The sequence below is a fragment of the Nocardia sp. NPDC088792 genome (assembly GCF_044750615.1).
Lineage (GTDB): Bacteria > Actinomycetota > Actinomycetes > Mycobacteriales > Mycobacteriaceae > Nocardia.
In genome coordinates, this window is the sequence record NZ_JBIVKC010000002.1 from 1 (window position 1) to 112,870 (window position 112,870).

General features: G+C 67.0%; 106 protein-coding genes, 1 tRNA gene, 1 rRNA gene, 1 other RNA gene and 1 pseudogene. 52 read left to right on the top strand and 58 right to left on the bottom strand.

The annotated features are described in order from the left end of the window. Positions 1-82, bottom strand: a 16S ribosomal RNA gene (locus ACIP5Y_RS09340); the annotation flags it as partial. 537 nt (positions 83-619) lie between these two features. On the opposite strand from ACIP5Y_RS09340, the gene ACIP5Y_RS09345 reads away from it, so the two are divergent. After that, complete coding sequence (locus ACIP5Y_RS09345; RefSeq protein WP_400349218.1) at positions 620-2,053, top strand: sugar porter family MFS transporter; 1,434 nt, start codon at positions 620-622, stop codon at positions 2,051-2,053. A 3-nt stretch (positions 2,054-2,056) separates the two neighbouring features. Here ACIP5Y_RS09345 and tuf read toward each other — a convergent pair whose 3' ends face one another. Continuing rightward, positions 2,057-3,262 (bottom strand): elongation factor Tu, encoded by a 1,206-nt coding sequence (gene tuf, locus ACIP5Y_RS09350; protein ID WP_400349220.1) that lies wholly within the window; start codon positions 3,260-3,262, stop codon positions 2,057-2,059. A 378-nt stretch (positions 3,263-3,640) separates the two neighbouring features. After that, positions 3,641-4,264, bottom strand: a complete 624-nt coding sequence (locus ACIP5Y_RS09355; RefSeq protein WP_400349222.1) for a hypothetical protein — start codon at positions 4,262-4,264, stop codon at positions 3,641-3,643. Positions 4,265-4,453: 189 nt separating this feature from the next. Here ACIP5Y_RS09355 and ACIP5Y_RS09360 point away from each other — a divergent pair, with 189 nt between their 5' ends. Both ACIP5Y_RS09360 and ACIP5Y_RS09365 read left to right on the top strand, forming a co-directional pair. Further along, positions 4,454-5,959, top strand: coding sequence for a leucyl aminopeptidase (locus tag ACIP5Y_RS09360; protein WP_400349224.1), 1,506 nt, complete (start codon positions 4,454-4,456; stop codon positions 5,957-5,959). A 142-nt stretch (positions 5,960-6,101) separates the two neighbouring features. Then, positions 6,102-6,611 (top strand): thioredoxin family protein, encoded by a 510-nt coding sequence (locus tag ACIP5Y_RS09365; RefSeq protein WP_400349226.1) that lies wholly within the window; start codon positions 6,102-6,104, stop codon positions 6,609-6,611. A gap of 371 nt (positions 6,612-6,982) precedes the next feature. Here ACIP5Y_RS09365 and ACIP5Y_RS09370 read toward each other — a convergent pair whose 3' ends face one another. Then, positions 6,983-7,339 (bottom strand): oxidoreductase, encoded by a 357-nt coding sequence (locus ACIP5Y_RS09370; protein ID WP_400349227.1) that lies wholly within the window; start codon positions 7,337-7,339, stop codon positions 6,983-6,985. An 859-nt stretch (positions 7,340-8,198) separates the two neighbouring features. On the opposite strand from ACIP5Y_RS09370, the gene sucB reads away from it, so the two are divergent. From sucB to ACIP5Y_RS09400, 6 genes are all read left to right on the top strand, one after another. After that, a complete protein-coding gene (gene sucB / locus ACIP5Y_RS09375) occupies positions 8,199-9,956 on the top strand; it encodes a 2-oxoglutarate dehydrogenase, E2 component, dihydrolipoamide succinyltransferase (protein ID WP_400349229.1) in 1,758 nt (585 codons plus the stop codon). Between the two features lie 6 nt (positions 9,957-9,962). Then, positions 9,963-10,856, top strand: coding sequence for a TIGR01777 family oxidoreductase (locus ACIP5Y_RS09380; RefSeq protein WP_400349231.1), 894 nt, complete (start codon positions 9,963-9,965; stop codon positions 10,854-10,856). A 181-nt stretch (positions 10,857-11,037) separates the two neighbouring features. Next, positions 11,038-11,553, top strand: coding sequence for a GNAT family N-acetyltransferase (locus ACIP5Y_RS09385; protein WP_400351210.1), 516 nt, complete (start codon positions 11,038-11,040; stop codon positions 11,551-11,553). Further along, positions 11,543-12,352 (top strand): lipoyl(octanoyl) transferase LipB, encoded by an 810-nt coding sequence (gene lipB / locus ACIP5Y_RS09390; RefSeq protein ID WP_400351211.1) that lies wholly within the window; start codon positions 11,543-11,545, stop codon positions 12,350-12,352. The genes ACIP5Y_RS09385 and lipB overlap by 11 nt, the downstream gene beginning before the upstream one ends. A 117-nt stretch (positions 12,353-12,469) precedes the next feature. Continuing rightward, positions 12,470-13,453, top strand: a complete 984-nt coding sequence (gene lipA / locus ACIP5Y_RS09395) for a lipoyl synthase (RefSeq protein WP_400351212.1) — start codon at positions 12,470-12,472, stop codon at positions 13,451-13,453. A gap of 587 nt (positions 13,454-14,040) precedes the next feature. Next, on the top strand, positions 14,041-16,245 hold the full coding sequence (locus ACIP5Y_RS09400; RefSeq protein WP_400349233.1) for an elongation factor G-like protein EF-G2: 2,205 nt from the start codon (positions 14,041-14,043) through the stop codon (positions 16,243-16,245). A 7-nt stretch (positions 16,246-16,252) separates the two neighbouring features. Here ACIP5Y_RS09400 and ACIP5Y_RS09405 read toward each other — a convergent pair. Beyond that, positions 16,253-16,372 (bottom strand): annotated as a pseudogene (locus ACIP5Y_RS09405) (excalibur calcium-binding domain-containing protein); the annotation flags it as partial. A 399-nt stretch (positions 16,373-16,771) separates the two neighbouring features. Here ACIP5Y_RS09405 and ACIP5Y_RS09410 point away from each other — a divergent pair. Further along, a complete protein-coding gene (locus ACIP5Y_RS09410; RefSeq protein WP_400349234.1) occupies positions 16,772-17,515 on the top strand; it encodes a DUF4191 domain-containing protein in 744 nt (247 codons plus the stop codon). Positions 17,516-17,817: 302 nt separating this feature from the next. On the opposite strand, the gene ACIP5Y_RS09415 is transcribed toward ACIP5Y_RS09410, so the two are convergent. From ACIP5Y_RS09415 to ACIP5Y_RS09440, 6 genes are all read right to left on the bottom strand, one after another. Next, the gene (locus ACIP5Y_RS09415; protein WP_400349236.1) at positions 17,818-18,201 is read right to left on the bottom strand and encodes a VOC family protein; all 384 of its coding nucleotides are present in this window, start codon (positions 18,199-18,201) and stop codon (positions 17,818-17,820) included. 1 nt (position 18,202) lies between these two features. Beyond that, positions 18,203-18,505 (bottom strand): DUF6510 family protein, encoded by a 303-nt coding sequence (locus ACIP5Y_RS09420; RefSeq protein WP_400349237.1) that lies wholly within the window; start codon positions 18,503-18,505, stop codon positions 18,203-18,205. Positions 18,506-18,508: 3 nt separating this feature from the next. Next, entirely contained in the window at positions 18,509-19,387 is an 879-nt protein-coding gene (locus ACIP5Y_RS09425; RefSeq protein ID WP_400349238.1) for a ferredoxin reductase, read from the bottom strand. Further along, positions 19,387-19,983 carry a molybdopterin-dependent oxidoreductase gene (locus ACIP5Y_RS09430; RefSeq protein WP_400349240.1) on the bottom strand — a complete coding sequence of 199 codons (597 nt, stop codon included), beginning with the start codon at positions 19,981-19,983 and terminating at the stop codon, positions 19,387-19,389. Before ACIP5Y_RS09430 ends, ACIP5Y_RS09425 begins: the two co-directional genes overlap by 1 nt. A gap of 181 nt (positions 19,984-20,164) precedes the next feature. Next, positions 20,165-21,052, bottom strand: a complete 888-nt coding sequence (locus tag ACIP5Y_RS09435) for an alpha/beta hydrolase (protein ID WP_400349241.1) — start codon at positions 21,050-21,052, stop codon at positions 20,165-20,167. A 228-nt stretch (positions 21,053-21,280) separates the two neighbouring features. Beyond that, positions 21,281-21,814 (bottom strand): RDD family protein, encoded by a 534-nt coding sequence (locus ACIP5Y_RS09440; protein WP_400349243.1) that lies wholly within the window; start codon positions 21,812-21,814, stop codon positions 21,281-21,283. Between the two features lie 460 nt (positions 21,815-22,274). Between ACIP5Y_RS09440 and glnA (ACIP5Y_RS09445) the strand changes: the two genes are divergently transcribed. Continuing rightward, entirely contained in the window at positions 22,275-23,711 is a 1,437-nt protein-coding gene (gene glnA, locus ACIP5Y_RS09445) for a type I glutamate--ammonia ligase (protein WP_400349245.1), read from the top strand. A gap of 21 nt (positions 23,712-23,732) precedes the next feature. Here the strand turns inward: glnA (ACIP5Y_RS09445) and ACIP5Y_RS09450 are convergent, their stop codons facing one another. The 6 genes from ACIP5Y_RS09450 to ACIP5Y_RS09475 form a co-directional block, all read right to left on the bottom strand. Continuing rightward, positions 23,733-24,962 carry a tyrosine-type recombinase/integrase gene (locus tag ACIP5Y_RS09450; protein WP_400349246.1) on the bottom strand — a complete coding sequence of 410 codons (1,230 nt, stop codon included), beginning with the start codon at positions 24,960-24,962 and terminating at the stop codon, positions 23,733-23,735. Between the two features lie 151 nt (positions 24,963-25,113). After that, on the bottom strand, positions 25,114-25,536 hold the full coding sequence (locus ACIP5Y_RS09455) for a helix-turn-helix domain-containing protein (RefSeq protein ID WP_400349248.1): 423 nt from the start codon (positions 25,534-25,536) through the stop codon (positions 25,114-25,116). Beyond that, positions 25,536-26,276 carry a hypothetical protein gene (locus ACIP5Y_RS09460; protein ID WP_400349249.1) on the bottom strand — a complete coding sequence of 247 codons (741 nt, stop codon included), beginning with the start codon at positions 26,274-26,276 and terminating at the stop codon, positions 25,536-25,538. Before ACIP5Y_RS09460 ends, ACIP5Y_RS09455 begins: the two co-directional genes overlap by 1 nt. Then, on the bottom strand, positions 26,273-26,824 hold the full coding sequence (locus ACIP5Y_RS09465) for a hypothetical protein (protein WP_400349251.1): 552 nt from the start codon (positions 26,822-26,824) through the stop codon (positions 26,273-26,275). The genes ACIP5Y_RS09460 and ACIP5Y_RS09465 overlap by 4 nt, the downstream gene beginning before the upstream one ends. Further along, the gene (locus ACIP5Y_RS09470) at positions 26,821-27,294 is read right to left on the bottom strand and encodes a hypothetical protein (RefSeq protein WP_400349253.1); all 474 of its coding nucleotides are present in this window, start codon (positions 27,292-27,294) and stop codon (positions 26,821-26,823) included. The genes ACIP5Y_RS09465 and ACIP5Y_RS09470 overlap by 4 nt, the downstream gene beginning before the upstream one ends. A gap of 325 nt (positions 27,295-27,619) precedes the next feature. Next, a complete protein-coding gene (locus ACIP5Y_RS09475; protein WP_400349255.1) occupies positions 27,620-28,399 on the bottom strand; it encodes a GntR family transcriptional regulator in 780 nt (259 codons plus the stop codon). Between the two features lie 102 nt (positions 28,400-28,501). On the opposite strand from ACIP5Y_RS09475, the gene ACIP5Y_RS09480 reads away from it, so the two are divergent. Next, positions 28,502-28,930, top strand: coding sequence for an NUDIX hydrolase (locus ACIP5Y_RS09480; protein ID WP_400351213.1), 429 nt, complete (start codon positions 28,502-28,504; stop codon positions 28,928-28,930). Between the two features lie 1,208 nt (positions 28,931-30,138). Further along, positions 30,139-30,774 (top strand): hypothetical protein, encoded by a 636-nt coding sequence (locus ACIP5Y_RS09485; RefSeq protein WP_400349257.1) that lies wholly within the window; start codon positions 30,139-30,141, stop codon positions 30,772-30,774. A gap of 470 nt (positions 30,775-31,244) precedes the next feature. Here ACIP5Y_RS09485 and ACIP5Y_RS09490 read toward each other — a convergent pair whose 3' ends face one another. Then, positions 31,245-32,477, bottom strand: a complete 1,233-nt coding sequence (locus ACIP5Y_RS09490; RefSeq protein WP_400349259.1) for a lipase family protein — start codon at positions 32,475-32,477, stop codon at positions 31,245-31,247. Positions 32,478-32,592: 115 nt separating this feature from the next. Further along, entirely contained in the window at positions 32,593-33,630 is a 1,038-nt protein-coding gene (locus tag ACIP5Y_RS09495) for a beta-ketoacyl-ACP synthase III (protein WP_400349260.1), read from the bottom strand. An 89-nt stretch (positions 33,631-33,719) separates the two neighbouring features. Between ACIP5Y_RS09495 and ACIP5Y_RS09500 the strand changes: the two genes are divergently transcribed. Beyond that, positions 33,720-34,304, top strand: a complete 585-nt coding sequence (locus tag ACIP5Y_RS09500; RefSeq protein ID WP_400349261.1) for a TetR/AcrR family transcriptional regulator — start codon at positions 33,720-33,722, stop codon at positions 34,302-34,304. A 50-nt stretch (positions 34,305-34,354) separates the two neighbouring features. Here the strand turns inward: ACIP5Y_RS09500 and ACIP5Y_RS09505 are convergent, their stop codons facing one another. The 3 genes from ACIP5Y_RS09505 to ACIP5Y_RS09515 all read right to left on the bottom strand — a co-directional run bounded on the left by ACIP5Y_RS09505 (position 34,355) and on the right by ACIP5Y_RS09515 (position 35,347). Further along, on the bottom strand, positions 34,355-34,828 hold the full coding sequence (locus ACIP5Y_RS09505; protein WP_400349262.1) for a TY-Chap domain-containing protein: 474 nt from the start codon (positions 34,826-34,828) through the stop codon (positions 34,355-34,357). 119 nt (positions 34,829-34,947) lie between these two features. Continuing rightward, a complete protein-coding gene (locus ACIP5Y_RS09510; protein WP_400349264.1) occupies positions 34,948-35,127 on the bottom strand; it encodes a hypothetical protein in 180 nt (59 codons plus the stop codon). A gap of 145 nt (positions 35,128-35,272) precedes the next feature. Next, a complete protein-coding gene (locus ACIP5Y_RS09515) occupies positions 35,273-35,347 on the bottom strand; it encodes a 50S ribosomal protein bL37 (protein WP_393454191.1) in 75 nt (24 codons plus the stop codon). A 364-nt stretch (positions 35,348-35,711) separates the two neighbouring features. Here ACIP5Y_RS09515 and ACIP5Y_RS09520 point away from each other — a divergent pair, with 364 nt between their 5' ends. Both ACIP5Y_RS09520 and ACIP5Y_RS09525 read left to right on the top strand, forming a co-directional pair. Further along, positions 35,712-36,056 (top strand): VOC family protein, encoded by a 345-nt coding sequence (locus tag ACIP5Y_RS09520; protein WP_400349266.1) that lies wholly within the window; start codon positions 35,712-35,714, stop codon positions 36,054-36,056. A gap of 113 nt (positions 36,057-36,169) precedes the next feature. Then, positions 36,170-37,075, top strand: coding sequence for an oxygenase MpaB family protein (locus ACIP5Y_RS09525; RefSeq protein ID WP_400349267.1), 906 nt, complete (start codon positions 36,170-36,172; stop codon positions 37,073-37,075). Positions 37,076-37,179: 104 nt separating this feature from the next. On the opposite strand, the gene ACIP5Y_RS09530 is transcribed toward ACIP5Y_RS09525, so the two are convergent. Next, positions 37,180-38,091, bottom strand: coding sequence for a LysR family transcriptional regulator (locus tag ACIP5Y_RS09530; RefSeq protein WP_400349269.1), 912 nt, complete (start codon positions 38,089-38,091; stop codon positions 37,180-37,182). A 220-nt stretch (positions 38,092-38,311) separates the two neighbouring features. On the opposite strand from ACIP5Y_RS09530, the gene ACIP5Y_RS09535 reads away from it, so the two are divergent. The 4 genes from ACIP5Y_RS09535 (at position 38,312) to ACIP5Y_RS09550 (ending at position 43,245) form a co-directional block, all read left to right on the top strand. Continuing rightward, a complete protein-coding gene (locus ACIP5Y_RS09535; protein ID WP_400349271.1) occupies positions 38,312-39,208 on the top strand; it encodes an SDR family oxidoreductase in 897 nt (298 codons plus the stop codon). Positions 39,209-39,291: 83 nt separating this feature from the next. Then, positions 39,292-40,944 (top strand): CocE/NonD family hydrolase, encoded by a 1,653-nt coding sequence (locus ACIP5Y_RS09540; RefSeq protein WP_400349273.1) that lies wholly within the window; start codon positions 39,292-39,294, stop codon positions 40,942-40,944. Continuing rightward, the gene (locus ACIP5Y_RS09545) at positions 40,941-42,320 is read left to right on the top strand and encodes a M20/M25/M40 family metallo-hydrolase (RefSeq protein ID WP_400349275.1); all 1,380 of its coding nucleotides are present in this window, start codon (positions 40,941-40,943) and stop codon (positions 42,318-42,320) included. The genes ACIP5Y_RS09540 and ACIP5Y_RS09545 overlap by 4 nt, the downstream gene beginning before the upstream one ends. A gap of 88 nt (positions 42,321-42,408) precedes the next feature. Further along, entirely contained in the window at positions 42,409-43,245 is an 837-nt protein-coding gene (locus ACIP5Y_RS09550; protein ID WP_400349276.1) for a lysophospholipase, read from the top strand. A 207-nt stretch (positions 43,246-43,452) separates the two neighbouring features. Here the strand turns inward: ACIP5Y_RS09550 and ACIP5Y_RS09555 are convergent, their stop codons facing one another. Further along, positions 43,453-44,895, bottom strand: coding sequence for a metallopeptidase (locus ACIP5Y_RS09555; RefSeq protein ID WP_400349277.1), 1,443 nt, complete (start codon positions 44,893-44,895; stop codon positions 43,453-43,455). Between the two features lie 185 nt (positions 44,896-45,080). Between ACIP5Y_RS09555 and ACIP5Y_RS09560 the strand changes: the two genes are divergently transcribed. The 3 genes from ACIP5Y_RS09560 (at position 45,081) to ACIP5Y_RS09570 (ending at position 48,032) form a co-directional block, all read left to right on the top strand. Next, complete coding sequence (locus ACIP5Y_RS09560) at positions 45,081-45,902, top strand: class I SAM-dependent methyltransferase (RefSeq protein WP_400349278.1); 822 nt, start codon at positions 45,081-45,083, stop codon at positions 45,900-45,902. Positions 45,903-45,993: 91 nt separating this feature from the next. Next, a complete protein-coding gene (locus tag ACIP5Y_RS09565) occupies positions 45,994-47,385 on the top strand; it encodes a hypothetical protein (protein WP_400349280.1) in 1,392 nt (463 codons plus the stop codon). Next, positions 47,382-48,032, top strand: coding sequence for an ESX secretion-associated protein EspG (locus ACIP5Y_RS09570; RefSeq protein WP_400349282.1), 651 nt, complete (start codon positions 47,382-47,384; stop codon positions 48,030-48,032). Before ACIP5Y_RS09565 ends, ACIP5Y_RS09570 begins: the two co-directional genes overlap by 4 nt. A gap of 23 nt (positions 48,033-48,055) precedes the next feature. On the opposite strand, the gene ACIP5Y_RS09575 is transcribed toward ACIP5Y_RS09570, so the two are convergent. From ACIP5Y_RS09575 to ACIP5Y_RS09585, 3 genes are all read right to left on the bottom strand, one after another. Next, positions 48,056-51,070: a bifunctional [glutamine synthetase] adenylyltransferase/[glutamine synthetase]-adenylyl-L-tyrosine phosphorylase gene (locus tag ACIP5Y_RS09575; RefSeq protein WP_400349284.1), complete on the bottom strand. Its 3,015-nt coding sequence runs from the start codon at positions 51,068-51,070 to the stop codon at positions 48,056-48,058. A 158-nt stretch (positions 51,071-51,228) separates the two neighbouring features. Beyond that, entirely contained in the window at positions 51,229-52,569 is a 1,341-nt protein-coding gene (gene glnA, locus ACIP5Y_RS09580; protein ID WP_397015518.1) for a type I glutamate--ammonia ligase, read from the bottom strand. Positions 52,570-52,724: 155 nt separating this feature from the next. Beyond that, on the bottom strand, positions 52,725-54,245 hold the full coding sequence (locus tag ACIP5Y_RS09585; RefSeq protein ID WP_400349286.1) for an alpha/beta hydrolase: 1,521 nt from the start codon (positions 54,243-54,245) through the stop codon (positions 52,725-52,727). A gap of 274 nt (positions 54,246-54,519) precedes the next feature. On the opposite strand from ACIP5Y_RS09585, the gene ACIP5Y_RS09590 reads away from it, so the two are divergent. The 5 genes from ACIP5Y_RS09590 (at position 54,520) to ACIP5Y_RS09610 (ending at position 59,096) form a co-directional block, all read left to right on the top strand. After that, a complete protein-coding gene (locus ACIP5Y_RS09590; protein ID WP_400349288.1) occupies positions 54,520-55,587 on the top strand; it encodes a S1C family serine protease in 1,068 nt (355 codons plus the stop codon). A 129-nt stretch (positions 55,588-55,716) separates the two neighbouring features. After that, positions 55,717-56,571, top strand: coding sequence for a 3-methyl-2-oxobutanoate hydroxymethyltransferase (panB, locus tag ACIP5Y_RS09595; protein WP_400351214.1), 855 nt, complete (start codon positions 55,717-55,719; stop codon positions 56,569-56,571). 201 nt (positions 56,572-56,772) lie between these two features. Beyond that, positions 56,773-57,240, top strand: a complete 468-nt coding sequence (locus ACIP5Y_RS09600; protein WP_400349289.1) for a hypothetical protein — start codon at positions 56,773-56,775, stop codon at positions 57,238-57,240. Continuing rightward, the gene (pip, locus tag ACIP5Y_RS09605; RefSeq protein ID WP_400349290.1) at positions 57,240-58,196 is read left to right on the top strand and encodes a prolyl aminopeptidase; all 957 of its coding nucleotides are present in this window, start codon (positions 57,240-57,242) and stop codon (positions 58,194-58,196) included. Before ACIP5Y_RS09600 ends, pip begins: the two co-directional genes overlap by 1 nt. Beyond that, positions 58,197-59,096, top strand: coding sequence for a CHAD domain-containing protein (locus ACIP5Y_RS09610; protein ID WP_400349292.1), 900 nt, complete (start codon positions 58,197-58,199; stop codon positions 59,094-59,096). Between the two features lie 174 nt (positions 59,097-59,270). On the opposite strand, the gene ACIP5Y_RS09615 is transcribed toward ACIP5Y_RS09610, so the two are convergent. Further along, positions 59,271-59,903 (bottom strand): TetR/AcrR family transcriptional regulator C-terminal domain-containing protein, encoded by a 633-nt coding sequence (locus ACIP5Y_RS09615; RefSeq protein WP_400349294.1) that lies wholly within the window; start codon positions 59,901-59,903, stop codon positions 59,271-59,273. A gap of 81 nt (positions 59,904-59,984) precedes the next feature. On the opposite strand from ACIP5Y_RS09615, the gene ACIP5Y_RS09620 reads away from it, so the two are divergent. Next, on the top strand, positions 59,985-61,394 hold the full coding sequence (locus tag ACIP5Y_RS09620; protein WP_400349295.1) for a hypothetical protein: 1,410 nt from the start codon (positions 59,985-59,987) through the stop codon (positions 61,392-61,394). Between the two features lie 102 nt (positions 61,395-61,496). Here ACIP5Y_RS09620 and ACIP5Y_RS09625 read toward each other — a convergent pair whose 3' ends face one another. The 4 genes from ACIP5Y_RS09625 to rnpB all read right to left on the bottom strand — a co-directional run bounded on the left by ACIP5Y_RS09625 (position 61,497) and on the right by rnpB (position 65,451). After that, positions 61,497-63,059: an RNB domain-containing ribonuclease gene (locus tag ACIP5Y_RS09625; protein WP_400349296.1), complete on the bottom strand. Its 1,563-nt coding sequence runs from the start codon at positions 63,057-63,059 to the stop codon at positions 61,497-61,499. 16 nt (positions 63,060-63,075) lie between these two features. Next, the gene (locus tag ACIP5Y_RS09630; protein WP_397015500.1) at positions 63,076-63,345 is read right to left on the bottom strand and encodes a hypothetical protein; all 270 of its coding nucleotides are present in this window, start codon (positions 63,343-63,345) and stop codon (positions 63,076-63,078) included. Positions 63,346-63,782: 437 nt separating this feature from the next. After that, positions 63,783-64,739 (bottom strand): slipin family protein, encoded by a 957-nt coding sequence (locus ACIP5Y_RS09635; protein ID WP_400351215.1) that lies wholly within the window; start codon positions 64,737-64,739, stop codon positions 63,783-63,785. 283 nt (positions 64,740-65,022) lie between these two features. Next, positions 65,023-65,451: RNase P RNA component class A (gene rnpB / locus ACIP5Y_RS09640), an RNA gene on the bottom strand. 30 nt (positions 65,452-65,481) lie between these two features. Here rnpB and ACIP5Y_RS09645 point away from each other — a divergent pair. After that, positions 65,482-66,369, top strand: coding sequence for an alpha/beta hydrolase (locus ACIP5Y_RS09645; protein ID WP_400349297.1), 888 nt, complete (start codon positions 65,482-65,484; stop codon positions 66,367-66,369). A gap of 14 nt (positions 66,370-66,383) precedes the next feature. On the opposite strand, the gene ACIP5Y_RS09650 is transcribed toward ACIP5Y_RS09645, so the two are convergent. Both ACIP5Y_RS09650 and ACIP5Y_RS09655 read right to left on the bottom strand, forming a co-directional pair. Next, a complete protein-coding gene (locus ACIP5Y_RS09650) occupies positions 66,384-67,691 on the bottom strand; it encodes a bifunctional RNase H/acid phosphatase (RefSeq protein ID WP_400349298.1) in 1,308 nt (435 codons plus the stop codon). A 96-nt stretch (positions 67,692-67,787) separates the two neighbouring features. Continuing rightward, the gene (locus tag ACIP5Y_RS09655; RefSeq protein WP_400349299.1) at positions 67,788-68,525 is read right to left on the bottom strand and encodes a zinc ribbon domain-containing protein; all 738 of its coding nucleotides are present in this window, start codon (positions 68,523-68,525) and stop codon (positions 67,788-67,790) included. Positions 68,526-68,691: 166 nt separating this feature from the next. Here ACIP5Y_RS09655 and ACIP5Y_RS09660 point away from each other — a divergent pair, with 166 nt between their 5' ends. Then, positions 68,692-69,132, top strand: a complete 441-nt coding sequence (locus tag ACIP5Y_RS09660; protein ID WP_400349301.1) for an OsmC family protein — start codon at positions 68,692-68,694, stop codon at positions 69,130-69,132. Here ACIP5Y_RS09660 and ACIP5Y_RS09665 read toward each other — a convergent pair. Together ACIP5Y_RS09665 and cobC are read right to left on the bottom strand one after the other, a co-directional pair. Next, on the bottom strand, positions 69,129-70,259 hold the full coding sequence (locus tag ACIP5Y_RS09665) for a Nif3-like dinuclear metal center hexameric protein (protein ID WP_400349302.1): 1,131 nt from the start codon (positions 70,257-70,259) through the stop codon (positions 69,129-69,131). The genes ACIP5Y_RS09660 and ACIP5Y_RS09665 overlap by 4 nt on opposite strands. Before the next feature lie 34 nt (positions 70,260-70,293). Beyond that, positions 70,294-71,325, bottom strand: a complete 1,032-nt coding sequence (gene cobC, locus ACIP5Y_RS09670) for an Rv2231c family pyridoxal phosphate-dependent protein CobC (RefSeq protein ID WP_400351216.1) — start codon at positions 71,323-71,325, stop codon at positions 70,294-70,296. A 152-nt stretch (positions 71,326-71,477) separates the two neighbouring features. Between cobC and ACIP5Y_RS09675 the strand changes: the two genes are divergently transcribed. From ACIP5Y_RS09675 to sigJ, 4 genes are all read left to right on the top strand, one after another. Then, on the top strand, positions 71,478-71,978 hold the full coding sequence (locus ACIP5Y_RS09675) for a low molecular weight protein-tyrosine-phosphatase (protein ID WP_400349303.1): 501 nt from the start codon (positions 71,478-71,480) through the stop codon (positions 71,976-71,978). Positions 71,979-72,007: 29 nt separating this feature from the next. Continuing rightward, positions 72,008-72,928 carry an SURF1 family protein gene (locus ACIP5Y_RS09680; protein WP_400351217.1) on the top strand — a complete coding sequence of 307 codons (921 nt, stop codon included), beginning with the start codon at positions 72,008-72,010 and terminating at the stop codon, positions 72,926-72,928. A 48-nt stretch (positions 72,929-72,976) separates the two neighbouring features. Further along, the gene (locus ACIP5Y_RS09685) at positions 72,977-73,915 is read left to right on the top strand and encodes a cobalamin biosynthesis protein (protein ID WP_400349304.1); all 939 of its coding nucleotides are present in this window, start codon (positions 72,977-72,979) and stop codon (positions 73,913-73,915) included. A 173-nt stretch (positions 73,916-74,088) separates the two neighbouring features. Then, complete coding sequence (gene sigJ / locus ACIP5Y_RS09690) at positions 74,089-75,051, top strand: RNA polymerase sigma factor SigJ (protein WP_400349305.1); 963 nt, start codon at positions 74,089-74,091, stop codon at positions 75,049-75,051. A 4-nt stretch (positions 75,052-75,055) separates the two neighbouring features. On the opposite strand, the gene ald is transcribed toward sigJ, so the two are convergent. Continuing rightward, positions 75,056-76,162 (bottom strand): alanine dehydrogenase, encoded by a 1,107-nt coding sequence (gene ald, locus ACIP5Y_RS09695; RefSeq protein WP_400349306.1) that lies wholly within the window; start codon positions 76,160-76,162, stop codon positions 75,056-75,058. Positions 76,163-76,323: 161 nt separating this feature from the next. Continuing rightward, positions 76,324-77,106 carry an MBL fold metallo-hydrolase gene (locus tag ACIP5Y_RS09700; protein ID WP_400349307.1) on the bottom strand — a complete coding sequence of 261 codons (783 nt, stop codon included), beginning with the start codon at positions 77,104-77,106 and terminating at the stop codon, positions 76,324-76,326. A 71-nt stretch (positions 77,107-77,177) separates the two neighbouring features. Here ACIP5Y_RS09700 and ACIP5Y_RS09705 point away from each other — a divergent pair, with 71 nt between their 5' ends. From ACIP5Y_RS09705 to ACIP5Y_RS09720, 4 genes are all read left to right on the top strand, one after another. Next, on the top strand, positions 77,178-78,155 hold the full coding sequence (locus tag ACIP5Y_RS09705; RefSeq protein WP_400349309.1) for a GlxA family transcriptional regulator: 978 nt from the start codon (positions 77,178-77,180) through the stop codon (positions 78,153-78,155). Then, the gene (locus ACIP5Y_RS09710; protein ID WP_400349310.1) at positions 78,152-78,667 is read left to right on the top strand and encodes a gamma carbonic anhydrase family protein; all 516 of its coding nucleotides are present in this window, start codon (positions 78,152-78,154) and stop codon (positions 78,665-78,667) included. Before ACIP5Y_RS09705 ends, ACIP5Y_RS09710 begins: the two co-directional genes overlap by 4 nt. A 95-nt stretch (positions 78,668-78,762) precedes the next feature. Then, a complete protein-coding gene (locus tag ACIP5Y_RS09715) occupies positions 78,763-78,936 on the top strand; it encodes a hypothetical protein (protein WP_400349311.1) in 174 nt (57 codons plus the stop codon). Positions 78,937-79,062: 126 nt separating this feature from the next. Beyond that, on the top strand, positions 79,063-79,695 hold the full coding sequence (locus tag ACIP5Y_RS09720) for a TetR/AcrR family transcriptional regulator (RefSeq protein WP_400349313.1): 633 nt from the start codon (positions 79,063-79,065) through the stop codon (positions 79,693-79,695). Between the two features lie 79 nt (positions 79,696-79,774). On the opposite strand, the gene gndA is transcribed toward ACIP5Y_RS09720, so the two are convergent. Further along, the gene (gene gndA / locus ACIP5Y_RS09725) at positions 79,775-81,217 is read right to left on the bottom strand and encodes an NADP-dependent phosphogluconate dehydrogenase (RefSeq protein ID WP_400349315.1); all 1,443 of its coding nucleotides are present in this window, start codon (positions 81,215-81,217) and stop codon (positions 79,775-79,777) included. Positions 81,218-81,545: 328 nt separating this feature from the next. Here gndA and ACIP5Y_RS09730 point away from each other — a divergent pair, with 328 nt between their 5' ends. Next, positions 81,546-83,192: a CocE/NonD family hydrolase gene (locus ACIP5Y_RS09730; RefSeq protein ID WP_400349316.1), complete on the top strand. Its 1,647-nt coding sequence runs from the start codon at positions 81,546-81,548 to the stop codon at positions 83,190-83,192. 123 nt (positions 83,193-83,315) lie between these two features. Then, positions 83,316-83,387: transfer RNA gene (locus ACIP5Y_RS09735), tRNA-Gln, on the top strand. Between the two features lie 82 nt (positions 83,388-83,469). On the opposite strand, the gene ACIP5Y_RS09740 is transcribed toward ACIP5Y_RS09735, so the two are convergent. The 7 genes from ACIP5Y_RS09740 to ACIP5Y_RS09770 form a co-directional block, all read right to left on the bottom strand. Continuing rightward, entirely contained in the window at positions 83,470-84,375 is a 906-nt protein-coding gene (locus ACIP5Y_RS09740; protein ID WP_400349317.1) for an IS5 family transposase, read from the bottom strand. Between the two features lie 153 nt (positions 84,376-84,528). Continuing rightward, on the bottom strand, positions 84,529-84,945 hold the full coding sequence (locus ACIP5Y_RS09745) for a hypothetical protein (RefSeq protein WP_400349319.1): 417 nt from the start codon (positions 84,943-84,945) through the stop codon (positions 84,529-84,531). Continuing rightward, positions 84,942-85,223: a hypothetical protein gene (locus tag ACIP5Y_RS09750; RefSeq protein WP_400349321.1), complete on the bottom strand. Its 282-nt coding sequence runs from the start codon at positions 85,221-85,223 to the stop codon at positions 84,942-84,944. The genes ACIP5Y_RS09745 and ACIP5Y_RS09750 overlap by 4 nt, the downstream gene beginning before the upstream one ends. A gap of 22 nt (positions 85,224-85,245) precedes the next feature. Next, the gene (locus tag ACIP5Y_RS09755; RefSeq protein ID WP_400349322.1) at positions 85,246-86,064 is read right to left on the bottom strand and encodes a fumarylacetoacetate hydrolase family protein; all 819 of its coding nucleotides are present in this window, start codon (positions 86,062-86,064) and stop codon (positions 85,246-85,248) included. 12 nt (positions 86,065-86,076) lie between these two features. Continuing rightward, positions 86,077-89,034 (bottom strand): FAD-binding and (Fe-S)-binding domain-containing protein, encoded by a 2,958-nt coding sequence (locus ACIP5Y_RS09760; RefSeq protein WP_400349324.1) that lies wholly within the window; start codon positions 89,032-89,034, stop codon positions 86,077-86,079. 116 nt (positions 89,035-89,150) lie between these two features. Next, a complete protein-coding gene (locus tag ACIP5Y_RS09765) occupies positions 89,151-90,491 on the bottom strand; it encodes an MFS transporter (protein WP_400349326.1) in 1,341 nt (446 codons plus the stop codon). Between the two features lie 15 nt (positions 90,492-90,506). After that, a complete protein-coding gene (locus tag ACIP5Y_RS09770) occupies positions 90,507-91,673 on the bottom strand; it encodes a pyridoxal-phosphate-dependent aminotransferase family protein (protein WP_400349328.1) in 1,167 nt (388 codons plus the stop codon). 92 nt (positions 91,674-91,765) lie between these two features. Between ACIP5Y_RS09770 and ACIP5Y_RS09775 the strand changes: the two genes are divergently transcribed. Then, a complete protein-coding gene (locus tag ACIP5Y_RS09775) occupies positions 91,766-92,503 on the top strand; it encodes an IclR family transcriptional regulator (protein ID WP_400349330.1) in 738 nt (245 codons plus the stop codon). Positions 92,504-92,540: 37 nt separating this feature from the next. Here ACIP5Y_RS09775 and gcl read toward each other — a convergent pair whose 3' ends face one another. The 3 genes from gcl to ACIP5Y_RS09790 are packed head-to-tail and all read right to left on the bottom strand — an operon-like array spanning position 92,541 to position 96,068. Beyond that, positions 92,541-94,316 (bottom strand): glyoxylate carboligase, encoded by a 1,776-nt coding sequence (gene gcl / locus ACIP5Y_RS09780; protein WP_400349332.1) that lies wholly within the window; start codon positions 94,314-94,316, stop codon positions 92,541-92,543. A 2-nt stretch (positions 94,317-94,318) separates the two neighbouring features. Further along, the gene (locus ACIP5Y_RS09785; protein WP_400349334.1) at positions 94,319-95,209 is read right to left on the bottom strand and encodes a 2-hydroxy-3-oxopropionate reductase; all 891 of its coding nucleotides are present in this window, start codon (positions 95,207-95,209) and stop codon (positions 94,319-94,321) included. A 34-nt stretch (positions 95,210-95,243) separates the two neighbouring features. Further along, positions 95,244-96,068: a hydroxypyruvate isomerase family protein gene (locus ACIP5Y_RS09790; RefSeq protein ID WP_400349336.1), complete on the bottom strand. Its 825-nt coding sequence runs from the start codon at positions 96,066-96,068 to the stop codon at positions 95,244-95,246. 191 nt (positions 96,069-96,259) lie between these two features. Here ACIP5Y_RS09790 and ACIP5Y_RS09795 point away from each other — a divergent pair, with 191 nt between their 5' ends. From ACIP5Y_RS09795 to ACIP5Y_RS09805, 3 genes are read left to right on the top strand one after another with little or no spacing between them, the layout of a single operon-like run. Beyond that, positions 96,260-97,243 carry a GlxA family transcriptional regulator gene (locus ACIP5Y_RS09795; RefSeq protein ID WP_400349337.1) on the top strand — a complete coding sequence of 328 codons (984 nt, stop codon included), beginning with the start codon at positions 96,260-96,262 and terminating at the stop codon, positions 97,241-97,243. 45 nt (positions 97,244-97,288) lie between these two features. Then, the gene (locus ACIP5Y_RS09800) at positions 97,289-97,894 is read left to right on the top strand and encodes an isochorismatase family protein (RefSeq protein ID WP_400349339.1); all 606 of its coding nucleotides are present in this window, start codon (positions 97,289-97,291) and stop codon (positions 97,892-97,894) included. A 44-nt stretch (positions 97,895-97,938) separates the two neighbouring features. Continuing rightward, complete coding sequence (locus ACIP5Y_RS09805; protein WP_400349341.1) at positions 97,939-98,670, top strand: hypothetical protein; 732 nt, start codon at positions 97,939-97,941, stop codon at positions 98,668-98,670. A gap of 355 nt (positions 98,671-99,025) precedes the next feature. Here the strand turns inward: ACIP5Y_RS09805 and ACIP5Y_RS09810 are convergent, their stop codons facing one another. Further along, entirely contained in the window at positions 99,026-99,769 is a 744-nt protein-coding gene (locus ACIP5Y_RS09810; RefSeq protein ID WP_400349343.1) for a MerR family transcriptional regulator, read from the bottom strand. A 62-nt stretch (positions 99,770-99,831) separates the two neighbouring features. Here ACIP5Y_RS09810 and ACIP5Y_RS09815 point away from each other — a divergent pair, with 62 nt between their 5' ends. Continuing rightward, on the top strand, positions 99,832-100,305 hold the full coding sequence (locus tag ACIP5Y_RS09815; RefSeq protein WP_400349344.1) for a DUF6194 family protein: 474 nt from the start codon (positions 99,832-99,834) through the stop codon (positions 100,303-100,305). Here ACIP5Y_RS09815 and ACIP5Y_RS09820 read toward each other — a convergent pair. Next, complete coding sequence (locus ACIP5Y_RS09820; RefSeq protein WP_400349346.1) at positions 100,275-101,225, bottom strand: MerR family transcriptional regulator; 951 nt, start codon at positions 101,223-101,225, stop codon at positions 100,275-100,277. The two genes, ACIP5Y_RS09815 and ACIP5Y_RS09820, sit on opposite strands and share 31 nt — an antisense overlap. 46 nt (positions 101,226-101,271) lie before the next feature. Between ACIP5Y_RS09820 and ACIP5Y_RS09825 the strand changes: the two genes are divergently transcribed. The 4 genes from ACIP5Y_RS09825 (at position 101,272) to ACIP5Y_RS09840 (ending at position 104,311) form a co-directional block, all read left to right on the top strand. Then, complete coding sequence (locus ACIP5Y_RS09825) at positions 101,272-101,928, top strand: maleylpyruvate isomerase family mycothiol-dependent enzyme (RefSeq protein ID WP_400349348.1); 657 nt, start codon at positions 101,272-101,274, stop codon at positions 101,926-101,928. 207 nt (positions 101,929-102,135) lie between these two features. Further along, a complete protein-coding gene (locus tag ACIP5Y_RS09830; protein ID WP_400349350.1) occupies positions 102,136-102,387 on the top strand; it encodes a hypothetical protein in 252 nt (83 codons plus the stop codon). 78 nt (positions 102,388-102,465) lie between these two features. Then, positions 102,466-103,383, top strand: a complete 918-nt coding sequence (locus ACIP5Y_RS09835) for a 1,4-dihydroxy-2-naphthoyl-CoA synthase (protein WP_400351218.1) — start codon at positions 102,466-102,468, stop codon at positions 103,381-103,383. A gap of 112 nt (positions 103,384-103,495) precedes the next feature. After that, entirely contained in the window at positions 103,496-104,311 is an 816-nt protein-coding gene (locus ACIP5Y_RS09840) for an alpha/beta fold hydrolase (protein WP_400349352.1), read from the top strand. Here the strand turns inward: ACIP5Y_RS09840 and ACIP5Y_RS09845 are convergent. The 3 genes from ACIP5Y_RS09845 to phoU all read right to left on the bottom strand — a co-directional run bounded on the left by ACIP5Y_RS09845 (position 104,280) and on the right by phoU (position 107,582). After that, positions 104,280-105,119 (bottom strand): helix-turn-helix domain-containing protein, encoded by an 840-nt coding sequence (locus tag ACIP5Y_RS09845; protein ID WP_400349354.1) that lies wholly within the window; start codon positions 105,117-105,119, stop codon positions 104,280-104,282. The genes ACIP5Y_RS09840 and ACIP5Y_RS09845 overlap by 32 nt on opposite strands. Before the next feature lie 236 nt (positions 105,120-105,355). After that, on the bottom strand, positions 105,356-106,825 hold the full coding sequence (locus tag ACIP5Y_RS09850) for a glyceraldehyde-3-phosphate dehydrogenase (protein ID WP_400349355.1): 1,470 nt from the start codon (positions 106,823-106,825) through the stop codon (positions 105,356-105,358). Between the two features lie 88 nt (positions 106,826-106,913). Then, positions 106,914-107,582, bottom strand: coding sequence for a phosphate signaling complex protein PhoU (gene phoU, locus ACIP5Y_RS09855; protein ID WP_400349357.1), 669 nt, complete (start codon positions 107,580-107,582; stop codon positions 106,914-106,916). 756 nt (positions 107,583-108,338) lie between these two features. On the opposite strand from phoU, the gene ACIP5Y_RS09860 reads away from it, so the two are divergent. Further along, a complete protein-coding gene (locus ACIP5Y_RS09860) occupies positions 108,339-109,076 on the top strand; it encodes a hypothetical protein (protein WP_400349359.1) in 738 nt (245 codons plus the stop codon). A gap of 73 nt (positions 109,077-109,149) precedes the next feature. On the opposite strand, the gene ACIP5Y_RS09865 is transcribed toward ACIP5Y_RS09860, so the two are convergent. Both ACIP5Y_RS09865 and ACIP5Y_RS09870 read right to left on the bottom strand, forming a co-directional pair. Further along, a complete protein-coding gene (locus tag ACIP5Y_RS09865) occupies positions 109,150-109,689 on the bottom strand; it encodes an SRPBCC domain-containing protein (protein ID WP_400349360.1) in 540 nt (179 codons plus the stop codon). After that, positions 109,686-109,997, bottom strand: a complete 312-nt coding sequence (locus tag ACIP5Y_RS09870; RefSeq protein WP_400349361.1) for an ArsR/SmtB family transcription factor — start codon at positions 109,995-109,997, stop codon at positions 109,686-109,688. The genes ACIP5Y_RS09865 and ACIP5Y_RS09870 overlap by 4 nt, the downstream gene beginning before the upstream one ends. A 74-nt stretch (positions 109,998-110,071) precedes the next feature. Here ACIP5Y_RS09870 and ACIP5Y_RS09875 point away from each other — a divergent pair, with 74 nt between their 5' ends. Next, complete coding sequence (locus ACIP5Y_RS09875) at positions 110,072-110,416, top strand: hypothetical protein (RefSeq protein WP_400349362.1); 345 nt, start codon at positions 110,072-110,074, stop codon at positions 110,414-110,416. Between the two features lie 54 nt (positions 110,417-110,470). On the opposite strand, the gene ACIP5Y_RS09880 is transcribed toward ACIP5Y_RS09875, so the two are convergent. Together ACIP5Y_RS09880 and ACIP5Y_RS09885 are read right to left on the bottom strand one after the other, a co-directional pair. Then, a complete protein-coding gene (locus ACIP5Y_RS09880) occupies positions 110,471-112,372 on the bottom strand; it encodes a CocE/NonD family hydrolase (protein ID WP_400349364.1) in 1,902 nt (633 codons plus the stop codon). A 130-nt stretch (positions 112,373-112,502) separates the two neighbouring features. Further along, the gene (locus tag ACIP5Y_RS09885; RefSeq protein ID WP_400349366.1) at positions 112,503-112,748 is read right to left on the bottom strand and encodes a hypothetical protein; all 246 of its coding nucleotides are present in this window, start codon (positions 112,746-112,748) and stop codon (positions 112,503-112,505) included. Positions 112,749-112,870: the final 122 nt, after the last annotated feature.

The window sequence follows — 112,870 nt, forward strand, 5'->3', positions numbered from 1 at the left end:
CCGAAGGGCCTTACCGCTCGACTTGCATGTGTTAAGCACGCCGCCAGCGTTCGTCCTGAGCCAGGATCAAACTCTCCGTTGAAGACTCTCAACCAACCCCGAAGGGCTAATCGGAAGAATTAACCAGAGTCCGAAAACCTTGGCAAAATCAAACGCCAGCAAAAAGTATTTGCTGACTAAATGTCCGACCCTCACACGGGGGGTGAGGAATCGGAACCAAATTAAAACATTTGGCACTAACATTCATCGACACACTATTGAGTTCTCAAAGAACACACGCACAAACGAACTCCCGGGCGCTTGTCCCGTTCGTATCGTGAGGCAACTTTTACAGCTTAGACCAGCCCTCACAGCAGAACCAAATCCGCTGGTCAAGGTGGAACCAGTGTGATCATCAGGCGCACCTCGTCCAACCTCGTTTCCCAGGCCCTTGGGGCTCCGGGTCGGTGTCCGTGTCGCTCTGACCTGGAATAAGTTACGTGTTGCTACGAACCAATGTCAAATCGCCCCTCAGCCTGCACTTTTGGGATCAACCGCACGGGTTACCCTCAACGCGGTTGTTGCTCATGAAGGTTGGTTCGGAGCTCACGAGGCTCCTTGCCATGACGAAGGAGTCAGCGTGGACAGCTCATCCGGTGCACAACTATCGCCGAATACCGGAGCAGCGCCCGGGGCTGACAGCCTCGGGTACGTAGTTTTCATTACCGCCGCCGCCGCAATGGGCGGCTTTCTCTTCGGATACGACAGTTCCGTCATCAACGGCGCCGTCGAAGCCATCCGGGACAGGTACGACATCGGGTCGGCCACCCTGGCGCAGGTCGTCGCCATCGCATTGATCGGCTGCGCCGTCGGCGCCGCCATTGCCGGACGCATTGCCGACCGCATCGGTCGCATCCTGGTCATGCGGATCTCGGCCGGTCTCTTCATGGTCAGCGCGGTCGGATCCGCGCTGCCGTTCGCGCTGTGGGATCTCGCCATGTGGCGCGTCCTCGGCGGCATCGCCATCGGCATGGCTTCCGTCATCGGCCCCGCCTACATCGCGGAAGTCTCGCCGCCCGCCTACCGCGGCCGGCTCGCCTCGTTCCAGCAGGCGGCCATCGTCACCGGTATCGCGGTCTCGCAGCTCGTCAACTTCGCCATCCTGAAGATGGCCGACAGTCAACAGCGCGGGCACATCGGCGGACTCGAAGCCTGGCAGTGGATGCTCGGCGTGATGGTGGTGCCGGCCGCGCTCTACGGTCTGTTCTCCTTCGCCATCCCGGAATCGCCGCGCTACCTCATCTCCGTCGGGCGCATAGCGAAGGCCAAGCAGGTGCTCGTCGAGGTCGAAGGTGAGCACACCGACCTCGATCGACGCGTCGCCGATATCCAGCACGCCATGAAGAGCGAACACAAGTCGAGCTTCCGGGACCTGCTCGGCGGCGGGTTCGGATTCCTGCCCGTGGTGTGGATCGGCATCGGGCTGTCGGTGTTCCAGCAGCTCGTCGGCATCAACGTGGTGTTCTATTACTCGTCGACGCTGTGGCAGTCGGTCGGTATCGATCCGTCCAGTTCGTTCTTCTACTCGTTCACGACCTCGATCATCAACATCATCGGCACCGCCATCGCCATGGTGCTCGTCGACCGGATCGGGCGGAAACCGCTCGCGCTCATCGGCTCCGCCGGCATGGCCATCGCGCTCGCGCTCGAAGCCTGGGCGTTCTCCGCGAAGACCGGTTCCGGCGACCACGTTTCGCTACCGCACGCGCACGGCATCGTCGCGCTCGTCTCCGCGCACGTGTTCGTGCTGTTCTTCGCGCTGTCGTGGGGTGTGGTCGTCTGGGTGCTGCTCGGCGAGATGTTCCCCAACAAGCTGCGCGCGGCCGCACTCGGCGTCGCAGCCAGCGCGCAGTGGATCGCCAACTGGGTGATCACCGCCAGCTTCCCCAGCCTCTCGGACTGGAACCTGTCGGGGACGTACATCATCTATGCCGTGTTCGCCGCGCTCTCCATACCGTTCGTGCTCAAGTGGGTGCCGGAGACCAAGGGCAAGGCGCTCGAGGAAATGGGCTGATCCCTATTTGAGGATCTTGGTGATCTGACCGGCGCCCACCGTCCGGCCGCCCTCGCGGATGGCGAACTTCAGGCCCAACTCCATGGCGACCGGTTGGATCAGCTTTACCGACATCGACACATTGTCACCGGGGAGGACCATCTCGACCTCCTTCGGAAGGGTGACCACCCCGGTGACATCCGTTGTGCGGAAATAGAATTGGGGCCGATAGTTGTCGAAGAACGGGGTGTGGCGGCCGCCTTCCTCCTTCGACAGGATGTAGGCCTGACCCTCGAACTCGGTGTGCGGGCTCACCGAACCGGGTTTGATGACACACTGGCCGCGCTCCACATCCTCGCGGCGGACACCGCGCAGTAGGAGACCGACGTTCTCGCCGGCCTGGCCCTCATCCAGCAGCTTGCGGAACATCTCGATGCCGGTCACCGTCGTCTTCGTAGTCCTCGTAGTCCTCGGGCGGATGCCGATGATCTCCACCTCGGCATTCACCTTCAGGACACCACGTTCGATACGGCCCGTGACCACCGTGCCGCGGCCGGTGATGGTGAAGACATCCTCGATCGGCATCAGGAAAGGCTTCTCGACCTCACGGGCCGGGGTATCGATCCAGGAATCCACCGCGTCCAGCAATTCGGTGACGCCCGAAGCCCATTCGCCCGTCGGGTTCTGCAGCGCTTGATAGGCCGAGACGCGCACCACCGGGGAATCGTCGCCGTCGAACTCGTATTCGTTCAAGAGGTCACGGACCTCCAACTCCACCAGCTCGAGGATCTCCTCGTCGTCAACCATGTCGCACTTGTTCAGTGCCACAACCATTTTGGGGACACCCACCTGACGGGCCAGGATCACATGCTCCTTCGTCTGCGGCATCGGGCCATCGGTCGCGGCCACCACCAGGATCGCGCCGTCCATCTGCGCCGCACCCGTGATCATGTTCTTGATGTAATCCGCGTGACCGGGGCAATCCACGTGCGCGTAATGCCGATTCGCCGTCTGATACTCGACGTGCGCGATCGAAATCGTGATACCCCGCTGCCGCTCCTCCGGCGCCTTGTCGATCGCATCGAACGGCGTGAACGGATTCAGATCCGGAAACTGACTGTGCAGCACATTCGTGATCGCGGCAGTGAGAGTCGTCTTGCCGTGGTCGATGTGACCGATCGTGCCGACATTGACATGGGGCTTGGTGCGCTGGAATTTCGCCTTGGCCACGAGATCCTCCTGGAGCGATGCCTGACCCGATGGTGGGTGAGGCGCGTATCGAAGAGGACACGAAAGGGCGGCAGGAGAGGAGAATTCGATCCTGGTCGGAGCGGGGTTGATGGCGGGCGGATCACGATCGGCGAGCGGTCACGACGACCCGCGGCGACGATGCGACGGCCCGCTCGAGTGAGCCAGACGCGAAACCGGTTGGGGCACGGCGTAGGTCGATCCCGGCGCGCATCGAGCGGGCTTACTACACGGGCCGAGTCGGCTTACCGCGCAGGCCGAGTGACGTACCGCACCGGCCCCAGCTGCCGGGCCGGCCTTGCTGCCAGGATCACAACGGTAGCCGCCTGCTCGACCCTGGCCAGGTTCGTGGCGGCCCGCTCACTGCGCGGGCTGGGTGGCGTCCGATGTGGGCGCGATGTTCTGTCCGCCCTGGGCACTTTGCCCGTCGCCGCCTTGCACCTGCCCGCCTTGGCTCTGGTTGCTCGGGCCCTGACCACCTTGCACCTGGCCACCTTGGTTCTGTACGCCTTGCCCCTGGGGGAGGCACGCCCATTGGCCGTCAGGGGTTTTGCCCCACTGAGCAGTGAGACCGTCATGGGAGCAATCGTCGCCGATCTGGTGCGGGTCGGTGCCTTGGCCCTGAGGAGTGCAGGTCCACTGGCCGTCGGGAGTCAGGGCCCATTGGGCGGTGAGACCGTCATGGGAGCAATCGTCGCCGACATTGTGGGCGGGCTGTCCTGTGACCGGGGGTTGGCCCGGGGTCGCGGACGAGGATGGGAGCTGCGCGGCGGGGTTTGTGGCGGCTGTGGAGGTCGTGGAGGTCGCCACCGTCGTCGACGTGGTGGAATCGTCGGTTTCGTTCTCGTACGAGCGATTCACCAGCAAGCCGATGGCGTAGACCACGGCGAGCGCCGCGACGATCCCCGCGACGATGGCCGCCTTGCGGGCCGCACTGCCGCCTTTGTTCCCGGAACCGCCCGTTGCGCCATCCGGAGATGCCATGCCGATGCCCTCTCGTTCCAACTCGACCGCTGATCCGAAAGCCTTCGCTCGGGCACAGTACTCAGATTCCGGAGAGCCGCCGGCAAAACATGCCGAACCGTCGGCACACTCCGCGCAAACTCCACCAAACCGGCGACTGACCACCACCACGACCGGCACGGCATACCGGGCACTACTAGCCTTTAGCGCATGACAGCTGTTGCAGATCGTTCGCTCGGGCCGGAACTCGTACGCACCGAGAGCATCGGCGAGGCCGATGTGCTCGTCATCGGACTCACCTCCTCCGAGGACGGGCCCGCGATCGCCCCGGCCGACACCTTCGACGACATCCTCGACTCCGACACCCGGGACGCGCTGCTCACCGCACTGCGCGCCGTCGGCGCCAAAGGCAAGAGCGAGGAAATCACCCGCGTGCCCGCACCCGCCGGACTCGGCGTGGACAGTGTGCTCGCGGTCGGGCTCGGGGCGGCCGACAAGATGGACGCCGAACAGGTCCGCAAATCCGCGGGCGCGGCCGGACGGGCCCTCGCCGGCGTCGCCACCGCGGTGACCACCCTCTCCGGACTCGACCTGGCCGCGGCCGCCGAAGGGTTCTACCTGGGCGCCTACCAGTTCTCCGCCTTCAAATCCGGGAAGAGCGCGCCCAAGCCGGGCGACCAGCCCGTGGCACGCGTCGAATTCCTGGTGCCCGACCAGGGATTCGGCGACGACGAACTGTTCCACGCGCAGGCCGTGGCCGAAGCCGTCGCCACCGCACGCGATTTCGTGAACACCCCGCCCAGCCACCTGTACCCCGCCGAATTCGCCGACCGCGCAGCCGAATTGGCCGCGGCCGCCGGACTCCAGGTCGAAATCCTCGACGAAAAGCAGCTGGAAGCCCAGGGCTACGGCGGCATCCTCGGCGTCGGCAAGGGCTCCTCGCGGCCGCCGCGGCTCATCCGCATCACCTACGCCGGCGGCGACCCCAAGGTCGCGCTGATCGGCAAGGGCATCACCTTCGATACCGGCGGCATCTCCATCAAGCCGGCACAGGGCATGGAGAACATGACCTCCGACATGGGCGGTGCGGCGGCGGTCATCGCCACCACCCTGCTCGCCGCCCGGCTGAGCCTGCCGCTCACCGTCACCGCGACCGTGCCCATGGCCGAGAACATGCCGTCCGCAACCGCACAGCGACCGGGTGACGTGCTCACCCAGTACGGCGGGACCACCGTCGAGGTCATCAACACCGACGCCGAGGGACGGCTCATCCTGGCCGACGCCATCGTGCGCGCGGGCGAGGACGAACCCGACTACATCATCGACGTCGCCACCCTCACCGGCGCGCAGATGGTCGCGCTCGGCACCCGCACCCCGGGCGTCATGGGCACCGACGAATTCCGCGACCGGATCGCGCGCATCTCGCAGGGCATCGGCGAAAACGCCTGGCCCATGCCGCTGCCCACGGAACTGCGCGCCGACATCAACTCCAAGATCGCCGACCTCGCGAACGTCGCACCGCACCGGTGGGGCGGGATGCTGTCGGCCGGACTGTTCCTCAAGGAATTCGTGCCGGAGGGCGTGCAGTGGGCGCACCTCGACGTGGCCGGGCCCGCCTACAACACCGGCGGGGCGTTCGGTTACATCGGCAAGGGCGGCACCGGTGTGCCGGTCCGCACGCTGATCGCCACCCTCGAGGACATCGCCGCGGAATAGCGGGGAACGTGTCGGGTCCGCCGGTCGGCGGCCCCTACACGTAACCGCCGGACTGGCAATCCATTCCGGTCGTGCCATAATCCCGGACGGATGTCGGCGATCGGCGGTTCGCACGTTCGAACCGTTTTCGGAGGGGCCCTCGATGGCTATACAGGCACTGAGCCAGCAGAACTTCCAGCAGACGGTGACGAGCAATCACATTGTGCTGGTGGACTTCTGGGCCGAATGGTGCGGCTGGTGCACACGCTTCGCACCCGTATACCGCGCCTCGGCGGAGACACACCCGCAGATCGTGCACGGGACCGTCGACGGCGACACCGAACGTGAGCTCATCGCCGCCGTCCAACTCACCGGCTACCCCACCATCATGGCGTTCCGCGAGGGCCTGCCGGTGTACTCGCACGCCGGCTTCCTGACCTCCGCACAACTCGAAGACGTGGTGCAGCAAGTCCTCTGGATGGACATGGACGAGTTCCGCCGCCAAGCCGCCGAAGGACTACGGCAGCACGCCGCCGAAAACCGGCCGCCGGCCGAGGAACAGGCACCTGCCGCCGAGGAATACGCGGCCGCCGCCCCGGCACAGCAGGCCCACCGCGCGGGACTCGCCGCCGGTCGGCCGCAGTACGGCTGGCCCGGACTGCGCACCCGCTGAAGGACCGCCATCGCAGAGCCGATCCGGGTCGGATCACGACCGGAGTTCTCAGCTCGCAGTACCGGCCGGAACCGCGCCGCGGGCGAATCGCTGCGCTCACAACAGCTGTCTGGCAGCAGCCGTTCAGCCAATCGCAGAACCGGCCGGAACCGCGCGCGGGCGAATCGCAGCGCCCACGACAGCTTTCTGACAACAGCCGTTCAGTCAAGGGAGTCGCGGGCGCCGAACCGCGCCACAGGGCCAGCTGGTTGCAGCGGCCATCGGAATCGCCGGGCATACAGAAATCGCAGCGTCTGTCCGAGTCGCAGCGACGTTCGTGGATCCATCCGGCACTGACGAGGGTTGCAGGCCTGAACTGAACCGCGGGGTGGTCAGTAGCCGTCGTGGCGGCGTAGCTCCTGCTCGTAGGCGTGACGCTCGGTGATGCGGCGGCGAGCGTCGTGGTCTCGCATGCGCTGGGGGTAGCCGACTCGGCGGGCGTCGTAGACGGGGATGCCGAGGGCGGCCGAAAGGCGTTGGGCGCCACGTTCGCCCACGGCGCGGCGGGTCCATTCGCCGTCGTGGGCCACCAGGACGACCGTGACGTCGGTGACCGTGGTGCGCGGTTCCACGAAGGCTTCCACGCCGTAGTGGTTGCGGGTCCACCACTGCAGGTATGCCATGACCTCGGGATCGGCGTCCCGCCGGGAAGCCGCGCCGCCGCGCCCGAAAACATCCATCAAGCCCATCGGGCAGCCTCCTCTCGGAAACCGGAATGCACCGGCCAGTACCTCGATATTGCCAGTCCGCGAGGCCGGACGCCCGTCCGGAACGAACTCCTAAGGCACCCCACAGCTATGCCTCAGCCCCAGCTCAGACGTGGTGTGGGGCACGACACTCGGCGACCGGGGCCCGCAGTTCGCCAAGAGCCGAATCCGTCCGGGGAATGCGCGATCACGAATGGCGAAACGATGCCGAGCGGCGTACTGCGGCAACGGGTTCGGCCCTGCCCCATCGCCATCGAGCCGCCAGCCCCGATGCGCCCGCCGTTCACGACCCTCGAACGGTGGATCGCGCGCCGTCGAGATGCGTTCGATCACGACCCTCGAGTCATGGATCCCGCGCCCTCGAGAGGCATTCGATCACGACCCTCGAGTCATGGATCCCGCGCCGTCGAGACGTTCGATCGCGGCCCTCGATTCCTCGATCGCGACGTCCGAGACACCGTCGATCGCGAGCCGTGACGAGCTCACCCGGCGAGATGCCCGGCCATTTGCCGCGGTCGTCCGACACACCGGAGTTGGACGCCGTGTCGCCCGATTTCATGATCGCAACGGATGTCTCCCATGGAAGGGCCCGGCTATCACCGCTGTTCGCGCACCTCGGACTCGGGTCACCGTCCGGTTTGCGACACTGCAGGGTCCGCTGAACAGCCGCCCTGTGACACGTTGCACGCGGCGGAGTGCAAGGATGGGGAACCGGAACAAGAACCAACACGATCTCCGGCGCCACCGATGAGCGGTGGCTCGGGCCGAGGCCGCGACCAGCGGCAGACGCCCGTGGAGACGAGCTGTTTAACCCGACGAGCAGTCAGAGGAGTCAACGGACATGGCCTTCTCCGTCCAGATGCCGGCTCTTGGTGAGAGCGTCACCGAGGGCACTGTGACCAGGTGGCTGAAGCAGGAAGGAGACACGGTCGAGGTCGACGAGCCGCTGCTCGAGGTCTCCACCGACAAGGTCGACACCGAGATCCCGTCGCCCGCCAAGGGCGTCCTGGTCAAGATCGTCGCCCAGGAGGACGACGTCATCGAGGTCGGTGGCGAACTCGGCGTGATCGGCGATGCGAGTGAGGCTTCCGCCCCCGCACCCGCCGCCGCACCGGCCCCCGCCGCACCTGCCGCACCCGCCCCGGTCGCCGCACCCGCCCCGGCCCCGCAGCCGGTTGCCGCCGCTCCGGCTCCGGCGCCCGCCGCCGCGCCCGCACCGGCCGCTGCCGCCTCCGGCACCCCGGTCAAGATGCCGGAACTCGGCGAATCCGTCACCGAAGGCACCGTGACCCGCTGGCTCAAGCAGATCGGCGACACCGTCGCCGTCGACGAGCCGCTGCTCGAGGTCTCCACCGACAAGGTCGACACCGAGATCCCGTCGCCGGTCGCCGGCACCCTGCTGGAGATCAGCGCGCAGGAAGACGACATCATCGCCGTCGGCGGTCAGCTCGGCGTGATCGGCAGTGGCAGCCCGGCTGCCGCGGCTCCGGCCGCACCTGCCCCCGCGCCCGCTCCGGCCGCACCTGCCCCGGCTCCGGCCCCCGCGCCGGCTGCTGCAGCCCCGGCTCCCGCCCCGGCCCCCGCGCCTGCTCCGGCTCCGAAGCCCGCGCCGGTTCCGGCCGCGGCCACCCCGGCCGAGGATCCCTCCACCAACGGTGGCGGCCCCTACGTGACCCCGCTGGTGCGAAAGCTGGCCGCGGAGAACAACGTTGACCTCGCAGCCCTCACCGGCTCCGGTGTCGGTGGCCGCATCCGCAAGCAGGATGTGCTCGCCGCCGCGGAGGCCACCAAGGCTCCGGCCCCGGCCGCCGCTCCGGCTGCTGCCGCTGCCCCGGCCGCGCCAGCCGCTGCCGCCGCACCGCGGCAGAGCCTGTCGCACCTGCCCGGCACGGTCCAGAAGGCCACCCGCATCCGGCAGCTCACCGCGACCAAGACGGTCGAGTCGCTGCAGACCACCGCGCAGCTCACCCAGGTGCACGAGGTCGACATGACCAAGATCGCTGCCCTGCGCAACCGCGCCAAGGCCGCGTTCAAGCAGCGCGAAGGCGTGAACATCACGTTCCTGCCGTTCTACGCCAAGGCCGTCATCGAGGCCCTGGCCGTGCACCCGAACGTGAACGCGTCCTACAACTCGGACACCAAGGAGATCACCTACCACTCGGTGGTCAACCTGGGCATCGCGGTCGATACCGAGCAGGGTCTGCTCTCGCCGGTCATCCACAACGCCAACGACCTGTCGCTGGCCGGACTGGCCCGGGCCATCGCCGATATCGCCAACCGCGCCCGCACCGGCGGCCTCAAGCCCGACGAGCTGGCCAACGGCACCTTCACCATCACGAACATCGGCTCCAACGGCGCCCTGTTCGACACCCCGATCCTGCTCCCGCCGCAGTCGGCGATGCTGGGTACCGGCGCAATCGTCAAGCGCCCCATGGTGATCAGCGATGACGGCAGCGAGTTCATCGGCATCCGGTCGATGGCCTACCTGCCGCTGACCTACGATCACCGGCTCATCGACGGCGCCGACGCCGGCCGCTTCCTCACCACGATCAAGCATCGGCTGGAAGAGGCGGCCTTCGAGGGCGACCTCGGGCTGTAATTCGCGATGAAGGTCGTGATCGCCGGCTCGTCCGGCCTGATCGGGACGGCGCTCGTCGCGGCACTGCGCCGCGACGGGCACGAAGTCACCCGCCTGGTGCGCCGTCCCGTCCACGCACGCGACGAATTCAGCTGGGACCCGACCCGCGAAAACCTGGACGAACGCGCACTGCGCGATGCCGACGCCGTGGTGAACCTCTGCGGCGCCGGCATCGGGCGGCGACGCTGGAACGGCAGCTACAAACAAGAGCTGCGCGATTCCCGCATCGTCCCGACCGATGTACTGGCCGCGGCGGTCGCCGCCGCGGGAGTTCCGGTACTGGTCAATGCGAGTGGCGTGCACTATTACGGTGGCGCCACCGGTGACCGCGTGGTCACCGAAACCTCCTCCGCCGGAACCGGATTCCTGTCGACCCTGTGCCAGGACTGGGAAGCCGCCACCCAGCAGGCCGCCGACGCCGGTGTGCGCACCGTGCGATTGCGGTCCGCGGTGGTGCTGGCCCGGCACGGCGGCATGCTCGGAATGCTGTACCCCCTGTACTCGCTGGGTCTTGGCGGACGGCTCGGCAACGGCCGCCAGTACGTCCCGTGGATCTCCATCGACGACGAAGTGGGCGGCATCCTCTTCGCGCTCACCGACGAAAACGTCTCGGGCCCGGTCAATATGGTCGGTCCCGCCCCCGTCACGAACGCGGAGTTCACCCGCGCGGTCGGCCGGGTCCTGCGCCGCCCCACTCCCCTGCCCGTGCCCGCCTTCGCGCTGCGCCTGGCCGTCGGCGAATTCGCCGACGAGGGAATCCTGCACGGCCCCAGGGCGATTCCCGCCGTCCTCGAAGACGCGGGCTACACCTTCCAGCACCCCACCATCGGCGCCGCCCTCACCGCGACACTCGGTCGCTGACCTCGCCCGCCCATTGATCAATTGATCAGTGGGAACTCACCGAAGTCGCCTCTCGCGATCTACTTCACCGAGTTCCCGTTGATCTTGGATCCCGCTTGTATGGGCGCGACGCGCGTCACACAGGCCCGCTCGTTACCGTGTCTCGGTGAGCAATGAACTGTCCGTTTCGGCGCCGGCGGGGCTGCTGGTGCGGGATGCGCGGGAGAGCGATCTGCCGGAGATCCTGGCGATCCACAACAACGCCATCGCCGAGACCACCGCCATCTGGGATACCGAACTCGCCGACCTGGCCGAACGCCAAGCCTGGTTCGCCGCGCGCACCGCGGCCGGGCATCCGATCCTCGTCGCCGAGATTGAAGGGCGCGTGGCGGGGTATGCCAGTTATGGGCAGTTCCGGCCGAAGTCGGGCTACCGCTACTCCGTGGAGAACTCGGTGTACGTGGCCGATTCGTTCCAGCGGCGCGGAGTGGCCACCGCCCTGATGACGGAGTTGCTGGTGCGAGCGCGGAAGGGCGGGGTGCACGTCATGATCGCGGCCATCGAATCGAGTAACACCACGTCGATCGTTCTGCACGAGAAATTCGGGTTCGCGATCACCGGGCAGCTGCCCGAAGTCGGGCAGAAGTTCGGACGCTGGATGGATCTCACATTGATGCAATGTGTTTTCAATGAAGGGGTAACGTCGAATCGTGAGTGAGAGCAGTACGGCCACCGCACCGTTACCCAGCGCGGTTTCGGCCCGGTTCGACGGCACACCCCTCGTCGTCGAGAATCTGGGCCTCATCGAATACCAGCAAGCGTGGGATCTGCAGCGCAGCATCGCTTGTGAACGGGCCGAAGGCATCGGCCAGGACCGGCTGCTTCTGCTGGAACACCCCTTCGTCTACACCGCCGGGCGCCGCACCGAGGCGCAGGACATGCCCATGGACGGCAGCCCGGTCATCGAGGTGGATCGCGGCGGCAAGATCACCTGGCACGGGCCGGGGCAACTTGTCGGCTATCCGATTGTGCGGCTTACCGAACCGGTCGATGTCGTCGATTACGTGCGCCGGCTCGAAGAAGCACTCATATATGTTTGCGCCGAACTCGGGCTCGGCACCGGACGGGTGGACGGGCGCTCCGGAGTGTGGCTGCCCAAGACCGATGAGCTGCCGGAACGCAAGGTCGCGGCCATCGGCGTGCGGGTACAGCGCGGGGTGACCATGCACGGGATCGCGCTCAACTGCGACTCCGCGATGGACGGGTTCCAGGCCATCGTGCCCTGTGGCATTCGCGACGCCGGCGTCACCACGCTGAGCCGCGAACTGGGCCGCGACGTGACCGTGGACGAGGTGCGCCCGCTGGTGGCCACCGCCATCGCCCGCGCCCTCGACGGGGACCTGAAGGTCGCTCACCACCACATTTCCCGCTGCGCCAAGGTTGCCGCGGAATGCCCGGAACCGCTGCCGGTCGACGAGCCGAAGGTGGTCACCGCCGCCGTCGGCGAGAGCCGCTGAGTCACACATGCCGGATGGGGCCGATGAACTCGCGATGATCACGGGCGTAGGGTGGATCGAGTGACCTCCGTCGATACCCCGACACCCGATAACCCGGCCGCACCCAACGGCCGCAAGATGCTTCGCATCGAGGCTCGCAACGCCGAGACCCCGATCGAACGCAAACCCAAGTGGATTCGCACCCGCGCGACCATGGGCCCCGAGTACACGGAACTCAAGGGCCTGGTGAAACGCGAAGGGCTGCACACGGTTTGCGAAGAAGCCGGATGCCCCAACATCTTCGAGTGCTGGGAAGACCGCGAGGCCACCTTCCTCATCGGCGGTGAACAGTGCACCCGCCGCTGCGACTTCTGCCAGATCGACACCGGCAAACCCGCCGCGCTGGACCGCGACGAACCGCGGCGCGTGGCCGAGAGCGTGCAGGCCATGGGCCTCCGCTACTCGACCGTCACCGGTGTGGCCCGCGACGACCTCGAGGACGGCGGCGCCTGGCTGTACGCCGAGACCGTGCGCGCCATCAAGGGACTCAACCCGCACACGGGCGTCGAACTGTTGATCCCGGATTTCAATGCGATCCCGGAGCAGCTGGCCGAGGTGTTCTCGTCCCGCCCCGAGGTGCTCGCGCACAACCTGGAGACGGTGCCGCGCATCTTCAAGCGCATCCGCCCGGCCTTCCGGTACGAGCGCTCCCTCTCGGTGCTCACCGCCGCGCGCGACGCCGGGCTGGTCACCAAGTCCAACCTGATCCTCGGCATGGGCGAGACCTTCGAGGAAGTCACCCAGGCCATGCAGGACCTGCACGACGCCGGTACCGACATCCTCACCATCACCCAGTACCTGCGCCCCTCTCCGCGGCACCATCCGGTGGACCGCTGGGTCAAGCCGGAGGAGTTCGTCGAGCATTCCAAGGCCGCCGAGGCCATGGGCTTCGCCGGCGTCATGGCGGGCCCGCTGGTCCGCTCCTCCTACCGCGCCGGCCGCCTCTACGCCCAGGCCATGCGCCACCACGGCCGCGAAATCGCCCCGGAGATGGCACATCTCGCCGACGAGGGCTCGGCCGCCCAGGAAGCGACCTCCGTGCTGGCGCGTTTCGGCTCCTAGCGCTGACTCGAAGACATATGGCTGCGGCCCGGACTCATAGTCCGGGCCGCAGCCATTTTGCGACACGCAACCTGCCGCCACGCCGCTCACAGCGGGAGATTACCTGCGTTCCAAGCGTTTCCATCCGGGCACCGACATAGTGTCACCCTCACTTCCTTCCGAGGGGCGGTGGCTTGATTCACGGATCAAGCTGGTCCGAGCCGCGCCCAGGAAGGAGGTGGGTGGGATGGCGAAACATCGCCGAGAAGCGAAACATCGTCAAAGTGGTTCCCCGGTCAACTGGGCTGCCCTTGCCGTGGGCACAGCTGCAGTTGCCGGGGTGATCACCATCTTGGTCCGGCGGTTGCTGGGCTGAGATGAATCCCATTCAGATGGGGCGTCGGTTACAACGGCGCTCCATCCTCCCGCCATCACTTTCGTGACGAGTTCGAATGTACACCCTGCTGATCAGCTCGTCGGCGTGTTTGCTCAGGTGAACGGCGGGTATCGGCGTGCCATACAAATCGGATCGGGCGATTCGTGGACGCGGACGCGGGACTGGTGGGAAGCTCGGGATATCCGCGAAATTCGACCCCGGAGCGAGCCTTATGGTCGAGCGAACAATGGCGTCCGTGGGCGTCAACGGCAGGGTAGTCACGGCCGAAAGGCCCGATGACATACGCAATGTGGCATTGGTGGGGCACACCGGGTCGGGCAAGACCACGCTGGTGGAAGCCCTGGCAGTGGCCACCGGAGCGGTACCGAGAGCCGGGCGGGTGGAGGACGGCACCTGCGTCTCGGATTACGACGATATCGAGCAGCGACAACATCGCTCGGTGCAATTGTCGGTGGTGCCGATGGGATGGGACCGAATCAAGGTCAACCTACTCGACACCCCCGGCTATGCGGATTTCGTCGGGGAACTCAGGGCCGGTCTGCGAGCAGCGGATGCGGCCCTTTTCGTGCTCTCCGCCGCCGCCGGAATCGAAGGCGTCAGCGGCGCCACCCTGGCCTTATGGGAGGAATGCGCGAGCGTCGGCATGCCCCGCGCCATTGTGCTCACCCATTTGGATACCGCCCGCGCCGATTTCGACGACATGACCGAGACCTGCCGCGAGATTCTCGGCGGCGGACGCTCGGAAAGCATGCTGCCGCTGCACCTTCCCGTCTACGGACCGAAGAGCGCAGACGGGCACCGGCCGGTGACCGGGCTCATCGATCTGCTCACCCAGCACGTCTACGACTATTCGACCGGCGAACGCCTCGAGACACCCGCCGCCGAGGAGCAGCGGGAACTCATGGAGGAGGCCAGGAATCGGCTCATCGAGGGCATCATCGCCGAGAGCGAAGACGAAACCCTCATGGACCGCTACATCGGCGGCGAGGAGATCGACCTCACCACACTGGTGGAGGACCTCGAAAAGGCCGTGGCACGAGGCAGTTTCCACCCCGTGCTGATCGCCGCGCCACCGCCGGAAGGCGCGCGGCAGGGGCTGGGGACGGTGGAGATCCTGGATCTCATCTCCCGCGGCTTCCCCACACCCGCGGAACACGCGGTGTCGGCGATCGGCGCGGGCGGCAAGGCCGGACCGCTGCCGTGCGATCCGGGTGCGCCGTTCGCGGCCGAGGTGATCCGCACCGCCTCCGACCCGTATGTGGGGCGGATGTCGCTGGTGCGGGTGTTCTCGGGCACGCTGCACGCCGATGACACCGTGCACGTGTGCGGGCACGGGGTGAGCGGTGGCGCCGAGACCGCCAATCACGATGCGGACGAGCGGGTCGGCGGCGTGTCCGCGCCGTTCGGTAAACAACAGCGACCACTCGCGCAGGCCATTGCCGGCGATATCGTGTGCGTCACCAAACTGTCGCGGGCCGAGACCGGAGACACCTTGTCCGCCAAGGACTGTCCGCTGCTGATCGAACCGTGGTCGATGCCGGATCCGCTGCTGCCGGTGGCAATCGCGGCGCACAGCAAGGCCGATGAGGACAAACTCTCACAGGGACTGTCACGGCTGGTGGCCGAGGATCCGACGGTGCGGCTGGAACAGAATCCCGACACGCACCAACTGGTGCTGTGGTGTCTCGGCGAGGCGCACCGGGATGTGGCGCTGGAGCGCTTGCGATCCCGCTTCGGGGTGCAGGTCGACGTGGTCGATCACAAGGTGGCCCTGCGGGAGACGTTCGCGGGCACGGCTTCCGGGCGCGGCCGGCACGTCAAACAGTCGGGCGGGCACGGCCAGTACGCGATCTGTGAGATCGAGGTGGCGCCGCTACCCGGGGGTTCCGGCATCGAGTTCGTGGACAAGGTGGTGGGCGGAGTCGTTCCGCGCCAGTTCATTCCGTCGGTCGAGAAGGGTGTGCGGGCGCAGGCGGGCCGCGGCGTGGTCGCCGGCTATCCGCTGGTGGATGTCCGCGTCACGCTCTACGACGGGAAGGCGCATTCGGTCGACTCGTCCGATGCCGCCTTCCAGATGGCGGGCAGCCTGGCCTTGCGTGAGGCGGCCGCGATCGCCCGCCTCAGTCTCCTGGAACCGATTGCCGAAGTCCGAGTAGTGGTTTCCGACGACTACGTAGGACCGGTACTGGGCGATCTCTCCGGTCGGCGCGGTCGCGTGCTCGGCACGGAGCCGGCGGGCCAGGGCCGCACCGCGATCCGCGCCGAGGTCCCCGAACTGGAGCTCAGCCGCTACGCCGTGGACCTGCGTTCACTGGCCCACGGCGCGGCCACCTTCACTCGTACCTACACCCGGCACGAAGCGATGCCGGCCCAGCTGGCGGAGAGTATTCGCGCGAAGCTCAAGAACCCCAACTGATTCCGGGCTACTCGCAGGCGATGCCGTCGCCATCGCGGTCGAGGGCGGAGCGATAGCCGGGCTGGCCCTGCAGGATGGGAGCGGCGCCGGCGGCGCGGGCCGCGTCGCAGTTCTTGTAGTAGACGTCGTCGGCCTTGGCCGACTGCGCGCCGAGGATGAGGGCGGTCACCAGGATGGCCACGATGCCGGTCCAGGTCAGGAACTTCCGCACTGTCGTTGTCTCGCTTTCGATCTCGGAATCGACGGGTCGGGTCACAAATCCCCCCTGCCCGTTTTGTCCGATTCATCAGATCAGATTCGAGCACACTTCGCCAAGGCGCCGCGACAACCCCGCATAAGAGGCGGGTGGCCGGTGACCGAACCGGCGCACCCGCCGTCGCACATTCTTCCCACCGCCCCGCGCCCCCGACCGGCACGCCCGCAACCCATCCCGCTCAGTGAGACCGGCGCCACACCACACGAGCCGATTCCGCCACGTATGGTCCCGTCGCGAACCTCGTGGTACAAGGCCACTATTCTGGACGCCATGGCAGCAGGTAAGGGCGGTAACCCGTCGAAGGAAGCGAAGGCCGCGGCTAAGGCGGCGCGCAAACAGGCGTCGAAGGAGCGTCGCCAGCAGCTCTGGCAGGCGTTCCAGATGCAGCGCAAGGAAGACAAGAAGCTGCTGCCGCTGATGATCGGCGCGCTCGTCGGTGTCACCGTGGTGTTCCTGGTGATCGGATTCATCATCGGCAAGCCGTGGTTCCTGCTGCCGATCGGCATCCTGCTGGGTGCGCTCGCCGCATTCATCCTGTTCGGCCGGCGCGTGCAGAAGAACGTGTACGCCAAGGCCGAAGGACAAGCGGGCGCGGCGGCATGGGTACTCGACAACCTCCAGGGCAAATGGCGTGTCACCAACGGTGTCGCCGCCACCACCCAGCTGGACGCCGTCCACCGCGTGGTCGGCCTGCCCGGCGTAGTGCTCGTCGCCGAAGGCTCCCCGTCGCGCGTGAAGTCGCTGCTGGCGCAGGAGAAGAAGAAGGTCGCCCGCCTGGTCGGCGACACCCCCATCTACGACATCATCATCGGCAACGAGAAGGACCAGGTCCCGCTGAAGGAACTGCAGCGCCACCTGACCAAACTCCCCCGCAATATCGACACCAAGCGCATGGACCTCATCGAGGGCCGGCTCTCCGCCCTCGCCACCCGCGGCGGACCCGCCCTGCCGAAGGGCCCGCTCCCGGCGGGCGCCAAGATGCGCGGCGTGCAACGCACCATCCGCCGCCGCTGAGACGGAAACCGAATCGAATGCGTGAGGCCCGCGTCCACCGGACGCGGGCCTCACGCATTCAGCCGGACCGACGAGCCGTCCGCTGACCATGGCCGGCCACAGCGCGCCCGGCCACACAAGGCCACCCCCGCATCCTCCCCCGCCGAGGCGATGGCGGCGGTCAGCGGCCCGAGTTCGGGACAAGAGGTGTCGCCGACCAGCAGCCGAGTTCCGGACGGGAGCTGTCGCCGCTCAGCGGCCGAGTTCCGGACGGGAGGTGTCGCCGGCCAGCGGCCCCAGTTCCGGACAGGCGGTGTCGGCGGTCAGCGGCCGAGTTCGGGGCGGGAGGTGTAGTCGGTCAGGCCGATGATGTTGCCCCAGGGGTCGGCGAATTCGACGGTCCAGCCGGTGGCGACCTGGAACGGCGGGGTCGGCGGGGTCACGCCCTGGGCGGAGAGTTCGGCGGCGGCGGCGCGCGCGTCGGGCACCTCGAGCCAGACCCGCATTGCTGGTGGGCGGCCCGCACCCGCGGACGGGTCGACGCGCACCATGAGGCCGGGGGTCTCGTCGCCCACGCGGAATACGGCGAGCCCGTGCTCGGGCACGGTGAACTGCACTGCGAGACCCAGCTTCGCCGAATAGAACTCCACCGCGGCGTCCAGATCGCCGACCGGGATCAGCACATTGTCGATACCGAGGGCCTTCATCTCACTCCTCCGCGGCCGGCAGGCAGATCGACGCGCCCGCACCCAAATCCATCCAGCGACCGGCCGGCGTATCGGTCAGGCGCATCACGACGGCCGCGCAATGCGCGCACCGTACCACCGTGCCGGGGCCGTGCACATACACCAGCGCCCGCGCCACCGGTTCCACGACTCCGCAAGCTCCGCAACGACATCCGCACCCGGTCAGATCCGCAACGAAGATCTCCGACAACAATCCCGCCAGCGAATTCCCGTCGAGGTATTGCTCCTCACCGGTCCCACTCGCATACGTGTAGTGATTCGCCATGACTCACTTCCCCGTAGGTCCGAAGCGTTCGGTCCTGATCAACGCCGGGTCATACCCGAGCGAAACCAATGTGCCCGCGACGAATTCGACGAACCCGGTGGGTCCGCACACGTAACAGGTCACATCGGATGACGGTGGAATTCCGTACCGCACGATCTCCTCGGCCGTCAGCCTGCCCGGCGGTCTCGCCGACCCCGGCGGCGCCGTGCGCGTGAACGCACAGAACACGTCGACGTCGCCGGACATACCGGGCCGGTGCGATGCTTCCTGCACGGCAATGGGTCCGCGGTCCGGCCCACCGGCGCCGACCAACCCATCGCGCCGACCCGACTCAGAGAGAGTGCCCGACTCGGCAAGGGTGCCTGACCGGGCAAGGGGCGGACGACCGCTTGCCGAGGAACCGAGAGCATCGGTCAGTTCAGCGCGATAGTAGAGGTCGGCAGGGTCACGCAATGAGTAGATGAGGCGGAAAGGGTTGGTATCGGCCGAGTTCCGGTGGGCGCGGAGCATAGCGGCGAGGGGGACGATCCCGGAGCCGCCTGCAATCAGCAGCGCCGCTCCCCCACGATCGGGATTCCAGACGAACCAGCCGCCGACCGGCCCGCGGATCTCGATCTGCGCCCCGATCGGAAGGTCATCGACCAGATAGCCGGAGACCTCCCCGTCGGGCACGCGTTGCACGGTCAGTACGACGGTCTCGCCCTCCGCCGGTGCGGCGAGCGAGTAACTGCGAACGGCCTGGTAGCCGTCGGGGGCGGTCAGGCGCACATCCACGTGCTGCCCGGGAAGGTGGCCGGGCCAGCCGGGGACCTGCAGCGTAAGCGTGCGGGCGGACGGGGTCTCGAGATGCGCCGCGATGAGTTCGGCCGGCTGCCAGCGCATCAGTCGCCCTGGTAGCGCTGTTCGCGCCAGGGGTCGCCGTAGTCGTGGTAGCCGGCGGATTCCCAGAAGCCGGGTTCGTCCTGGTCCAGGAGGCGAATGCTCTTGACCCACTTGGCGGATTTCCAGAAGTAGAGGTGCGGGACGAGGAGGCGGGCGGGGCCGCCGTGTTCGGGGTGGAGGTCTTCGCCGTGGTAGGTGTGGACTATCCAGGCCTGGCCGTCGGTGAGGTCGGCCAGGGGGAGGTTGGTGGTGTAGCCGCCGTAGCTGGTGACGAGGGCGTATTCGGCTTGGGTTTCGACGGATTCGAGGAGGGTGTCGAGGGAGACGCCCATCCAGTCGGTGTCGAGTTTGGTCCAGCGGGTGACGCAGTGGATGTCGACGTGCGGGCGTTCCTGCGCCAAGGACATGAATTGCGGCCAACTCCAGGTGTATTGGCGGCCGGTTTCATTGGTGATGGCGAATTGCCAGCGGTTCAGGTCAACCTTCGGCGTCGGTCCGGCCGACAGCACCGGAAAGTCCTCGACCAGATACTGCCCCGGCGGCAGCCGATCGCTCTGCGGCCGTGGCCGTCCGTGAAATCCAGGCGAAAACACCATGGCGATCTCCTCCGGCGAGACAGCGGCCGTGACCTGCACGTCAGACTACGCCGCACCCCACCCGAACCGGTCGATTCCGACATCCGAGGCCGCCGAACGCGACGCGGATCCACGTGAGGGAACTCATGGTGCTGGGCTCTCGACGTTTGCCGCAATAGTTTCCCTCTCGCGGCAATCCGGGTCAGGTGAGGTGGCGGTTCAGGAAGCGGACGACGTCGGGGGTGACGGTGCGCCAGTATTCGTCGGTGTGCGCGCCGGGGGTGACGAGGCCGATTTCGGGGCGGGCGGTGGCGATGTATTTGCGGCAGCCGTCGATGAAGCGGTCGCGATCACCCACCCACAGGCCGACCGGGGCGGGGCCTTGTTTGTCGACATTGCGCAGCGGGTCGAGGTTGGTCCACTGTGCCTCGTTGATGAAGGCCTTGCGCTTGCTCATTTCGGCCCAGGTGGTGATCAGGCCGGGTGACATGATCGCGGTCGCGGTGACGGGCCGGGCGCGTTCGCTGCGCAGTCGCGAGTAGACGAGCGCGCCGAAGCCGCCCATGGAGGTGCCGGTGCAGGCGAAGGGCTGGCCGTCGAGTCCGCCGAGCTTGCGGGCGGTGAGCCAGCCGGGGACCTCGTCGAGCAGCATGGCCATCGGGTCGTCGCCGTTGGCTTGCCGATGCCAGTAGTTGTCGCCGCCGTCGACGGCGAGGAAGCCGAAGGGCCGTGCCAGGCGGGCGGAGACCGCGGCACTCAATACATTGGCGATGCCGCCGACCGCGGCGGTGTGCGCGTTGCCGTGCAGGCCGTGCAGCAGCAGCGACATGGGCAGGCCCTCGGTGGGCACGCCGGCGGGCAGGATGGTGACCACGTCGACGTCGCGGCCGCGGGCGACCGACCGGATCTTCTCGGTGCGGACGATGGGTTCGAATCCGACGGCGTGCAGGGTGCGGGTGGTGTCGCCGGGGTCGGCGTTGACGGCGGCGCCGACGGTCGCTCCGGCTGCGGCCAGGCCCAGCAGGCCCGTGGTGGCGAACAGCGATCGCCGGCTGAACGTCCGCGCAGCAGACCGGTAGTTCAGAACCATGGATCCTCCATCAGCACAACGACAGCTATCCGACGTATCGCTGAGCTACCTGCCAACGTCACGTAGACGGCCGTCACCATACCGATCGAAAGCAACGTGCGGTGAATATTCGGCAACGGCTACTTACCACTCTGCCCAACAGCATCGCAGGTACTCAGGCGTAACGCACGGACCACGGCCGATGCGGTGGTTCGAATCCGGCTGTGCCGAATATCCGGAGTCCCCGAATCAGCGGCTGTAGACGAGCCCGGTGCCGGTGGCGCGGTCGTGCATGCCCCGGCCGTCGGCATCGGTGAACAGGGCCGGGATCACGAACAGCAGGATGAGCTGCCGGACCAGGGCACGCACGAACCCGACGGGCGCGGCGGCGTCCACGCGCACGACGCGGAGTCGCAGGAAGTACTGCCCCGGCGTGAACCCGAACAGCGTGACCGCGGCGACGCCGAGCACGAACCACACCAGCAGCGTCGGCGTCGACAACGAGCTCATGATCACCACGAAGTGCGAGGGCGGCTGCTGGCCCTTGGGAATGGTCATCTTGGCGATGAGGTGATCGGCGTTGGGCCGCACGATGATCGCGGCGAGTCCGATGGAGATGAACCAGTCGACCAGCATGGCGATGATGCGCCGGGTCATCGGAACGAGTGCTCCCACACCGGATTGCGGCAGCCCGAGTTCCTTGCCGGGGTAGTCGTCACCGGGCGGGTTGTTGCCGGATTCGGCGTTCGGTCCGGACAGCCAGGAGCCGGTGATACGTGCCATGGTCTCAGCTTATGCGCCGCCCGCGAGCGGGTTTCGCGGCCCTTCCGGTCGGCGGGTGCGAGTTGCGGAGGGCGGAAAGATATATGGGCTCGTCCCATTGTCAGGCCGCTCGGGCCAGCGGTGGCAACTCTTCAGCATCGCGGTTTCCGGAGGTTTGCCAGGGCGGTGAGGTTTGTCACGACAGGGTCCCGGGACACGGTAAGTCCCCTATCTTTTCGGAGTCTTGACAGCGTGTTCCGGCAGGTCGGTGGCAGAATGCCGGTGCTGGCCGAGCCTAGCCCGGCGACTGCTGCGGCTGCCTCGCAACACCGGGGGCACCGACGAACCCCCGGCCAGCTGTACGTGTAACACTGGCGAAACACAGCCTTGATTGCAGGGAAACACCGCATCCATAGCGTCTGGCAGCGACGAACCCATGCAGTCACCATTTGGCTGGGAACCGATCCGTAAGGAGTACTAAGTGGCGTTCAGCACGGCCGACGAGGTCATCAAGTACATCAAGGAGGAGGAGGTCGAATACGTCGACGTTCGGTTCACCGACCTCCCCGGTGTGCAGCAGCACTTCTCGATCCCGGCGAAGGCGTTCACCGCCGACCTCGCCGAAGAGGGCCTGGCGTTCGACGGTTCCTCCGTCCGCGGCTTCCAGTCGATCGACGAGTCGGACATGCTGCTGCTGCCCGACTTCAGCACTGCCCGGATCGATCCCTTCCGTGCTGCGAAGACGCTGAACCTGAACTTCTTCGTGCACGACCCGTTCACCCGCGAGGCCTACTCCCGCGACCCGCGCAATATCGCGCGTAAGGCCGAGGAGTACTTGCGGTCCACCGGCATCGCCGACACCTGCTACTTCGGTGCCGAGGCCGAGTTCTACATCTTCGACTCGATTCGCTACGACTCGGCGATGAACGGCGCCTTCTACGAGATCGATTCGATCTCGGGCTCCTGGAACACCGGCGCGGAGTACAACCCGGACGGCACCCCGAACCGTGGTTACAAGGTGCGCAACAAGGGTGGTTACTTCCCGGTTGCCCCGTACGACCACTATGTCGACCTGCGCGACAAGATCTCGACCAACCTGCAGAACGCGGGCTTCGAGCTGGAGCGCGGCCACCACGAGGTCGGCACCGCCGGTCAGGCCGAGATCAACTACCGCTTCAACACCCTGCTGGGCGCCGCTGACGACCTGCAGCTGTTCAAGTACATCGTGAAGAACACCGCGTGGCAGGAGGGTAAGACCGTTACCTTCATGCCGAAGCCGCTGTTCGGCGACAACGGCTCGGGCATGCACGCCCACCAGTCGCTGTGGAAGGACGGCAAGCCGCTGTTCCACGACGAGGCCGGTTACGCGGGCCTGTCGGATCTGGCGCGTCACTACATCGGCGGCATCCTGCACCACGCCCCGTCGCTGCTGGCGTTCACCAACCCGACCGTGAACTCGTACCACCGTCTGGTGCCGGGCTACGAGGCCCCCATCAACCTGGTGTACTCGCAGCGCAACCGCTCGGCCGCGATCCGCATCCCGATCACCGGCTCGAACCCGAAGGCCAAGCGCCTCGAGTTCCGCGCGCCCGACTCCTCGGGTAACCCGTACCTGGCCTTCGCCGCCATGCTGATGGCCGGCCTGGACGGCATCAAGCGCAAGATCGAGCCGCTCGCCCCCGTCGACAAGGACCTCTACGAGCTCCCGCCGGAGGAGGCCAAGAACATCCCGCAGGCCCCCACCTCGCTGGCGTCGGTCATCGACAAGCTCGAGGAAGACCACGACTACCTCACCGAGGGTGGCGTGTTCACCGAGGACCTGATCGAGACCTGGATCGACATCAAGCGCACCCAGGAGATCGCGCCCGTCAACCTGCGGCCGCACCCCTACGAGTTCGAGCTCTACTACGACGTGTAAGCCTGACCTGCGCGAACACGTCTAATCCCCGCGTTCGGTACGCAGTGGGTACGCAGTAGGCGAGATTGAGTCCATTCGCTTCGTGATCACTTCGGCGATCACCTGGCGGGTGGACTCATCTGCGTCTGGCCACAGGTGGCCATAGGTGTCCAGGGTGGTCTTCGCATTCGCGTGGCGCATCCGAGCCTGGACAACCTTGATGTTGGCCCCGTGGTCAATCAGCAGGGACGCCAGGTAATGGCGTAGGTCCTGGAATACGAACTCCTCGGGTAGCCCGGCGATCGCGGGTCGGATCTCCCGAAGCCCGCGTTCGATCTGCCAGGGTGGCACAGGCTTACCGAAATCATCGGTGACTACATGATCACCTGGACGGGCCTGCACGAAGGCCGACAACATCAGTGCCAACTCTCGCGGGATCGGGATGGGGGCTTCCGACCCGGGAGTCTTGAGCGGCTTGGCAGGCCACTGTTTCTTGGGGTGAACAATGCCCCGGATGAAATCGACATCAGCCACACGGAGCCCCGCAGTCTCCGCGATTCGAAGCCCCGCGAAGGCACCCAGGAGTACGGCGGCGCGCAGATGCTCGGGCATCTTGTCGTAGATCGCCCAAACCTGTTCGGTGGTAGCGCAATAAACTTTCTGTTTTCCGGCGGGCGGCGAAGTTCGCTTCGAGCAGGGGTTGCGCACCAGGATGCCGTCCAGCACCGCGTCCCCAAGAATCTGCGAGAGCCTGCTATGCAAGGCATAGACGTAGCTAGGCTCATGGCCGCGTTCCTTCAGCTTGGCAACCCAGGCTTTTACTGCGGACGGTCGGACTGCGGACAGCTGGATGCTGCCGAACTCATCCTTGATCTGAGCTATGTGAACCTTGGCCTGGCGGACCGTCGTATCACGATGCACCGCATAGCCTTTGATCCATTCATCGCACCACTCCCCTACGGTTCGCTGCGCATCGCGCGGTGCAACGTGAACTCCGTGAACCAACGCAGCGAGCTGTTTGTTCAACCATTCCTGAGCATCGACTTTGCGGGCAGAGCGCTTTGAGACCTCCTTGCCCGCATCATCGACATACCGTGCACGCCAGCGCTTTCCAGTTCCATGCAGCTTCGACGGAACACGGCGCGTGGTGCCGTCGTCCTCGCGGACGGTCTTGTACCAGAGGTCTTCGACCCCGGCGCGGCGGTTCCGTCGAGCTGGCATGGTCAGACTGCCCTGTCGCTGGCGGTTGCGGCTTCCTGTTCGGCGATCCATGCGTGAATGACGCTTTCCCGCCAGACCCGGCGGCGGCCAAGCTTGAAACTCGGTGGGCCGGAACCGATGTGCGCCCAGTACCGCCAGGTGGCAGCGGGGATGCCGGTCAACTCCTCACAATCTTTGGCCTGGAGGTAGCGATCATGAGTCATCAGGCCACCACCGTAGATAGCGCGAACTTGGTCGCGACCGCTTGGATCAGGCCGTTGAGACACCCGCAGGTACCACCCGGTCGGGTCCAAGGTGCACCGCCGCACAGAGGGCAGATTTCCCAGCGGGCGGCCTCGTGCCGGAGGATGCATTCGGTATCGGTGCAACCGTGCCGATCACACCAGATGCAGATTCCGGCGAAGCTGAACCGCAAGGGCTTCAGTGTCCCCGCTTCGGGCCACAGGTCCGATTCCGACACCCCCAACAGCGCGGCCATCGCGTAGCGGTGGCAAGGGTAGGGAGTGCGCCCTGAGCTGATCCATCGTTCAACGGTTTTCGGATCGACCTGGAGCGCGATGGCGGCGGTCTTCGGGGTGAGGTGCGCCCGCATGAGGGCCTCTCGGAGTCGGAGGTTGATGGCCATCAGGCCACCTCCTGTCCGACCAGCACCGCGTCCAGATCGAGGATGCGCAGATTGGACAGATCCAGTCCACGTTCGCGACCGAGGTAATTCGCTGCCCGCTGCACCGCGCGCCGCAGGTCCGCGCCGCGTACGAAATATTGCACCCCGGCGAGGTCGTGGTGTTCGGCCGATTCCAGGGCCGCCTTGATGGTCTTCGCCAGGCGGCCCGCTCCGTACTTGTAGGACAGTTCGACCTCGATTCCCCAGATCTTGTCGTAGTCCTCGGGATCGAGCATCCAGGCATCATGGAGATGGAACCCCTCGTCGATGCGGCGCCGCAGGATCCGCTCACTGGTCCAGACATCCGGGTCGGTGTCGATGCCGGTCAGTGCGTAGCGCAGGTGTCCGACCGCCGTGAGGTGCGCAGCCGTGGTGGTCTTCGGTTCCCAGTCGCCGGGGTCGAAGTCCAGCATGCCCCATGCCAGTTGACGAGTCGGCCAGACCCACAGCGGCCCATTCGGTTTCGCGTCCGGTGCGTCGAAGAACGAGCGCCGCCAGGACCCCGGCGACCCGGAATCCAAGCGGGCCACGTGACAGTTTTCTGTCTGGTACCAGCGGCGCACCATGTTGTAGAGCCGCTCGGAACGCATCCCGGTCATGCGGCCCATCGTGGCCACCGGCATGCCGTACATCTGCGAGAGCCATTCGAACCACAGGCTGTCGTAGCCCTGCAAGCGGATCTCCGGTGTCTTCTTGGTCATCGGGGCACCACCGTCAGTGTCGGCGCGGTGGTCGCCGCGGGCTCGGCCAGGATCATGCCGTAGGTGCATTCGCAGCCGATCGCGGTGCCGTCGCAGACCGGGCACACTCGCCAGCGGGATGCATGGTGCCGTTGGGTGCATCGGTCGCTAGTGCAGCCGCGTCGCTGGCACCAGATGCAGATCCCGGCGAAGGTCAGCCGTGACGGGAAGAAGGTGTTCGACAGATCGTGGTGATTGAACGCCAGGGTGCTCGGCGACAGTTCTTCCTCGGAGTAGCCGATGTCGGCCGGGGTCACGGGGTGACCGCAGATCTGTTCGAGCACTTTCACCATCACCTGACACGAGCGTGCCGAGGGCTGGTGCTGGCCGGACTTGTAGCGCGAGAGTGTGCTCCCGTCCGGGGTGACCGGCTGCCCGCCGTCCTGGCGGCTGATCTCGCCCATGAGTCGCGCGAATCCCTTGTTGGATAGCCGCAGTTCCCGCATGAGAGCGGCAAGCTTGAGGTTCGGGGTGTAGGAGCGGCCGAGGTGCACTGTTGCGGTGGTCATCGGGTCGCCTCCTCGATCGTGGTGACCATGGAGTGAGTGATTGCGACCATGCCGAAGGTGCAGGTGCATTCGATCGCCGCACCGTCGCAGATCGAGCAGATTGCCCAGTCGGCGGCACGGTGACGGTCGCGGCATCGCTGGTCGGTGCAGCCGCGCCGATGACACCAGATACAGACCCCGGCGAAGGTGAACCGGGACGGGAAGTAGATCCCGGACAGAATTTCGAGGCCGGTGCTGGTGTCCAGCAACATGTTCGGGTAGCCGATGTCCGCCGGGGCGAACGGGCTGTGCGCGAGCTGGCTGAGCACATCCAGCATCACCTTGCATGCGCGTGGCGTCGGACAATGCTGTCCGGCAAGGTATTTCGCGATCTGGGTGTGCGAAGTCGCCAGTGGCTTGCCGCCGTCGAGGCGGCTGGTATCACGCATGCGCCTGGCCAGGCTCGTGTTACTGAGCCGCAGCCCGCCCATGACGACCGCGAGCCGGATATTCGGGCTGCCAGTTCCGGTCTCGATCTGCCGACCGGGACGATGGGGTTGCTCTACTACGATAGACATTGCTTCAGGTGTTCCTTTGCATCGCTGAAGTGGGTGAATGACCGAAGCGGCGGCAACCGCCTCGGAAGTGGGCTCCTCGGTAGCTGAAACTGCCGGGGAGTCTTTTGATTTGGCCGGTACTGAGGACTACAACCGGTTCAGATAAACGCGCCAAATGTGGCCAACTCGAATGTATGCCCGCAGACACCTAGTCGTCTAGACAAGCTGGAGATTAACCGAGATTCGGTAGAACGTACTGTCAGCGGGCCGAGAACTCGTACTCAAGTAGATACGCGCTGGCAACCTTCACGGTGTCGCATACTTCAACAGCAATGTCGTTGGTGTCGTAGGCAGTTCGTACGACGGTCAGCACCGGCACCCCGGCCCCGATCTCCAGCTCGCGCTGTTCATCGAGGGTGGGTATACGAGCTCCGACTTCTTCAGCGAACCGAGCCAGGACATGTCCCGATTCCTCCAGGCGCGCGTAGATCCCGCCAGGACCGGTATCGACCTGTTCGATCGCAGTTCCCTCAGCGAAGGCAACCGGCAGGTAAGAGGTCGCCAGCTCGACCGGTATCCCATTGGCCAGGTACCGCCGTTCCCTGACCACTACCTCTGAACCGGGGTCCAGGCGAAGACGTTCAGCGACAACGCGATTTGCGTGTTCCCGACGAACATGGATCCTATCGACGCCAGGGATAAACCCGGATTTTTCAGCTTCGATCGTGAACGCAGCCTTACCGGCTGCACGATGTTTCCGCGCGAATCGATCGGATGCCAACCGTCGAATTGGTACCTGCGGAAGGACGAAGACGCCGCGGCCGTGCTGCGGATGCACCAGTCCCTCCGCGCGCAGCTCTTGTATGGCTTGGCGAACTGTCATGCGAGCGACACCGAAGTGTTCCACCAGTTCGGCTTCCGACGGTAGGCGCTCCCCCGGCGCTATACGCCCCATGACGATCGCTTCGCGGAGAATCGCTGCGATCTGGCGATACGGGGGTCGGTCATCAGTTCGATCTACCGTCCCCAAGGTCAACATGATGCTGCCTTCCCGCTCTTTCGGCGCTCGTCTAGACCACCTAGTTTAAGCTGGATGCCGCAGGGCACCCAGGTCTCGAGCCTTATCGACGGGAGCAGACGGTTGGCATCCACCCCGAAGCACTCCGTCAGCGTCGCTGGTGTCGTCGTTGACGATCAGAACCGGGTCCTCGTGATCCGCCGGGACGACAACGGGCACTGGGAACCGCCCGGCGGCGTCCTTGAGCTCAACGAATCGATCGAAGAAGGTGTTCGTCGCGAAGTCTTCGAAGAGACCGGGGTCGCGATCGAAGTCGAACGCCTAACCGGCGTCTACAAGAACATCACGCACGGAATCGTCGCACTTGTGTTCCGGTGCATAGCCATTCACGGTGACGGCCACCCGACCAACGAGGCCCGCGAGGTTCGATGGATGTCAACCGACGAGGTTCAAGACTCCATGGACCCAGCCTTCGCGGTCCGCATTCTCGACGCCTTCAGCGATGAGCCACAGATTCGCACACACGACGGCGTGAACCTGGTTCATTCCTGAACAGCCGGCGGGGTGGGGGCGCATGAGGCGGCGGGCAGGCTCGCCCTGCCCGCTTAAGGCCCGCCGCGGGTGCCGCGGTTCCGCCGTGTCAAGTCTGGATTCCCGGTCGCGGAACCGTCACCGTGGACACCGGGCCGCCGCCCGGGGAGCCAGACTTGACAGGGCGGCGGCACCCGTAAAATCAAGCGCCCCCGCCCCGCCCGCCGGACGCGGCAGGCCCCCGAAAAGGCGAGCCCGCAACCAACCGGCCATGACGCGAAACTCGATACTTCAGCCGTCAGAGGATAAACGGACCAATTAGAGCGCTCTAAAAGCCCAGGAAGAATCGCGAAAATCCTTGTCTACCTTCCGCGCAACTACGGTCCAGTAGCAGACAGAACTAGGGGCGAAACCCTGTCTACCTTCGCGGAAACCCCTGTCTACCTTCGGAAAAACCCAGGTAAAACACGATGAGCTGAGTGATTGAGTTTTGCCGGTCCGCTTAGCGCTCCCACCACCCCTGATCAGGCTCTTTCGGCGTGAGCGGTGCTCTCTTCTTCAGGATCACAAAACACCCACATCAATGTGTGTTTTGTGATCCTGAAGAAGAGAGCAGTAGATGAGATCAGGGGTGGTGGGAGTGAGAAACTGTGTGAGAGCAATAGTTTGGTTATCAGATATGTAGGTAGTTGGGTTGGGTGCGTATGCGGCGGTTGAGTGCTGGGTTGCGTTGGGTAATAGGTGCGTGCGCGGCGGTTGAGTGCGTAGTGACGTCCGGAGCGCTGGCGCGGTGGTGGCGTCCGGCGTGAGCAGTTGCGCCCGAGTCAGTCCGGCCCGGTGCGAACAGTAGCGCCCGTGGGTGGGGTCTGGGCGCGCGCCGAATTGTAAGGGCGTCCAACCTCCCGTCAAGGGGCGAATTTCCTGTGCGGCCAGGTGATTCGGGTGCCGGTTCGGCGAGGGAAATTCGCCCCTTGAGCGTGAGCCTCCTGGACGCCCTGGACAGGCGGTGAGGGCAGGCGCAGGGCCTGCCCCCAGGGACACGGCGCACGCCCAGACCAGTTCCGTTGTCCCTGTTGGGAATCCACGCATTGACACGTACGTGTCAACACCGCCAGCGGATCAGCAGATGTTCCGTTTTGAACACCCGGCAGGTGATTCAAATGGATCACCTGGTTGGTTCCTGTCAGTTGACACGTACGTGTCAACTCCCGGAAGGACTTTCGGTGATCATGACCGATTCCGACACCATCACCGGCCTACTCGTCTCCGCCCTCGAATCCGCGTGGGTGAAAATCCGCCACCTGCACCCGGACGTGCCCGAGGTGGTACTGACCGTGGGAGCTGGATCGGCCGGCGGAGAGCTGACTCTCGGGCACTTCGCCCCGTACCGCTGGATCCGTGGTGAGTACGAACTCCACGAACTGTTCATCGGTGGCGAAGGGCTCCAGCGCGGCGCGGTCGATGTGCTGGGGACCTTGTTGCACGAGGCCGCCCACGGGCTCGCCGTCGTCCGCGACATCAAGGACACCAGCCGCCAGGGCCGCTGGCATAACGACCGATACCGCGCCCTTGGCGAAGAACTCGGGCTCACTCTCGCCCAGCATCCCAAGATCGGATGGTCGATGACCACAGTCCCCGACGACACCCGCGACCGGTATCGAGACGAACTCGAAGAACTCGCTTTCGCACTGGTCGCCTACCGGCGGCGCGAGCCGGACCCGCGCGGCGGCCGGAAGTCCAGCAATAACGGCGTCGCCGCCGCGTGTGACTGCGGCCGGAAGATCCGCGTATCCCGCAGCGCTTACGAGGCAGGGCCGATCTACTGCGGAAACTGCGATAGCCCATTCGTCACCGACGAAAGCTGACCACCCTTGTCCGCCTCGATGTCCGCCCTCTGTCCACCCGGCGGACAGAGGGCGGACACAATTGGGCTCGAAGATCACTCGGATTCTCGATCGCCAACCGGTTGCATTCACCATGTTCGCTACCGTGGTCAACAACCATGATCGGTTGTCCGGGGCGGACATGGTCCCAGGCCAGGGGGCGGACACCGGGCCGGACACAGGCTGTCCGGAACCTTTCCAAGATCACTCGCCGGTACGCAGAAGGTACGCAGTACGGCTGACGCGCAGCAGTTTCAGCTCGCACCCTCCAACACGGAATCTGCTGGTGGCGGTACGTAGACAACATGACCGACATTCACCAACGGCCAGAACGTAGTCCGAGCTCTACTACGACGTCTAAGTCGAAGAGACGCAAGCGTTCTCAGGAGCCCCATCCACAGTGTGGATGGGGCTCCGCCCTTTTCAGAGGGTCAGCTCCACCCTTTTCGGGGTCAGTGGGTGAGGAGGGCGCAGCTGCCGGTGACCGGGGCGGCGGCGAAACGGGCCATCAGGAAGGCCTGAGCGGCGGGGGCGAAGAGGGCACCGGCCGTGAGGTGGTCGCTGCCTGGGTATTCGATGTATTGGACGGGGAGGCCGCGGGTGCAGTAGTCGGTGGCCAAGGCGCGTTCGCCGGACGCGACGATCACGCCGTCGCCGGTGCCGTCCACATTGCCGGCACCGAAGATCATGGGGGCCTTCGGGGTTCCCGCGCTGCCCATGCGGTTTTCGGACAGGATGGCGGCGAAGGCCGGGATCGCGCGGTAGTCCTGGTATTGCGGTAGCAGGAGTTGGGAAAGGCGGAGGCCGGGGTATCGGGGGCCGGTGGCGGCGCAGTGGTCGGTTATCTGGGACATGACCTGTTTGCCGTAGTCGGTGAGGTACGGGGTGAGGTCGAGGCCGAAACCTCTTGCGGCGCCTTGCAGTACGTAAGGCAGGACGAGGGCCCATTGGGGGCTGCCGTCCACGTAGTCGATGGTGGCGGCCATGTCTGCGGGCATACCACCTGCGGCGGTGCCGATGATGTTCAGCTCGGGGGCGTACGTGGGGGCCAGTTCGGCGGCGAATTCGGTGGCTATCGAGCCGCCGGAGAATCCGGTGACTCCTACCGGAGTTCCGGTGGGGGCGTCGAGGGTGTGGAGGGCAGCGCGGATGCCGTCGAGGGTGGCGGTGCCGGATTGGCGGCCGGCGCCGTAGGCGAGATTCGTTCCCTCGTAATCGGAGACGACCACGGTGAATCCGGCCGCCAGGTATCCGGCGATGATGACCGCGTCCGGCAGGGAACCGCCGCCGCCTCCGCGCAGCATGTAGGAGGGGTCGCAGTCGGGGGTGAGGGAGTCGTAGGCGTTCTGGTACGAGATCAGGCGCGGCGGGGTGGAGGCGAGGGGCGGGCGGATGATCGTCGCGACGGTGGCGTCGGGTTCGCCTCGCTGGCTGGTGGTCCGGTACAGGACCTGGGTGGCCTGGATCGGCAGTGGTATCGCGGTGGGCGCCAGTTGCACTGTGCGAGAACGCAATACGGTGCCGGGCTCGGCGCCGGCCCATCCGGGCGGGCCGTTGTAGAACGGGTCGTCGGCGGGTCGCGTGACCGCACTGTCGGCTGTCGCCGGGATTGCGCCGATCGATGATGCGAGGACTGCGGCAGCTACCGCCGAGACTGCTGCCCACCATCGAAAACGTGCCGACATCCGAACTCCCATCGCGACTTTCGGGCCGCCGCGGCATTGCGGTACGGCGATGTACCGCAACGCTACGTCGGCTCTGCGATCTTGCGGGAGCCCCGAGAGTTCGGGCCCCGGAGAGTCAGGCGATGGCGGGGAGGTTGACTACCTGGCCGGCGTAGGCGAGGCCGGCGCCGAAGCCGAGGAGGAGGGCGGTGTCGCCGGGTTTCGAAGCGCCCGAACGCAACAGCTGCTCCATGGCCATGGGGATGGAGGCGGCGCTGGTGTTGCCGGTCTGGGCGATATCGCGGGCGACGGCTACCGAGTCGGGGATGCCGAGGGTGCGGATGAGGGCGTCGGTGATGCGGCTGTTGGCCTGGTGCGGGACGAAGGCGTCGAGCTGCTCGGCGGCGACGCCGGCCTGGTCGAGGGCGTCGCGGCAGGCCTTTTCGAGGAAGGTGACGGCCCAGCGGAAGACGGCGGTGCCGTTCATGCGGATGTAGGGGCGGACGGTGGTGCCGCCGGTGGCTTCGGCTTCCGCTACTTCGGCGAAGTATTGCTGGAAGTCCTTGTCCTGCTTGATGGCGTCGGTCTGGGCGCCGTCGGAGCCCCAGGCGACGGGGCCGACGCCTTCGGTGTCGGAGGCGCCGACGACTACCGCGCCCGCGCCGTCGGCGAAGATGAACGCGCAGGTGCGGTCGTGGACGTCGAGCAGGTCGGAGAGGCGTTCGACGCCGATCACCAGGACGTGGCGGGCCTGGCCGGAGCGGATCAGGTTGGCGGCGTTGGCGAGTGCGTAACAGAATCCGGCGCAGCCGGCGGAGACGTCGAAGGCGGCGGTGTCGTGCATGCCGAGTTCGGTGGCGACGATCGCGCCCGCGGAGGGGCCGAGCACCATCTGCGAGGAGGTGGCGAGGATGACGGCGTCGACCTGTCCGGCTTCGAGGCCGGCGGCGTGCAGGGCGTCGCGGGCGGCGGCGGTGCTCATGGAGACGATGGTTTCGTCGGCTTCGGCCCAGTGGCGGGCTTCGATGCCGGAACGGGTGCGGATCCACTCATCGGAGGAGTCGATCTTGTCGACGATCTCCGAGTTCGGGACCACCCGGCGGGGCCGGTACACCCCGAGGCCGAGCAGGGCGGCGTGGGCGACCGGTGGGGCGGTGGCGATGTGGGTTGGCATGGCATCCTCTCGAAGTGAACCGATTGGTTCACGCGTGCCCAAGGTTTAACATGGACCGATCGGTTCACGCAAGGGCAGGAGGAGCAAACATGACGGCCGGACCCCGCGCCCGACTGATTGCCAGCACCATCACCACGGTGCAGGAGCACGGTGTCCACGCGGCCGGCCTCAGTGAGCTGCTGAAACGCAGCAATGCCTCCCGGAATTCGCTGTATCAGCACTTCCCTTCCGGCAAGGGCGAACTGGTCGAAACGGCCGCCAAAATCGTGTCGCGCATCGTTTACACGCACGTCAGCAAGATGGCCGACGCGCTCGCGACCGCACCGACCGTGGAAGGCTGGCTGGACGATCTGCTCGCCTTCTGGCGCAATCAGCTGGAATCCAGCGAGTACCGGGCCGGATCGTTCATGATGGCCGCCGCACTGGACGAATCGGACCCGACCGTGCAGTCGGCCGCGGGTCAGGCGTTCGCGGAGTGGACCGCCCGGCTGGCCGACGGTCTGGTCGCGGCGGGCATGAAGCCGCAGACCGCGTGCTCGGTGGCGGGGGTGCTGCTGTCGGTGATCGAGGGGGCGATCGTGCAGAGCCGCGCGCTCAAGTCACTGCATCCGTTCGATGACGCCCGCACGCAGTTGGCGATCCTGTTGAGCCACCAGCTCCCGGGGAAGGAATGAGGCCCTCGAGACGGGGGCCTTGCCCAGCTGCCGTTGTCGCCCGGCGGGATTCAGGGGTGGGGCAAGGTGTGCGGGGTGGCCGCGCTGAGTGCGCTGAGGTCCAGATCGCCTGTGGGATCGGACCATCCGGTGACTCGCAGCTCGTCGGGTGAATTCACGCCGAGCGCGTCGTGCAGGCCGAGGGTGGCGGAGCGGGCCAGGTCTTCGAGGCCGCGCGCGGGGATGGGCCAGTGCAGGGTGCGGTGCCAGTTCTCGATCTCGTGCTGCAGGGCCGGTGGGATCCAGCCCAGGCTGCGTAATCGCTCGGCGGCGGATTCCGAAATCGGTTCCACGAGATAATAATTGCCGGTGAGTTCGGCGGATAGCCGGATATCGAACGCCTGGAACTGCACGTAGCGATTACCGCTGGCGGCGAGGATCAGGTTGGCGCGGGAGGGCAATCTCGCGAGAGTCCCGGTCAGTGCTCCGGCGAACACGTCCCAGTCGGTTGTCTCTACTCGCTCGCTGTGCCCCCGGGTGCCCATCGTGGCCGATCATACGCCGTCGAAGTACGGCTGGCACGAAATGTCATGGGAGCGCAGATGATCAGCGGAAACCGCGGCGGCGTCGACTGGTCGCCACCGCGGCTCCGAGTTGATCTTTTTCAGCCGCGCACGCGTCGCGGAGCGGGACCGAGCACGGCGAGCGGAGTACAGCCGAGGATTCGTTCATCGCTACCCCGCGACGCCATCAGGTGGCGCGCGGCGAATTCCCGCAACTGCACCCGCAGCGCAGCAAAATTCGGCGAGTGTCCGGCGTGTACCACTGCCGCCATTGCGCTCATCGCACTTCCTTCCGTAATTTCACTCAGCCGTCCATTCTGGCCGATAAACACTTGGGTGGCCGTAAATCTCGCGTGAAGATCAGCGCACCGGGCAGGGCCGAATCATCAAGACACCCGGGCTACATCACTCACTTCGAGACACGACCTAGGCGCCGGGGCGTTTGCCGTGGTTGGCCTTCTTCTTGCGGCGGGCGCGCTTCTTGTCGGCGCGTTTGGACATGGTCTATCTCCGTTCGGTTTTCGCGCAGGCGAAAGGATGTGGGCAGGGCCACGCGAAAAACGCGCGACGCCATGCGAATTCGGTCGGAACCGAGAATCGGTGAACCGGCGGGAACCGGTGAGAGTGCCCGAGGAGTCAGGCGAGCGACGAACTGCGCTGAGGCGGTTCGTCCTCGCTTCCGAATCCGTAGAGTTCCAGCATGGAAGGGGCCACGTTGCCAGCAGACCGGAACGGGAACCGGCCCGCAAGATTCGGCGCCGCGGATTTACGAAACCTTTCCACCCGGCGAGCGGCCGCGCGGCAGTATCGGTCATGGTGATTATCGGCAAGATCAGCAAGCACGACCCTCGACAAGGAGACTGCGATGACCGCTGGACTGCAGACCATCCTCTATACCGTCAATGACCTGGAGGCGGCCAAGGCCGTTTTCCATGCGATGCTCGGCGTCGCGCCCATTGCGGATGCGCCGTACTACGTGGGCTGGAATATCGATGGCCAGGACATCGGCCTGATTCCGAACAAGGACGGTGCGGGCGTGCTCGGTCCGGTGGCTTACGCGCACGTCACGGACATTCGCAAGAGCTTCGAGGCGCTGCTGGAGGCGGGCGCGATCGAGAAGGAGGCCGTACACGTGGTGGGTGGCGGCCGGTTGGTGGCGAGTGTGGAGTTCGAGCCGGGCAATGTGGTCGGCATTCTGCAGAACCCCTGAGAGATTCCCTTGCGCCTTGCCTCACGCCCGACATGATGAGACGATTTGAAAGCAACTCTCTCATCTTGTCGGGCGGTCGGCGCCCGGCCGGATGACGATCAAAGGAGATCGCCGTGACCGCCGCCGCACTCGAACAGCACCGAGGGACCCGCCCCGAACGCCGCCCCTTCGAACCGGGCAGCCGCATGTGGGACGACGTCGGGCTGGTCACCTTCTCGCTCACCGCCGGGTCCGCCTTCCTGCTGCAGACCATGGAACCGAGCATCGCGGCGGTGGTGGACGAGCATTCGACCTTCCGCACCGACCCGCTGGGCCGGGCGGTCCGCAGCCTCGCCTCGGTCATGATGTGGGTGTACGGCGGCGACGAGGCCCTGGCCGAGGCGGAACGGCTGCGGAAGATGCACGCCACCTTGAACTCCACCGATGCCCAGGGCGTCAAGCACCGGGCACTGTCCTCCGGTCCGTGGGCGTGGGTGCTGCACACCGGCGTCTTCGCCTTCACCGAGGGCAACAAGTACTTCTCCAGCGATAAGCTCACCGACGCCGACAAGGAGGCGTACTACCAGGAGACGGTGCAGCTCATGCGCAATTTCTCGGTGGCGCCCAAGGAGATTCCGGCGACCTACGCCGAATGGCTGCCCTGGTTCGAGGATCAGGTCGAAAACCACCTGGCCGTAACGAATGTCGCCTACGACTATCTGAAGGTCATCCGGAACATCGCCCCGCCCAGCCAGATTCCCGCTCCCCTGCACCCGCTGTGGCGGGCCGTGACCCTGCCGGTCGGCCGCCTGCAGTACTTCTTCACCGTCGGCACCACACCGGAGTCGGTGCGCGCCCGGCTCGGACTCGACTGGACCGCGAAGGACGAACGCGCCCTGCGCGCACTCGGCTGGGTGATCGGCCGCACGGTGCCGGTACTGCCGGAACGCGTCCGCTACTTCCCCATCGCCTACGAGGCCCGCCGCGTCGAACGCGACCGCGCCCGGCTGCGCAAGATCATCAGCCTGCGTCCGGTATAGCCCGCTCGAACACGCGGACACACGATCAGGAACCGATACAGCCCACCCGCGCTCGGACACGCGGCAATGACCCCGGGGCGCTGCGCAATTCACCCGCCCGGCGGTCAAGGAGTTCGGGCCGCCGGTGACTCCGGGCCGGTGAGCAGGGCGTGGGCGCACTTGCGGAAGTCGGCCAGCAGCCGATTGGTATCGCCGGCCCGGGTGGCCAGCACGACGCGGGAGGGTTCGACGTCCTCGAGCGGTATCGCGGTCAGATCCGCGCGGAAGGTGACGATCTTGTCGCCCGCCGGCACGATGGCCACGGCCTCACCGGCGGCGATGAGTTCGAGCTTGTCCTCCAGGGTCGTCACCAGCGGACCGTCGGGTGCGCGGCTGCCGTCGGGGCGGGGATCTATGCGCCAGAAGGCATTCCAGGCCGGGTCGGCCAGCCGGGGCAGGGGCTCGTCGGCGATATCGGCGAGGCCGACCGAGTCCTTGCCGGCCAGCCGGTGCTCGAGCGGCACGAGGACCGCTCGCGGTTCGTCGTAGAGGATGGTGACGTGCAGCCGGTCGGTGGCGATCGGCATGCGCGTCACCAGGGCGTCCACCCGATGTTCGAGCAGGGCTTCGCGGGCCGCGTCCCATTCGATGTGCCGGGAGCGCACTTCCGCCTCCGGATGGCGGCGGCGCATCTCCCGCACGGCCGGGGTGATGATCATGTTCAGCGTGTAGCCGATGGTGAGGTGGCGGGGTTCGGCGGCGGCGCGGGTGACGGCGGCGGTCTGCGCGGCCGTGCGCAGCAGCGCCTTGGCGCGGGGCAGGAACACCTCACCCGCGTCGGTGAGGCGGGTGCCCTGCGGGGTGCGATCCAGCAGCCGCACGCCCAATTGCTTTTCCAGGCGCTGGATTTGACGGCTCAGGGAGGGCTGGGCGATCCGCAGGGCTTCGGCGGCGCGGCCGTAGTGCCGGTGTTCGGCGACGGCGGTGAAGTACCGCACCAGCCGCAGATCGAGGTCGGCCGACGGTGAATCGGGCATACCCGATCGTAATCCCGGGCGGGCCGCCGATATTCCGCGATAAGCGGCCGGTACTGCGGCGATACCCGAATCGCATTGCGTGGTGCGAAACCGGTCTTGGACGGGCGGACCCCGGGAGACCGAGGCTGAAGGCACGGCCCAGCCATCCGAGACACACGGCCCGGCCATCCGATCCGGAGCGGCGGATCGGTTCACCATCCATCTTCTCGAGGAGAGAGCAATGCGTGTATTCGTTACGGGCGCAACCGGTTTCGTCGGTAGCGTCGTAGTTCGCGAGCTGCTGGACGCGGGGCACGAGGTGCTCGGCCTGGCTCGCTCGGACGCCTCGGCCGCCGCGCTCGCGGCGACCGGAGCGCAGGTGCAGCGTGGCGACCTGACCGATCTCGACAGTCTCCGCGGCGGCGCCGCGGCGACCGACGGCGTCATCCACACCGCCTACATCCATGACTTCTCGCAGTTCCAGGCCGCGGCGCGGACGGATCGGCGGGCCGTCGCGGCCATGGCCGACGCGCTGGCGGGTTCCGATCGCCCGCTGGTCGTGACATCGGGCAGTCCCCTGCGGCTCTCGGGCGAGACGGCGACGGAGGACAGCGTGCCCGATCCCGGGCCGTTCGGCATCGAGCGGTATGTCACCGAGGAGCTGGCGATGACCTTCGCCGACCGCGGCGTCCGCGTCTCGGTGCTGCGGTTGCCGCCCAGCGTGCACGGCGTGGGTGATCACGCCTTCGTCCCCATGCTCATCGCGGCCGCCCGCGAGCGGGGACGCGCGGCGTATATCGGGGACGGCGCGAACCGCTGGCCCGCCGTGCACCGCGTGGATGCCGCACGCCTGTTCCGGCTGGCGCTCGAATCCGCGCCGGCGGGTACCCGCTGGCATGCGGTGGCGGAGGAAGGCGTGCCGTTCCGCGAGATCGCGACGGCGATCGGGCACGGACTCGGCGTACCGGTGGTGAGCGTCGCGCCGGAGGACGCGGCGGAACAGCTCGGATTCCTCGGCGCGTTCGCCGGATTGGACTTCCCGGCCTCGAGCGAGCTGACGCGCAAGGAGTTCGGCTGGGAACCCGCCCAGCCGACCTTGCTCGCCGATCTGGCGGCGGGCCACTACTTCCAGGAGTGAATTCGCTTCGCTCCGTCCGAGTCGCCCCTGGTTTCCGGGGGCTGGTCTGAAACGGTGACACCCGCCAAGGTCACTATGTGATCATGCGGATGGTGTTGTGGCGTGCCCTGATCGGTGCGCTGCTGGTGTTGGGGGTCGTGGCCTGGCCCGCGCAGGCGGGCGCGGCCCCACAGTTCCAGTGGAAGGAAACGTTCATCACGGCGCCGGACGGGACGTCGCTGCACGCGGATGTGCTGCGCCCGGTCGGGATGGCCGACGACGTCCGCACGCCAGTGATCATGACGGTGAGTCCCTATCGCGCGCATGCGGCGTACCTGAGCGAACCGCGGTTGCAGGGCGGGCCGTCCACCCTCGATCTGCCGGTCCAGATGTTCCTGGACGCCGGCTACACCTATGTCATCGCGGATCTGCGCGGCTTCGGCGGCTCCGACGGCTGCCCCGATTTCGGCGGTCCCGGTGAGCGTTCGGATGTGAAGACCGCGGTCGAGTGGGCGGCGCAGCAGTCGTGGTCCACCGGCAAGGTCGGATTGCTGGGCACCTCGTACGAGGGCTGGACCGGGCTCATGGGCCTGGCCGAGAAGCCGCAGGGGCTGGCGGCGGTCGGGTCGTTCGAGCCGGTGGTGGATCCGAATGCCTACCTGTACATGCAGGGCATCGCGTGGAAGTTCGCGCTCAAACCGGTGTCCGACCGCGGTTTCCGGCCGGGTGACCTCGCGGGCTTCGAACATCTGCTGATCGCGTCGACGCCGCCGTATCCGACGGATTCGCCGCAGTACAAGGCGAATGCGCTGCAGATCGATCCGGCCTGCTACGCCGATTACCTCGCGCAGACCACGAATCACGATGACAGCACACCCTTCTGGCAGGACCGTGACCTCGTCGCCAAGCTGACGGGCAATACGATTCCGCTGTTCTTGGGAGCCGGTTTCGCCGATGCCAATACCCGGCCGGACCGCGTCTTCCAGCTGTGGAACGCGCTCGGCCCGGGCGATCACAAGGCGTGGTTCGGTGAGTGGGGCCATCAGATGTGCCGGACCGCGTGCGGCACACCGTGGTTCGACTCCGAACTGCTCGCCTTCTTCGACAAGCATGTAGCGGGCAAGGACGTGACCGTGCCCGGACCGCGGGTCACCGTGGGCGCGTTCGACGGCAGTTATCGCTCCGAACAGCAGTGGCCGCCCGCCGACACCCGCCCGGTGACCGTCGACCTGCGCACCGGAACCTACACCGATCGCGGGCTGCTCCCCGGACCGGATCGCGATATCTGGTCGGTCACACCGCCATTGGCGGCGGACCAGCATCTGGCCGGCGCACCGACCGCGACCATCACCCTCGACGGCACGCCCGAAGCGTCGGTGGCGCTGGAGATCTACGACATCAAGCCGGACGGCCGCGGCATCATCATCACCCGCGGCATCGCGCCGGTGACGCCGACCGCGCAGGTGCGGCTGCTGGCGCAGGACTGGCCGATCCCGGCGGGCGATCGCATCGGCTTCCGCATCACCGACGTGATCGACGACGTGTGGGCGCACCCGCCGGCCTTCGCGCCCGTCACCGTCACCTCGGCGCAGGTGCGGCTGCCCCTGCTGACCGAACAGCGCACCCCTGACCTGCACGGGGGCCTGAGCGACGCGATTCCCAAGTGGTATGCCGAGAAGACCCTCACCGTGCCCGGTGATGTACTGAACAATGCAACAGTGACCGTCAACTTCCCGCCCCGGACCGGTGACCGATGACTCGAACCGCCCCCGCAGACCCGCTGACCGTCGACGAGGCCACCGCGGAACGCCTCGCCGCCGCCCTGCGCTGCGCCACCGTCTCCTACGAGGATCAGACGGCGATCGACCCGGCCCAGTTCGACCGGCTCACCGCACACCTCGAACACTCCTTCCCGCTCGTGCACACCCATCTCACCCTCGAGACCTTCGGCCACAGCCGCCTGTACCGCTGGCCGGGCAGCGAACCGGCCACGGACGGCGATGCGGCGGCGATTCTGCTGGCGCATCTGGACGTGGTGCCGGTGGATGACGAAGCGGGATGGACGCATCCGCCGTTCGCGGGCGTGGTGGACGCCGAATTCGTGTGGGGGCGCGGCGCGATCGACGACAAGAGCCGGGCGGTCGGGATCCTCGAGGCGGTCGAGCAGGCCCTCGCCGCGGGGGTGCGGCCGCGGCGGACCGTATACCTCGCGCTCGGGCACGACGAGGAGATCTTCGGAGTGTCCGGGGCGGGCCGGATGGCGCGGCGACTGCGGGAAGCCGGGGTCGAGGCCGATCTGCTGCTCGACGAGGGCGGCGTGATCACCACCGGAGTTGCCGATGGCGTGAAACAGCCGGTCGCCACGATCATGGTGGGCGAGAAGGGTTTCGCCACCGTCCGGCTCTCGGTGTCGGATATCGGCGGGCATTCCTCCATGCCGGGCAAGCAGACCGCGGTGGGACGACTCGCCCGCGCGGTCGCGCGCATCCAGGATCACCCGTTCCCGTTGCGCTTGACGCCGGTGACCCTCGACATGCTGGCCCGGGTACGCGAATTCATGTCGGAACCGCGCCGCAGCCTGCTCGGTCTGGTGAATGTGGCGGGCCCCGCCGTGACCCGCGTGCTGGCCGCGAAACCGCAGACCGAGGCGATGGTGCGCACCACCACCGCGCCGACCGTCATTCACGGCGGCGTGAAACCGAATGTGCTGCCGCAGCGGGCCGAGGCCTTCGTGAATTTCCGTATCCTGCCCGGTGATTCGGTGGACGGTGTGCTCGCACACTGCCGCCGCGTGGTCCGCGACAAGCGGGTGCACATCGAATTGTCCGGCCACACCTCGGAGCCGACGGCCGATCCGTTCGCGGGTCCCGCGTTCGAACCGGTCGCCGATCTGGCCCGCGCGGTGGTGCCGGGTATCGCGGTCACGGTGGCCATCGTGCCCGGCGCGACCGATGCCCGCTATTACGACGGTCTCGCCGCGACCCGCTGCAATTTCGCGCCCATCGTGGTCGACGCCGCGGATCTGGAACGCATCCACGGCACCGATGAACGCCTCTCCCGCGTGAATTACGCCCGGATCATCGCCTTCTACCGGCTGCTGTTCGATCGGCTGGCAGCGGCCGACCGGCTCTGAATTCAGGCGAAACGCCCCGGTTCGGGTGGGATGCGCGAGAATTACTGCGCCGTGACGATCCCACCCCGACACGAAAGCGAGCCGCGCCATGACCCGAAACGAGACCGGTGAATTCCAGGGCGCGGGCGGGAGGGTGTTCTGGCAGGACTGGCTGCCGGACGGCGAACCCCGCGCACTCGCCGTGATCGTGCACGGGTACGCGGAACACTCGGGCCGGTACGCGCATGTCGCACGGCGATTGAACGAGGCCGGATTCGCCGTGTACGCGCTCGACCACATCGGGCACGGCCGCTCGGCCGGCAAGGGCGGGGATATCGAATCCCTCGACGGCGCAGCCGATAACGTGCAGTCCCTGCTGGATCTGGCCACCGCCCGGCACCCTGGCCTGCCGCGGTTCGTCATCGGGCACAGCATGGGCGGGCTCACCGTCGCCTACCTGGCGACTCGCGCACCCATCGATGTCACCGGGATCGCACTGTCGGGCCCGGCCGTCGAGATCGAGGGCGGTAGCGCGCTGGAACGGCGCATCGCCCCGATCCTGGCCCGCATCGCCCCGAAACTGCCTGTCATGAAACTGGATTCGACGCTGGTGAGCCGCGATCCGGAGGTCGTGCGCGACTACGACAGCGATCCGCTCAACCATCACGGCGGGGTGCCCGTACGCACCGCGGCCGAGATGCTGCGCGCCGGTGACCTGGTGAAGAAGCGCCTGAACCGGCTCACCGCGCCACTGCTGGTGCAGCACGGCACCGCCGACGGGCTCGCGAATCCGCTCGGCACCGATCTGATCGAGCGCGATGCCGGATCGAAGGACAAGACCGTCATCCGCTACGACGGCCTCTACCACGAGATCTTCAACGAGCCGGAACAGGACAAGGTGCTCGACGACCTGGTGAACTGGCTGGAAGCGCACCTGCCCAGCTGAGTCCGTTCACAGCGCCCCCGGCTGAGTCCGTTCGCAGCACCCCCGGCTGAGTACGTTCACAGCACCCCGGGAGCGGCCGTTCGCAGCATCCTGGGAGCCGCCGTTCAGCATCCCGGGAGCGGCCGTTCGGCAGCGCCCGGGCGCACAGGTTCGGCAGCGCCGGAGCCCGCTCGAGGGGTATACGGGCTCCGGGCGCCCCCGAAGGGTCTATTTGAAAGTCGCGTAACAGCTGTCCGCCCCCTCGAGGACACCGTTACGGAAGGCTGCGAGGCGGTCGAAACCGCTGGGCACCACATTGCCGTCGACATCACCGGCGGCCAGGCCATCGGACAGCAGCCCGGAGACGGCGGCGTCGAGATCGGTGACGGAGAGTTGCGGATCGCTGCCCGGCCTGCTGAGGTCGGCGCTGTACGCGCCGGAGAGGCAGGCCGAGCGCAGGCCCGCTGTCGCCGCCCCGACCAGGCTGAGCTTGCGATCCTGTTGCACCGCAAGCATGTACCGGGACACGAACACCACGAATGCGTTGTAGTCGCCGCCGACCACCGCGGAGAGCAGGGTTCCGCTGTCGGCCGAGACCGCCCGCTGCGCGAGGGTGGGCACATCGGCGTTGATGGTGCCGGTCGACGGACAGTACGAAACAGCTTGCGTCACAGTATTGTCCGGGCACTTTCCTGCGATACCGTCATAGTCGTAGCCAGGTTCCCGTTTGATCGGGAAGTCCTTGGCCAGGGACTGCGCGATCAGTGTCAGCGCGGGCCGATCCACCGGCAACTGCCGATCCTGCTCCCCCGGGCGGAAAGTGGTGGGCAGCGTGCCGCGGCGCTGCTGAAGTTCCTTGGGCGTAATGCCTTTACACGCGTCTGCGCCGCCGGTGTAACCCATCTGCACGGCCGTGACCCGCTCGAACGCGGTCCCGTGCTCGTCCTCCGACGCGCCCGGCTCCCGATCCCGGAAGGCGATGGTGGCGGCGAGCACACCGTTCAGCCCGTCGGTGGTGTTGAGCGTGAAATGCCGGGAATCCCCGGCCGCCACCGCATGCAGGAATACGCCGGCGAAGCAGTCGGCCTGCTGTTCCCGCACCACATTCGGGGTGAGCAGGCCATTGAGCCGAGCCTGCGCCTGCACCGAATGCCCGTATTCGTGCGCCAGCACCATGACCACCGACATCGGCCCGAACTTCTGCACCAGCTGCGGGAACAGGCTGCCCCGATCCCAGCCGATGGTCTGATCGGTGGTGCAGTAGGCGGCATTGACCTCCTGATAGGTACTGCCACGGCAGAACTGCACCGAGCGGTCCTGCGTGGCCGTCGAATCCCAGGAGACGAAGCGGGTCACCGGCTGGAAGCTGCCTTCGAAGGTCTTGCTGTACTGCTTGTTCCAGTACTCGGCGATATCGGAGAGCGCGTTCAGGGCGAGCCGGTCGATCGGCCCGCCGTCGCCGTTGTCGGCGGTGAGCTGCGCGTCGGGGACTCCGGCGCGCGCGCCATTGGGACCGGTGTCCGACTTCGCGCCGGTGGGCTGCCCCGGATTACCGGAGCCGGTCGAAACATGCTGCGGCTTGGCATCTTCCAGTGCGCCGCTGCCGGTGAGCGCCAGCCCCGCCACCAGCAATACGACGGCCAGCCCTGCCCGCAGCCGCGTATTCCCCATCTTCCCTCCCGAGTTACCGGGGTCGTCTTCGAGTATCCCTCCCCGGTCCGCCGAAAGTGGTGGTGTCGCAAGGAAAAAGCGCAGCTCGTGACGAGAATTCATGCACGAAGCGGCGTGCCTCGCACGACACGCAGCGCCGGAAAATAACTGGGCGCCCCGCCGCGACCGTGGCACAGTCGGACGACATGAGCGACTATCGGCGCCTCAATCAGGCCAACTGGGACGACCGCGCGCCCGTGCACGCGGACTCGCCCGACTATGCGCTCGACCGCTTCCGCACCGATCCGCAGTTCCTCAGCGGCGTGGTCCGATTCGACCTGCCCCGGCTCGGCGATATCCGCGGGCTGCGCGGCGTGCACCTGCAATGTCATATCGGCACCGACACCATCTCGCTGGCCCGGCTCGGGGCGGTGATGACCGGGCTCGACTTCTCCCCGGCCTCCCTCGCGCAGGCGCGGAAGCTGGCCGCGGACAACGGAACACCGGTCGACTTCGTGGAATCCGATGTGTACGAGGCGGTTACGGCGCTCGGCGGCGAACGCTTCGACCTGGTGTACACGGGGATCGGCGCCCTGTGCTGGCTGCCCGACGTGCACCGGTGGGCGGAAACCGTCGCCGGTCTGCTGCGGCCCGGCGGGCGGTTGTTCATCCGCGAGGGCCATCCGGTGCTCTGGTCCATCGACGAAACCGTCCCCGACCGCCTCACCATCGGCTACCCGTACTTCGAAACCCCCGACCCCATGGTGTGGTCCGACAGCTCCACCTACGTCGAAACCGAGGTCGCCCTCACCGCGACCACCACCCACGAATGGAATCACGGTCTCGGCGAGATCATCGACGCCCTGCTGCGATCCGGCCTCACCCTCACCGCCGTCGCCGAACACGACAGCGTCCCTTGGGAAGCCCTCCCCGGCCGCATGACCTGCGACGCGGACGGCGAGCACCGCCTGCGTGAACACCCCGAACGCCTGCCGCTCTCCTACACCCTGCAGGCCCGCAAACCCTGATCCCGCACGAATCGCCGAAGATTCGCCCGCGTCGCGGAACGCGTCCCGCCCCGCCCGCGTCCGATCCGGAAACAGCGATCGGAGGTAGGCCATGGATCCGGATGCACTGCGGCGCAGGGCACAACAATGCCTGCAAGGTGCGGAACACGAACAGCAACGCGTGTCCCGCACCGAGCTGGACGCGGACTACATCCAGCAACTCGAACACTTCGGCGCCCTCTCGCACGCGGAGATCCACCGCCACGTCCGCGCCATGGACCCCGCCGCCATGCACACCGCCGGCGACACCTGGGCCACCATCGCCGACAATCTCACCGGCGCCATCACCGGCCTGCAACTGACGGTGCAATCCGCCCTCACCGACGGCATGCAAGGCCGGCTCGCCACCGCGGCCGACACCGCCGCCCGCCGATTCGCCCGCGACGCACTCGATATCGCGGAAATAACCCTCACCTCCGGCCGGCGCATAATCGCCGCCGCCTTCGCCGCCGAAGTAGTCCGCAAAACCGTCCCACCCCCACCCACCCGCACGACCGGCCCGACCCCCACCAGCCTCCCCGCCACCACAGCCGACCTCATCGCCCTGATGACCGCCACCCCGCCCGGCGGCACCCACGACTTCGAGCGCTACCGCGAAGAGCAATACCGCCAGGCCATAGCCGCCCTGGAAGCCAACTACGTCCCCACCTATCCCCCAGCGGGAGCACGAGTTCCAGCCTTCTTCCCGATGGACGCCCTCGGGGATGCGTCTGTCCCAGCACCGAACTCATTCGAACCGACGGACAGAACACAACCGGCAGGCCGATACGGCGATGCCGCACCGGGCACACCGAACGACGCGAATATCAGCCGAAACCGGCAGGCCCCCACCGACATCGACACCGCGAATCGCAACGGCACCGATCCGTGGAATCGCAATGGCACTGATTCCGCGAACCGTGATGGCAATGATTCCTCGAACCACGCCGACACCGGTCTCACGAATCACGATGACACCGGCATCGCGGGCGGGGACGCTGCCACAAGCGATGGCGATCCATCGACCGATTCTCGAATTCGGCCTGCCTCCGTCGACGACCCCGGGCCGTCCACGACCGGCTCCCCCAGCGCCCCATACTCACCCGCCGTTCCGCGTGGCCCCGGCACTCCCGGTTTCCCGGGTGACCCCCGCTTGCTCGGGCCTTCCACCCCGGGCGACATGGGTCGCAGCTACCCAGGCCCAGCGCACCCCAAGGCTCCCGCAAACCCGATCGCCCCCACCCGATCGCAGGCCCCCGCCCCCGGTTCCACACCCGGCCTCTATTCCCCTGGCAGCCCGGGCGTTCCACCAGATGACCGCACCCACAAATCGCCTGCCTGGCTGATTCGTGACCGCGCAGAAGAACTCCTCGGCCACCCCGAATCCACTATCGCCCCGGTGATCGGCGCCGAAATCCCCGCCGCCCGAACCGATCTCACCGACTTCGAGCGGGCCCCGCGATGATCCGGGAATTCACGCCGGACGAGTTCATTCACCTCTGGCGTGAAACAGACCTCGATCGTTTCCCGTTTCCGCTTCGCCTGCGTTCGGCTGCTCGCTACCAGGATGACCACGACGACCTCTGCCGAGCCCTCACTGCCCGTCTCCCCAGGGGTCGTGACGCGGGCCTGTCCACTGCGCTGCGTATCGCGGCCGAACCAGCAATTTCCCTGGCAGTCACCGGTATTCGTGATCATCCGTTGAGGGCGTACGCCGCCATCGACCGTGGGCTGGGTGTGGTGCTGGTTCAGCGGCCGAGTCCCGATCCGGATATCGGCGCGAATGTCATTCTTGCGGCGGGCACTCCGACGATCGTTCCCGAGATCCTTGTGGCGTTGCTCGGAAGTTCAGCCGATACGGGCGCCGAATCCCGGGGCTACACATCGCAAACCGGTGACCACTTACTCGACGTACCACTCACCGGCCACGGCGTGATCGAGGTGTGCCGCCACGCGCACACTCGCCGCCCGATGCCGCCGGAGTACCTGACCTGGGTCGATATCGCGTGTGCGGGCCGCTACACGTACGGCTCCGGCGGCGAGCCGCTGCTGGAGCCGTGCCCGCCGGAAGTCCTGGCCCGCAAGCTGGCTCGCCTCTGCCGTGTCGGGTAGGGCTTCGAGATCGCCGAGTGTGGTCACTCGCCGCCGAAGACTCGCTCCACCACTGTTTTTGCGCGGCGGGTGACGCGCATGTAGTGGTCGAGGAATTCGCTGCCGTCGTCGTTGGGCCAGCCGGCGACCTTGGCTACGGCGGAGAGGAGGGTGCCGGGGCCGGGGAGTTGGTCGGCGGATTTGCCTCGGACCAGGACCAGGGCATTGCGGGCCTTGGTGGCGGTGAGCCAGGCGTCGCGGAGGAGGGCGGCGTCTGTGGTGTCTATGAGGGCGGCTTGTTCTATGGCGTCGAGGGATTCGAGGGTGGAGGTGTTGTGCAGGGCGGGGACGGCATTGGCGTGCTGGAGTTGGAGGAGTTGGACCGTCCACTCGATGTCGGCCAGGCCGCCGCGGCCGAGTTTGGTGTGGGTGGCCGGGTTGGCGCCGCGCGGGAGGCGTTCGGCGTCGACCCGCGCCTTGATGCGGCGGATTTCGCGGACGCCTTCGGGGGACATGCCCGCCTCGGGGTAGCGGACCGGGTCGATGATGTGCAGGAATCGGATGCCGAGTCCTTCATCGCCCGCGACCTGCCGGGCGCGCAGCAAGGCTTGCACTTCCCAGGGTTGCGCCCACTGCGCGTAGTAGGCGTCGTACGCGGCGAGGGTGCGGACCAGTGCGCCGTTGCGGCCCTCGGGCCGCAGGCCGGCGTCGACCTGCAGGGGCGGGTCGACGCTGGGTGCACCCAGCAGCCGCTGTACCTGTTCGGCCACGCCGATCGCCCATTTCACGGCGACCGTCTCGTCCTCGCCGGGCCGCGGATCGCAGACGAACAGCACATCGGCATCGGAACCGTAGCCGAGTTCCATACCGCCGAGCCGCCCCATGCCGATGACCGCGAAGTCGGCGGGCGCGGGTTTGCCGCGCTCCACCTCGCTGGCCCGGATCACCGCTTGCAGCGACGCCTCCAGCGTGGCGATCCACACCGAGGACAGGGCCGTGCATACCTGCGGCACGTCCAGCATGCCCAGTACGTCGGCGGAGGCGACGCGGGCCAGTTCGTGCCGGCGCAGTGAGCGCGCGGTGGCGACGGCGCGCCGCGGTTCGTCGTAACGTCCTGCGCCGGAGAGGATTCCGCGCGCCACGTCGGTGGGCTGGGTGGCGAGCAGCAGCGGCCCGTCGGGCCCGTCGGCGTACATGCGGATGGTTTCGGGCGCGTTGATGAGCAGGTCCGGCAGGTAGGCCGAGGACCCGAGCACGATCATCAGCCGTTGCGCGATGGCGCCTTCGTCGCGGAGTTCGCGCAGGAACCAGATCTCATTGTCGAGGCCCTCGGACACCCGCCGGTAGGCGAGCAGTCCCGCATCGGGATTCGGTGTCTCGCCGAGCCATTCGAGCAGGGTCGGCAGCAACAGCGCCTGGATCCGCCCCTTGCGGCCCACCTCCCCGGTGAGCGCCTTCAGATGTCCGAGCGCGTTCTCCGGCGCGACATAACCCAGTGCCGCCAGCTGCCGTACGGCCGCCGCGGGGCTGAGCCGCAGATTGTCGGCGTCGAGGCGCGCGACGGAGTCCAGTAGCGGCCGGTAGAAGAGTTTGGCGTGCAAGCGCCGCACCCGCACCGCATTGCGTTTGATCTCGCTGGTCAGCACGCCGACCGCGTCCTGCCGCCCGTCGGGCCGCATATGCGCGGCGCGGGCCAGCCAGCGCATGCCCTCCTCGTCCTCGGGGGCGGGCAGGGTGTGGGTGCGCTTGAGTTTCTGCAACTGCAAACGGTGTTCGAGCAGCCGCAGGAATTCGTAGGAGGCGGTGAGGTTGGCGGCGTCGTCGCGGCCGACGTACCCGCCCGCCGCGAGGGCCGCCAAAGCATCGACGGTCCCCTGCACATGCAGCGATTCGTCGGCTTTGCCGTGCACCAATTGCAGCAGCTGCACGGCGAATTCGACATCGCGCAGACTGCCGTGCCCGAGTTTCAGTTCCCGTTCGCGCAGGTCGGCGGGTACCAGGTCTTCCACGCGCCGCCGCATGGCCTGCACATCGGCGACGAAGTCAGGGCGTTCGGAGGCCGCCCACACCATGGGCATGAGCGCGTCCCGGTAGTCGCCGCCGAGTTCGAGATCGCCGGTGGCGGGCCGCATCTTGAGCAGGGCCTGGAATTCCCAGGTGCGCGCCCACCGCTTGTAGTAGGCGATGTGCGAGTCGAGGGTGCGTACCAGCGCACCGGCCTTGCCCTCGGGCCGCAGTGCGGCGTCCACCTCGAAGAAGGCGGCCCCGCCGACGCTCATGGTTTCGGCGGCGAGCCGGGTGGCGGTGGTGTCGGCGGGTTCGGCGACGAAGATGACGTCCACGTCGGAGACGTAGTTCAATTCCCGCGCACCGCATTTGCCCATGGCGATGACGGCCAGCCGGACCGGCACCTCACGGTCCACGCAGACCCGCGCCACGGCCACCGACAGGGCGGCGGTGAGGGCGGCGTCGGCGAGATCGGTGAGATGCCAGCCGACCTGCTGGTACGGCAGGACGGGCTCGTTCTCGACGGTGGCGGCCAGGTCGATGGCGGCCAGCAGCATGAGCTGATCGCGATACCGCTTGCGCAGCAAGGCGATCGCCTCGGGCCCGGAGATGCCGGCCCGGAACAGCATGGGCCCGGAATACGGGCCGACCTCCGGCTGCGCGTGCACGGCGTCGAGCAGCTCGGCGATCAGTTCATCCCGTTTGGGCAGGTCCCGGCGTCGCAGCAACTGCCAGGCCGACGGGTCGGCCGCCAGGTGGTCGGCGAAGGCGCTCGACGATCCGATGAGCGCGAACAGCCGCCCGCGCAGCGAGGAATCGGTCCGGATCGCGTAATCCAGTGCGGCCCAGTCGTTTCCGAGCTTCTCGCGCAATCGTATGAGGGTGAGCAGCGCCAGATCGGCGTCGGGCGACCGGGACAGGGCCCACAGCAGCGGCACGCTCTCGACGTTGTCCCACGCCAATTCTCGGAGGGATTCGGCTGCCGACGGCTCCAGTAAACCGAGCCGTCCGACACCGGGGACAGCGGAACGAGCAGTCGGTGGCCGGACCATAGGAATCAAATTACATGTCACGTCGAAGTGACGTGCCGCCCTACCCTCGTATTTCGGACATCGTTGTCCGGTCGCGGCCGGGCCGAATCCCGCGCGCACCCACCGAAACGATTCGGGCCGCGGTCACCATGGTGACCGCGGCCCGAATCCTTCGAACGTCAGAGCCCGAGGTATTCCTTCAACTCGTAGGGCGTGACCTGGGCACGGTAGCCCGCCCACTCGCGGCGCTTGTTGCGCAGGAAGAAGTCGAACACGTGCTCGCCGAGGGTTTCGGCGACCAGTTCGGACTTCTCCATGTTCTTCAGCGCCTCGTCCAGCGAAGCCGGCAATTCCCGGAAACCCATGGCGCGCCGCTCGGCGGAGGTCAGCGACCACACGTCGTCCTCGGCCTCGGGCGGCAGCGTGTACCCCTTCTCGATGCCGCGCAGGCCGGCGGACAGCAGCACCGCGAAGGTCAGGTACGGGTTGCAGGCGCTGTCGGGGCTGCGGATCTCGACTCGGCGCGAGGAGGACTTGTTCGGCGTGTACATCGGAACCCGCACCAGCGCAGAGCGGTTGGACCGGCCCCAGGAGGCGGCGGTCGGGGCCTCGCCACCGTGGATCAGTCTCTTGTAGGAGTTGACCCACTGGTTGGTGATGGCGCTGATCTCGGGCGCGTGCTCGAGAATGCCCGCGATGAACGCGCGCGCGGTCTCCGACAGATTGTCCGGATCGTCCGGGTCGGCGAAGGCGTTCTGCTCACCCTCGAACAGCGACATGTGGGTGTGCATGGCCGAACCCGGGTGATCGGCGAAAGGCTTGGGCATGAAGGTGGCCCGCACGCCCTCGTCGATCGCCACCTCCTTGATCAGGTAGCGGAAGGTCATGACGTTATCGGCCATCGACAGCGCGTCCGCGTAGCGCAGATCGATCTCCTGCTGCCCCGGCGCGCCCTCGTGGTGCGAGAACTCCACCGAGATACCCATGGATTCCAGCGAATCGATGGCGTGGCGGCGGAAGTTCGGCGCCTCGTCGTGCACGGCCTGATCGAAGAAGCCGCCATTGTCCGCCGGGATCGGGCTGGAGCCGTCGTACGGTCCCGGCTTGATCAGGAAGAACTCGATCTCCGGATGCACATAGCAGCTGAATCCGAGATCGGCGGCCTTGTTCAACTGGCGGCGCAGCACGTGCCGCGGATCCGCCCAGGACGGCGACCCGTCCGGCATGGCGATATCGCAGAACATGCGCGCCGAATGCTGATGCCCCTTGGAGGTCGACCACGGCAGCACCTGGAAGGTGGAGGGGTCCGGCCTGGCCACCATGTCCGCTTCGGATACGCGGGCAAATCCCTCGATCGCCGAACCGTCGAAGCCGATGCCTTCTTCGAAAGCGCCCTCGAGCTCGGCGGGCGCGATGGCCACCGACTTGAGATAGCCCAGCACATCGGTGAACCAGAGCCGCACAAAACGGATATCCCGCTCTTCGAGCGTGCGGAGGACGAATTCCTTCTGACGGTCCATGTCCGCGACTGTAGGTAACCGGAGTTAAATCTGTGTTACGTGAGTGTCAGCAGGCGTGGCGAACAGATTCGGACACTGCCCGCCACGCTGGGCGACCCGCCCGCCACGCCGCCGGACTCAGCAGGTGAGTCCCTGCGCGGGCTCTTTCAAATCAATCAGCAGGTGAGTCCCTGCGCGGGCTCTTTCAAATCAACCAGATACGAAATCACCGGATCGTCCACGCACTGCACGCCCGACAGCGACACGGTGTGCCGGGTGCCGTTGTAGGTGATCAGATCCGCGCCCAGCTCCTGCGCCAGATCCACGCCCGCCTGGTACGGGGTGGCCGGGTCCTGGGTGGTGGAGATGACCACGGTCTTGGGCAGGTTCGGGATCGAAAGCTTGTGCGGCGTACTGGTACTGGGGACCGGCCAGAAGGCGCACAGTTCCAGCGGCGCGGCATTGCTGCCGTGCCCGTCGTCGAGGAAGGGCGCGACGCGGCGGTAGTCGGCGTCCTGCTGGGCGGCTACCGCGCGATCGGTGATGGGCGGATCGTCCACGCAGCGAATGGCATTGAACGCGTCCTGGCTGTTGTCGTAGCTGCCGTCGTCCTTGCGACCGTCGTACATGTCGGCCAGCGCGAGCAGCGTGTCACCGCGCCCCTGGCTCAGTTCCCGCAGGCCCTTGGTGAGCGCGGGCCAGAACTGGTTGGAGTACAGGGTCTGCTGCACACCGGTGATGGCGTCGCCGTAGTGCAGTCCGCGCGGATCCTGGGTGGGCACCGGCTTGTCCCACAGCGGGGAGACCAGCGCCCGGAACTTCGCGGTCGCCTGGGTCGGGTCCGGTCCGAGCGGGCAGTCCGGCTTGCTCGCGCAGGAGGCGGCGTACTTGTCGAAGGCCTGCTGGAAGCTCGCGGCCTGCGCGACAGATTCCTTCACCGGATCCTGCACCGGGTCCAGGGCGCCGTCGAGCACCATGGCCCGCACCTTGTCCGGGAACTTCTCGGCGTAGGTGTAGCCGAGCCGGGTGCCGTACGAGTAGCCGAGATAGGTGAGCTTCGGATCGCCCAGGGCCGCGCGGATCACGTCCATGTCCTGCACGACTTCCCGCGTGCCGACATGCTCGAGGAAGTCCTTGCCGGTGCGCTGCACGCACTTGTCGGCGTACTGCTTGTTCTCCGTCTCCTGTCCGGTGATGCCGGCGGGCGAATTATCTTTCGGCGGTTCGTCGCGTTCGTTGTCGTTCTCCGCGGCGGTGAGGCATTCGATCTGCGGCGTGGAGGCGCCGATGCCGCGCGGGTCGAAGCCGATGCGGTCGAAACGCTCGGCCAGCGCGGTATTGGCGCCCAGACCCACCATGTTCAGGCCGGGCACGCCCGGACCGCCCGGGTTGAACAGCAGCGAACCGACCTTCTGCCCGGTCGCCTTGATCCGCGAGATGGCGATCTGCGCGGTCTCACCGTTCGGATCGGCGTAGTCCACCGGCACTTTCACGTGCGCGCATTCCGCGCCCTGCGGTATGTCGTCATCCGCGTAACCGGAGCAGCTCTCCCACTTCAAGGTCTGGTTGTAGAACGCATCCAGAGTCACCGGCGCGGTGCCCGTGGGTTTACCGTCCACCACGGTGCCGCAGCCGGCCGCGGTCATCGCCAGCACCGTCGCCAAGAGCGCGGCCCGGCCGGTTCGCTTCAACGCCATGGCATCGATCGTGCCATGCGCCGCCGAGCGCCCCCGCTTCGCTCCGGCGGGTTCGCGAGTCCGCCCGGCGGGTTCACGGGAGTGATGTAGATCCCGCGTCGATTGTGTGGCAGCACAGCCATTGCCCAGGCGGTTCTCAGGATGAAGGTGCTCAATGGAATCCGGAGGTTCGAAACACTTCGAGAGGGACGTCATGACCGGGTTTGCGAATTCACCCAGCGGGTCCGCACAGCCGACCGGACCGCAGCGATCGCGTTGGACGCGGCGCACGGTAGTGCCGGCAGCGGTGGCGCTGGCTTTTGCCGGAACATTGACTCTGGTTGCGTGCGGGCCGGTTTCGCCCCTCACCACGGGTCACCCGGTCGCGGCGCCGACCGGCGTGGCGACCCAGCCGGTGGACTTCACCACCACACCCAATCTCACCGCGGCCGTGCAGAACGTGGTGCCCGGAATCGTCGACATCGACACCACGCTGGGCCTGCAGAACGGTGAGGCCGCGGGCACCGGCATCGTACTCAGTTCGGACGGAACGGTTCTCACCAATAATCACGTGGTCGAGGGCGCCACCCAGATCTCGGTGACCGACCTCGGCGACGGCCGGACCTATCAGGCCTCGGTGGTGGGCTACGACCGCACCGACGATCTCGCCATCATCAAACTGAGCGGGGCCTCGGGCCTGCAGACCGCGCCGCTGGGCAACTCCGACCAGGTCACGGTCGGCGATACCGTGGTCGGCGTCGGCAATGCCGGCGGTAAGGGCACGCCCACCGCGGCGAGCGGCCGCGTCACCGCGCTCAATCAGGCGATCACCGCCAGCGACGATTCCAGTGGCAGCTCGGAGCAGCTGACCGGGCTCATCCAGGTGTCGGCCAATATCCAGCCCGGTGATTCCGGCGGCCCACTGGTGAACAGCTCCGGCCAGGTGGTGGGCATGGATACCGCCGCATCGAAGGGCTTCCGGTTCGGCCGCGGCGGCAATCAGGGCTTCGCCATTCCGATCAACAAGGCGCAGAGCATCGCTCAGAACATCGAGAACGGTTCGGGCGGCGGCAATATCCACATCGGTGATTCCGCATTCCTGGGCGTCTCCGTCAGTGACGCACAGAGCGGTCAGGGCGCGCTGGTGCGCGGCGTGGTCAACGGCGGTCCGGCCGATTCGCTCGGGCTCACCCAGAATTCGGTGATCACCGCCGTCAACGGCACGAATGTCACCTCGGCGACGGATCTGACCAACACCATGGATCAGTTCCACCCCGGCGACAGCGTCACCATCCACTGGATCGACGGCTCGGGTCAGACCCAGTCGCAGAGTGTGACCCTGGTCAAGGGCCCGGTGGGCTGATCACCCACCCCCGGTCGGAGATGTGAGGAATCGCATCTCCGACCGGGGCCGCGCGGGTGGCAGACTGAGCTTCGTCATAACAACCCGGGGACCCTCACAGGCCTCGAGGCAACGACGAAAGGGACGATGATGTCCGTATCCGATGCGGAAACCCCTGCCTACGGTTCCGCTCCCGCCGCCAAGACCGCCAAGCGCAAGACGCGCGTGCAGCATCTGCAGCAGATGAAGCAGTCCGGCGAGAAGTGGTCGATGCTGACCGCGTACGACTATTCGACCGCGCGACTGTTCGAAGAAGCCGGAATTCCGGTGCTCCTGGTCGGCGATTCCGCCGCCAATGTGGTCTACGGCTACGACACCACCGTGGCCATCACCGTCGACGAGCTCATTCCCCTGGTACGAGGTGTGGTGCGCGGTGCGCCCCATGCACTCGTGGTGGCGGATCTGCCGTTCGGCTCCTACGAGGTTTCGCCCGAGCAGGCGTTCGCCTCGGCGGCCCGCTTCATGAAGGAGGGCGGCGCGCACGCGGTGAAGCTGGAGGGCGGCGAACGCGTCGCCGATACCATCGCCAAACTGACCGCCGCCGGCATTCCGGTCATGGCGCACATCGGTTTCACCCCGCAGAGCGTGAACACGCTGGGTGGTTTCCGGGTGCAGGGTCGTGGTGACGCCGCGGACCAGCTGATCGCCGATGCCATCGCCGTGCAGGAGGCCGGGGCCTTCTCCGTGGTGATGGAGATGGTGCCCGCCGAGCTGGCCGGCCAGGTCACCGGCAAGCTCACCATTCCGACGGTCGGCATCGGCGCCGGCGCGGATTGTGACGCGCAGGTACTGGTCTGGCAGGACATGGTGGGTTACACCTCCGGGAAGACGGCGAAGTTCGTCAAGCAGTTCGGCGATGTGGGTGGCGAATTGCGCAGTGCCGCAGCCGCTTACGCGGACGAGGTGCGGCGTGGCGTGTTCCCCGGCCCGGAGCACAGCTACTGATCGACGCTCGCTCGTAGCCGGGTCCGGCGCCCTCGCGGTTCACCGCGGGGGCGCCTTTCCGTTCCCGGTCGCGCCGATATTCCGGGCCGGGCCATAGCGGGGCCGCATCGCTCGCGGATTCGGCATGAATCCCTCAGACCTCGGCCAGGATTAGATGGCAGACTCGGAGCCAACGCAGCCGGTTCTACCTGAAGGAAGTCCATGCATCGCCGTTGGAAGAGCAGTAGCTGGATCAAGCGCCTACCGCTGGTCGCCGCCGTCACGGCGGTGGTGGCGCTGGTCGCGGCCTGCGGGGGCAACAGCCCGTCCGGGTCCAGCCAAGGTTCCTCGACGCCGCAAACCAGTTCGTCCGCACCCACCACCTCGTCCGGGGTGCAGACCGGTACCCCCGGTACCCCGTTGCAGGTGTCCGACGCCGTCGCGCAGCAGTTGTGCGATCTGATCAAGCCGCAGCTGTCGGACTGGGGGGTGCAGGGGCCGACGCTGGGCAAGATCTCGCTGAATGCCTCGGTGCACGAGTGGGGATTGCGCAACGGCGGCATCAATATCCAGATCCTCAATGACAAAGAGGTGGTGGACCGGGTCATGACGAAGCAGTGCCCCGATGTCCACACGCAGGCGCTGCAGGCACTCGAATTGCAGACCCTCGCCTCGGGACTGGCGTTCTGATGCGCACCCTGTACCCACCGATCGAACCCTACGACCAGGGCATGCTGGATGTCGGTGACGGCCAGCGGATCTACTGGGAGGTCAGCGGCAATCCCGACGGCAAGCCGGTGGTGTTCCTGCACGGCGGGCCGGGTGGCGGCACCGCGCCGTTCCATCGGCGGTTCTTCGATCCGGAGGCGTACCGGATCGTGCTGCTCGATCAGCGGGGTTGCGGGCGTTCGACGCCGCACATCGCGGACGGCGCGAGCCTGGAGCACAACACCACGTGGCATCTGGTGCGCGATATCGAAACCCTGCGAACGCATCTCGGCGTCGAACGCTGGCAGGTGTTCGGCGGCTCGTGGGGTTCCACGCTGGCGCTGACCTACGCGCAGACGCATCCGGACCGGGTGACCGAGCTGGTGCTGCGCGGGATATTCCTGCTGCGCCGCAAGGAAATCGATTGGTACTACAATGGTCCCGCGGGGTACGTGTACCCCGACGAGTGGGAGAAGTTCCTGGCGCCGGTGCCGGAATCCGATCGCGGTAGCGATCTGGTCGAGGTCTATCACCGTCTGCTGCACTCCCCCGACGCACAGCTCGCCACCGACGCGGCCGTCGCGTGGTCAACCTGGGAGGGCGCCACGAGTTCCCTACTGCCCCAACCTGATCGGGTCGCCGAAACCGCCGATCCGCGATTCGCGCTGGCCTTCGCCCGCATCGAGAACCATTACTTCGTGAATCACGGATTCCTGGACGACGGGCAGCTGCTGCGCGATATCGATCGCATCGCCCATATTCCCGGTGTGATCGTGCAGGGCCGCCACGACATCGTGTGCCCGGCGGTCAGCGCCTGGGATCTGCACAAGGCCTGGTCGAATTCGGAGCTGCACCTGGTGCCCGATGCCGGGCACGCGGCCGCCGAGCCGGGCATCACCCATCATCTGGTGGAAGCCACGGACAAGTACAGGACGTAGATGAGTACCACAGCCGGTCCCGCATTGGTCGCCGCCATCGCCGCGGACGTGGACCGGCTGTGTGCCGCGGAACCCGATGTGCGCCAGGATCTTCCGGATTCGGTGCACCGCATGCGGGTCGCCACCCGGCGGCTGCGCAGCGTGCTGCGCTCGTACCGCCGGATCATGCAGCGGCGGCCGATCGGTGAGGTCACCGACGAATTACGGTGGCTGGCCGGACTGCTCGGGGTCGCCCGGGATGCCGAGGTGCGGGCCAACCGGTTCGAGGCCCTGCTGTGCGAGAAGCCCGCGTCCTTCGACGCGAAGACCGTGCCGCTGGGTGAGAAGTCCGCTCCCCGACCGGATTTCGGCACGCGGCTGGTGGCCGACGAGCGCCGCTTCTACGCTGGCGCGCACGCGGCCGTGGTGGACGCCTTCGACAATCGCCGCTACCGCGCCCTCACCGACCGCCTGCACGGCATGATCGCCCAGCCGCCGCTCCGTACCGCCCACGCCGACGAGCCCGCCCGCGAAGTCTTCGCCACCGTCCTCAAACACGATCTGCGCGACCTGCGCCGCTTGGTCCGCATGGAACCGGCGCTGTCGGAGGCCGACCGCGTCGAGCACCTGCACGACATCCGCAAGGCCGCCAAGCGACTCCGCTACTCCGCCGAGGCCGCCGCCGACGTCCTCGGCGAACCGGCCACCGACCTGGCCCGCAATGCCAAACGCCTGCAAACCGTATTGGGTGACCACCGCGACGCCATCGAGGCGTTGCAAACACTCCGCACCCATGCCGCCGACGCCGGCGAATCCGGCTACCAGCGCCTCTGCGACGCCGAGGAAGCGGCCGCCGCCAAGGCCCTGGAGCAATACCCCGATGCCATCGAATTCCTCCGGCATCGACCCCAATTGACGTAGCGCCACAACAACATTCGGGTGATACCCACTACCGGCAGCGGCGGAATCCACCGGAATACCGGAAGGCGGTCCTGGCACGGCCGGGGTCGCGGCGGAGTGGGTGTCGAAGCACTTCGTATCGAGCGCCGGGCCGCATCCGGCGGCCAGGGCACTACGGGTGAGCGCCCGAGTCCATCAGGCCGAGTTGCTCGGTGCGGCCGCCAGTTCGGCGCGCATGCCTTCGATCAGCCAGTGCAGGCCGTGTTCGAAGGCGGCGTCCTCCGCCGCGGCCGCCTCCGCGATGGTGGCGAAACCGGAATGCGCGCCGATCTTTTCGAGCACGGCGGGATCCAGGGCGATGTTCGCGCGCTGCTGCTCCGCGGCGGCGATCCCGATCGCGTAGCCGGACACCGCCGAGAAGGCACGGCCGGCGCCTTCGGCGGTGAAGCCGTCGGTGATGAGCAGCTGGATGAGCGTGTCCAGGTAGGCGAGTTGGTCGGCGGCGGTCGGGCGGGAACGGAACATGAGGATCGCGCCGTCGCGGTGGGTGCGGACGGCCCGGCGCTGGGTGCGGGCCAGGAAGACGAGCCAGTCGTCCCAGCGCTGCCGATGCGGGGCATCGGCGAGGTTCAGGGCGTCGGCGATGATGGCGCGAGCCATTTCGTCGAGCAGTTCCTGCTTGTTGGTGAAGTGGTAGTAGAGCGCGGACGGGTGGACGCCGAGATCCTTTGCGACCCTGCGCAGTGACAATGCCTCCAGGCCGACCTCGTCGAGTTGCGTCAGCGCGACGCGCACTATGGCGTCGCGGTCGAGTCCCGCGGCGGGCATCGCCACCTCTTCCCTACTAGACAGTGTTCAGCTAGCGTACTGGACAGTGTTCACTGAACACTGTCTAGTAAAGGAGTACTTATGAATAACGTCGATATTCCTGCCGGTATCCGGTTCGGCGTGGTGCGCGGCATCAGCTACGGCCTGTTCGGCCCGCCCGACCCGATCGCCGAACCGATACGCGAGCTCGGCGCGGGCGTGATCCGCTGCTACCTGTACTGGTCACAACTGGAACCCGAACCCGGCCACTACGTCTGGGACGCCCTCGACACCCTGCTCGCGGAATTCCCCGGGAACGAGGAAATCTGGATCACCGTCTCCTCCGCCTCGAGATGGGCCACCCGGCGGTCCACCGACTTCCTGCCGCCCTCACCCGCACTCGATCCCGAAGCGTTCGGGGAGTTGGTCCGTCGCCTGGTGGCGCGCGCTCGCGGCCGGGTCACCTACTGGCAGTGCGATAACGAACCGTCGATCCCGATCCTGTGGGCGGGCACCGCCGCCGAATATGCCGGGCAGCTGAAGGTTTTCGCGGCCGCGGTGCGTGAATCCGATCCGTCGGCGCTGGTGGTGATGGGCGGTCAGCCGCCGGGCGGCCCGCGGGAGGGGACCTTCGAGTATCTGACCGAGCATTCCCGCGACGACTTCGACGTTTTCGACATCCATCTCTACGGCGACCCGTACGAGATCCCCGCCCGGGTCGCGGCCGCGCGAGCGTTGATGGCCGCGCACGGCTACCAGAAACCGGTGGTGGCAGGCGAATACAACGGACCGCTGGTAATGCAGTTCCCGGAGGTGTTCACCGTCCTCGGACCGCAGATGGCCGAATTCGGCACGATGATGAACGGACAGGACGAGGCGTGGGTCGCCGATACCCGGGACGCCGACAAGCCGACCCCCGAACACGATGCCATGGTCGCGCTCTACGACCGCATGCCCACGCTGCCACCGCAGCTGCAGATGTTCCTCGCGGACTGCCCGGAAGAGTACGAGCAGCTGCGGCACCGGCAGAACTGCCGGGAGATCGTGATGCGCAATGTGCTGACCCTCGCGACCGGCGTGCGCCGCACCCTGTGCTGGAATCTGGCCCCGGAAACCTCGGGCATGGACGATCGGTACGCGATCATGCATCTGCTGTTCGACAAGTTCAAACTCATGGACTACGCGAACGGCGGTATCTCCCACCGCTATCCGGCCGCCGACACCCTCGCCCTCATCACCGGCCTCCTGCACGACGCCCACGAGGTCGTCCGCCGTGAACTACCGGACCAGCCGGACCTGTACGTCTTCGACATCACCCGCGACCGCGGTCCGCTCGTGGTGGCCTGGGCACGTAATGCGGACGAGTACGCCCCCGCGGTCGATTACCACCACCCCTGGCCCGCCCCGGCCGCACAGGCAGTGGACGCCTACGGGAAGCCGGTGACAGTCACGGTCCGCGACGGCCGGGTACACATCCCGATCTCCCCCACCCCGATCCTCCTCACCGCCTGAGCACGGCGCCTCGCGGCGAGGAGCCGCACCGGCCTCGGCCGGGGGTCGGCGGAACGTGACTGTGCGAGCCGGCCATCCACTCGGGCGTCGTCACGGTCGCGGTCAGCCGGGTGGAGTGGCTTCGGCCTGATAGACGAAAGTGACTGTGCGGGTGGCCGGGTCGGACTCGGCGAGGCGGACCCGGACCTGTTTGCCCTCCGGTGGGGAGCCGAGGCATTTGGCGAGGACCGGCGGGGTGGGGATGAAGATCTCGGCGGGGCGGGTGTGGTTGGCCTCGCGCAGGACGGTGGCGTCGAAGTCGGTGCCCACCCGGGGGACGAGGATGGTGGACTCGGTGAGGTCGATGCAGGCGCGTTCGAGCTTGGCGGAGATCGCGTCGCTGCGGCGCATGGCTTCGGCGGCCGCCTTCAGGCCGTCGCGGACCCATTGCGGGACTTCGATTCCGGCATGGTGCGACAAGCAGATCTCGGTGGCGTAGCGGTCGGCCAGGCGGCGCAGCGGGGCGGTCACATGGGCGTAGGGCGCGCCGATCGCACTGTGCTGCACGCTGTCCGGCGCCTGACCGTTCAGCACGGTGTAGGAGGCGCCGCGCAGCAGGCTGGTCGCCTCCGACATCAATACCAGCGCGGCCGGTGTATTGGGGTCGAGCCCGGCCAGCATCCGTCCCGCGGATTCGCGCGCGGGCCAGTCGACGCCGAGCGCGGCGGCCGTGCGCCGCATGGAATCGACGGCCCCGGCGGGCGCGGGCGGCATGGTGCGCAGCAGCCCGGGATATTCCGGATTACCGTTCGCCGCAGTCGTTTCGACCGGCGCCGGGGTCGCCGCTGTATCGGCCGCCGACGTTTCGGCAGCGGAGGCCGCGATGGTTTTGCCGGACGCCCCGGAGTTATGGGCATCGAGCATAATTCGAGCGGCGCACATTCCGGTCAGGAGCGAAACCTGCTCATTCCAGTCGTCCACCGCGGTGCGCGGTTCGACCACCAATTGCCAATGGTTGATTCCGGTTTGCTCGGGACCGTCGCGCACCACACTCTGCGCGGGCAGGCGCAGATTTATTGCGCCGCGCCGCAGACCGGCCTCGATGCGCAAGCGGCCGAATTCCGGCAGGGCCGCCAAGGCCGGATGCAATCGATTCGCGTCGGCGTCGGCTTGCACTCCGGCGTAATCCAGGCGTGCACGAGAGCGCACCAGCGCACGCGTCACCGAATAACGCACGGGCTCGGCGAGTTCATCGCATTCGATGGTCCAGAGGGCAGCCGGGCGGTCCCGATCCGGGAGCAGGCTGGCGCGGTCCTCGGACAGCACCTGCGGGTGCAACGGGATGAGTCCGTCGGGGAGATAGAGGGTCTGGCCGCGGGCCAGGGATTCGCGATCGAGGGGCCCGCCGGGAACGACCACGGCGGCCACGTCTGCGATGGCGTAATAGAGCAGGAAACCGGTCGGGGTGCGCGCCACGTACAGCGCCTGATCCAGATCCATGGCGCCCGGCGGATCGATGGTGACCAGCGGAATCTCGCGGCGATCGACCCGATCGCCCGCGAACGCGTCCACCGCGTCGCGGGCTTCCGAGACGGCCTCGGACGGGTAGCCCGAGGCCAATCCGAATTCGGTTCGGACAGCACCGAAATCGACCGGCGCCGACACGATCCGCTGGTGCAGTTCCACTGCGGTGCGCTGTCCCTTACTTGAGGGCGAGCATGGTGCCGTTCAACTGATCGAACGGGCCATAGACGGTGAACACGACACGACCGTTCGGATACTGCGACGACAACGCCGCGGCAGAATCCAGCGACTCCCCGAAGGACGCCGCCGAGGGGTGGGGCAGGCCCGCGATAGCCTGACCGATGTGGGAGTTCGCCACCCACTGCGTATCCGCCGGGGTGAGATCGACCTCGACCCCGCCCGGCACCGGAGTCACCGCGAACGCCGAAGCGTTTCCGGCACCCAGCACCAACGAAACGGAAGCGGCAGCAGCAAGGAGCGCACCTGCTGCCAGTTTGCGAGCAATTCGCATTTAGACGAGACCTGCTTTCCGACGTTTGTCGAGCCCTTCGCCCGTTGCGATCGCAACGGATCTTTCCAACGCGCAACACTTTATGACGCCGATCACGTTCGGGGCCAGTTCCGGGCCGATCACCCCGCTCGACACGCCGAGCCGCGCCGATAGCGCCACGTGGCGCGTCGTCATTCTCTTCCAAACGGCAGAACTTTGCACAGTGAGAAGGGAGCGGCGTCCGTCACGTCGCTCCCTTCCCGGTCGATTCCCGGGACCGACTAATTACCGCGCAAGCCCTGCGGATACTTGGCGCTGAAGGCCTTGAACGCGTACGCGATACCGAACAACACCACGATGGCCGCCGGTTGGACTAGACCCGCCATGGTCGTACCTCATTCTTCATCAGGTTGTGCCTCAGGCTGTTCCGCCGTCGGCTGCGTGGCCTGCTCGAGCGCGGCCACGTCGTCATGCCCGGATTCGAGCGCGCCGCGCCCGGACTCCGGGGCGCCCGCGCCGAGCGCCGGGCCGGCCGCCGGGGTGCCTTCCGCCGGCGCCGGGGCGGCCGGCTGGGCCGCCGTTTCGGCGGGCGCTGCCGCGGCGGCGGGTGTCGAGCGCTCCAGGAAGCGCAGCAGCTCCACCGGGAACGGCAGGACCAGTGTCGAATTCTTCTCGGCCGCAACCTGAACGACGGTCTCCAGGAACCGCAGCTGCAGGGCGGCCGGCGCCTCGGACATATTGGACGCGGCCTCGGCCAGTTTCTTCGAGGCCTGCAGCTCGCCCTCGGCGGAGATGATGCGGGCGCGCCGTTCGCGCTCCGCCTCGGCCTGCCGCGACATGGACCGCTTCATCGAATCCGGCAGTGCCACATCCTTGATCTCCACCCGATCGATGTGCACACCCCACCCGAGCGCCGGATTGTCGATCATGATCTCCAGCCCTCGATTGAGCTGTTCCCGATTCGACAGCAGATCGTCCAGCTCGCTCTTCCCGATGATCGACCGCAACGAAGTCTGCGCCACCTGCGCCACAGCGAACAGATAATCCTGCACCTCGACGATCGCCCGCTGCGGATCGATCACCCGGAAATAGACGACGGCATCCACCCGAACCGTCACATTGTCCCGGGTGATCCCCTCTTGCGCGGGCACCGGCATGGTCACCACCTGCATGGAAACCTTGCGCATCTTGTCCACCCCCGGAATGAGCATCCGCATTCCGGGTTCCCGCACGGCCCGCACCCGCCCCAACCGGAAAACAACCCCCTTCTCGAACTGCGTGACTACTCGCACCCCCGATGCAGCCACCAATCCCGCCAGGACGACCAACGCCCCCAGCCAAGCGATGATCAGATACAGAACATCCATGGTTCGCTCCGCGAAAATACAACCGCGCCAGCGGAAATCCGCCGGTGTGACTTCCATCATGTCACCGAAAGATCGTCAACGCGACGAGAAACCAAACCCCGCGACCCATACGATCGCGGGGTTTCAGAGGCTTGCCCCGGAGAGGCTCCACCCCATCACGGCCGGGGTTTCAGGGACTTGCCCCTGAGAGGCTCCATCCCATCACGGCCGGGGTTTCAGGGGCTTGCCCCTGAGAGTTACGAGAGTTGTCTCAAACTCTCGTTTGGGGCGGACGAGTCGGTCTGTAAGCCGGATCCTGTCCCCGGTGCGAACACCGGGTGGCGACCATCCATCTGGACACACCGTTGCCGGGTGCCTCGAGCGGTCCACCCGCAGGCTCGGGCGAGCAGCCCTCGAACGCCTGCGCAGCCGCACTCTCGCGAGTCCGGCCTTCGACCTTGCTCCGGGCGGGGTTTACCTAGCCGTGCCGGTCACCCGGCGCGCTGGTGCGCTCTTACCGCACCGTTTCACCCTTACCGGCGGTGCGCTTCTCGCGAAGCGCGGCCCACCGGCGGTCTGTTCTCTGTGGCACTGTCCCGCGGGTTACCCCGGGTTGCCGTTAGCAACCGCCCTGCTCTCCGGAGTCCGGACTTTCCTCGGCGAGGGGCGGCGGCACAAGCGTGCCCGTTCCTCTCGCCGCGGCCGCCCGACCGACTCGTCCGCGGCCACCAAGGTACCGTAGTGCGCCATGGAGCGTGTGGAGGTGGGGTTCTCTTCGGGTGGCGACCAGTGTGCTGGTTGGCTGTATCTCCCCGATGGACCGCCGAGGCCGCGACCGCTCGTGGTCATGGGGCACGGGCTGGGGGCGGACCGTGAGATGGGGTTGGACCGGTATGCGCGGCGTTTCGCGTCGGCGGGCATGGCGGCGCTGGCCTTCGACTATCGGCATTTCGGCGCCAGCGAGGGTGAACCCCGCCAAGTGATCAATATCGGCCGGCAGCGCGCCGACTGGCATGCGGCGATCGCATTCGCACGCACCATCCGCGGCATCGACGCCACCCGAATCGCACTGTGGGGCAGTTCCTTCGGCGGCGGGCATGTGCTGTCGGTGGCGCCGGACGATCACTACATCGCGGCGGTGGTGGCGCAGTGCCCGTTCACCAGTGGCTGGTCCTCGGCCCTGGCGAAAGGCCCGCTGAGCCTGATCAAAACCGGCACCATGGCGCTCACCGATCAGATCATCGGACCCGTCATCCGCCGCCCGATCCGCGCGCGCCTGGCCGGCAAGAAGCACTCAGCCGCCTTGATGAGCGCGCCCGACGTGCCGGAGGGTTACGGCCGCCTGGCCGAGGAGAGCGACCACTATCGCCCGAAAGTCCCCGCCAGAATCGGCATGTCGACCTTGTTCGACAATCCGGCCCGCCGCGTCAAGGAAATCAAGGCGCCCGTCCTGTACGCGGTCTGCGACAACGACACGGTCGCCCCCGCCGGCCCCACCCTGAAAGCCGCCGAACGCACCAAGCACGCAGTCGTGAAGCGCTACCCCATAGGCCATTTCGACATCTACTTCGACGACTGGTTCGAAAAAGCCGTCTACGACCAAACAGAATTCCTCATGGCCGTCCTCCGCCCCTGACCCTCATCGAGAGGTCAGAGGTATGAGGTGTCGTTGACGAGGCGGACGGATGCGCCGCCGTCGGGGTAGAACTCGGCGATGGAGAGTGAGGCCAGGTCGAGGTGCAGGCGGTACAGCAGTGCGGGCCCCACCCCGAGCGCCAGCTGCAACAGTGTCTTGATCGGCGTGACGTGGCTGACCACAAGCACATTCGCGCCGGGATACAACGCCACAAGGTCCCGCCGCACGCCTTCGACGCGCTCGCGCACCTGATCGAAGCTCTCCCCGCCCGGCGCCGGCACCGAAGGATCCCCCAGCCACCGCGCATGCAGTTCCGGATCGTGTTCCCGTGCCTCGGTGAAGGTCATCCCTTCCCACGCACCGAAATCCGTCTCGATGAGCCCGTCGAGCACCCGCACCGGCACCCCCAGCGCCCGGCCCGCGGCCTCCGCCGTCTCCCGAGCCCGCCCCAAAGGCGACGACACGATGGCCGCGATCCCGCCCTTACCCGCAAGCCTTTCCGCCGCCCGCGCAGCCTGTTCCCGCCCCAACTCCGTCAGCGCCGGATTCCCCCGCCCCGAATACCGCCGCTGCACCGACAATTCCGTCTGCCCATGCCGCAACAGCAAGAGCCGTGTCGGCCGACCGACGGCCCCGGTCCATCCGGGAGACCCCGCCCCGGCCGTAGTGGCGTCGCCGGTCACTGTCCGCGAGGCCGAGTCATCGCCCAGGGAAACGGATTCCGCCATGCTCCCGGTGTCGGCCGTCGCGGGCGCATTGTCCTCGGCAGCGTGCCCCGCGGGGATGTCGTCGGCGAGGGTGCGTGAAGCGGCGTCGTCGCGGAGGGAGACAGATTCGGCCATTTTGCCGGTGTCGGCGGATCGCTCGGCGGCGGTTTCGTCGGCCAGGGCGGTGCGGACTTCGTCGACGGTGTGGGCGTCGTCCATGGCTTCGTTGGCGAGGCGGTCGGCGTGTTTGTTTTCTTTGCGGGGGATCCAGGTGAAGGTGACGCGGTCGAAGCCGGCGACGAGGCGGCGGGCGCGGTCGGCCAGGGGAATCATGGCCTCGTGCTTGACTTTCCAGCGGCCGGACATCTGCTCGACGACGAGTTTGGAGTCCATGCGGACGTCGACCCGGCGGGCGCCGAGTTCGGCTGCCGCTTCCAATCCCGCTATGAGGCCGCGGTATTCGGCGACATTGTTGGTGGTCCTGCCGAGGAATTCCTTGCGCTCGGCCAGTACCTGCGCGTGGTCGGCTGCCCATACCACCGCGCCGTAGCCCGCGGGTCCGGGATTGCCCCGGGATCCGCCGTCGGCTTCGATGATCACGGCCTCGGTCACCACTGTTCCTCCATGCCAGTCTCGGTTCGGGTTCGAAGCCCGGTCGCGCCGCGGCAGAAGGGCCGCCGCGCGCCGGGTCTCAGAGCGCGCGGCGGGCTGTCACAGCCCGGATTGCTTGGTGCGCACCAGGATTGCGTTGCATTCGGGGCAGCGGACGACCACGTCGGCCGCGGTCTGGGTGATGCGGGAGATCTCCCCGCGGTCGAGTTCGATCCGGCAGGCGCCGCAGCGGCGGGCCTGTAGCAGGGCGGCGCCGACACCGAAGCCGGCGCGCTGCTTCTCGTAGGCGGCGATCAGGTCGGCGGGGAAGCCGCCGCTGAGTGCGGCCCGGTCGGATTCGCAACGCTGCTGGGCGACCTTGAGATCGGCGAGGGCGTCGTCGCGGCGGCGTTCGGCGTCGACCAGGTCCTGTTCGGCCTGATCGAGGTTGGCGCCGGCGTGATCGTGGTTGGCGGAGGCGGCCTCGCGGCGCTCCATGACGTCGATCAGTTCGTCCTCGAGGACGGTGCGGCGGCGTTCCAGGCTGCCCAGTTCGTGCTGCAGTTCGGAGAGCTGCTTGGCATTGACCGAGCCGGCGGTGAGCAGGCCGCGGTCGCGTTCCTCACGCTTGCGGACGGCTTCGATCTCGCCTTCGAGTTTGCGGATGTCGCGGTCCAGGTCGTCGATGATGATCTCGACCTTCACCGCCGCGTCCTTGCGGGTAGTGCGTTCGGCCTCGAGCCGCTGCACTTCCTGTTCTTCGGGAAGCACCTTGCGGCGATGTTCGATCCGGGTCAGCTCGGCGTCGACGGCGGCGAGGTCGAGCAGCTTGGACTGGATCGATGGTTCGGCATTCAACGCGGAAGGTCTCCTGGACGCTATGGACGATTCAAGACTCCCACCCTACAAGGCTGGAGCGCCCCGATTGTCCAACCAGGCCATAACCAGCACAAACGATCGCGGTGGCCGGTCAGCGCCGGAAATTCGACGGACGGCTTCGGGCCGCATGTGACAACCTCTGGTCATGGCTGAGCATGTTTACGAGGTCGAGACGACCTGGTCGGGCGCGACCACCGGTTACCGGTCCTACTCCCGCAATCACGAACTGCTGACCGCGGGCCGGCCGCCGATCCTCGCCACCGCCGACCCGAAGTTCCGCGGCGACAAGGATCGGTGGAATCCCGAACAGCTGCTGGTCGCGTCACTGTCCGACTGTCACATGCTCTGGTATCTGCACCTGTGCGCGGAGGCGGGCGTGGTCGTCACCGGCTACCACGACCGGGCGGTCGGTGTCATGAACGATGAGCGATTCCAGCAGGTCACCCTGCGCCCCGAGGTGACCGTCAGCGAGCCCGGCATGGTCGAGACCGCCGAACGCCTGCATCATGACGCGCACGCGAAATGCTTCATCGCGAACTCGGTGAACTTCCCCGTCACGCACGAGCCGAAGATCGTCACCGGCTAGCAGTCGGCGGCGCCGATCGTCCACGGGTCGGTGCGGTTCTCGGAGACCCGGGTTTCCAGGCCCGGGTGTGCCTTGCCGACAATGTCCTGCGCCTGTGCGCACCAAGGGAATTCGGTGGCCCAGTGCGCGGCGTCGATCAGGGCCGGCCCGCCGGCGCGCAGATGCTCGTCGGCGGGGTGGTGCCGCAGGTCCGAGGTGACGTAGGCGTCCACGCCGAGCCGCGCGACCTTGCCGAGGAAGGAGTCGCCCGCACCGCCGCACACGGCGACCCGGCGAATGATCCGATCCGGGTCACCGGCCGCGCGCACACCCCAGGTGGTGGCGGGCAGCCCGGCGCGGACGCGAGCGGTGAACTCACGCAAGGTCTCCGGGACCGCCAGCTCACCGATGCGGCCGATACCGAGCGACGACGGCAGGGCGGCGCGCTCTGTCACGTGATAGGCCGGTTCCTCGTACGGATGTGCGGCCCGCAACGCTTGCAGCACGGCTGTCCGCCGCGAGGGCGGGGCGATGACTTCGATGCGGTCCTCGTCCACGGTGTGCAGTTCCCCGATCGCGCCCAGCGCCGGATTCGCGCCGTCGAGGGGCCGGAACTGGCTGGTGCCCGCCACCTTCCAGGCCGCGTCGTCGTAGTGCCCGCCGGTGCCCGCGCCGGCGGCGAAGAGGGCGGCGAGCACCTTCTCGGTGTCGCCGTGCGGGACCTGCACCACCCAGGTGTCCACGGCGGTAAGCGGTTTCGGATCCAATGCCCCGGTCACCGTCAATCCGACGGCGTGCGCGAGCGCATCCGAAACGCCGGGATCGGCGGAGTCGGCATTGGTGTGCGCGGTGAACAGCGCACAGCCGGAGCGGATGAGCCGATGCAGCAGTGCGCCTTTCGGGGTGTCCGCGGCGACGGTGTCGACGCCGCGCAGCAGCAGCGGGTGATGCACCACCAGCGCCTGCGCGCCCCAGGCGATGGCCTCGGCGACGACGGCCGCGGTGGCGTCCACGGCGAACAGCACGCGCGACACCGGTTCGGCGGGATCGCCGCACACCAAGCCGACCGAATCCCAGGATTCGGCCAGTCGCGGCGGATAGGCCGCATCCAGCGTCGCAATGAGATCCGCGAGTCGTACCGCCGTCACCACAGAACCTCCTCCTGGACTTTTACCCACGTCCTCACACTCCGATTTCGGCGATGGCCGCCACCAGGCGGTCCACTTCCGTGGCGGGCCGCACCGCGACCCGCAGGAATCCGGATTCCAATCCCGGAAATGTATCGCCCCGGCGGACCGCGATTCCCTTGTCCGCCAATTTCTTCCGCAATAATTCCGCATCGGGCACGCGGAGCAGCAGGAACGGTGCGGCCGCGGGCTCGTGCACCCCGAGGCCGAGCGCCCGCAGCCGGGGGATCATGGCCGCCCGGTCGGCGGCGATGACCTCGGCCTTCCGCTGCGTCTCGGCCACGGCGCCGGCAGTGGCGGTCGCCGCGATGGCCTCCAATTGCAATGTCCCCAAAGGCCAATGCGCCCGCCCGTGACTCAACTGCTCCAGCACGGCCGGGTCGCCCAGCAGATACCCGCACCGCAACCCCGCGAGCGCCCAGGTCTTGGTGAGACTCCGCAATACCAGTACATCCGGAAGGCTCTCTCCGGCAAGCGATTCCGCTTCTCCCGGCACCGCGTCGATAAATGCCTCGTCCACAACCACGATCCGCCCCGGCCGCCGCAGCGCGCGAATGTGCTCGGCCGCATGCAGTACCGACGTCGGATTGGTCGGATTCCCCACCACCACGAGATCCGCCGCCTCGGGCACCACGGCCGACGCGAGCGTGTACGGCGCCGCCAGCACCACCCGCGCCACCGGAACCCCGGCCTCGCGCAGCGCCAATTCCGGCTCGGTGAAAGACGGATGAATCAGCGCGGCCAGCCGCGACCCGAGCCGCGGCAACATAGCGAATCCCTCGGCCGCCCCGGCAAGCAGCAGCACTTCCTCGACCCGCCGCCCGTGCCGGGCAGCCACGGCCGTCCGTGCAACGCGCTCATCCGACTCCCCCGGATACCGCCCGAGCTCCCCCAGCCGCCCCGCCAGCCGCTCCCGCAACCATTCCGGCGGCCCGCTCCCCTGCACGTTCACCGCGAAATCGACCATTCCCGGCCCGGTCTCGACGTCCCCGTGATGCCGCAATTTGGCCCGATCCGCCTCCCCCAGGGCGGACGCCGGACGATCGGCGGAAGTGTCGTGCGCGTGCCCGGCCGCCGGGGTCGAGTGACCTCCGGATGGGTGGGGTTCGCGGTTGTCCGCGGTGGTGTCGGGCACAGCCATCCACCCTACGTGGCCGTGGATTGCGGGGACCGGACAGAATGGCTGTCGTGGGTGAGCTGCATGTGACCTTCGTGTGTACCGGGAACATCTGCCGGTCCCCGATGGCCGAGAAGATTTTCGCCGCGCACCTCGAGCGGGCCGGGCTGGCCGATCGGGTGCGGGTGAGCAGTGCCGGGACCGGTGGCTGGCATGTCGGCGACGAGGCGGATCCGCGCACGACCCGTGAGTTGCGCACGCACGGTTATCCGGTCGGGCATCGGGCGGCGGTGGTCGGCGACGATCATCTGGACGCGGATCTGGTGGTCGCGCTCGATACCGGGCACGAACGCGAGCTCGCGCACCTGGGTGTGCCGCGGGAGCGGTTGCGGCTGCTGCGCAGTTTCGATCCGGCGGCGGACGGGCGTTCGGTGCCGGACCCGTATTACGGCGATCAATCCGATTTCGCGCTGGTGCGCGAGCAGACCGAGGCCGCGATGCCCGGCCTGCTGGCGTGGGTGCGCGAGCAGCTCGGCGAACCGGTTCGAGGCGAGGACGCATGAGTTCGAAGGTCGGCTCGAAGGTTTCGGTCTTGCGGCGCTTCACGTTCCTGCTGCGACCCGGCTGGGTGATTCTGGCGCTGGTGGTCGCGGCCTTCGCGTACCTGTGTTTCTCGGTGCTGGCGCCGTGGCAGCTGGGTAAGAACACCACGACCTCGGCGCGTAATCAGCGCATCGAGGATTCGGTGACCGCGGCGCCCGTGGATGTGACCACCATGCTGAGCGGATCCGGCAAGAACACCGAGTGGCGGCGCGTCACCGCGGACGGCACGTACGTTCCCGGAACGACCGTCCTGGTGCGACTGCGTCACCTGAACGATCAGCCCGCGTACGGCGTGCTGAACGCCTTCCGCCTGACCGACGGCCGGACCTTGCTGGTGGACCGCGGCCTGGTCTCCTCCCCGGACGGCGGCACCCGGCTGCCGCAGATCGCCGAGCCGCCCGCCGGCGCCCAGCATCTCGAGGCCCGCGTCCGCGCCTCGGAGGGCGTCATCGCGAACAAGCCGCCCATGACCGAGAGCGGCTACCGCCAGGTGTACACGAACGACACCGAGCAGATGTCCACCCTCCTCGGCATCCCGCTCACCCCCATCCCCACGGACGGTCGCGGCGGCTACCTGCAGCTGGCGGAGAACCAGCCGGGCGCCTTCACCCCGACCCCGCTCCCCCAGCTCGACTCCGGCCCTTACCTCTCGTACGGCCTGCAATGGCTGGCCTTCGGCATCATGGCGCCCTTGGGTCTCGGCTATTTCGTCTTCGCCGAGATCCGCGCCCGCCGCCGCGAACGCGCGGAAACGGCGGAACAGCCGCAGCCGCAGCCGGTTTCCACCGGCCCCGGCCCGTCCCCCGCGACAGTGGCAGAGAGCGTCGACACCGAATCCGAGCCCGCCGCACCGAAGGTCGTCACGAACGAGGCCCGCCTGGCCGACCGCTACGGCGGCACCCGCCGGTGACGGTCCCGGCTTTATAGGCCGTAGCGATGTGTGGGTTAGCCTCGCCGAATGCGTAAGGGGACTGCTCGCGCGGCCGGGCTGCTACTGGGTTTCGCGCTGGATCGCGTGCTGGGTGATCCGCGGCGCGGGCATCCGGTGGCCGGGTTCGGTTCGGTAGCGCAGGTTTTGGAGCGGTGCACGTATCGGGACAGTCGCGCCGCGGGGATCGTGCACGAGGTGGTGCTGGTGGGCGCGGCCGCCGGGCTCGGCGCCGGGTTGCAGCGGACGCTGGGTGCGCGGGCTGCCGGTGAGGTGCTGGTGACGGCGGCCGCGACCTGGACGGTGCTGGGCGGCACCACCTTGGCCAAGACCGGGCACGTCATGGCGGACCGGCTGGAGAGCGAGGATCTGGAAGCGGCCCGGGCGCTGTTGCCTTCATTGTGCGGGCGGGATCCCGAGGCGCTGGACGCCGACGGGCTGGCGCGGGCGGCCTTGGAGTCGATTGCGGAGAACACCTCGGATGCGACTGTCGCACCGCTGTTCTGGGGCGCGATCGCCGGAGTGCCGGGCCTGCTGGCTTATCGCGCGATCAACACGCTCGATGCGATGGTCGGGTACCGGAACGAACGCTACGAGAATTTCGGCTGGGCGGCCGCGCGGACGGATGATTTCGTTAATTTGGGTCCGGCTCGGTTCTCGGGAGTCCTGACAGCTGCGCTCGCACCCATGGTCGGTGGCCGCCCGGCCGCAGCATGGCGCGCTTGGCGACGGGATGCCGCGCAACATCCGAGCCCGAATGCCGGTGTGGCCGAGGCCTCGATGGCGGGCGCGCTCGGCGTGACCCTGGGTGGTCGCACGCAATACCGCCATGGCGTGGAGATGCGTCCCACGCTCGGCGACGGCCCGGCGCCCCGCGTCCCCGATCTGCGACGCGCCGTCCGCCTCTCCGAGGCCGTGCAGTTGGCGGCCGCTCTCACTGCCGCGGCGCGAGCAGCCATACACGGCTGAACCACCACGACCGCGCACCTGCCGCACACGGCTGACCACCGCGCCCTCGCACCGGTCGCCGAACCCCGCGCTACGCCCCGGACCTCGGGAATGTCACAGTTGCGGGAGTGGTTTCGTCGGTTCGGTGTCAGGTTCGCCCGGATGGGCGAGGAGAAGCGAGCGGTGAGGCGGCTATGAGCAACGACGAACGCACCGGTGTGCCCGATCAGGCGGAACTGGCGCGCCGGTTCGAGGAGCATCGGGCGTATCTGCGGCGGGTCGCGTACAGCACACTGGGCAGCCTGACCGATGCCGATGACGTGGTCCAGGAGGCGTGGCTGCGACTGCAGCGCTACTACGAAACCTCCCCGGACGGTGTGGAGATCGAGAATCTGCGCGCCTGGCTGACCACGGTGACGGGCCGGCTGGCCCTGGACTATCTGGGTTCGGCGCGGGTGCGGCGCGAACAGTATGTGGGCGAATGGCTCCCGGAGCCGGAGGTCACCTCCTGGGATGATCCGGCGGACCGGGTCTCGCAGGACGAGCGGGTCACGACGGCCCTGCTGGTGGTGCTGGAGTCGTTGTCCCCGGCCGAGCGGACGGCCTTCGTACTGCAGGATGTGTTCGGCATGACCGGTCCGGAGGTGGCCGAGGTGGTGGGCCGTACCCCGGCGGCGGTGCGGCAGTTGGCTTCCCGCGCGCGCAAGCATGTGGAGTCGGGCACGCCGCGTTTCCCGGCGGATCCGGCCGAGCACGAGAAGGTGGTGTCCGCGTTCGCGGTCGCCTGGCGCTCCGGTGATCTGAGCGCCCTGCTGGGCCTGCTGGATGCGAATGTCACCTTCACCTCCGATGGCGGCGGCAAGGTGCTGGCGTTCCGGCATCCGCTGCACGGTGCGGGCACGGTGGCCGATACGCTGCTGGGCTTCCTGCGGTACATGACGGATACCGGTGCGGCGTGGGGTCGTTCGGTGCTGGTCAACGGCCGGCCGGGCCTGGTGGTGTTCGATGGCTCGTTCCTGGGCGTCTTCTCGTTCACCATCGACAATGGCCGCATCACCAAGCTCGATGTGGTCCGCAATCCGGACAAGCTGCACAACCTGCCGCTCGACGGCGAGCCGGATTGGCTGCTGGACAACGGTTCCCCGGAAGCGAACTGATCGCTCAGGAAACTCGCCCGACGGGATGGAGGCCGTGCGCGGCCGCCACCTCGGGCGAGTACAGCCGTCCCGCGTCGGCGGTGAAGCCCTGGGCCAGACCCGGATCGGCATTGCAGGCCGCCTGCCAGCCCAGGTCCGCGATGGCGCGGGCGTACGGCAGCGTGACATTGGTGAGCGCCACGGTCGAGGTGTGCGGCACCGCCCCGGGCATATTGGCCACGCAGTAGAACAGTGAATCCGCCACCCGGAAGGTGGGTTCGGCATGTGTGGTCGGGTGCGAACTCTGGAAACACCCGCCCTGATCGATGGCGATATCCACCAGTACCGATCCGGGCCGCATCCCGGCGACGAGGCTGTCGGGCACCAGTTTCGGCGCCCGCGCACCGGGCACCAGTACCGACCCGATCACCAGATCGGCCCCGAGCACGGCCTTCTCGACCTCGGCGGCATTGGATCCGAGCGTGGTGATGCGCCCGTCGAACCGGGCGTCGAGTTCCCGCAACCGCGCGATATTGGTGTCCAGCACCGTGACTCGCGCCCCCATCCCGACGGCCACCGCGGCGGCATTGCTGCCCGCCACGCCGCCGCCGAGCACCACGACAGCGGCGGGCCGCACCCCCGGGACCCCGCCCAGCAACAATCCGGCGCCACCTTGCGGCGACATCAGGTGATACGCCCCGACCTGACTGCCGAGCTTCCCCGCCACCTCGCTCATGGGCGCGAGCAGCGGCAGCGTCCCGCCCGGCCCGCGCACGGTCTCGTAGGCAATGGCGGTGATCCCGGACCGGAGAATCGCGTCGGTGCATTCCCGCGAGGCGGCCAGGTGCAGGAAGGTGAACAGCACCTGCCCGGCCCGCATACGCGAATACTCCTCGGCAATGGGCTCTTTCACCTTCAGCACGAGTTCCGCGACGCCCCACACCTCGTCGGCGGTCCCCGTGATCCGAGCCCCGGCGGCGAGGTAGTCGGCGTCGCCGAATCCGGACCCGGCTCCCGCCCCGGCTTCCACGACCACCTCGTGCCCGTGCCGCGTCAGTTCCCCGGCCCCGGCCGGCGTGAGCGCGACTCGATATTCCTGCGGTTTGACCTCCCGCGGCACCCCGATCTGCATACCGCCATCGTGACCCACCGGAGTCCCGCTCGCCATGAGCGCCACGACCCGATTTGGCTCGCGGCAATCTGGTAGCTATCCGCGCTACACGTCATTCGCAGCGCCACGGCTGCGAGGCCCCCGCAAACAGCGGGGGCCTCGCGGTACCGGGGTGTCGTCGCCTATACGGAGACCGTGAAGGTTTCGCCGGCGACGGGGATGCGCAGTTGTGCTGCGCGACCGGCGTAGTGGAAGTTGCGGGACAGGTAGTCGAGGGTCTCGGAGAAGTGGGCCCAGCCTTCGGCGTGCACGGGGATGATCAGCGCGTCGCCCAGGACGGCGGCGGCCTGGACCGCGGTGCGGCCGTTGAGGGTGACGTCACTGTCGCCGAAGCGGCCGGGGTTGGCGGCGCCGACATTCAGGATGGCGACGTCGATGCGGCCGATGCGGCCGACGATCTGCTCGACCCGGTCGACGGCGGCATTGTCGCCGGATACGTAGACGGTGGGCAGGCCGGGGCTCTGCAGGACGAAGCCGGTGACCACGCCGGAGAGGGGCTCGCAGCCCTCGGGTCCGTGCAGGGCGGGAACACCGGTGACGGTCACGTCGCCGATCTGCGTGGTGGCCCAGTTCTCCAGGCCGACAACGCCTTCGATGCGCGCGGCGGCGTCGGGGGTGGACAGCACCTGTCCGGCGCTGGGGAGCAGAGCGCGGCCGCTGTTGTCGAGGTTGTCGGCGTGCTGGTCGTGCGAGAGCAGTACCACGTCGATCTGCCCGATCTCGGAGACCGGCACCGCGGGCCCGGTCAGCTTGTGCAGGACGACGCCGCCTTCATAGTCGCCGGGCTCGTCGAAGGTGGGGTCGATGAGCCAGGTCAGGTTGCCGTAGCGGAAGCGCACGGTGGGTCCACCGATGTGCAGGATGTCGATGGTGCCGGTGGCGGTGGTGTCGATCGCGTTGCTCATGGGAAAGAGTTTGGTACGGAATGCCCGTCACCCCAAGTGGCCCGAAGGCCGCTTATCGCTAAAATCGGGCCATGCACGAAGTGGCCGTCCTGGCGAGCGATCGGATCAGCCCTTTCCACCTGTCGGTGCCGAGCCTGGTGTTCGGCCGGGTCGGCGCGGGCGAGGAGGCCGGATCACCCTATGACGTGCGGGTCTGCGCCGAGTCGCCCGGAATCATCAGCACGCCTGCGGGTTTCGATATCACGGTGCATCACGGCCTGGAGGTCATGGATACCGCGCAGACCGTGGTCATCCCCAGCTGGCGCCGCGAGCTGCCGCTGTCGAGCCCGGCGCGCGAGGCCCTGCATCGAGCGCATGCGCGCGGGGCCCGCATCGTCGGCCTCTGTCTGGGCGCGTACGCGGTGGCCGCGAGCGGCCTGGCCGACGGACGCGAGATCACCACGCACTGGTCTGCCGCAGCGGATCTGGCCCGCACCTACCCTGCGGTCCGGGTGCGAGCCGACACGTTGTGGTCGGATGACGGCGATATCGTCACCTCCGCCGGTACGGCCGCGGCGCTGGATTGCTGCCTGCATCTGGTGCGCGCCGATCACGGCAGTCGGGCCGCCGCCGAGCTGGCGCGCCGCCTGGTACTGGCCCCGCATCGCAGCGGTTCGCAGGCGCAGTACATCCCGTTCGCGATCCCCGACGCCGCGGCGGACGATCCGATCGAGCATGCGATGGTCTGGGCGCGAACGCATCTCGACCAGGCGATCGATCTGGACGGCTGGGCGCGGACCGCGCTGATGTCGCGCCGCACTTTCACGCGTCGTTTCCGTGACCGCACCGGTAGCAGTCCGCAGCAGTGGCTATTGCAGCAGCGCGTGGATCGTGCCCGTCTGCTGCTCGAATCCACCGATGACACCATGGACCGGGTGGCGGCGGATGCGGGTCTGGGCACCGCGGTGAACCTGCGTCATCATTTCCATCGCACGCTGGGTATGAGCCCGGCCGCGCATCGGTCCCTGTTCCGGTCCCATTCCGGGCAGGCGCTAAGTTCTCGATCATGAGGATTCAGCTGGGTGAGCACGCGCCGGAGATCGACGAGAGCGCGTGGATCGCGCCGAACGCCACCATTGTCGGCCGGGTGCGGCTGGAAGCCGAAGTGAGCGTGTGGTATTCGGCGGTGCTGCGCGGCGATATGGATGCGATCAGCGTGGGTGCGCGCAGCAATATCCAGGACGGTTGCGTGCTGCATGCCGATCCGGGTTTCCCGTGCACGGTGGGTGCGGGAGTGTCGGTGGGGCACAATGCGATTCTGCACGGCTGCACGGTGGGTGACGATGTGCTGGTCGGCATGGGTGCGACGGTGCTGAACGGCGCGGTGATCGGCGCGGGCAGCCTGATCGCGGCGAATGCGCTGATTCCGGAGGGGATGCAGGTGCCGCCGGGTTCGCTGGTCGCGGGTGTGCCGGGCAAGGTGCGGCGGGAGTTGAGCGAGCCGGAGCTGGAGCGGATTCGCGTGAATGCCGCTGCGTACCTTTACAACACGAGCCTGCACCGGGACGGTCAAGAGTTGTGACTGAAGGGGGTCTGTGAGAAGCGCCACACTGAACAAGCGACCATATAACTCCGCTGCTAGCATCGTGCCCAGTGTGCTAGCAGGAGGGTGCAACGGTGGCGTACGAGCAGGACAGTATGCACCGACGGCGGATCAGTGTCGCGGATATCGCGGCCCAGCCGGGGGGTATCGAGGCGCTACAGCGCCGGGTTCACGAACTGCGTTCCAATGGGATCGATTTCGCGGCGAACACGATCGAACGCGAGATGCGGGCCTTCGACGTCCGCTGACCTCGGCGCCACCCGGATAGATCGGTTCGGCACGATCATGCCGATGCGGCGGTGAGATAATGCGGCTCTAACTCTTGGCCGCCTCACCGCAGCGTCGCGGATGCCAACCGATCGACTGGAGACTCGATGCCGTCCGTTCCCACCATCCTGCAACGCATCCTGGAGAAGCCCCGCGCCGAAGGCGAACAGCTTTTGGAGAGCGCGCTTTCCGCGTTCCTGGACTTCGGCATCAAGCGGACCAGCATGGGTGAGATCGCCCGCCGCGCCGGCATCAGCCCTGCCACCCTGTACCGGCGGTTCGAATCCAAGAACGAACTCGTGGAAGCGGTCGGTGTCCGCGAGGCGCAGCGCTTCGTCGCCGAGATCGATCAGCGGGTGCAGCAGGTCTCGCGCGACGGCTCGACCGTGGAGGACCAGCTGGTCGAGATCTTCGTCGCGTTCATCACCCTGCTGGCGAACAACAAACTGGTGCAACGGCTCCTGCGCACCGAACCCGATGTGATCCTCCCCCGGCTCACCACCCAGGCGGGCCCGGTGCTGGCCGTGGGCCGCACTTACCTCGCCGAAAAGCTCCGCGCGCTACAGATTTCCGGCACGGTCCCGAATTTCGACGCCGATCTGGTCGCCGAAGTCCTTGCCCGCCTCGGCCACTCACTGGTACTGACGCCGGACGGCCTCATTCCCCTCGCCGACGAACAGGCCGCCCGCGATTTCGCCCGTCGCACCATGCTCCCCATGATCGGCATGCAAACCGTCTGAGTTCGCGCGGCAATACGAAAAAAGCGGAGCCGGTGGCCTTTTCGGCCCCCGGCTCCGCTTTGCATTGTCTCCCGTGAGATTACGCGGGCACTTCGCTGCGGTCACCGCTCCACAGCGTGTGGAACTTGCCCTCGGCGTCGATGCGCTCGTAGGTGTGCGCGCCGAAGAAGTCGCGCTGGCCCTGGGTCAGTGCGGCCGGGAGCCGCTCGGCGCGCAGAGCGTCGTAGTAGGACAGCGAGGAGGCGAAGGCCGGCACCGGGATACCCAGCAGGGTCGCGGTGGAGACGACGCGCCGCCAGCTGTCGATGGCGTTCTCGATGGCCGCACGGAAGTACGGGTCGAGGATCAGGCTCGGCAGGGCCGGGTTCTGCGCGTACGCGTCCTTGATGCGGTTGAGGAAGCGGGCGCGGATGATGCAGCCGCCGCGCCAGATGGTGGCGAGGTCGCCGGGGTGCAGGTCCCAGTCGTATTCGGCACTGCCCGCGGCGATCTGGTCGAAGCCCTGCGCGTAGGCGACGATCTTGGACGCGTAGAGGGCCTGCTGGATGTCCTCGGTGAACTGCGCGACATCGGCGGGCTTGGCGGCCAGGGTGCCGGAGGCGAGGCCCTTGGCGGCCTTGCGCTGCGCACGCGAACCGGACAGCGCGCGAGCGAAGACGGCCTCGGCGATACCGGTGACCGGGATGCCGAGATCGAGCGCGGACTTGACCGTCCAGCGGCCGGTGCCCTTCTGCTCGGCGGCGTCGACGATCACGTCGACCAGCGGCTTGCCGGTCTTGGCGTCGACCTGGTTCAGCACCTCGGCGGTGATCTCGACCAGGTAGCTCTCCAGCTCGCCGCTGTTCCACTGGGTGAACACGTCGGCGATCTGCTTGGCGTCGAAGCCGAGCGCGTCGCGGAAGAGGTTGTAGGCCTCGCCGATCAGCTGCATATCGGCGTATTCGATGCCGTTGTGCACCATCTTGACGAAGTGGCCGGAGCCGTCCGGGCCGATGTGGGTGCAGCAGGGTGTGCCGTCGACCTGGGCGGCGATCTTCTCCAGCATGGGGCCGAGGGATTCGTAGGATTCCTTCGGGCCGCCGGGCATGATGGCCGGGCCGTTGAGCGCGCCCTCTTCGCCGCCGGAGATGCCGGCGCCGACGAAGTTCAGCCCGCGCGCCTTCATGGCGGCTTCGCGGCGGATGGTGTCGGTGTAGAGGGAGTTGCCGCCGTCGATGATGATGTCGCCGGGCTCCATGGCATCGGCGAGTTCCTCGATGACGGCGTCGGTCGGGTCGCCGGCCTTCACCATGATGAGGACGCGGCGCGGCTGCTCCAGCGCGGCGACGAATTCCTCGATGGTCTCGGTCCGCACGAAGTCGCCGTCGGTGCCGTGGGCTTCGAGCAGGGCATCGGTCTTGGCGATGCTCCGGTTGTGCAGGGCCACGGTGTAACCGTTCCGGGCAAAGTTACGGGCGATATTGCTGCCCATGACCGCCAGGCCGGTGACGCCGATCTGGGCGCGCGCTTCAGAGGTCGCCATGACGTGCCTCACTCCATTCGACAGGTGTAGTTTGCAGTCCCATTTCTACCCTCTCGCCGTGGCGGCCGGGAAACCGGTATGCCCGGGGCGGTGTGGTCCGCAGGATGCTGCGTCCACCCTCTCACGCTCTCAGATACCGACGAGTCGTTTCGTGAAAGCTGTTGGTGCACAAGCCTTCTCGTTTGCCTGATTCGACCGATCCGTCCTGTGGTGCGTTGTACGATCGCCTATAGGCAGGGCGCCTGAATTCCTCCCCGCGACATTCTCTTTTCGGTCGCGAATCAATTCTGCCGCAATGGGATTCCAGCAGGATCGAAAGGATACGGTCATGTCTAATGCTCGCCCGGATCAGCTGCGGTTGCTCGCTCCCGATCAGGAGGCCGATGCGCTGGCGGTGGTGCACGACCTGCTCACCGGCGATACCAAGGGTGTTCCCCGATATCTCGCCGAAGACATCGCCGCCGTACGGACGCAATCCATGCTCACCGCGGTGAAGATCCCCGGTGCGGGCGGGGTGCAGCTGGATGCGCTGGCCGCCTGGCCGCTGGGTGACGGCCCGCACCCGCTGATCGTGCTGCCCGCCGGCCTGGATCAGAGCGGCTGGAAGATGTACTCCGGCGCCATCATCAGGCTGCTGATGCGCCGCTATGCCGTGGTCGCCTACACCGAGCGCGGCCTCGCCGACTCCGGGGGCGAGCTGACCGTCGCCGGTCCCGAGGACGTCGAGGACGGCGCCGCGGTGATCGACTGGGCGCTGGCCCACCCGCAGATGAAGGTCGACGCCGACAAGGTCGGCATGGCCGGGCTCTCCTACGGCTCGGGCATCAGCCAGCTGGTTGCCAACCGCCATCCAGCGGTCAAAGCCGTTGTCGCCCTGAGCGCCTGGGCCGACCTGGGCGAGGCCCTCTACGACAACCACACGCCACACATCCAGGCCGCCGAGGCCCTGGCCTCGATCAGCGAGCGGCCCAGCGCGGAATTATTGAAGGTCCTGGACGATTTCCGCAACAACACCAATATCGAGGGCGTCCTCGAATACGCGAAACCCCGTTCCCCCGCCCAGGTTCCCGCCGGTGAACAGCGTGCCGTGCCAACCTTTTTCACCACCTACTGGCACGAAACGATTTTTCCCCAGAACCAGCTCCTCGAATACTTCACCCGTTATCCCGGCCCCAAGCGCCTCGACATAGCGGTGGGCGACCACGGCGCCGTCGAAATTCCGGGCGCGCTGCTCGGCGTCTACACCCGCACCACCGAGGCCGCCTACGACTGGTTCGACCACTATCTGCGCGGCGTGGACAACGGCATCGACAAGGACGGCGCCGTCCACACCGAATCCATGTACAGCTTCACCATGTCGACCGCCCCCGACCTGGAATCCTGGTCGAATCCCCTGCGCCGCTATTATTTCCAGGCCCCGAATTCCGAATCCGCCGACGGCACACTCACCACCGAACGCCCGCAGACCTCCACCCAGCGCATCCGGGTGGGCGATCAACATGTGGACGCCGTCAGCGCCCTGATAACGGACGGCTTCCTCGAGCGCCTGCTCATGCCCCGCCGTCAGAAGCTCGCCGACCTGGATCGCGGCGTCGCCGCCGTCTGGACCACCCCGCGCCCCTTCCTCACTCCGCACCACATCGCAGGCATTCCCGAGGTCAGCCTGACGGTAACCCCCGCCACCGAGTCGGCCACCGTCATCGCCTACCTCCTCGACTTCAACCCCTTCACCGGCAACCTGCGCATCATCACGCACGCCGCCGCCTCGGTCCAGAATCAGCAGCCCGACCACCCCACCGACCTCACCTTCCCCCTGAAAGCCACCGACTACCGAATCCCCATCGGCCACAAACTCGCCGTCATCATCGGCACCAAGGACCTCCTCTACCTCTACGACGAATCCGACACCGGCAACACCATCACCCTGACCAACGCCCCGGACACGGCCTACGTGGACATCCCGATCGTCCCCTGATAATTCACAATCCACTGACGGCCCCGTCGGCAACGGCGGGGCCGTCGACATGTCGTCGGCCCAAATTCCGTTGCACCATCAGCCGCGACCATGACACCGTAATCCCATGCCCCACCAGAGCATTGGGATGTCGTCCAACAGGCAAGACAGCGCACTCTGACTGCGCCGATCGAGGTTCGAATCCTCGCATCCCAGCCCGATCGGGCTACCCACCTCGGACCTCGAGATAGACCTAGGGCCTGTATCGAAGTGGTGAGGGTGGGCCTTTGGCCCGCCCTCACTCGTGTCGAAGCCATTGATTGATCGCGGCGATGTGGACGGTGGCCAAGTAGCGGACGGCGAGTTTGTCGTAGCGTGTGGCCACGGCCCGATGTCGTTTGAGCTGGTTGATGCCGCGTTCGACAGCGTTGCGGTCCCGGTAGACGACCTTGTCGAATGCGGGAGGGCGGCCACCGCAGCGGCCGCGCCGACGCCGGTGAGCGGCCTGATCCGACGGAGTCGGGATGGTGGCCCTGATCCCGTGACGACGCAGCCAGTCTCGGTTGGCGCGACTGGAATACGCCTTGTCGGCCAGCACCCGCTCCGGGCGAACCCGGGCTCGACCACCACCGAGTTTCGGCACCGCGATCCCGTCCAGAACAGTCGTGAACTGCGGACTGTCACCGGCTTGGCCGGGAGTGATCAGCAGCGACAACACCCGGCAGCCCTGTTCACAGGCCAGATGCAGCTTCGTCGACCAGCCACCACGCGAGCGGCCCAGCCCGTGATCGGCCGGCTCGGGTTCGCCGACCCCGCCCGGTGGTTCGCTCTGGTCGGCACCCTCGCGGCGGGCGCCGGCCGCGTGCTGATGGGCACGCATGATCGTGGAGTCCACGCTGACCTGCCACCGGATCGAGGCGGCCGCCTCGGCCAATGCCTGCAACAGTTTCAGGATCAGCACCCACACCCCGGCCCGCTGCCAGCGGCGGAACAGCCCGTAAACCGCTGACCAGGAACCATATTCGGCGGGCACGTCCCGCCAGGGGGCACCGACCCGCACGCGCCATCGAATCCCGTCGATGAGCTGCCGTTTCGTCCATGCAGGTGGGCGGCCTGCCTTCTTACCGCGGGGCAACAGCGGCGCCAACCGAGCCCACTGGGCATCGGTCAGGTCCGCGCGCCCCGCCACCGCTACGCTGGTCACGAGGTCTCCGGTTCGGTCTCCGGTTTTGCTTGGTCGCTAAACCGATCTACCGGAGACCTCGCCTATACGCCAACGTGCTCAACGGGTTTCACGAAAGCCTGTGTGGGTGGCACCGCTACACGGCGCCACCCACACATCACTTCGATACAAGCCCTAGTCGTCCGCTAGTTCGACAAGATCGATGGGCCATGGCAGAGCGTCTTCGATCGACTGCCAGCGTGCGCGATCGTGAGTCACTATCTCCCAGTCGAAGTGACGCGCGATGGCGACACAGTGGGCTGCGACATAATCGACGCTCTCGCCAGCTGCCAGTATGTCGGCGAGTTCACTGGTGTCGGTCAGAGTGGACACCCCGGCGAGCGCGATGGCGGCAACGTTGTCGATGACGCCATCGAGCCCCTCGCGCTGCTCTTCGTTCAAGCCTGCCTTTGCAGCGCTCAATGCGAGGGCAGGCACAGCAATGCGAATCTCCCGATCAGCAAGGTGCGCAATCAAACTCGCAGTCAAAAGTGAGCCGTGAGCGTAAGCATGAAGAACTGTGTCGTCGAAAACGTATCCAGTACCCGTCATACCTTGGCCGCCTGCCGCGCGGCGGCGCGGTCGGCGAGCATATCGGCTAGTTTCGCGCCTGCCGCCCAGGCCCTGGGGTCGGCCTTCGCGGCGGCGGTCCGAGTTTCGTACGCATTGCGGGCTCGGACCCGCATCGACTGCACGGCATCCATCAGTCGGTTGAGGGTCTGATCGACGGTTTCGTCGCGGTTGGCGAACTCTGCCAATCGCTCACGCGTGGCCGGGAGAGCCGACAAAGTTGTCTTGGCGCGCTTCGAGTCCTTCTCCTCGACTGTCATGCACTGATCATACCCGGCATGCTCAGGATATTCTGCTCGCCTCATATGAGCTCGGTTCTGGCCGTCCAGCTCTCGTGGAAGGCTCACTGGCGCCTTGGCCCACCACGGTGTTGCGGAGGGTGCCTATGCCGGAGATTTCTACTTCGACGAGGTCGCCGGGGGTCATGGGGCCCACGCCGGCCGGGCTGCCGGTGAGGAGGATGTCGCCGGGCTGGAGGGTGATCCAGCGGGTTATGTAGGCGAGCAGTTCTGCGACATCGAAGACCATGTCGGAGGTCGATTCCTTTTGCACCACTTTGTTGTTGAGGCGGGTAGTTATGCGGAGGGTGGCGGGGTCGGCGACCGTGGTTTCTATCCAGGGGCCGAGGGGGCAGAAGGTGTCGGCGGACTTGGCGCGGGTCCATTGGCCGTCGGCCCGGAAGTCGTGGGCGGTGACGTCGTTGGCGCAGGTGTAGCCGAGGATGTAATCGGCTGCCCGGTCCGGGGGGACCGCGCGGGCGGTGCGGCCTATTACTACTGCTAGTTCGCCCTCGTATTCGAGGCGGGTTACTTCGGCCGGGCGGAGGATCACCGAGTTGGGAGCGCTCACCGCATTGGGGCTCTTCAGGAAGAAGGACGGGTGATCCGGGTGGGGCATGCCCTTTTCGGCGAGTTGGCCGGCGTAGTTGGCGGCGGCGCAGACTATGGTGCGGGGCTCGCAGGGAGGTAGGAGGGCCAGGCCCGACACCGGGCCGACCAGGTCGCCGGGTTCGGTGCTGTCGCTGGGTAATTCGTAGACGTCGTCGCCGATGACGACACCGCGTCCGGGTGGTCCGACGCGTGAATAGCGGACGATTCGCATGGCTGCTCCTTATTACTGTTCGGCGGGGGCGAGGGCGGCGCGGACCAATTCGACGGGGTGCCAGGCGGTTCGGCCGGCGCCGTGGAAGATTTGCTGGCGGCAGGAGACGCCGGTGGCGGCGACGATGGTTTCCTGGGGTTCGGCCGCGAGGGCGGGGAAGAGGCGGTCGCCGCCGACGGTCATGGACATTTCGTAGTGTTCGGCTTCGAAGCCGAAGGAGCCGGCCATGCCGCAGCAGCCGGAGTTGATTTCTTCGACTTCGACGCCGGGGATGCGGCGCAGCAGGGCCATGGTGGCGGCGGTGCCGACTTCGGCTTTCTGGTGGCAGTGGCCGTGATACACGATGCGGCGACCGGAGAGGGAGGAGTCGTCGCGTAGCCGGAGGCGGCCCGCGTCGATGGCCTCGATGAGCAGTTCCTCCACCTGCCGCACTCGGGCCGCGACCTCGTGCACCCATTCCGAATCCGACAGCAGGGCGGTGTGCTCGTCACGCAGCGTGAACAGGCAGGACGGTTCGCAGCCGACGATCGGCGAGCCGGGTTCGGTATTCAGCGCGAGCGATTCGACCAGCCCGGACGCCTTCTGTTTCGCATCATCGAGCAGCCCCTTGGACATGCTCGACCGCCCGCAGCAACCGCCGCTCGCGAGCTCGACCCGCCACCCGGCCCGCTCCAGCAGTTCGATGGCCGCCTGCCCGATATGCGGTTCGGTGAACGTGGTGAACGAATCCGCCAGCCAGTTCACGGTGCCGAGCGGCGCGGGGCTCATGGCCACGGCCTGCTGATGCCGACGGAACCAGCGCAGCAGGTTCTTCCGGGTGAAGACGGGCAGCGGGCGCTCCGCGGTGATGCCGACCTGCTTCTCCATGATGCGGCGCAGAAACCCGATGCGGCCCGGCAGATTCGAGATCGGCGCGGTTGCCGACCCCAGCCGGTTCAATGTCCGGATCGACCCGAAAATCCTGGAGCGGAAAGGTATTCCGTGAATCTCATGGTGATGCGCCAGCGTCTCCGCCTTCAGCGCCGCCATGTCCACGCTCATCGGGCATTCGTTCTTGCACGCCTTGCACATCAGGCACAGATCGAGGATCTCGTGCAGTCGTTCCCCGCCCAGCGCCGAATGCGGATCCGGTTCGGACAGCGCCTTCACCAGCGCGTTCGCCCGCCCCCGCGTGGCATGTTCCTCGTTCAGGGTCGCCTGATACGACGGGCACATGACCCCGGACCCGGCCTTGCGGCACAGTCCGATATTCATGCACCGGTCGGCCGCGCCGCGCATACCGCCGACCACTTCGAAGTTCAGTGTGGTCTGTAGTAAGGGTGCGGGCGGCAGCATATCGCGGTCGCGCAGGTTCTCGGTCATGGACGGCGCGTCGACGATCTTGCCCGGGTTCATGATGTTGCCGGGATCGAAGAGCCGCTTGACCTTTCGCATGGCCTCGTACAGCTCGGGCCCGAAGATCTCGCGGTTGAATTCGCTGCGCGCCAGCCCATCGCCGTGTTCGCTGGAGTTCACGCCGCCGTATTCGGCCACCAGATCCTTGACCGCCTCGGCGACGGCCCGCATCTTGGCCACTTCCTCGGGTTTGGTGAGGTCGACGAACGGCCGGATGTGCAGGCAGCCCACCGAGCAGTGCCCGTAGAACCCGGCCTCCAGCTGGTGGTCGTCGAGAATCTGCTTGAACCGCTCGGTGTATTCGGCGAGGTGCACCGGATCCACCGCGGTGTCCTCGACGAAGGCGAGCGGCCGTCGAGTGCCCTCCCCCGCCGCCATGAGCAGCCCGAGGCTGGACTTGCGGACCTTCAGCAGCGCCGTCTGATCGGCGGGGGTCACCGCACGCAGCGTGTGATACCCGTGCCCGTTCTGCTGCCACAGCCGTTCCAGCCGATCGAGTTCGGCGACCAGCGCCGCCTCATCGTCACCGCTGAAGGACACGAACAGCAGCGCGCCCGGATCGCCGACGAGGATCTCCCCGAGCGAGGCGTACTCGATCTGCTTGCGCGACAGTTCGAGAATGGTCCGATCCATCAACTCGACCTGAGCCGGTTCGCAACTGAGCGCGTCGGTGGTCGCGGCAATGGCGCTGGGCGTGTCGGTGAAGTGCCCGACCGCATACACGGTGCGAGCGGGCTTGGGCACCAGCGACACCAGCGCGTGGGTCACCACCAGCAGCGTCCCCTCCGCGCCGACCACGAATTTGGCCAGATCGAACGGCTTCCGATGCCCGAACCCGGCGAGCCGATCGAGGCGATACCCGCCGGCCCGCCGCCAGAAGATCGGCATCCCGGCCTCGATGGCCTGCTCGCTGTCCCGCACCAGCTGCGGAAGTTCCTGGTAGATCCGCCCTTCCAGCGACTGTTCGGCGGACCGCACGAGCCGCTCGGCCTCGTTGACGGGTTCCAGCCGGGCGCGCGAACCATCGGAGAGAATGACATCCAGCGCCAGCACGTGATCGATGGTCATGCCGTAGGTCAGCGACCCGCTGCCCGCGGAATTGTTCCCGATCATGCCGCCGATGGTGGCCCGGTTACTGGTCGAGGTGTCGGGCCCGAACATGAGCCCGTGCGCGCCCGCGGCCTTGTTGAGCTGATCCTGCACCACCCCGACCTCGACGAGCGCGGTGCGGGCGACCGGATCGAGTTCGAGGATCCGGTTCATGTGCCGGGACAGATCCAGCACCAGCCCGGGCCCGATGGTCTGCCCCGCGAGACTCGTCCCCGCCCCGCGCGCCACGATCGGAACACCCAGCGCCGCACAGGCTTCCACCGCCGCCGCGACATCCCCGGCATGCCGGGGGAACGCGACGCCCAGTGGCATCATCGAGTACATGCTGGCGTCCCGGGAGAAGATGTGCCGGCTGTAGTCGTCGAACGCGACATCGCCGTCCATGCCGGTGCGCAGTGCGCTCTCCAGCAGTGCGGCAAGTGTTTCCGGGTCGTCCACTTCGGTTTCGCTCAGGGAGAAGGTCATCACGAATCCTCTTCGAGTCGTTGGGTTTTCGCGGGTGTCGCGGTGGGCCGGCCGGTCGCCCGCGCGGGCGGCGGGTGCGGCGGCCGGGTGGTCGGCCGCCGCGGGGTGACCTGGAATCAGGCCGGGGAGGGATCGGACAAGGGTCGTCCTGTCACCGTTTCCGGCTCGGCGACAAGGACAGGGTTGGTGGCGGCCCGCAACTGTTTTCGCAGCGTCAGCACGAGCAGCGCCGCGACGCCGAAGACGATTCCGAAGAACGCCTGGGTGAGCGCGTATCCGCCGCCGCTGATCTGGCTGAGCCACCCGCCGACGTAGGGCCCGACAAAGCTGCCGAGATTGCCGACACCATTGATGAGTCCCATGCCCGCGCCGGCCGCGGCCACCGGCGTGAGTTTGGTGACGGTCGCCCAGAACGGCCCGTACCAGGCGATGGAGGCCGCCGTGCCGAGGATCAGGGCGATCAGCACCAGCCATTTCTGGTGTGCCGAAACGAAACTCGCGCCGACGAGGATGATGCAGGCGGAGCCGAGCACCAGCGACATGTGTTTGATGTGCCCGCCGCGTTTGTCGGCCGACCGGCCCACCAGGATGATGGCGGCGCCCGCCGCGATCTGCGGCAGAATGGCGACCAGACCCACCGAGAGATCGCTGTGGAACGCCTTTTTGAGCACGCTGGGCAGCCACAGCGTGAGCCCGAGCAGGCCCATCTGCGTGAGCGTGTAGATGAGCGCGAAGTGCCACACGATCTTGCTGGTGAAGGCGGCTTTGAAGGTGCCGTGGTGTTCGAGCGGCTCGCCTTCTTCGAGCCGGGATCGTTCGATGTACTCCCGTTCGGCCGGTGACAGCCATTTGGCCTTGGCGGGTGTGTCACGCACGACCGCCAGCCACGCGATGAGCCCGACCACCAGCGGCCCGCCGCCCTGGATGATGAACATCCACCGCCAGTCGAAGTAGGTCAGGATGACGCCGGAGAAGGGTGCGGCCACGATCGCCGCGATCGGCGTGTACAACTTGAATATCGCGAAGGCCCGGCCTCTTTCGGCGAACGGGAACCAGTTGCGAATGGTGGCCATGAGCGCGGGCTGCACGCCGCCCTCGGCGACGCCGAGGAGGAACCGGGCGAGGAGCAGCTGGCCGACGCTGTGGGTGAAGCCGGAGGCCATGGCGGCAATACTCCACAGCACCATCAGAATCGCGATCCACTGTCTGGCACTCCAGCGTTCGGCGATATAGCCGCCGGGAATCTGCAACAGCAGATATCCCCAGAAGAAAATGCCGCTGGCCAGACCTTGCTGGGACTTGCTGAGATGCATATCGGTTTCGAGGTGCGGTAGCGCGAAACTGATATTGGTCCTGTCGACATAACAGATGACGTAAATGAATACGACGATCGGCAGGATGTATGTCCAGCGCTTCATTTCGGACAAGCGCCGGACCGGGGACGTCCGATCGGACATGGTAAATCCTTAGATTTAGGGTGCGCGCAGTACCTCGAGTGCGGCCTGCAGGCCGGCGGGATCGATGTCCACACCCGCTAGTTCGAGCCCCATTTGGACGCCGGAGAGAGTTCCGGCCAGCGCCAGATCATTGAAATGGCCGAGGTGGCCGATGCGGAACACCCGGCCGGCGAGTTTGCCGAGTCCGGTGCCGAGGGACATGTCGAAGCGGTCCAGGATGATGCGGCGCACCTTGTCGGCGTCGTGTTCCTCGCCGACGAGCACGGCGGTGAGAACGCCGGAGTATTCGCGCTCGTTCGCGCACAGCACCTCGAGGCCCCAGCCGCGGACGGCGGCGCGGGTGGCCTCGGCATGCCGCTGGTGCCGGGCGAAGACGTTCGGCAGCCCTTCCTCATCGAGCATGATGAGGGCCTCGCGCAGCCCGAACAGCATGTTGGTGGCGGGCGTGTGCGGGTAGAAACCGCGCTCGTTGTCCCGCAGCATGGGCGCCCAATCCCAGTAGGACCTGGGCATTGTCGCGTGCGCGGAGGCGGCGAGGGCCTTATCGCTGATGGCATTGAAGCCCAGGCCGGGCGGCAGCATGAGCCCCTTCTGCGAGCAGCCGATCGTCACGTCCACACCCCAGTCGTCGTGGCGGTAGTCGATGGACCCGAGCGAGGAGATGGTGTCGACGAACAGCAGCGCGGGGTGGTCGGCCTCGTCGATGGCGGCGCGGATCTCCGGAATCCGGCTGGTGACGCCGGTGGAGGTTTCGTTGTGCACCACCATGACGGCCTTGATGCCGTGCTCGGTGTCGGCGGCGAGGTGTTCGGCGACGGCGGCCGGGTCGGCGCCGTGCCGCCAGTCGCCGGGCACGAATTCGACCGTCAGGCCGAGCTTCAGCGCCATATCGCGCCACAGGGTCGCGAAATGTCCTGTCTCGAACGCCAATACGCGATCGCCGGGCGAGAGGGTATTGACCAGGGCGGCTTCCCAGGCGCCGGTTCCGGAACCGGCATAGATGACAACGGGATTGGCGGTGCCGAATACCGGTTTGACCCGCTGCAGCAGATCGAGTGTGAATTCGCCGAATTCGGGGCCGCGGTGATCGATAGTGGGTTGTGCAATGGCGTGGAGCACGCGGTCCGGGACGTTGGTGGGACCGGGAATCTGCAGAAAGTGTCGTCCGCTGTGGGCGGTCATCAGACTTGTTTCCATTCTGTGCCGTGAGGTGGCACACTGTTCCGTGAGAAGGTGCAGCAAGGTTAGGGATGTGTGACGAAGGAGTCAAGGCTTTGCGAAATGTATTGAATACCTTGCGAGTATTGGAAGAAGTCGCCGCGCGGCAACCGGTCGGCGTAGGCGAATTGGCCCGAATCCTGGACATGCCGAAGAGCACCGTGCAACGCGCACTGGTGACCCTCGACGAGGCGGGCTGGATACGCCCGGCGAGCGGGGAGATCACCCGCTGGGCACTGACCACGAAGGCGCTGGCCGTGGGCAGTCGCGCCGGCGGCGACCTGGGCCTGCGCGGCGCCGCACTGCCGATCATGGAGGACCTGCGCAGGCGTACGGAGGAGACGATCCATCTGACCGTTCCCGAGGACGGCAAGATGGTGCTGATCGAGCGGCTGGAGACGGACAAGCCGGTGCGCACCAATATGGCGCTGGGACATTCACTGCCGCTGCACGCCTCCGCCAACGGGAAAGCCGTACTCGCGCACAGCAATCCAGAGGCGCTCAGGCAGCTACTGGCCGACGAACTCCCGCGCTATACGGACACCACGATCACCGATCCGGGCGAGCTGCGCGCCGAACTGGCCGACATCCGCGAGCGCGGGTACGCGGTCAATCGCGGGGAATGGCGTTCGGACGTGGGCGCGGTCGCCGCGGTGGTGCTGGGCGCGGACGGGCAGCCCATCGCCAGCTTGAGCGTGAACATTCCGTTCAGCCGGCTCACCGCGGAATCGGAGCCGGGTTTCGCCGCGGCGGTGAGCGCGGCCGCGGCGGCGCTCACCGCCCGGATGAGGTGAGCCGTCCGCACGTGCGGACGGCTCGGAGCCGGAACCCTCAGTCCAGCAGGGCGATTGCGGTGGGCGCGTCGGCGGCGCCCGCCGCGAGCTCCTCGAACTCGACGATATTGTCGATCTCGAGGCCCATGGACACATTGGTCACCCGCTCGAGGATGCATTCGACGACCACCGGCACCCGGAACTCGGCGATCAGCTTCTTCGCCTCCTCCAGCGCGGGACCGATGCGGTCGGGCTCGAACACGCGAATCGCCTTGCAGCCCAGCCCTTCCGCCACCTTGAGGTGGTCGACGCCGTAGCCGTTGACCTCCGGGCTGTTGATGTTCTCGAAGTCCAGCTGCACGTAGTAGTCCATACTGAACGCGCGCTGCGCCTGCCGGATCAGGCCCAGGTACGAATTGTTCACCACCACATGGATGTACGGGATATTGAACTGCGCGCCGACGGCCAACTCCTCGATGAGGAACTGGAAGTCGTAGTCGCCGGACAGGGCGACCACCGTCGAGTCCGGGTCCGCCGTCGCCACGCCGAGCGCGGCGGGCAGCGTCCAGCCCAGCGGCCCCGCCTGCCCGGCATTGATCCAATGCCGCGGCCGGTACACGTGCAGTATCTGCGCGGCCTGAATCTGCGACAGGCCGATGGTGCTGACGTAGCGGACGTCCGGGCCGAAGGCCCGGTTCATCTCCTCGTACACGCGCTGCGGCTTGATGGGCACGTTCTCGAAGTGGGTCTTGCGCTGCCCCACCTGCTTCCGCGCCCGCACTTCCGCGGCCCAGGCGCCGCGATCCGGCAGCGTGCCCGCGGCCCGCTGCTCCCGCGCGACCTCGAGGAACACGCGCAGGGCGGCTCCGGCGTCGGAGGTGATGCCGAAATCGGGGGCGAAGACCCGGCCGATCTGGGTCGGCTCGATATCGACGTGCACGAAAGTGCGTTCCGCGGTGTAGGTTTCGATGCCGCCGGTGTGGCGGTTGGCCCACCGGTTGCCGATGCCCAGCACGAAATCCGATTCCAGCATGGTCTCGTTGCCGTAGCGGTGCGAGGTCTGCAAACCGACCATGCCCGCGTGCAGCGGATGATCATCGGCGATGGCGCCCCAGCCCATCAGCGTGGGCACCACGGGAATCCCTGTCAGCTCCGCGAATTCGACGAGCAGTGCGGCGGCATCGGCATTGACGATGCCGCCACCGGCCACGATCAGGGGCCGGCGCGCGGATGCCAGCATCCCCAGCGCCTTCTCGGCCTGCGCGCGGCTCGCGGCCGGGCGGTGCACCTCGAGCGGCTCGTAGGTGTCGATATCGAATTCGATCTCGGTCTGCTGCACATCGATCGGGAGATCGATGAGCACCGGGCCGGGACGGCCGGAACGCATGAGGTGGAACGCCTTCTGGAAGCTGCCCGGCACCTGTGCGGCCTCCAGCACGGTCACCGCCCACTTGGCGACCGGCGCGGCGATCGAGGCGATGTCGACGGCCTGGAAGTCCTCCTTGTGCAGCTTGGCCACCGGCGCCTGCCCGGTGATGCACAGGATCGGAATGGAATCCGCACTGGCGGAATACAATCCGGTGATCATATCGGTGCCGGCCGGACCTGAGGTGCCGACGCAGATGCCGATGTTCCCCGCTGCCGCGCGGGTGTAGCCCTCGGCCATGTGCGAGGCGGCCTCGACGTGGCGGGCCAGCACGTGCTTGATCCCGCCGTGCGCCTTCATGGCGCTGTAGAACGGGTTGATCGCGGCGCCCGGCAGGCCGAAAGCCTGTGTAGCGCCTTCTTTTTCGAGAATCAGGACCGCGGCATCGACCGCGCGCATCCGAGCCATGGTCAGTTCTCCTTCTCCGCGCGCCCACTCAGGCGCTCCACCCCGCGCAGCAGGGCACTGTGGTCGAGTCCGCCGTCGCCGTTCGCCTTGGCCGAAGCCATCAATTGCGCGACCAGCGCGCCGAGCGGAACGACGACACCGGCTTCACGCGCCGCCGCCGTCACGATCCCCAAATCCTTGTGGTGCAGGTCGATCCGGAATCCGGGGGTGAAGGAGCGCGAGAGCATATTGCCCTGCTTCTGGTCCAGCACCTTCGATCCGGCGAGCCCGCCGCCCAGCACGCGCAGGGCCGCCTCGGTATCCACGCCGTACGCCTCGAGGAACACCACGGCCTCGGACAGGGCCTGGATATTGGCCGCCACGATGAGCTGATTGGCCGCCTTGACCGTCTGCCCGGAACCGCTGGGGCCCACGTGCACAACGGTTTTGCCGACGGCGTCGAGAATCGGCCGGGCCTCCGCGAAGTCCGCGGCGGCGCCGCCGACCATGATCGACAGCGTGGCCGCGACCGCGCCCGCCTCCCCGCCCGAGACGGGGGCGTCCAGCAGCCGGAAGCCGCGCTGCGCGGCCTGCTTGCCGAGTTCGACGGCGACATCGGGCCGGATGCTGGAGAAGTCGATGATCAGCGCGCCCGCCCGGGCACTGTCGAACACCCCGCCCTCGCCGGCCAGCACGTCCTGCACGTCGGGTGAATCCGGCACCATGAGGCAGATGACCTCGGCGCCCTTGACCGCGTCTGCGATGGAGGCGGCGGCGCGCCCGCCGGCCGCGACCAGTGGCGCGGCCTTGGCCTCGGTGCGTGCGTAGGCGGTGACCTGATGTCCCGCCTTCGCCAGATGAACGGCCATGGGACTACCCATGATCCCTAAGCCGATGAATGCGATGTCCGTCATGAAAAGCCCCTGAAATTCGTTGTGTGCCAGTGGATCAGGCGCCGAGCGCGCGACGCTCGCGCGGTAGCCATTCGAGGCTCTCGGCGGTGGTGCTCGACGGCTTGTACTCGAGGGCGACCCAGCCGCGGTAGCCACGCGCCTCGAGGTCTTCGACCTGACGCTCGAGCGGCAGCTTGCCGGTGCCGGGTTCGCCGCGGCCGGGGCTGTCGGCGATCTGCACGTGTGCGATGCGGCCGGTGTGCTCGGCGATCACCTTGTCGACGTCGTCGCCGTTGACCGCGAGGTGGTAGAGGTCCGCCAGCAGTCCGATGTTCTCCGCGCCGGAGTGCCGCTGCACCCGGTCGATGACCGCGAGCACGTCGGCGGCGGTCTTCAGTGGATAGCTGTCGATGCCGCTGACCGGTTCCACCAGGATCCAGCCGCCGATGCGCGCTACCGCATCGGCCGCGAACGCGTAGTTCGCCACGGCCAGTTCGTCCTGCCGCTCCGGCGTGCTGTCCGGGCGCCGGTTGCCGTAGAGCACATTGAACTGCGGGCAGCCCAGTTGCTCGGCAATGCCGACGGTGATCGCGGTGCTGTCCTTGAATTCCTGTTCCCGGCCCACCCAGGAGGTGAGGCCGCGGTCGCCGGCAGGCATATTGCCGACGGCGAAGTTGAGGCCCACCACGGCGACTCCGGCGTCCCGCACGGATGCGACGAACTCGTCCACCTGCTTGTCGCCGGGGACCGAGGTATCGAACGGCCACCAGAATTCGACGGCCCGGAATCCGGCGCGCGCCGCCGCCCCGGCCCGCTCGAGCAGCGGCAGTTCCGTGAACAGGATCGAGCAGTTGACGGCGTACCGAAGCGAATGGCCCACAGTTCCTCCAGTTTTCCATAATGCGGAAAAAGAATTCCTCTATGCGGAACATGCTAATTTCCCAGGTCAATACCAGTCAAGGGATCGGTAATCCGGCCGGTCGCAGCCGCCGAACATCACAATCGGACATGGCCGAATGTGACAGTTATCCGTCATTGCGGACACACCCGGCGGGCAAGAGGATAGGTGACATGCCATCCAGCCATCGCGTCATCATCGCGGTCTTCCCGGACGTCGACCTGCTCGACGTCACCGGGCCCGCCGAAGTGTTCGCGCTGGCCAACCGGGAGAGCGGCGGGCAAGCCGGCTACGACGTGCGGCTGGCCGGGCCCGGCGGCGGGCCGGTGACCACGTCCGCGGGCGTGCGGTTGCTGACCGACCTCGCCTTCGACGACCTCGACGGGCCGATCGACACGTTGATCGTGCCGGGCGCGGTGAATCTTGCACCGTCCGGACCGGTCGCGCGCATCGACGACGAGGTGGTCGCCTGGCTGCGGCGGGTCGCCCCGCGCACCGGCCGCCTCGCTTCCGTCTGCGTGGGAGCGCATCTCCTGGCAGCGGCCGGACTGCTGGACGGCCGCACCGCGACCACGCACTGGTCCACCGCCGATCAGCTGGCTGCCGAGCATCCGGAGATAGCGGTCGACCCCGATCCGATCTTCGTCCGATCCGGGCGGGTCTGGACCGGCGCCGGCATCAGCGCCTGCCTCGATCTGTCCCTCGCGCTGGTGGCCGAGGACCACGGCGAAGACCTCGCCCTCGCCGTCGCGCGGCAGCTGGTCGTCTATCTGCGCAGGCAGGGCGGTCAGAGCCAGTTCAGCGTGCCCCTGAGCTGGCCCGCCCCCGCCCGGCGCGATATCGACGAATTACGCCTCTACATAGGCGAACACCTCGACGCCGACCTGTCCACCGCCACACTCGCCGCCCGAATGTGCTTGAGCGAACGACATTTCACGCGGGTCTTCCGGCAGGAAATGGGCGCCACGGTGGCCGCCTACGTCGAGGCCGCCCGTGTCGAAGCCGCGCGCCGCCTCCTCGAAACCACCGATCATCCCCTGCTCCAGATCGCCCGCACGGTCGGCCTCGGCTCGGTGGAAACCCTGCACCGAGCCTTCCACCGCCAACTGGCCACCGGCCCCGGCGCTTACCGCCGCCGCTTCCGCACCACTGTCTGACCCGACCTGAAACAGCCTGACCCAACCTGAACAGAAGGAAGAGTAATGACGACTGCCTCGACCACCCTTCGCAGTGTGATCGGTCTCGACAACCAGCTCCCCCGGCTGGCCGACGCCACCGTGATCCTGATCGACTTCCAGAACACCTACCGCACAGGCGTTATGGCGCTCCCCGAGGCCGACGCCGCGATCGCCGCCGGCGCTCGCCTGCTGGCCGCCGCCCGCGCGCTGTCCCGGCCGATCATCCACGTCGTCAATGACGGCGGCCCGGGCACTCCCTACGACATCCGAGCCGAAATCGGTTCCATCAGTGCGGAACTCGCCCCGATCGCCGATGAGCCGACCGTGATCAAGCAGTTCCCCAACGCTTTCCACGAGACCGACCTGCAAGACACCCTGCAGCGGCTCGACGCCGGCCCGGATCTCATCCTGGCGGGATTCATGACCCACATGTGCGTAACCTTCACCGCCCAAGGCGCTTTCAACCTCGGCTACCGCCCCACCGTCCTCGCCGAAGCCACCGCCACCCGCCCCCTCGAAGGCCCGGACGGCACGGTTCTCACGCCCGCCGCCCTGCAGGCCGCCGCCCTCACCACCATTTCCGACCTTTTCGGCCTCGTCGCCCCTGCTCTCGACGACCTGCTGAACTGAAAACCACTGGTTATCGGGCGACGATCACCGATACAGTGCCCGGCATGACACGTTTGAATCAGATTGTCGCCGTAGAGAAAGGGATCAAGTCCCGGACCTTCTCCGAACTCACCGAGGCCCATCACCAGCTGGGAAAGAATCCACTGCTGAGCGGCATTTCGCGCACCTATCGCCCGAAGGACGAGGAGGGTGAGCAGTTGCCGCCCGAGTCGACCCGGGTGCAGGTGAAGTCGGAGGAGGTATTGAAGGCTACCGCCGACATTCTGACCAAACTGTTCGACGTTGTCGCCACCAAGGATTGGGCGAACTGCACGGCCAAGGCCGATGTGGTGGTGGACGGGCGCACGCTGGTGAAGGATGCGCCGGTCACCTATCTGCTGTTCCTGGAGAAGCAGCTCGTGGACCTGCACACCTTCGTCCGCAAACTGCCGGTGCTGGACGCGTCCGAGTCGTGGGAATACGACGCCTCCGCCGACTGCTACGCCACCGAGCCGGTGCAGACCGTGCGCACCAAGAAGATTCCGCGCAATCACGTGAAAGCCGAAGCGACGGAGAAGCATCCGGCGCAGGTCGAGGTGTATCACGAGGATGTGGTGGTCGGCTTCTGGCGGACCATCAAGTTCTCCGGCGCGCTGCCCGCCAAGCGCGTCAACGAGCTCGCCGAACGCGTCGAAAAGCTGCAGCACGCAGTGAAATTCGCGCGCGAGGAGGCCAATAATGCCGAGATCACGCAGCTGCACACGGGCGCGGAGATCTTCGGATATTTGTTTGGCTGAACCGGGCGGCGCCGACTACAGTCGGTAATGCGCAAGGAGCGCAAGCTGAAACAGAAGTTCAATGTGACGGCCGCCGTGCAACAGCACGGCACAGCAGGCCATCAAACTCACATTATCGCTCCAGTTTCAGTATTCGCCGCCGATCGCCGAATCGAGAGAACGGATTGTCAGCCTGGAGGTTGCGGGTTCAACTCCCGCCGGCTCAGCCACCAATGGGCCGTAGCTCAATCGCAGAGCGCCAGGTTAACTTGAAACTGAACCCGTTCTTAAACGTGTCGGCGTGCCGCAAATGGGCGGACACCGAGGCCCTGGGGCAGGCTAGACCCCAGGGCTTCCTCCTTTCGACCACCCGGCATCACTCCGGAACAGACTGCTGCCCTGCGGAATTCGTCGCTGCGATCGCCGCACCGAGCGCGGCGCCGCCCTCGAACAAAGCCCGGGATCGTGCTTCGATACTCGCGCCCCGGGCGGCCAGGCCCGCCATGACGGCCTCCCACCGCCGTTCCCCTCGCAACTGCGGCATCAATTCCCGCAATTGGGTGATGCGGTAGCCTGCCGAGCGCAGCTGGTGCACGATCCGCGCATCGCGGACATCCTCTGGGGCGTATCTGCGCGCGGCCCGGCTGCCGCCCCGGCTCGGCACCACCAAACCCTCTGCGTCCCAATGCCGTAACGCGGAGGACCGCACGCCGAGCGCATTCGCCAGCTCGGAAATGCTCATATCGTCCGACCGCCGCACATCCGCGATGGGTTCGTCCGCGATCACCCGGGCAGCCGTCGTCGCGAATTCCAGATCACGCCGCTCCTGATCGAGCCGGGCATGCGCCGCGTCGAGCAGCGCGAGCATCCCCGAGCCCGGAAGCGTATGTGCCGCCCGCATGATCTTCCTGGCCTCGACCGGACCCGCTCCGGCGGCGAGACTTCCGTAGGCACGCGCCGACAACACATGGGACTCGTCGTACACCCGATACCCCGCATCGGTTCGCACCGCCGGAGGCAGCACCCCCGCCTGCTCCAGATTGCGTATCTGCTGCACCGAGTACCCGGCCAGCCGCGCGACATCGACGGTGCGTAAATGCCCCGAGTTGCGACTTCCCACGCCTCCACCTCCCGTCTCGAGGGAAAAGTCCACACAAGGACTTGAATGTAACGCTGGAACTCATGAACATCGACCAGATCGTCACCTTCATCGAATCCCTCGGCGGCGTCCTGACCCTGCGGCCCGGCCCCGGCGACGGCACCCCGGAAATCGCCTGGGGCGACAAATTCTTCTTCTACGCCCCCGACGGCAAGGTGCCGACCACGGTCCAGCCTTTCGCCACCATCGTGACCAAGGACTACCCCGACGACACCCTGTCCCGGCTGAACAGCCCGGACACCTTCCGCCTCAACATCAATGCCACCCGGGACGAATTCCTCGCACAGACCGGCCACACCCCGAAGGAAATCGCCGACCACCCCACCGATCCGAGCATCCCCGACACCCTGCTCCCCCACCCCGTCTACGGCGGCGCCGCATGGCTGGCGGTCGTGAACCCGGGCGCCCGCACCGAAGCCCCGGCCATGGACCTCCTACGGACAGCCCACGATCGTGCCCGCGCCCGCTACGAACGCCGCACCGAATCGCGCGGATGACCGTCCGGACCGGCCGATTGCTCGAGCGCCCGGTACAACCAGTCCTGTGCGGCGCCCGTGGTCATGGCTCCGATGACTTCACCCGTGAGAGTCCAATATTGATGAATGCGGGGATCGGAATCGGTTGCGCCGCTCAGCAGTTGCTGCCGGAACCGTGGCGTATCGCGGATGCCGCGGGCGGAGGCGTGAGCGTCGACGAACCGGTCCAGTTCGGGCCCCGGCCGGGGCGGTTGCTGCGCGAGGATCAGGTGACCGGCGGATTCGCATGCCTCGGCCACTCCGGTGAGGAGTGGCCGCTTGTGCCGGATCCGCGTTTCGTCCGACCGCCAGAGTTGTCGTGACATGACCGCGCGAAATCCGGGATCGGCGACCAACATTGCGAGTTCGGCGTAAGCGACGATATGACGCGGGTCCGGATCGGTCGTCAGGTCCGGCACGTTCATGAGAATGAAGCCGTCCAGCAGGTCGGGCGACAACGGGTCGAGCAGCTCACGCCAGAAAGCCACCATCGAGTCGTACACGCGGTATCGATCCTGTACCGCGGCAAGCACTTCCAGGCGCTCGGCCCGCTCCTCCGGCGGTGCGTCCTCGACCGCCAGCAGCGAGGCGCGCCGCCAGGTCAGGGCGGCCAGTTCGTCGTCGAGCGCACCGCGTTCGGCAGCGATCGCCTCCGCCACCGTCGAGGCGCCGGTGAGGACGGCCATGATCGGATCGAGACCGATGCCCAGCGCCCGGAGCCGCCGGACCAGCAGCAATTGCTCGACGGCGGTGGCGGGGTCGAACACCCGATGCCCGACGGAACTGCGGCTCGAGCCCAGCACTCCTTCGTCGCAATAGAACCGGATGGTCCGGACCGGTACCCCGGTCGATCGCGACAGCTCCCCGATGCCGATCAACCTGTTGCGTGTGTCGCCCGTCACAATCCCTTGCACCTCCACCCGGGTGGAATTCCTACCGTAGCGAACCATGACGCCCGAACAGATCTGGCAAGCCGTCGCCACCGAACGAACCACCCTCGGCGAACTACTGCGGACACTGTCCGAAGACCAATGGAATCACCCTTCGCTCTGCGCCGGGTGGCGAGTTCGCGATGTCGTCGCACATATCGTGTTGTCCGGAAACCCGAGCGCGAGCACGATTCTGCTCGAGCTGGTCCGCGCTCGCGGCAATCTGCACGGCATGATTCGCGATACCGCCATCCGGCACGCCCGCAACACCACGACGGCCCAGCTGCTCGACCAGCTGCGAGACGGCGCCACGCTGCGCAAGACCGTCCTCGGCACCACTCCCGCCGACCGCCTGATGGACCTGCTCGTCCACGGCCAGGACATCGCGATGCCTCTCGGCATCCGCCGCGAAATGCATACCGCCGCAACCCGAGTGGCCCTCGAACGGGTCTGGACCGCGGATACCTTCAGGTCCCGCGAGAAGTTCGCCGGTTACCGCCTCGTGGCGACCGATGCCGACTGGTCCGCCGGCGACGGTCGCATCGTCGAAGCTCCCGCCGCCGCGTTATTGCTTCTTCTCGGCGGACGGCCAGGATTCGAGCTCCCCGTTATCTGCGCGATGCCGCCGGGCGAAGGGGGGAGTTGGCCCGGCGACATCGACATCATCGGCAGCTGACAACCGGAGTCGAAAGGCTGCCGTGCAGTGGGCCAACACCGTTGGGGGGGTATACGGGTCGGCCCGCAACGAATTTTAGGGGTAAACCCCCGTCATCGCGCAAGTCGAACGCGGAAAAGGGAATTCCGCGGTGGGACTTGTCACAAGATCGGGTACCGGATGGTCCGTAAGTGTCGCCCGCGTATCGAACTGTGGTCGAGTATCCCGGTGGGAGACGAACTTTCGGCATTCGCCGAACACGGTGACACCGGAGAGATCCGCAGACGCCGGATCAGCCCCGGCGGCCGCATCGACAACCTCGGTACCTATCGGTTCGTCTGTCCGACGCCGGGCTGCCGGTGGTTTCACGACGAGAACACCACCCTGGACAATCCGCGGTGGCGGGAACGGGTCGAGGCGGTGATCGACGCGCATCTCGCGGCCGCACATCCGCATTGGATCCAGCCCGAGCACGATTAGCTCGAAAAGCACTGCACGCCAAGGTTTTCCCCAATTGCTGCAATGCACGCGGAAAATGGGCCCCACCGATCTGACATGATGCATAGTCACTATGGTGGACCGGTGACCTTCAAAGCAGATCTGTGGAAAGCGGTGCCCGGGTTCGAGAACCTGACCGACATCACCTATCACCGGCACATCGAACAAGGCACCGTACGCATCGCCTTCGACCGCCCCGAAGTCCGCAACGCCTTCCGCCCCCACACCGTCGACGAGCTCTACCAGGCCCTCGACCACGCGCGCATGACCCCCGATGTGGGCGCGGTCCTGCTCACCGGCAACGGCCCCTCCCCCAAAGACGGCGGCTGGGCCTTCTGCTCCGGCGGCGACCAGCGCATCCGCGGCCGCAACGGCTACCAATACGCCTCCGGTGACACCGCCGACACCGTCGACGCCGCCCGCGCCGGACGCCTGCACATCCTCGAAGTCCAACGCCTCATCCGCTTCATGCCCAAGGTCGTCATCGCCCTCGTCAACGGCTGGGCCGCCGGCGGCGGACACTCCCTGCACGTCGTCTGCGACCTCACCCTCGCCTCGCGCGAACACGCCCGCTTCAAACAAACCGACGCCGACGTCGGCAGCTTCGACGCCGGCTACGGCAGCGCCTACCTCGCCAAAATGGTCGGACAGAAGCACGCCCGCGAAATCTTCTTCCTCGGCCGCCCCTACACCGCCGAGGAAATGCACCAGATGGGCGCGGTCAACGCCGTCATCGACCACGAACAACTCGAAGACGTAGCACTCGAGTGGACCGCCGAAATCCTCGGCAAATCCCCCCAAGCCATCCGCATGCTCAAATACGCCTTCAACCTCACCGACGACGGCCTCGTCGGACAACAACTCTTCGCCGGCGAAGCCACCCGCCTCGCCTACATGACCGACGAAGCCGTCGAAGGCCGCGACGCCTTCCTCCAGAAACGCGACCCCGACTGGACCCCCTACCCCTGGTACTTCTGAGCCCAACTGCGCCAGAACCGTTTTCGCCACCCTGTCCCGGCCCGTGCTCACCTCTGCACAGAGTGCACCCCGGGCCGCGACAGCCGGGTGCGAGCACGGCTACGCTACGGCAATGCCGTACGTCAAAACCGATGGGGCCCGCACCTTCTACACCGACTCCGGTGAGCGCGGCGGTCCCACCGTGGTGCTGGGACACGGGTTCTTCATGGACCTCTCGATGTTCGCACCGCAGGTGGAATACCTGGAGGCCAAGGGCTTCCGAGTGCTGTGCTGGGACGCCCGCGGCCACGGCGGCACCGTCAGCGAGACGGATCAGCCGTTCACCTACTGGGATTCGGCCCGCGACATGTTCGCCGTCATGGACGCCGCCGGCGTCGAACACGCTGTCGTGGGCGGCATGTCGCAGGGCGGCTTCGCGGCCCTGCGCGCCGCACTGCTGGCGCCCGGACGCGTCGACGCACTCATCCTGCTCGATACCGAGGCCGGCGCCTGCACCGAGGAGCAGAAGGACGAATACCGCCAACTCTTCGGCGCCTGGACGAATCTCGAAGTGCCGATCTCGGTCCTGTCGGACAACCTGGCGCCGCAACTGATCGGCGGCACGGCGGCCGATCAGGCGCCGTGGCGGGCGAAGTGGGCGGTCAGCGACCGGCCCGCGATCCAGCGCGCCGCCGACAATCTGATCGAACGCGATTCCGTCGTCGAACGACTGCACGAGATCACCTGCCCCGCCCTGGTGACGCGCGGCGAACACGACGGGTCCAGCACCGCCGAGAAGTCCGCGGCGCTGGCGGCCGGGCTCCCGAACTCCGGTCCGGTGGTCACCATCCTCGGCTCCGGGCACGCGGCGAACTGGACCGATCCGGAGCCCGTCAATCAGGCGATCGGTGAATTCCTCACTCGGACAACAGGCTCTCCGGCCCACTGAACGGCTGCCGGATGCCGATGAACCACTGAAAAGGCGCATCCACCCCGGGCACATCGGTGATCCGGACCCGCACGCTGTACGGCTGCCGCGTGTCCGGATCCCGTAGATGCATCAATGGCTGGTGCCGCTCGAAATCGACGCGTTCGGCCGAATACATGGCCCGGAACGCCTCGCATTCACTGAGCCGGCCGAGCAGATCCAGCGCCCACTGCGGATTCTGGTATCGGCCCATATGCCAGCGGAACCAGTTCACCGTGAGCCGCGCCTCGTCCTCCCACTCCATCATCACGTGCCGTGACTCGGGCACCAGGAAGAACCAGACCAGGATGTTCTCGACTTCCAATAGTCGCGGATAGGCCCGGTCGTAATCCCGATTGGCCCACAACACATTCCACCGCTCGTCGACATAACCCGACAGATGCGGTGCCAGATCGCCGGCGGCGGCGCGCAGGTCATCGCTGATCCGCTCGCGCATCCGCGTCACCGGCAGCGGCGCGTGCGTGCGCGGGCCGGGCGTTTTCGGGGCCGCGAGATTGTGCATGTGCTGCCGCTCGGCAGGAGTCAGCTCCAGCGCGCGAGCGATCGCATCCACCACTTCCGGGCTGGGCGACATCTTCTCGCGCTGCTCGATCTGCGCGATATAACTGGCGCTGACATCACAGAGCGCGGCGAGCGCGGGCCGGCTGAAGCCACGCGGATGATCCGGTCCCCGCGGAATCGCACGATGGGTCCGGACGAAATCAGCGAGGTTGGGGGCAAGCAGTTGGTCGGACTCGACTCCCCCCGGATAAGCGTAGCCAGCGTTCACCGCCAGCACGATACTCTCCGCGCCGCACCACGGCCCGTTCGACTGTGACGCCCGCCACCCCGGAAGCTCAAGCGGCAGAGCAGATCCCGCCGCGCACCGGATCGACCACTGGTCAGAGGTCCCTCCGCACAGCGTGCCTCGCGCACCTTTACCCCCGCGATCCCGTCATGTTCTGATGGCAATCCCGTCGTGAGGGCTGTGCGAAGGGGGCGCAGCCCTCACGACGGCAGCCCGTACTACCCGGCAACCGCCGCGGGAATCCGGTCCGGCACACCGAGCCGCGGGTACGTCGGATATTCGATACCCGAGATGTACTGCACCGTCCGCACCACCTGGCACGAATAACCGAATTCGTTGTCGTACCAGAGGTACAGAATCGCGGTGTCGCCATCGACGATGGCGGCATTGGCGTCGACGATGGACGCCGCCCGGGAGCCGATGAAATCGCTCGAAACCACATCGGTGGCCGCGGTGTAGTCGAGGTTGCGGCTCAACGGCCCGGACAGCGACACCCGCCGCAGATACTCGAGCACCTCGGTCCGCGTGGTCTCCCGCTCCAGCTGCAGATTCAGGATCGCGACCGAAACATCCTGGGTGGGAACGCGAATCGAATTGCCGGTGATCTTCGCCTTGAAGTACGGCATCGCCTTCGCGACCGCGGAGGCCGCGCCCGTCTCGGTCAGCACCAGATTGAACGGCGCGGAACGGCCGCGACGATCGGCCTTGTGATAGTTGTCCAGCAGATTCTGGTCATTGGTGAACGAATGCACCGTCTCCACGTGACCGCGGACGATGCCGAACTCGTCATCCATCGCCTTCAGCGGCGGCACGATCGCATTCGTTGTGCACGAGGCGCAGGAGAAGATCTCCTCGGACAGATCCAGCCCCAGGTGATTGACACCATGCACGATATTCGGGACATCGCCCTTACCGGGCGCGGTCAGCACCACCTTCGCGATGCCCGGCCGCAGGTGCTTCGAAAGGCCCTCGCGGTCACGCCATTTCCCGGTGTTGTCGATCAGGATCGCGTCGCGGATCCCGAACTCGGTGTAGTCGACCGTCGCCGGATCATCGCTGTAGATGAACCGGATCACATTGCCATTGGCGATGATCGTGTCATTGTCGGCGTCGACCTTGATGGTGCCGTTGAACTTGCCGTGCACCGAATCCCGCCGCAACAGCGACGCACGCTTGGCGAGATCGCCCTCGCCGCCCTTGCGCACCACCACGGCGCGCAGATTCAGGCCATTGCCGGAGCCGGTCTTCTCGATGAGCAGCCGGGCCACCAGCCGGCCGATCCGCCCGAACCCGTACAGCACCACATCCCGGGGATCCTGCGATTCGGCCTTGTTGCCATCGGTGACATCGGCGAGCACCGCGGCCGTGAACTCGGGAACCGAGAGCCCGCGCTCATCGGCGCGATAAGCCATCACCAAACGCCCGAGATCGATCTTGCACGGCCCCACATCCAACCCGGCCAGCACCTCGAGGAAAGGCAGTGTCTCCTCGATCGACAGCTCCTCCCCCTCGATCTGCCGCGCGAACCGGTGCGTGCGCAAAATACTGATCACCGATTTGTTCACCAGCGACCGGCTGTGCAGCAGAATGGTCACCCCCTTCTCGCGATACAGCCTCCCAATAATCGGAATCATCGCCTCCGCCGAAGCTTCGTGAGCGTTCCAGCGGTCAAGGTGGTCGGTAGTCAACACAAGTCCTCGGGGTTTCCTAGATCTGTCTGTCCACAGATGCTATCGAGGCGAGGACTTTCACAAACGCCCGCTACCTGCTTGTGAGCTAGGCGGAGAGGCGGGTGGCCACGCGGTCCGGGGAGTGGCCGGTGGCGATGAAGATCGTCCGGTGGCCCACCCGGACGGCGTGGTCGGCGAAGCGTTCGTAGTAGCCGGCCAGGAGGGCGAGGTCTACGGCGGGGGTTACGCCGTCACTCCAGTCCGGGGCGACGACGGCATCCAGGAGCGAGCGGTGTAGCTCGTCCATGAGGTCGTCCTGGGTGGCGAGGTGGGTGGCCTCGTCGGGGTCCCGGGAGATAAGGACGGCGGCGGCGCTGGTGGCCATGGCGATGGCGGCGGCGCCCATGCGGGCGACGATGGGTCGTACCGATTCGGGGACGGCGCAGGCGGGGTGGCGCAAGCGGGTGACTCGGGCGATGTGGTTGGCAAGGCCACCCATCCGGGCCAGATCGGCGACGAGCTGCAGAGCCGAAACCACTTGGCGCAGTTCACTGGCGACGGGAGCTTGCAGGGCGAGCAGGGTCACCGCGGCATGCTCGTTGCATTCACGCATTTCGGCGATCCGGCCACAGAGCGTGATCGCGTTCTGAGCCTGCTCCAGGTCGGCGTCGAGCAGCGCCTGGGTCGCGGTCGCGACGGCCGTGCGATCGAGCACGCACATCGCATGTAAACGCGTGGCGAGTTCGTCGAGATTGTCGTGGAAGCGGGTCCGCATGGGATTCCTTTACGAAAGGTCAACCGCTGCAGTGCATTCGGGCACGCCGCGGCAAGCTGGGAACGAGTGCTGTCGAGCCGGACCCGGATACGGACTGTCGCCGGACTTCATATCGCCCCTCACCTCCTTGCCGCCGAGACGCACGAGCGCGCCGACTCCACGAAAATGCGGGGCGAAACCGAGCCGAACGACCGGGCCGCACCCCTCTCGTTCCGAGCGTCGATCACGCGACGACCCGAAGTCAAATCCCTGCCGACCCTTTTACGGCTTCTATGCGGAACTCGCGGCTTCCATGCGGAACCTTTACGGGCCAACCTTTTTCGCTCCTCACCACCCCTTCGGCGGTGCGTATCGGCTCTCGACTGCGGCGCGCGTCACTCTTTCCGACCGCGGATTGACATCCCAGGAATCGTCCCCACATGATTGGCAGCGGCCGGCAACCACGTTCATCGAACACTGTCGGCAACACCCTCGCCGAGCGAGGATTCCGAGCGAATATCAAACCTGCCGTGGCATATGCCCGCATTCGCGGCGCCCGCGTGCGCCCGAACCGAAGGAGGTGAGGCGGGCCGAAATGAACGACGATCCCTATCCGAGTAGCAACTCTCGGCAGCTCCTCACCCCCACCCGGGGTCAACACACCGCGTTTTGACTCTCCCACAACCGATTTCGGCGGCCGGCCGACCTCGGGCGCTGACGCCTGCGCAATTCCGCAGTCCCCCTCGCAATTTCGAAGTATCCGAAGAAAGATCCCTGATGAAGTTCCGCAATATCGCCGCGACCGCCACCATCGCCATCGCGGCCCTGTCGATCACCGCCGTCACCGCGAACACCGCTTCGGCGGATACCGGCAACAACTCGGTAACCACCGACATTGCGCCCGGCATCCACTACAAGGCGAACGTCGTCGACCACTCCGTCGTGCTCGCCACGGACGCCGGCTCCATGTCGGTCAAGGACAACCAGTTCCAGATCGCCGACAACTCCGGCGCCACCGTCGCCACCTTCCCGCTGAGCTACCAGCGTGACGGCAAGACCTTCCCGATCGCCGCGAAGATCGACGGCGACACCGCCACCCTGACCCCGAACACCGATCCGGCCGCAGGTCAGCCGCTGGCCCCGGATGCGCCGACCATCAAGGACATCGACGCCACCGCCAACCCCAACCTCAACCAGGCGCTCAGCAACCTGTCCAGCGTGGCCACCGTCGCCGTGGCCGTGGGCACCCTCGTCGGTACCGTGATCGGCGCGGCCATCGGCTGTATCGCGGGCGGTGCGATCCTCGGCGCCGGCGCCACCGTCGCCACCATCGGCACCCTGACCGTTCCGGGCGCCATCGGCGGCTGCCTGGTCACCGGCGCGGCCGCGGCCGCTATCGGCGTTGTCGCCGGCACCATCTTCATCGGCGGGCCGATCATCGTCGCGGGACTGTTCCAGTTCGCCGGCGATCTCCTCACCCCGCCCGCCCCGGCCGCTCCGGCTCCGGCCAACTGAGCAAGCCGCACATCGAGTAAATCGAACACGGTATGGCGGTGGCCTTTCGGGGCCGCCGCCATGTTCTCGTCGCTCAGTCCTTCCGGGCGGGACGACTGACCGGCAATGAACGTCCCGTCTCCAGCAGGGTTTTCAAGTCGCTCAACATGAACGGGTAACCGCCGCCGAATCCCTCGGACTCCAGATCGCCGGAGCCGATGATCGAAATGAGCGGGGCGCCCGCCACATCATGGATGATGGTCAGCGCGCAGGTGCCGTCCCCGCGATCGCGAATCTCGTACCGCAGACAGGTTTCCGGCTCTCCCGCCAGATTCGGGTCGCCGACGAAGCGGATGCGCGCACCCAGCAGCACCGGCGGATCGTAATCGGTGACCGTCCCATTGATGAGCACCTCGAACTCGCTGCCGACCGGCTTGGGCCCGGCGGGCGCATACACCGTGAACGCGCCGCCGACCTCCGGTTCGATCACGCTGCGGCCGCCGAATCCGTAGCGCACGGTCCACTCCGGATCGGTGATGGCCTCCCAGATCCGGGTGGCATGGGCGGCGATGATCACACGATGGATCTGTGTCGTCTCGCGGCGGGCGCGGGCGAGGACGTCGTCGAGACTCACGATTCCAGGTCCTTCTTCAGCTCGGTCAGGGCGCTGATCTGCTGTTCGGTGAACTTGTCGATCCACCGGTCGTGAATCAGCCGGATCGGCACGGGATTGAGATAGTGCAATTTCTTGCGCCCGCTGCGGACCGCCACCACCAGACCGGCCTCCTCCAGCTGCCGCAGATGCTTGCTCACGCTGAACCGGGTCATATCCAAATCGGATTCGAGCTCGGTCAGTGTCTGCCCGTCGCGGGCGAACAGCGCGTCCAGCAGATGCCGCCGGGTGCGATCGGCGAGCGCCTTGAACACCGCGTCTTCCTCCACACCCCCACCCTATACGAGACCCAGAGGTCACATATCCATTGACATGTGACCTTTTGGTCACCTATCTTCGGGTCATGAAGCGATACATAGTCCTCTACCGCGCACCCCTCTCCGTCGCCGAACGATTCGCCCGGGCCACACCCGAAGAAGCCGCGAAAGGCCTACAGCTGTGGGCGGATTGGAGCGACCGCATCGGCGCCGGCCTCGTCGATCCCGGCCGCCCCCTCGGCAATGCCCGCCGCGTCACACCCACCACCGTCAGCGCGACCGACAGCGGCATCATCGGCATGTCCATCCTGCGGGCCGAAACCATGGACGACGCCCTCGCCATGGTCCAGGACCACCACCACCTGCACTGGGCCGACGACTGCGAGATCACCGTCCTCGAAGAACAACCCATTCCCGAACTGCGGCAATGACATCCGCGACCCCGGTCGCGCCCGCCACCCAACCGGACAGCGGGCGCCACTGATCTACAGCGGCGATCCGACCGCCGGGAAGGTGAGATAGCTCGGGTGCTCCGGATCGAGAATAATGCACTGCCCATTGATCTTTCGGCTCAGATGCGGCGGCAACCAGTGGCGCGGGAAACTTCCCGACGCGACCGTGACCCGCAGCCGGTGCCCCGCCCGCAGCACGGCCTCGGTGGGGTTGATCTCGATATCGATGTCGAACGGCTCACCCGGCACCACCGGCAGGACCGAATCGGCGCGCAGCGTATGCAGCGGGAAGAGCAGTTCACCATCGAGATAGGTACTGCCCTTCTCGTCGACGGCCCGCAACGAGGACAGCAGCGCCCCGCGCGTGAGCGGCGCCGACGCCCCATCGGGTTCGACATCGGTGACGGTGACCGACCAAAACGCCTCCGTACCACCGGCTTCCACCCGCAGGTGCAGATTCATGGGACCCGACAACATCAAGCCGGCTTCCAGCGGCACGGTGGTGAAGGTGACCGCGGTGGCCTCCGCGAGACGATCATCGGAACCGAAGCGCCGGCCCAGCACCGTGGTCACGCCCATACTCATGAGCGCGGCATTGTTGGAGGCCGCGCGACGGCGGCCGGTCGGCAACGGTAGCCGTGTGCCCGCGCTGGGAGCCGTATCGCCCAGTGCGGCATCGACAGCCGCGTGCGCGGCCGCGCCACTGGGTGCGCCGGACAGATACAGCCGCCGCACGGTCGCGGCCGGGTCCGAGAATTCCGGGCGCGACACCCATCCACCGCCGCCCTGCCGACGCACGGTGACCGGCCCATAGCCGTCGATCCCGTTGTCGATTCCCTTGAGCCACTTGTCGAACCACGCGCACTGCAACTCATCCAGTGCGGGCGGGTTACCCGGCTCACCGAAACCGGCGCCGATGCTGAGGTGATAGCCGTCGTCGACCAGCACCTGCTTCCGGCCGCCGGGCAGGCCGATGCGATCGAACATCCGGAAGTTGGAGCGGTTATAGACGTCGTGCCATGCCCCGAGAATCCAGGTCGGCGCCGCAATGTCCTCGAACTTCGGAAGACGTTCGGCCCATTGATCGTTGAGGAAACCATCGGGGTGCCCCTCCGTCGCCGCGATACGCGCCGCCTTCCCCAATCCGCTGACCGGATCACCGAGCCGATCACGCAGATACGCCCCCAGCAGTCCATTCCGGATCAGCCCCCGTGGCGAAGGCATGAACTTCCCGGCATTCACGACCGCCATCCACAACGCCATCCCCGGCGTGGGCACCCCGCCGGTGAGCCCGAGCTCCCGAACAGGATCCTCCCCGGCCACCATGGCGAACACCGCATCCAGCCCCGCGGGCCGCTCCCCGGCAACAATGAGCGCGGCTATAGCCCCGTACGAAATACCGGTCACCGCGATATGCCCATCGCACCACGGCTGCTCCCTGACCCAGTCGATCACCTCGACATAGTCCCGATGCTCCCGTGGACTGAAGAAATCCCAAGCGCCAGTGGAGGATCCGGTCCCTCGCACATCCACCACCAGATCGGCATACCCGCGCTCCACCAGGGTCCGATTGGTCGCGAACACATCAACGGCACCCCCGGCGGGCGTATGCAGCAGATCCCGCCCGGTGAACCGCCGCCGATCCGACCCTCGCACCACCCGCCCTACCCGCCGCGCCACCCGAGCCATCCGCCCGATATACCGATTCCCCAACCGGTTATACGGCGTGAAGTTCACGACCACCGGAAACGCGCCATCCGCCGGCTCCGCCCGCCGATAAGCAGGCCGAGTCAGGTCCGCACACAACACCACCCCATCCGACATCGGAATCCCGACGGTCGCATCCAAATGCGCCACCGGATATTGCGCCGGCCCGATATCGAACCGCGCCCCCACCGAAACCGCCCCAGCATCATGCCTACCCGGCGCAACCACGGCGTCTCCTCTCACCCCGAACCCGGCCATTGCGACCACGGTAACGCCGAACAGGAACGGGCGTGAGCAGACCATAAAAATTGTCCCAGACAGGACTCCGGCGTCCCTGTCTCCGAAGGAGTGAAGGCCGCTACTGCGCCGAAAGAGTGCTCAACACCCCATTGGCATACCCGCTACCGAAGGCCGCGCCGAGCCCCGCGAGCGGCACCCCGATATTCACCGACCCGGTCCCCACCGCATTCCCCAGCGCCTCCGCCGACCCGGCCGACACGTCGACATCCGAGGGAGTAAGCGGAATCCCCTGCGCCCCAGCCGTTCCCGCAGCTCCACCGAGCAGGGCGCAACCGACAACGCCGACGAGAATGATCCGTTTCATGAAGTTGTCCTCTATCTCGAGCCATAGCAAGCGCAGCGCTCTCCCGCTCCGCCGCCCAGAGCATATGGAACATCTCCGATTCAGATGATCGTTTCGGCCCATCCGGTTGGTTTCACGGAAAA

Coding starts and splice junctions, on each gene's coding strand:
- ACIP5Y_RS09415 (WP_400349236.1), bottom strand. CDS start 18,201: ATGAAGGCCCTCGGTATCGACAATGTGCTGATCCCGGTCGGCGATCTG.
- ACIP5Y_RS09620 (WP_400349295.1), top strand. CDS start 59,985: ATGAATAACGTCGATATTCCTGCCGGTATCCGGTTCGGCGTGGTGCGC.
- ACIP5Y_RS09750 (WP_400349321.1), bottom strand. CDS start 85,223: ATGACAGTCGAGGAGAAGGACTCGAAGCGCGCCAAGACAACTTTGTCG.
- ACIP5Y_RS09370 (WP_400349227.1), bottom strand. CDS start 7,339: ATGGGCTTGATGGATGTTTTCGGGCGCGGCGGCGCGGCTTCCCGGCGG.
- gndA (WP_400349315.1), bottom strand. CDS start 81,217: ATGGCGACCTCTGAAGCGCGCGCCCAGATCGGCGTCACCGGCCTGGCG.
- ACIP5Y_RS09495 (WP_400349260.1), bottom strand. CDS start 33,630: ATGCCAACCCACATCGCCACCGCCCCACCGGTCGCCCACGCCGCCCTG.
- panB (WP_400351214.1), top strand. CDS start 55,717: ATGTCCGTATCCGATGCGGAAACCCCTGCCTACGGTTCCGCTCCCGCC.
- ACIP5Y_RS09575 (WP_400349284.1), bottom strand. CDS start 51,070: ATGGTCCGGCCACCGACTGCTCGTTCCGCTGTCCCCGGTGTCGGACGG.
- ACIP5Y_RS09470 (WP_400349253.1), bottom strand. CDS start 27,294: ATGGGCGGGCTGCGGCTCAGTAACACGAGCCTGGCCAGGCGCATGCGT.
- ACIP5Y_RS09710 (WP_400349310.1), top strand. CDS start 78,152: ATGAGGATTCAGCTGGGTGAGCACGCGCCGGAGATCGACGAGAGCGCG.
- ACIP5Y_RS09860 (WP_400349359.1), top strand. CDS start 108,339: ATGAAGTTCCGCAATATCGCCGCGACCGCCACCATCGCCATCGCGGCC.
- ACIP5Y_RS09550 (WP_400349276.1), top strand. CDS start 42,409: ATGACCCGAAACGAGACCGGTGAATTCCAGGGCGCGGGCGGGAGGGTG.
- ACIP5Y_RS09365 (WP_400349226.1), top strand. CDS start 6,102: ATGGCTATACAGGCACTGAGCCAGCAGAACTTCCAGCAGACGGTGACG.
- ACIP5Y_RS09755 (WP_400349322.1), bottom strand. CDS start 86,064: ATGCGAATCGTCCGCTATTCACGCGTCGGACCACCCGGACGCGGTGTC.
- ACIP5Y_RS09720 (WP_400349313.1), top strand. CDS start 79,063: ATGCCGTCCGTTCCCACCATCCTGCAACGCATCCTGGAGAAGCCCCGC.
- ACIP5Y_RS09730 (WP_400349316.1), top strand. CDS start 81,546: ATGTCTAATGCTCGCCCGGATCAGCTGCGGTTGCTCGCTCCCGATCAG.
- lipA (WP_400351212.1), top strand. CDS start 12,470: ATGCTTCGCATCGAGGCTCGCAACGCCGAGACCCCGATCGAACGCAAA.
- ACIP5Y_RS09535 (WP_400349271.1), top strand. CDS start 38,312: ATGCGTGTATTCGTTACGGGCGCAACCGGTTTCGTCGGTAGCGTCGTA.
- sucB (WP_400349229.1), top strand. CDS start 8,199: ATGGCCTTCTCCGTCCAGATGCCGGCTCTTGGTGAGAGCGTCACCGAG.
- ACIP5Y_RS09420 (WP_400349237.1), bottom strand. CDS start 18,505: ATGGCGAATCACTACACGTATGCGAGTGGGACCGGTGAGGAGCAATAC.
- ACIP5Y_RS09885 (WP_400349366.1), bottom strand. CDS start 112,748: ATGAAACGGATCATTCTCGTCGGCGTTGTCGGTTGCGCCCTGCTCGGT.
- ACIP5Y_RS09520 (WP_400349266.1), top strand. CDS start 35,712: ATGACCGCTGGACTGCAGACCATCCTCTATACCGTCAATGACCTGGAG.
- ACIP5Y_RS09785 (WP_400349334.1), bottom strand. CDS start 95,209: ATGACGGACATCGCATTCATCGGCTTAGGGATCATGGGTAGTCCCATG.
- ACIP5Y_RS09835 (WP_400351218.1), top strand. CDS start 102,466: ATGCATAGTCACTATGGTGGACCGGTGACCTTCAAAGCAGATCTGTGG.
- ACIP5Y_RS09425 (WP_400349238.1), bottom strand. CDS start 19,387: ATGCGCTGGCAGCCGGCCGAACTCATCGCGGCGCATCTCGAGACCCCG.
- ACIP5Y_RS09685 (WP_400349304.1), top strand. CDS start 72,977: ATGCGTAAGGGGACTGCTCGCGCGGCCGGGCTGCTACTGGGTTTCGCG.
- ACIP5Y_RS09760 (WP_400349324.1), bottom strand. CDS start 89,034: ATGACCTTCTCCCTGAGCGAAACCGAAGTGGACGACCCGGAAACACTT.
- ACIP5Y_RS09745 (WP_400349319.1), bottom strand. CDS start 84,945: ATGACGGGTACTGGATACGTTTTCGACGACACAGTTCTTCATGCTTAC.
- ACIP5Y_RS09795 (WP_400349337.1), top strand. CDS start 96,260: ATGCCATCCAGCCATCGCGTCATCATCGCGGTCTTCCCGGACGTCGAC.
- ACIP5Y_RS09455 (WP_400349248.1), bottom strand. CDS start 25,536: ATGGCCATCAACCTCCGACTCCGAGAGGCCCTCATGCGGGCGCACCTC.
- ACIP5Y_RS09360 (WP_400349224.1), top strand. CDS start 4,454: ATGACAGCTGTTGCAGATCGTTCGCTCGGGCCGGAACTCGTACGCACC.
- ACIP5Y_RS09615 (WP_400349294.1), bottom strand. CDS start 59,903: ATGCCCGCCGCGGGACTCGACCGCGACGCCATAGTGCGCGTCGCGCTG.
- ACIP5Y_RS09705 (WP_400349309.1), top strand. CDS start 77,178: ATGCACGAAGTGGCCGTCCTGGCGAGCGATCGGATCAGCCCTTTCCAC.
- ACIP5Y_RS09460 (WP_400349249.1), bottom strand. CDS start 26,276: ATGACCAAGAAGACACCGGAGATCCGCTTGCAGGGCTACGACAGCCTG.
- ACIP5Y_RS09560 (WP_400349278.1), top strand. CDS start 45,081: ATGAGCGACTATCGGCGCCTCAATCAGGCCAACTGGGACGACCGCGCG.
- ACIP5Y_RS09440 (WP_400349243.1), bottom strand. CDS start 21,814: ATGGCACGTATCACCGGCTCCTGGCTGTCCGGACCGAACGCCGAATCC.
- ACIP5Y_RS09700 (WP_400349307.1), bottom strand. CDS start 77,106: ATGAGCAACGCGATCGACACCACCGCCACCGGCACCATCGACATCCTG.
- ACIP5Y_RS09485 (WP_400349257.1), top strand. CDS start 30,139: ATGACCGATTCCGACACCATCACCGGCCTACTCGTCTCCGCCCTCGAA.
- ACIP5Y_RS09770 (WP_400349328.1), bottom strand. CDS start 91,673: ATGACCGCCCACAGCGGACGACACTTTCTGCAGATTCCCGGTCCCACC.
- ACIP5Y_RS09800 (WP_400349339.1), top strand. CDS start 97,289: ATGACGACTGCCTCGACCACCCTTCGCAGTGTGATCGGTCTCGACAAC.
- ACIP5Y_RS09610 (WP_400349292.1), top strand. CDS start 58,197: ATGAGTACCACAGCCGGTCCCGCATTGGTCGCCGCCATCGCCGCGGAC.
- ACIP5Y_RS09530 (WP_400349269.1), bottom strand. CDS start 38,091: ATGCCCGATTCACCGTCGGCCGACCTCGATCTGCGGCTGGTGCGGTAC.
- phoU (WP_400349357.1), bottom strand. CDS start 107,582: ATGCGGACCCGCTTCCACGACAATCTCGACGAACTCGCCACGCGTTTA.
- ACIP5Y_RS09400 (WP_400349233.1), top strand. CDS start 14,041: ATGGTCGAGCGAACAATGGCGTCCGTGGGCGTCAACGGCAGGGTAGTC.
- ACIP5Y_RS09430 (WP_400349240.1), bottom strand. CDS start 19,983: ATGGTGTTTTCGCCTGGATTTCACGGACGGCCACGGCCGCAGAGCGAT.
- ACIP5Y_RS09465 (WP_400349251.1), bottom strand. CDS start 26,824: ATGACCACCGCAACAGTGCACCTCGGCCGCTCCTACACCCCGAACCTC.
- pip (WP_400349290.1), top strand. CDS start 57,240: ATGCGCACCCTGTACCCACCGATCGAACCCTACGACCAGGGCATGCTG.
- ACIP5Y_RS09675 (WP_400349303.1), top strand. CDS start 71,478: ATGGCTGTCGTGGGTGAGCTGCATGTGACCTTCGTGTGTACCGGGAAC.
- ACIP5Y_RS09555 (WP_400349277.1), bottom strand. CDS start 44,895: ATGGGGAATACGCGGCTGCGGGCAGGGCTGGCCGTCGTATTGCTGGTG.
- ACIP5Y_RS09570 (WP_400349282.1), top strand. CDS start 47,382: ATGATCCGGGAATTCACGCCGGACGAGTTCATTCACCTCTGGCGTGAA.
- ACIP5Y_RS09645 (WP_400349297.1), top strand. CDS start 65,482: ATGGAGCGTGTGGAGGTGGGGTTCTCTTCGGGTGGCGACCAGTGTGCT.
- ald (WP_400349306.1), bottom strand. CDS start 76,162: ATGCAGATCGGGGTGCCGCGGGAGGTCAAACCGCAGGAATATCGAGTC.
- ACIP5Y_RS09815 (WP_400349344.1), top strand. CDS start 99,832: ATGAACATCGACCAGATCGTCACCTTCATCGAATCCCTCGGCGGCGTC.
- ACIP5Y_RS09380 (WP_400349231.1), top strand. CDS start 9,963: ATGAAGGTCGTGATCGCCGGCTCGTCCGGCCTGATCGGGACGGCGCTC.
- ACIP5Y_RS09840 (WP_400349352.1), top strand. CDS start 103,496: ATGCCGTACGTCAAAACCGATGGGGCCCGCACCTTCTACACCGACTCC.
- glnA (WP_397015518.1), bottom strand. CDS start 52,569: ATGGACCGTCAGAAGGAATTCGTCCTCCGCACGCTCGAAGAGCGGGAT.
- sigJ (WP_400349305.1), top strand. CDS start 74,089: ATGAGCAACGACGAACGCACCGGTGTGCCCGATCAGGCGGAACTGGCG.
- ACIP5Y_RS09765 (WP_400349326.1), bottom strand. CDS start 90,491: ATGTCCGATCGGACGTCCCCGGTCCGGCGCTTGTCCGAAATGAAGCGC.
- ACIP5Y_RS09545 (WP_400349275.1), top strand. CDS start 40,941: ATGACTCGAACCGCCCCCGCAGACCCGCTGACCGTCGACGAGGCCACC.
- gcl (WP_400349332.1), bottom strand. CDS start 94,316: ATGGCTCGGATGCGCGCGGTCGATGCCGCGGTCCTGATTCTCGAAAAA.
- ACIP5Y_RS09510 (WP_400349264.1), bottom strand. CDS start 35,127: ATGAGCGCAATGGCGGCAGTGGTACACGCCGGACACTCGCCGAATTTT.
- ACIP5Y_RS09475 (WP_400349255.1), bottom strand. CDS start 28,399: ATGTTGACCTTGGGGACGGTAGATCGAACTGATGACCGACCCCCGTAT.
- ACIP5Y_RS09435 (WP_400349241.1), bottom strand. CDS start 21,052: ATGGTTCTGAACTACCGGTCTGCTGCGCGGACGTTCAGCCGGCGATCG.
- ACIP5Y_RS09585 (WP_400349286.1), bottom strand. CDS start 54,245: ATGGCGTTGAAGCGAACCGGCCGGGCCGCGCTCTTGGCGACGGTGCTG.
- ACIP5Y_RS09825 (WP_400349348.1), top strand. CDS start 101,272: ATGACGCCCGAACAGATCTGGCAAGCCGTCGCCACCGAACGAACCACC.
- ACIP5Y_RS09355 (WP_400349222.1), bottom strand. CDS start 4,264: ATGGCATCTCCGGATGGCGCAACGGGCGGTTCCGGGAACAAAGGCGGC.
- ACIP5Y_RS09490 (WP_400349259.1), bottom strand. CDS start 32,477: ATGTCGGCACGTTTTCGATGGTGGGCAGCAGTCTCGGCGGTAGCTGCC.
- ACIP5Y_RS09565 (WP_400349280.1), top strand. CDS start 45,994: ATGGATCCGGATGCACTGCGGCGCAGGGCACAACAATGCCTGCAAGGT.
- ACIP5Y_RS09875 (WP_400349362.1), top strand. CDS start 110,072: ATGAAGCGATACATAGTCCTCTACCGCGCACCCCTCTCCGTCGCCGAA.
- ACIP5Y_RS09540 (WP_400349273.1), top strand. CDS start 39,292: ATGCGGATGGTGTTGTGGCGTGCCCTGATCGGTGCGCTGCTGGTGTTG.
- ACIP5Y_RS09505 (WP_400349262.1), bottom strand. CDS start 34,828: ATGGGCACCCGGGGGCACAGCGAGCGAGTAGAGACAACCGACTGGGAC.
- ACIP5Y_RS09500 (WP_400349261.1), top strand. CDS start 33,720: ATGACGGCCGGACCCCGCGCCCGACTGATTGCCAGCACCATCACCACG.
- ACIP5Y_RS09805 (WP_400349341.1), top strand. CDS start 97,939: ATGACACGTTTGAATCAGATTGTCGCCGTAGAGAAAGGGATCAAGTCC.
- ACIP5Y_RS09450 (WP_400349246.1), bottom strand. CDS start 24,962: ATGGATCGCCGAACAGGAAGCCGCAACCGCCAGCGACAGGGCAGTCTG.
- ACIP5Y_RS09410 (WP_400349234.1), top strand. CDS start 16,772: ATGGCAGCAGGTAAGGGCGGTAACCCGTCGAAGGAAGCGAAGGCCGCG.
- ACIP5Y_RS09660 (WP_400349301.1), top strand. CDS start 68,692: ATGGCTGAGCATGTTTACGAGGTCGAGACGACCTGGTCGGGCGCGACC.
- ACIP5Y_RS09600 (WP_400349289.1), top strand. CDS start 56,773: ATGCATCGCCGTTGGAAGAGCAGTAGCTGGATCAAGCGCCTACCGCTG.